The organism is Xanthomonas sp. WHRI 10204 (assembly GCF_040202875.1).
GTDB lineage: Bacteria > Pseudomonadota > Gammaproteobacteria > Xanthomonadales > Xanthomonadaceae > Xanthomonas.
Genome location: NZ_JBEGDW010000003.1, coordinates 400,724 through 513,556, shown reverse-complemented (window position 1 = coordinate 513,556; position 112,833 = coordinate 400,724). Strand labels below are relative to the sequence as shown.

Below are 112,833 nucleotides of genomic sequence, written 5' to 3'. Positions count from 1 at the left end.
GTACGTGCGTTTGCGGATATCCCTTTGGGTATTGCCATGCCGGTCGGGCACCCGTTGAGCACGCGCACCGAGCTGCAGTTGAGCGAAACGCTGGAGCACCGACTGCTGCTGCCTGCCGCCCCGCTGATCGTGGGCGAGCACGCCAAGGTGCTGTACCAGCGCCAGCACATCGACGTGAAGCGGCTCACCCACTGCAACGATGTGCGCACCCTGCGCGGACTGGTACGCGCGGGTGCGGGCGTGGGCCTGATGTCGTGGTTGGATGCGGCGCCCGACGTGGCCGACGGGCGACTGGCGTTCGTGCCGTTCCGCCAGCACCTGACCAAGCCGATGACGCTGGCGTTGTGCGTGGCCCCGCAGCGACAACTCTCGCGCTCGGCGCAGCTGGCAATCCAGGCGCTGGCGGCGAAGATCGATGCGATGGTGGTGCCGGTGGTGGGGTAAGTGTGTTGCGCAAGCGGCCCTCACCCCTGCCCCTCTCCCGCAGGCGGGAGAGGGAACGGCAACGCGTTTGTACAGGCGGATGGCATGCAGACGCCGCAACGGCTATCCCTTCTCCCGCCTGCGGGAGAAGGTGCCCGCAGGGCGGATGAGGGCAACGCTCACCCAGTACAATCGCATCTGCTCTTTCAGGCCACACCCGCACCATGCAGTTGATCGATATCGGCGCCAACCTCACCCACGATTCCTTCGATCGCGACCGCGACGCCGTGTTGCAACGCGCACGCGAGGCGGGCGTGGCGCAGCTGGTGATCACCGGCGCCAGCCGCGAGCATTCGCCGTTGGCCCTGCAACTGGCGCAACAACATCCCGGAGTCTTGTACGCCACCGCCGGCGTCCACCCGCATCACGCCGTGGAATTCACCGCCGAATGCGAGACCGAAATGCGCACGCTGCAGGCGCATCCGCAGGTGGTGGCGGTGGGCGAGTGCGGGCTGGACTACTTCCGCGATTTCGCACCGCGCCCGGCCCAGCACAAGGCCTTCGAGCGCCAGCTGCAACTGGCCGCCAACAATGGCAAGCCGCTGTTTCTGCATCAGCGCGACGCGCACGACGACTTTTTGTCCATCATGCGCAGCTTCGACGGCAAGCTGGGTGCGGCCGTCGTGCATTGCTTCACCGGCACGCGCGAAGAACTGTTCGCCTATCTGGATCGCGATTACTACATCGGCATCACCGGCTGGCTGTGCGACGAACGCCGTGGCGCGCATCTGCGCGAGCTGGTGCGCAATATTCCCGCCAACCGCTTGATGATCGAAACCGACGCGCCCTACCTGTTGCCGCGCACGCTCAAGCCCATGCCCAAGGACCGCCGCAACGAGCCGATGTTTCTGTCGCATATTGTGGAGGAACTGGCGCGCGACCGCGGCGAAGACGTGGCGGTGACCGCTGCCAACAGCACCGCTGCGGCGCGCGCATTTTTCCGTTTGCCCGCGCCTCAAGCGGCCAGCTGAAGATACGCAGTTATCGGCTGCCGCATCGCCGAGATATCGCATCGAGGAAGTGAGCGCTGGTTATCCGCACCATCGCGCGCTGTTTCGTGCATGGACGATGGTGCCGAAGACACGATGGCTACCGTTCGATAACCCGCTGCCCGCCAGCGCGTGTGCACTGCGCTAAAACCGCCAGATTCACGGCGATCTCGTCATGGAGACCAGGGCACTTAACGGCACGACGTGCAGCTGGACGTTAATGCGATGGTGCAGCGTGCAGCCACGTAGCGCGTTGTCGAGTGATGTGCCGGTGTTGTCACGCGCAGGTCGTCATGCGGTCACCGCCAATGTCCACCTTCGCCGACGGGCAATCGGCCCTCGCACTGAAGGGAAAGACCATGCGCATTTCTCGTTACCTGGAGCGCGGTGTGTTCGCCGTGGCTGCAGTGCTCACCTTGACCCTTGGCGGCGTCACGTCGGCCTACGCGGATTCGTTCAAGGTCAGTGGCAATCTGTCCTATCGCTCGACCGAGGTGAAACGCCTCGCCAATTGTGCGGCGACGCACTGGTACAACAAATCCGAATCGGGCGCCAAGCTCACCGGCTGCGACAATGCCGACAAGGATGCTTACTGGGACGCGATCCATTTGTCCGCCGCAACGCAGATGGAGATCGTTGGCGAGCGTGTTGGCTATTACAAAGGCGCATGCCCGCCCAAGCGCGGTTATGCGTACATCAAGTGCTACTACGTGGGTGGCCACGCGCGGGGCAATCCGGTCATGACGGTGGCGGTGGAGTCGTCCGGCCTGGGTGGGATGACTGCCCATGTGACCTGGTACTACCTCTGAGTTTGCAATGCGACCGATGCACTGCGCTGCCGCATCGGTGGCTGCGCAGTGCATGCGTTGAGCACGTCAGCCAGTGGGTGTGCGATGGCAGAGCGCCGCGCTGCGGCTATCGCCCATCAGCACGGCAGCGGGGTAAAGCATGCATGGTTGAAGTGACGGCGATGCGGCGCGACGCCGCCTTGCACTGCAAAGCCAACGTGGTGCCGTGACCTAGGCAGCCAGCAATTCCCAGCCCTGCGCATCGCGCAGCCGCAGGCCCGGCTGTGGTGCATCCACGCTGACGCGCAAGCCGTCGGCCCACGGCAGCTGGCGTTGTTGCGGGAACCAGCACCGGCGCTGATCCACCACGATCAACAAGCCTTCATCGTCGCCCAGCGCGACAAAGCCTTCCACGGCCGGCGCGAACGGGTGCACGCCGAAATGATGGCCAACGCTGCTGGTCACCGCGGCCACGTTGCTGCTGGGCAGGCCGATCTCGCTCAGGCACAGCAGTTCGCTGCCATGAAATATGCCCTGGCCGGTGGGTGTGTCTTGCAGTGCATTGCGCGCAATCAGTTCGAGCACGGCGCCATCGGGGCCGGCAAAGTAGACCGAACGCGATTGCCACACGCCATCGAGCTGGAAGCGTTCCTGGCCAGCGGGATCGGTGAGCGGCGTTGCACGTGCGCCGATCCAGGCCGCCGCTGCATCGAAGCGCGCAGGCGCCACGTTGAAAGCCAGGTGCACGCTGCCCACAGGCTGCTGCGCCTGGATGCATTCCAGCGTGCTCCAGCCGATGCGAACGCTGTTGCCCGACAGTGGCAACTGCAGCGTATCTGCATAGAAGCGCAGGCTGAGGGTCGGATCGAGGCAGGGTAGAACAAGGTGGCGCAGTTGCATGGCGATACTTCTGTAGCGGGGAAGTCCATATTGAACAACCTCAATCACGGTTGAGATCAAGACCCCGTTGCCAACAAAGCGCTGTCGTCGTGATGGCAGGCCCGAACCTGATCGCGCTAAATGTGACCGGAATATGTCGCATGGCGAACCCGTGGGGCATTACACGAAGTTGCCTCCGTTTTTTTGCAGAGCCGTCAAGTAGAGTCCGGATGTGATTAGCGATTGTCACTGCGCGCAACAGCGTATGCAAGTTGCCATCCTTGGGTGGAACCCATTGCACAATGATGACCGCGGTCACCGGAAGTCCCGTCAAATGGGTTTCTCATCTTTAATCGATCAAAATCCGGGAGTGAATAAAAATGAGCATAAAGAGTTCGTTTATGGCCGCCAGCGTGCTGGCAGCATCGCTGTGCTTTTTGCCGAGTGCCAATGCCCAGTTGAGCCGGGATTACCATGTGTTGATGGTCGGTGTTCCGAACAGCAGTAACATCAACTCAGTTTATGTGGTTGGCAGAGGTATCAATAATACAGGATTTGAAACGTGTATTAGAGTGACTCGTGGAAACGATCGTGGGGCAATCACGTGGGTTACACCTCCCCAATCTCTGGTGGCCAACGGAACACCCGTAACCATTCGTGGATTTACTTCAACTCGTTGTCTGAACGGCATCGTGCTACGTAGGATGTCGACTGTCCCAGGGTTTGACCGTCTTACAAATTTCTGGTTCTCACTGCGCTGATATCTGTCGCGCATATCACTGCTGCAGTCAGGGCATGTCGTTGGCAGCAGTGATACGTGGCAGCATGAACCTTGTTCCAAGCAACGGATTACCCTGGGGGTAGGCGTAAAGTGGCGAGAGCGGTGCGGCAAGCCAGTGCGCAGGTGTGGAAAGTGCCGCGCCCGCTGCCGGGCGCGTAAAGGGCGATCAGCCGCTTGAGGTCGTTGCGACGTCGGTTCTTGATTACATTCAGATCAATTCCGCCAGCCCCCGTAGATGGCGCACCAGCGGAGCGCTGTCCAGCGCGCCCGGTGCAACCGCCAGGGCCAGTCGAGCGAGCGGCATGCGTCCTTCGATATCCAGGTAGCGCACGCCGGGACGCTGCAGTTGCGCGGTGGACGCGGGCACCACCGACACGCCGAGTTCGGCGGCGACCAGGTTGATGATCGACGACATCTGCGGCGCCTCCTGGGTGATACGCAAGGTCACGCCCGACTCGCGGCAGGCAGCGAGGATTTCGTCGTACAGGCTCGAACCGAAGCTGCGCGGAAACAGGATGAACGGCTCGCCGGCCAACGCCGCCAACGGCGCGCTGTTGCGGGCGGCCAGCGGGTGCGCCGCCGGCACCGCGATCTTCATCGGCTCATCGGCAAAGCGCAGTAGCTGCAGGTCCGGTGGTGTGCTCAGCCCGTAGCGGACGAACGCCGCATCCAGGCGGCCATCGGCCAGGCCCACCAGCAAGCTGGCGGTGTTGGTTTCTTCCAGCAGCAGTTCGACCTGCGGCCATTGCCGGCGGAAATCGCGGATCAGGCGTGGCACCACCGGGCTGAAGGCGGCCGAGGCGGTGAAGCCCATGCGCAGCCGGCCGGATTCGCCGCGCGCCACACGCCGGGCGGTTTCCGCGGCGCGCTCCACATCGGCCAGCACCCGGCGCACTTCGCCGAGAAAGGCCTCGCCGGCCGGCGTCAGTTCCGCACCGCTATGCGTGCGGCGGAACAGCGGCGTGCCCAGCTCGCGCTCCAGTGTCTGGATCTGCTGGCTCAGCGGCGGCTGGCCGATGCCGACCCGTGCCGCAGCGCGGGTGAAGTTGCCTTCCTCGGCAACCGCCAGGAAATAGCGCAGGTGACGCAGCTCCATGGTATCTGTTTCATATATGGCAACTGCCAGCATCATATATTGGACAGGGGGTGATGGCGGACGAATACTCCCTGTCCCCAGTCTCATCCAGATACCCGTGCCTGCTTCCGATTCCCGCTCCAGCGCTGTGCCGGTCAGTGCCGCCGTCCCCGAGATCGCGGCGCCCGCCACTGGCCGCATCCGGCTGGCATTGTTCCTGGCCGGCTTTGCCACCTTCTCGCTGCTCTACAGCGTGCAGCCAGTGCTGCCCGAGTTCGCACGCGCCTTCGGTGTGGATGCGGCCACCGCCTCGCTGCCGCTGTCGCTGGCCACCGGCGGGCTGGCCGTGGCGATTTTCTGTGCCGGTGCGGTCTCGGAAAACCTGGGCCGGCGCGGGCTGATGTTCGCTTCCATCGCGCTGGCCGCGGTGCTGAACCTCATCGCGGCGTTCCTGCCGCACTGGGGCGCGCTGGTGGTGGTGCGCACCCTGTCCGGCATCGCGTTGGGCGGCGTGCCGGCGGTAGCGATGGTGTATCTGGGCGAAGAACTGCCGGCCAACAAACTTGGCGCGGCCACCGGCCTGTATGTGGCCGGTAATGCATTCGGCGGCATGAGCGGGCGCATCATGATGAGCGTGCTGACCGACCACACCGACTGGCGTACCGCATTGGCGCTGTTGAGTGGATTTGACCTGCTGTGTGCCGTCGCGTTTGTGTGGTTGCTGCCGCCGTCGCGCCATTTCGTGCGTCGGCACGGGGTCAATCTGCAGTTCCACCTGCGCGCCTGGGCCGGGCATCTGCGCGATCGCAATCTGCCGTGGCTGTTCGCATTGCCATTCCTGTTGATGGGCGTGTTCGTCAGTCTCTACAACTACGCCGGGTTTCGCTTGGGCGGGCCGGAATTCGGCCTGAGCCAGAGCCAGATCGGCATGATCTTCAGCGCCTATGTGTTCGGCATCGTCAGCTCGTCGGTGGCAGGGGCGGCGTCGGATCGTTTCGGTCGCGGGCCGGTGGTCAGTGCCGGCATCGTGCTGTGCGTGCTCGGCGTGGCGCTGACCCTGTCGCATGTGCTGGCGCTGGTAGTGGGCGGCATCGTGTTGCTGACGATTGGCTTTTTTATCGCGCATTCGGCGGCCAGTGCGTGGGTGAGCCGGCTCGGCGGCACGCACCGCAGTCATGCTGCATCGCTGTATCTGCTGGCGTATTACGCCGGCTCCAGCGTGATCGGCGCGCTCGGCGGCTGGTTCTGGCAACACGGCGGTTGGGCCGGGCTGGTCGGCATGTGCCTGACGCTGCTGGCGCTGGCGTTTGCCGCCGCGCATGTGTTGCGCCAACGCGCCGATGACGCACGCCCGTATGGCCGCTTTGCGCCGCATCCTGCGCGTGGCGAATGACAGGCGGATCGAGCGACTCGACCACTTGTTACTCACTGTTGCTCACCGTTGCCGACGTGCATGCCACCTGCGACCTTGATGCGCGCGTGCTCGGCATGCAGCTGGTGAATTCGGCGAAGGCCGGCCTGCGTTGGCCTTCGGGCAACAGAAGATCAACCTGCATGCCGCCGGGCATGCCTTCGCACCCAAGCTGCGGGTGCCACGCCCGGATCGGCCGATCCATGCCTGATCACCGCAACTGTGCTGCAGCAGGCGCAGGACCACATCGTCGCTGCCGGCGTCATCATCGAGCAGGGCGCGATCCAGCGCACCGGCGCAACCGGCGCGGTGTTGTCGATCTCCGCCGCGACCCGGATGGCAATTGATCGAGGTCAGCAGCTTGCTGTAACGGCGGATTGCTGCCGCATCTGCGGACCGTGCGCCTGTGCGCGATGCTGCGGTTCTTCGCGCGGCCGAGGGTTCTGACACGATGGCCGTCGCTCACCCGCACGCGCTGCGCGTTGGTGTAGCAGCGCCATTGCCAGATGGCGATGCACGCAAACACCGGGCCACGCTGCACACGCTCGGCTCCCTGCCTGCAGTCACACAACGAACGACAGGCGCAAACCCGCAACTGCATACTGCCTTGTCGCAGATGCGGCGCCTGAGTCCGCCGCAGGCGTCGGCTTGGAATTGGCCCGCACGGCCCCATCGTGAGCGACACAGCCGCTTGCTGCCTGCGGATGGACCTGCATCTGCATCTGCATCCAGCGCAACGCACAGGTCGTACCCCTATGCTGCCGGCACCACGTGGCGCACTGGCGCGCGTCGCGCGCTACCCACTGCCCGCAGTGCAGCGGCTCAACGTGGTGCGCCGCTGCAGGCGCGTCACGCCAAGGTGTTGCACAGTGATCTCACCGCTAACGGAGTTGCATGATGACGGGCCTGACCGACCACACCGGCGATGCGCTGCAAGCGTTCATCGAGCGCCACCAGCGTCTGTTCGTGCTCACCGGCGCCGGTTGCAGCACCGACTCGGGCATCCCCGATTACCGTGATCTGCAAGGCGGCTGGAAGCGTCCGCAACCGGTAACCTTTCAGGCCTTCATGGGCGAGCTGTCCACGCGGCAGCGCTATTGGGCGCGCAGCCTGGTGGGCTGGCCGCGTTTTGGGCTGGCGCAACCCAACGCCACCCATCACGCATTGGCCGCGTTGGAAGCGCGCGGGCAACTGGAAGTGTTGCTCACCCAGAACGTGGACCGCCTGCATCAGGCCGCTGGCAGCCAGGCGGTGATCGATCTGCACGGCCGGCTCGATGTAGTGCGGTGCATGGGCTGCGAGCGGCGCATGCCGCGCACCGAGTTCCAGCTGCTGCTGGAGCGTGACAATCCCGGCTGGGCCACGCTGGACGCGGCGCAGGCGCCCGATGGCGATGCGGATCTGGACGATGTCGCCTTCGAGACCTTCGTGGTGCCGCCGTGCCCGATGTGTGGCGGCGTGCTCAAGCCGGATGTGGTGTTCTTCGGCGAGAACGTGCCGCGCGAGCGTGTGGAGCGCGCGTTTGCGCATTTGCAGGCCGCCGATGCGGTGCTGGTGGTGGGCTCGTCGTTGATGGTGTATTCGGGTTTTCGCTTCGTGCAGACTGCCGCACGCAATGGCCTGCCGATCGCCGCGCTGAACTTCGGGCGTACCCGCGCCGACGACTTGCTCAGCCTGAAGGTGGAGCAGTCGTGCGCGCAGGCGCTGGCCTTCCTGCAGCAGCCACCGGACCCGCTGCACACTCCGCAGGCCAGGTACGACAGTGCGCGCTCTGCATGACGCAGTGATCCATTGCAGCGGTTGTGCGGCGGCGCGTGGCGCAGTGCAATGGGCGTCCCCATGTCGCGTCTGGATGTTGCCTTGAGCCAGTTGTTCACCCCCATCGCCTTCGGCCCGCTCGCGCTCGCCAATCGTATCGTCATCGCGCCGATGTGCCAGTACTCCGCACAGGACGGCCGCGCCAGCGATTGGCACCGCATCCATCTGGGCACGCTGTCGCAATCGGGCGCGGGTCTGTTGATCCTGGAGGCCGCTGCGGTGCTGCCGGAAGGGCGCATCAGCTACGCCGATCTGGGCTTGTACGACGATGCCACCGAGCAGGCGCTGGATGAGGTGCTGCAGTCGGTGCGGCGCTGGTCGCCGATGCCAGTGGGCATCCAGCTGGCGCATGCCGGCCGCAAGGCCTCCACCGATTTGCCGTGGAAGGGTGGTGAGGCCATCGCTCCGGATCACGCGCATGGCTGGCAGACCGTGTCTGCCTCGGCGCAGCCGTTCCAGCCGGGCAAGCCGGCGCCGCAGGCGCTGGACGAGGCCGGCATCGATGCGGTGGTTGCCGCGTTCGTCACTGCGGCCACCCGCGCCGAACGCCTGGGTCTGGAGCTGATCGAACTGCATGCCGCGCATGGCTATCTGATGCATCAGTTCCTGTCGCCGCTGAGCAATCAGCGCAGCGACGAATATGGCGGCTCGCTGGAAAACCGCATGCGCCTGACGCTGCGTATCTTCGACGCGGTACGTGCGGCGGTGTCCGAGCGCATCGCGGTCGGCGTGCGCATCTCGGCCACCGACTGGGTGGAAAGCGGCTGGGATCTGGAGCAGAGCATCGCCTTGTCCAAGGCGCTGGATGCACGTGGCGCGCAATACATCCATGTCTCCAGCGGTGGGCTGGATCCGCGTCAGCAGATTCCGGTGCAGGCTGGCTATCAGATTCCGTTTGCGCAGGAGATCCGTGCGCAGGTCACGATGCCGGTGATCGGCGTGGGCCTGATCACCGAGCCGGCGCAGGCCGAGGCGATTGTGCAGGAGGGCCAGGCCGACGCAATCGCGCTCGCACGCGGCATCCTGTACGACCCGCGCTGGCCGTGGCATGCCGCCGCTGCGCTGGGTGCATCGGTCACACCGGCGCCGCAATATCTGCGTTGCGAACCGCGCGATGCACGCGGCGTGTTTGCCAGCTGACGCACGCCACCGACGTCATACCGAAGAGGAAGCACACGCATGCCGATAGGATTTCTGGGGCTGGGCACGATGGGCCTGCCGATGGCGCACAACCTGCTGCGCGGCGGCTTTGAAGTGAGCGTCTGGAACCGTTCGCCAGAACGCGCACACACCTTGCGTGATGCAGGGGCCACGGTGGTGGATGCGCCGGTGGGCGCCGCACACGGCCCGCTGTTGTTCTCGATGCTGGCCGACGACACCGCTGTCCGTCAGACCGTGCTGGACGGCGGCGTGCTGGACGCACTGCCGGCCGGCAGCGTGCACGTCAACATGGCCACCATCTCCGTGGCGCTGGCGCACGAGCTGACCGCACTGCACGCCGAGCGTGGCATCGCCTACGTTGCCGCACCGGTGCTTGGCCGCGTCGACGTGGCCGAGGCCGGCAAGCTCAATATCCTGGCGGCCGGCGACGCTGCCGCGCTGGCGCGGGTGCAGCCGATGTTCGATGTGCTGGGGCAAAAGACCTGGCACATCGGCAATGCCCCGGAGCAGGCCAACGCGGTGAAACTGGCGGCCAACTTCTGCCTTGCCAGCGCCATCGGCGCCATGGCCGAGGCCAGCGCACTGGCACGCGGGCACGGCGTGGACGCCACCCAATTCCTGGGCATGCTCACCACCACCCTGTTCGCCGCACCCGCGTACCAGGGCTACGGCAAGCTGATCATGCAGCGCCAGTACACACCCGCCGGCTTCACTGCCACGCTGGGGCGCAAGGATGTAGACCTGGCCATCCAGGCCGGCGCCGACAAACAGGTGCCAATGCCACTGGGCGAACTGCTGCGCGCCAACCTGGACGATGCCATCGCGCACGGCGATGGCAATGCAGACTGGGCCGTGCTGGCAGAGGTGTCGGCGCGGCGGGCAGGGCAGGCCTGATCGCCACGCAGAGGCGCGCGCGTGTTGCGCGCTTCGCTTGAAAGCGCGGCGCGATGCGTCTTGCTCACCTCAACATGCAGCAGACCTTCTAAAATGCCGGCTCGTTACAGCCGCCGCTCCAGGGAGGATGCGATGCGACACCTGCATATCACGCTCGGTTCGACCGAGCGCACACCGCGCGCACTGACCTGCGCCGGTGGCACACGATGACCGCCGAACCGGTCGTCAACCAGGGCCCGGTGGGTCCGGACCATCCCGAACATCCGGACCACTATCTGTTCGCGCAGATCCGCGAAGCGGTGGGCGTACTCGATGCCGAGTTGAACAAACCCACCGACGAGGCCAGCGTCCGCATGGCCGCACGCCTGCTGCCGCTGGCCAAGCAGCATGGCTTCGATCAGGTGGATTACGTGGTGCTCAGCCGGCACGTCGGCGAGGTGGGCGAGAACGTGTTTCTGGTGCGTGGCGAACTCTCCGACCCCGCGCATCTGCGTGCGCACATCACCACCCAGGAAGCGATGGAGACCTCGGTGGAGACCTCGATGGCGCAACTGGACGAGATCAATCGGCGACTGATGTTGCGGCTGCCGCCGCGCTGACCTTGATCGGGAGTGGCATGCGCATCGCGTTTGGCGAGGCATGCCGCCAGCGCAACGCCTGCAGTGCGCTGATCGGCCGATCTGCACGCACCACGGGCACCGAGCCATCGCGCATACCTGCAGTGCAGCTGCCCCGACGTTTGCACCACGTCGCAGTGTAAAAGTTACCAACGCAAGCACTGCGCCAGCGGTGTCATGCATTGGCTATCATTGCGCCGATGCGCTCCGACTACATTCTTACGCTGTCCTGCCCCGACCGCACCGGTATCGTGTACCGCGTCACCGGGCTGCTGTTCGATCTGGCTTGCAACATCCTCGACGCCCAGCAATTCGGTGACGACGAAAGCGGCCGCTTCTTCCTGCGCGTACATTTCGACAAACCGCCGTCAACCGACATCGCCACCCTGGAGCAGCAGTTTTCGGTGTTGGCCAACGCGTTTGAGATGGAATGGCAGTTGCACGACGCGCGCCGCCGCGCGCGGCTGCTGGTGCTGGTGAGCAAGCAAGGCCACTGTCTCAACGACCTGCTGTTCCGCACCCATAGCCGGCAGTTGCCGGTGGATATTGTCGCGGTGGTCTCCAACCACGCCGATTTTGCACCGCTGGCCGCGTCCTACGGCGTCGACTTTCATCATCTGCCGGTCACCGCAGACACGCGCGCCGAGCAGGAAGCGCAGCTGCTCGCGCTGGTCGACGACCTGCACATCGATCTGGTGGTGCTGGCGCGCTACATGCAAATTCTTTCGCCCGGTCTGTGCCGCGCGCTGGCCGGACGTGCGATCAATATCCATCATAGCTTCCTGCCCAGCTTCAAGGGCGCGCAGCCGTACCACCAAGCGCACGCGCGCGGGGTCAAGATCATCGGCGCCACCGCGCATTACGTCACCGAAGATCTGGACGAAGGCCCGATCATCGAACAGGACGTCGCCCGCGTGGACCACGCCATGACCCCACGCGATCTGGTGCGCCTGGGCAGCGACACCGAATCGCTGGTGCTGGCGCGCGCGGTACGGCGCCATGTCGAGCATCGCATCGTGCTTAACGGCCATCGCACGGTGGTGTTTCGCTAGCGATAGTGATGCGTGTCATCCCATCGGACAGGGACGATTGCAGCAAGCGTGGTGCAGCAGTGGTCATGCCATGTTTCAACCAGCGAGCGCCGGCTTGGCGGCCCCGTCGCCGTTTCCGTTCGCCGCTCCCATTGGAATTTTTTGCATGTCGCTTGCACCCAGCTCCAGCGCTCGCGCGCAGCAATACGCCACGCGCGCAGCCTTCTTCATTCCCGGCTTTGCTGCAGCCATCTGGGCGGTGCTGGTGCCGTTCGCCAAGGCCAGAACCGGCGTGGACGATGGTGCGCTCGGGTTGATCCTGCTGTGCCTGGGCGCAGGCTCGTTTCTGGCGATGCCGCTGGCCGGCGCCCTGTCAGCGCGCTTCGGCTTTCGCATGGTGATGGCGGTGACGGCTGCATTGATCTGCATCAGCCTGCCGTTTCTGGCCGTTGTCGCCAACCCGTGGACGCTGGGCGCGGTGCTGTTCGTGTTCGGTGCCGGCGTGGGCGCGATGGATTGCGCGATGAACATGCAGGCGGTGGTGGTCGAACGCGATGCCAAGCGCGCGATGATGTCGGGATTTCATGCGTTTTTCAGCATCGGCGGCTTTGTCGGTGCCGGTGCGATGACGCTGCTGTTGTCGGCGCGCATTGGTCCTCTGAGCGCTACGACCGCCGGCGTGATTGCCATGCTGCTTGTCGGTGCACTGTCCGTTCGGCATTGGCGTGCCGAGCGTATCTCCCAGCAGGGGCCGTTGCTTGCGCTGCCCAAGGGCATCGTGCTGTTTATCGGCGTTCTGGCGTTTGTGGTGTTTCTTGCCGAGGGCACCATTCTGGACTGGAGCTCGGTGTTCCTGGCAGATGTGCACCAGGTCAACCCCAGTACCGCCGGCCTGGGCTATGTGGTGTTTGCGTTGACCATGACGGTGACCCGTCTGTTGGGTGACTCGGTGGTGGAGCGGCTGGGACGCATCCGTTCGATCGTGCTTGGCGCGCTTCTGGCCAGTGTGGGTTTTCTGGTGCTCACGCTGGTGAACCCGTGGCAGGCCTCGTTGGGCGGTTACGTGTTGGTGGGGCTGGGGTGCGCCAATATAGTGCCGGCCCTTTTCTCGCTGGCCGGCAACCAGACGCGCATGCCGGAGAGCATCGCCATCACCGCAGTCACGACATTGGGCTACGCCGGTATTCTGACCGGGCCGGCATTGATCGGGTTCGCCGCCCACGGCATCGGCCTGGTCGGTGCCTTGATCGGGGTTGCGGTGTTGATGGTGGGCGTGGCGATTTCCACGCGGTGGTTGAAGGTGTGAGTGTTGGGCGTCATCCGCCTGTCGTTGGTGGGTTGTCGGCAATGTGTCGCGCGTAGGCACGTTCCTACCAAGGGCAGAGCGTGGATTACGCCTCGGTGGATAAATACTCAAAGCCGTAGGAGTGGTGTTGGCCGCGCTTAGGCGAGAGAGAATCAATACCTGCAACACACCACGTGTTCGCATGCATGTCGCGATGGCCGACGCAGACGCCGGCCATCGCATTGCACACCGCTAGAACTGCATCACCGCGCCGCGTTGGCGTTCATCACCGCGTTGCGGTTTGCATCCAGATATTGCGCGGGGTCGCGCATGCCGGTGGTGTGGCATTGCCCGGTGGTGTGGCCGCGATTCACGCCGCCCGGCAGCTGCGCATTGACCTGCTCCACGGTGCCGTCTTCGGGGTCGTTCAAGATCAGATCGGACGCGGCATTGCAGTAGTCGTTGGTGTACCAGTTGGTCTTGGCGAACGAGGTGGTGTAGTAGTTGACCTTGGCGCGCGCGTCGGCGGGAATACCGGCCAACCAGGCCTTGGCGCCGTCGTAGGTGAGGTCGGTGTTGGTGCCGCAGCCCACGCCGAACCACGAGCCCACCGCAGCAAGCACGCCCGACAGGTTGGTGCCCTGGTAGGGCGTGCCCACCGACTGCATCACGCGCCCACCGGTGGCGTTATCCAGGCCGCTCCAGTAGTACGCATACAGATGCAGTGCGGCCATGCCGCCCTGGCTGTGCGCCACGGTGGAAAACGACGACCACTGGCTGGCGAACTGTGCGATGCGCTGTGCGAACTGGTCGTTGCTGCGATTCTGCTTGGCATCGAGAAACGTCGAGGCATTGGTGAACTGCGCCTGCGGCCACACGCCGTTGGAGCAGTACCCGTGCACCAGCACCAACTGCGACCCGGCCGCCTGCGGCTGTGCCATCGCGGTGGCCAGCGTCGACGGACGCGGCCCCATGCGCATGCTGTCGTCGATCGCAGCGCTGGACCGCGCGATGCTGGCGCGTCGCAACGCGGGCACCTGCAACGGCAGCGTGCCGGCCTGCACCAACGGGATGTAGTGGTCCGGGTCTTCGATACGCAACCCACGCAACGTGAACGGTGCACGCGCGCCGGCACGTGCGATCCAGCGTTCGTCCAGGCTCAGCGGTAACTGCCCCTGCTGCGGCGTCAGCATGCCGCCGATCCACGCTATCGGCACGTCCTTGCCCTTGGCATCGGTGCCCCACACCTGGCCGAACACGCGATAGTGCGACGGCGCATTGCCGCGTGCGGCCACCGGCAGTGCCACGGTCAGTCGCGTGCCTTCGGCAGCACGTGCGCTGAGCGTGTTGCCGAGCAATCGCAACGCGGTATCCAGCACCGGCAGCACGTGTTCGCTGGTGCGGACAAATGCCTGCCCGGCCTGGTCGTGGCCACGCACGATCACCTGCGCGATCCAGGTGCCCTCACGCGTTGGCTGGAAGTTGCCGCCATATACACCGTCACCGGCGGCGCCATCGTTGTGCGCACCATCGTCGGCCATCGGCAGAACGCGCACACCGCCTTGCGGGTCGATCACGCGCAGGCTGGCGTCGTCGATCTGCCCGGCCTGGCCGGCCAGCAAGGTTGCACCACGGGCGTCGCTGCCACTCAGCATGGCGTTGAGCGTGAGCGACTTGCCCACCAGTTGCTGGCGGTCGCGCGGATACGAAGCCAGCTGTGTGCGCGCATCGCCTTCCATCAGCACATAGCCACGCTGCGCCACCGGCGATGCCGATTGCAGGGTCAGCGACCACGCGCCGTTCTGTGCAGTGTCCACGGCATAGCGCATGCCGCTGGTGCCGCTTTCTGCGCTGCCCAGTACCGTGCGTTGTGCCTGCACCTGGGGTGCAGCAGCAGCAGCAGCGGCGCGCGCGCCGGCAACGCGTGGCGCGCTGACCGCTGCATCCCACGCCTGCTCGCCCGCCAGTACCATGAAACGCAGGTGGCCGTTTTCCACCGGCAGCGTGCCTTGCCAGCGCGCCGCAGTGCCTGCGGGCGTCAGCTCCACCGGCAGCAATGCACTCTTGGACAGGATCGCCGACTCGGCCGGGTCGGGCGCGCGCATCTGCGCAAACTCCTCCGGTGGGCCGGCGAGCAATTTGGGCTGCAACTCGGCCGCTGCCAGCGGCAGGGACACGAGCGACAGGGTGCACATCAGCGATAGCAATGACGGCTTGGGCATGGCGACATCTCTCCTTGGACGTTGCGGATGCAATGCCGCCACGCAGGGCAACGGCATCGGATGCAGCGCCCCCTCGCCGCGATTCGCCGATGGTTATACCTCGCACTTGTGACAGGTCTGCTGTGCGCTGCAGCACCTCACGCGTAGCAAACAAAACGCCAGAAATAGAAATTACAGACTGTGATCTTGATCGTGGACATGTCGAAGCCACAACGCTTCGCTTGATAAAAGTCGGAGGTCTGCAGTCGATGTGCGGCGCTGAATTGGGCGGGTGTTAGTCCGCCCTGACTCGCGCGATGCTGGAGCGGTAGCGCTCCACCCACGCGACCGTCTGTGCGATCCCGCCGAAAGGGTAGAAGTGCAGGCTGACGTCTCCATGCGCTTCGGTAAGGCCAGTGGCCAGGCGATCCACAAAACGCTCCGGCCCTGCGGTGCCCAACAGCTTGCCGAGCGAAATGCCGTACGTGGACAGCATGGCTGTGCATGCGCCGACACCGCAGCGCGCGGCATAGCGTGCGAGCACCGCCACGCCAGCAGGACCGGGAACGCCCACGCGCACGGGATGTTCAATGCCGTGCGCGCGCAGCGCTTGCAACCACGTCAGCACGATGTCGGCATCGAACGCGAATTGGGTGACGATCAGCGGCGCCATGCCGCGCGCGGCGATGCTGCGACACTTGCGTTCCAGCACATCCCATCGATCGATGGCAGGCATGCTCGGATGCCCTTCCGGATGCCCCGCCACGGCGATGGTCTGGATACCCAAGCGCTCAAAGACCCCGGTATCGATCAGCGACACGCTGTCCGGAAACGGCCCGAGCGGAGCAGGCGGATCGCCTGCGATCACCAGGCAGCGCTCAACGCCGGCTTCATCGACAGCGCGGCTGACGAAGCTGTGCAGCGCGTCGCGCGAAGCGATGCGGCGCGCGGACAGGTGCGGCATCGGCTGAAAGCCGAGTGCGCGCACCCGCCGAGCCGCGGCCAGCCGCGCGTCGTCGTCCTGATTGGGCAGGTAGGGGATGGCAATGGTTGCGCCACGCATGATCCGCGGCGCCGCGGCTGCCAGCCCGGCCGTGTCTTTTGCGCTGACCTCCAGCGAATAGGCGTCGGTGATGGTGCTGGCGATGGTGCGGGCGACGCCGGGCGTCTTGGCATCAATCAAGGGGTCTTGTCGTCCTGTCTCAGTGGGCTGCAGATGTCGTGGCGGTGCCAGTGGCAGGCTGGCGGGCCAGTTCGATGAAGGCGCGCAGATAGTCGATGGCGATATCTGCCTCGCGTGCGCCCAGGAAGATCTGTTTGGGGATACCGCGCGCACCCAGCCGCACCGGCACCACGTCCATCCTGGAGGCGTATTCCTCCACCAGCCAGCGCGGCATGGCGGCCACGCCGCGGCCACTGGCCACCATCTGCATCATGATGTCGGTGGTTTCGATGGCCTTGTGGCGCCTGGGCGTGACACCGGCCGGCAGCAAGAACTGGCTGTAGATGTCCAGGCGATCAAGGTCCACCGGATAGCTGATGAGCACTTCCCGCGTCAGCTGCTGGGGCTTGACGTAGGCCGCCGACGCCAGCGCATGGCCCTTGGCCACGACCAGCACCTGCTCATAGTCGAACACCGGCTCGAACCGCAGCCCGGGTTTGTACAGCGGGTCGGGCGTGACCAGCAGATCGATCTCGTAGCCGAACAGTGCGCCGATGCCGCCGAACTGGAACTTCTGCTTGACGTCCACATCCACATCCGGCCAGGTGGCCAGATAGGGCGCCACTAATTTGAGCAGCCACTGGTAGCAGGGATGGCACTCCATGCCGATGCGCAGCGCGCCGCGTTCGCCCTGCGCGAACTGTCCCAGGCGCTCTTCGGCCAGATCCAGTTGCGGCAGTACCCGGTTGGCCACCGCCAGCAGGTACTGGCCGGCCTGGGTCAGGCGCAGGCTGCGCCCCTCGCGCAGCCAGACGTCGGTGCCCAGCTGCTGTTCCAGCTTTTTCATGCTGTGGCTCAGCGCCGACTGGGTCAGGTTCAACACGCCTGCGGCGGCCGTCAGCGAGCCTTGCTGCTCGACCTGCTGGACGATGGTGAGATGGATGCGCTCAAGCATTCAGATGATCCGAATTCATGGATTGTTGAAATAACACCATTTTACTTCATCGAATGCGAGTCCTAGCATCAGGGCTCGTCGTTCTAGGTCGCCCCGCATGACTGTCAACGTGCCACACCCGCTCCGTGTCGTCGCCGTCTCCGGCGGGCTGCAACGTCCCTCCAAGGCCGTCGCCCTGGCCGAGCATCTGCTGGCCTTGATCGCCGAAGCCGTGCCGTGCCAGCAGCATCTGGTCGAACTCGGGGCGTTGGCGCCGCAGTTCGCCGGTGCGCTCTGGCGCTCGCAGCTGCCCGCAACGGTGGAGCAGGAACTTGCCGCCGTGGAGCAGGCCGACATCGTGGTGGTGACCACGCCGGTCTATCGCGGTTCCTTTACCGGGTTGTTCAAGCACTTCTTCGACTTCATCCATCAGGATGCCTTGATCGACACGCCCGTGCTGTTGGCGGCAACCGGCGGCAGTGAACGCCATGCGCTGGTGATCGATCACCAGTTGCGGCCACTTTTCAGTTTCTTCCAGGCACGCACCCTGCCGCTGGGCGTCTACGCCACCGACCGCGACTTCCTGGACTACCGCGTGCACAACGAGGCCCTGGCCGAGCGCGCCAAGCTGGCGGTACAGCGCGCACTGCCGCTGATCGCATTGACGCAGCAGGCAAACGCGATCGCCGCAGAAAAAATTGCCGCAGAAAAAAACGTGGCCGCAGCCTGAGGGCCATTCGGCCCAAGGCCGGCCGCAATGCCTCTTGCCGGCCACAGGATCAGCCGGCAGTCGCTTGCCGATCCGCATTCCCGGCGTCCCTCCAGCGCGCATCACTGCCTGTGCAGGGACGCGCGCTCGTCTCATCTCGGAAACAAGGCGTCAGCTCGCAATGACTCAAGAATTCACCTTCGGCATCAAGAGCCTCCGCTTCGACGAGGACTATCGTCCCGCGGGCAATACGCGCAACACGACGAACTTCGCCAACCTGGCCAGGGGCGAGCGTCGCCAGCAAAACTTGCGCAACACGCTTGCGATGATCAACAACCGCTTCAACGACCTGGCGCATTGGGATAACTCAAGGCGCGACCGCTATGCTGTGGAACTCGACATCATCTCGGTGGAGATGATGGTTGCCGGGAGCGAACGGGGCGACGAGTTTCCGTTGATCGAAATCCTGAAGACGAACATTCTCGATAGAACGACCGGTGCGCGCATCGATGGCATCGCAGGAAACAATTTTTCCTCCTACGTACGCGACTACGATTTCAGCGTGCTGCTGCCGGCCCACAATCAGGACCGGTCCGCATTCGGCATTCCGGACGATTTCGGCAGCCTGCATGGACAGTTGTTCAAGCATTTCGTGAACTCGGATGCGTACAGCGCGCGTTTCGCCAAGCCGCCTGTCATCTGCATCAGCGTCTCCAGCAGCAGGGTCTATCACCGAACGGGAAACCGGCATCCCATCCTGGGCATCGAGTACCGGCAGGACGAGTTGTCATTGACGGATCGGTACTTCGAGAAGATGGGCCTGACCGTGCGCTACTTCATGCCTGCCAACAGTGTCGCCCCGCTGGCGTTCTATTTCTTTGGTGACCTACTGGGCGATTACAGCAATCTCGAGTTGATCGGCACCATCAGCACCATGGAGACGTTCCAGAAGATTTACCGGCCGGAAATCTACAACGCCAATTCCGCGGCGGGGGCCATCTACCAGCCGAGCCTGACGCATCAGGATTATTCGGCGACCCAGATCGTCTACGACCGGCAAGAGCGCAGTCAGCTCGCGGTGACGCAGGGGAAATTCACCGAGGAGCACTTCATCAGGCCCTACGGACATCTTCTCGCGCAGTGGGCCTCCGGCCACGCGCTCTGATCAACCAGAACTTAAGACATCGCCCATCATGAACAAGCTGCTCCCCACCTCCACCGCCGGTAGCCTGCCCAAGCCTTCCTGGCTCGCGCAGCCGGAGAAACTCTGGTCGCCCTGGAAGCTGCAGGACGAGGAACTGATCGAAGGCAAGCAGGACGCATTGCGCCTGTCGCTGCAGGAACAGCAGCACGCCGGCATCGATATCGTCAGCGACGGCGAACAGACCCGCCAACATTTCGTCACCACCTTCATCGAGCACCTCAGCGGCGTCGATTTCGAAAAGCGTGAGACCGTCAGGATTCGTAATCGCTATGACGCCAGCGTGCCGACCGTCGTGGGCGCGGTGAGCCGCCCCAAGCCTGTCTTCGTCGACGATGCAACGTTCTTGCGCCAGCAAACCCGGCAGCCGATCAAATGGGCGCTGCCCGGCCCCATGACGATGATCGATACCCTCTTTGATGCGCATTACAAAAGCCGCGAAAAGCTGGCATGGGAATTTGCCAAGATCCTCAACCAGGAAGCCCGGGAGCTCGAAGCTGCCGGCGTGGATATCATCCAGTTCGATGAGCCGGCCTTCAATGTCTTCTTCGACGAGGTCAACGACTGGGGTATTGCCACCCTCGAACGGGCGGTCGAAGGGCTCAAATGCGAAACCGCCGTCCATATCTGCTATGGCTACGGCATCAAGGCCAATACCGACTGGAAGCAGACCCTGGGGTCGGAGTGGCGTCAGTACGAAGAGTCGTTTCCCAAGCTGCAGACATCCACGATCGACATCGTCTCGCTGGAGTGCCACAACTCGCACGTGCCGATCGATCTGATCGAGCTCGTCCGCGGCAAGAAGGTGATGGTCGGCGCCATCGACGTGGCAAGCAACACGATCGAAACACCGCAGGAAGTGGCCGATACGCTGCGCAAGGCGCTCCGCTTTGTCGATGCCGAGAAGCTCTACCCTTCCACCAACTGCGGGATGGCGCCTCTCGCCCGACACATCGCGAGAGGCAAACTCACTGCCCTCAGTGCAGGCGCAGAGATCATTCGTGCAGAACTGGCGGCGCGGTAGCACGCTGGTGCTTGCGTGGATCGGCAGCCGACGCAGTGTGGCCAGGCGCGCTCCATCCTGCCGAAGCAACGGGTGACCGGTATCTGCGACGCAACAACATTGCGCCCCCGCACGCGTGGGCGCGATGGCTTTCACCGGGTTGCAGGACGCGGTCATTGATCTGCAACTGCAACCGCAGCAGTTCGCTTTCGACCACCGGAGACTGCACGGCGGTGACGTCGCTACGCTTGATCTTCGCGTAAGCGAACACCAGCTCCAGCGCGTCCATCTGTTGTCATGGCACAGCGGCTCCCACAGCGTCCAGGCGCAGGTGCGGCGCATTGGGGGCGACCACCTGGTCATTGCCTGCGACGTGCACGTCCACGCCGTCGGCCTGATTGTCGCGTGCCATCGCGACGTAGCCGGCCAGCGGAGCGCGCGCGGTGAGCGCAGCCGACACAGTGCCGACGCTGAACCTGCGTACGTCATTGCATCCCGCGCAATTGCCTGTGTTGCATGGCATCGCTACAGTGGCGGGGTCGAAAGAGTGCAGGCCGGATGGTAGCCCGGTCATCCATCCGATCCGGGTGGCAAGCTCTCCCGCTGAGGGTATCCGCGACACCGAGACCGGCATTGCCGGAACGAGGTGTGCCCGGTGATCTCTCACGACCCATCATCGGCGCGCCTCCACTGACCCTGGAAGGATATTGCGCATGCAACTCACCTCACACACCCTCTTGATCACCGGCGGTGCCACCGGCATTGGCTTTGCGCTCGCACGCGCGCTGGTGGAGCAGGGCAACACCGTCATCATCTGTGGGCGCAGCGCCGCGGCGTTACGCCAGGCCAAGGACACGCTGCCAGCATTGATCACCCAGGTCTGCGACATCACCGACACGGCGAGTCGTCGTGCACTGGTGGACTGGTTGCAGGCACAGCACCCGCACTGCAACGTGCTGATCAACAATGCCGGTGTGCAACAGCATCGCGATTTCACCGGCACCGATGCTGTGGCCCATCTCGATCAGGAAATTGCCATCAACCTGACCGCGCCGATCCATCTGATTGCCGAGCTGCTGCCGTTGCTGCAGCAGCAACAGTACGCGGCCATCATTAACATCACTTCGGGGCTGGCGTTCTCGCCGATGGCCGATGTGCCGGTGTATTGCGCCAGCAAGGCGGCGCTGCACTCCTTCACCCTGAGCCTGCGTCACCAGTTGAAAGGCAGTACCGTGCGCGTGATCGAGATCGCTCCGCCAATTGTCGATACCGGGCTAGGTGGCGGCACCCGCAGTGCAGGGACCGCAGCGCGCAACATGATGTCTGCCGAGCAGTTTGCGCAAGAGGCCATTGCCCAGCTGGAAGCCGGCAAGGACGAGGTGCTGATCGGCATTTCGGCCGACACCCGTCGCTTGGGTGAAGCCTTGTTCGAGCGGATGAATCACCGCTAGGTTGTTGGGTGACGTCACTGGTGGTTGTTGCACAACGCCACCAGCGACGTCTTGGCGACGATGGCGATCGGCGTAGCCGCTGCAGGTCAAGCGCTCAGCAATCGCTCTGCTTACATGGACTGCCAGCGCTAGTCCGCCATTGCTTCACCAGTTGGCGGCGATTGCGTTGATACTGCTCCTGCAGATAATCGATCCTGTCGATAGAGTCTGCGTGGAAGATGCGGAAATCGCCGCACGCTTCGCACCACGCGGCGATATGCCACCGTGCGTCGACCAGGCCCAGCATGATCGGCCAGATCGTACGCTCCGAGATCACCCCGGTCTTGCTCGTATAGCCGATCTGCAACTTGCGTTGCGCATGCAGCGCCTTGCGGATTTTTCCAAGGTCGACGATCGCTTCTGGCCGCCGTGCCCGGCTGATGTACAGCACGTTGTCGTCCAGTGCCAGGCGCACCTCCTGCGAGATCACCCCGTCGAGTTTTGCCAGTGCGTTCTGCACTGCCTGCGTCATTGCATCGTCGCTCTGGCTGCTGACCCACTGCGCGCCGGTGACCAGCGCGCGGATTTCTTCCTCGGTGAAGGAGAGCGGCGGAAGCACAAAGCCTGGTCTCAGGATGTAGCCCACGCCCGCTTCGCCTTCGACATCGGCACCCATCGCCTGCAGGGTCGCAATGTCGCGCCGGATCGTGCGCAACGAGACGCCAAGCTCTTGTGCGAGCGTGCTGCCGGACACGGTTCCCCGGTGTCGACGCAACACTTGCAAGAGATCGAACAGGCGCTGGCTACGCGACATGTCAGTCCATTCTGACCAGGCCCTTGCCCGGACGTTTCTGGCCGGATTCAAGGGTATTCATCAAGCCGATGGCACCTTCCAGCGGAACGATCTCGCCGATCGGCAGGCCGAAGGTTCCCGCTTCCGCAGCGCTGGCGAGATAAGCCAGGATGGCACTGGACGGCTTGCCGATCACCAGCTTGAAGCGGCGGTCCACCACGGCGCGGACGAACTTTCCCAGGTCGGGTTCCAGATCCAGGAAGCTGCCGCGCTTGTCGCGTAACAATGCCAATCCCGCAGCAGCTTTCATGACGGCCGAGGTGTCGAAGATCACGTCGAAGCGCTCATGGATGTCTTCCGGTCGGGTCACCCTGTAATCGTAGACCTGTTTCAGGCCCAGCGATCTGGCTCGCTCCATCGACCCCGCGCTACAACTCCCGGACACGGTTGCACCCAAGAGCTGCGCCAGCTGCACCGCCGCTTCGCCCACCGCGCCGGCGCAGCCGTTGACGAACACATGCTGGCCTTTCTTCAGCGCCGCCTTGTCGACCAGACCATTCCACGCGGTGACCCCGGGCGTGCCCAGGCACGCAGCGTTTTCATAGGGGACGTTATCGGGTTTCTTGACCAGGCTCTCTTCGGTGGTGATCACCGCTTCGCCCAATGCGCCGCACTCCTTGAAGCGCGCCAGGCCGAATACCGCATCGCCGGGCTTGAAGCGGGTGACGCCTTCGCCCACCGCGAGCACCACGCCCGACAGATCCATGCCCATCGCACGCGGAAAGGTCCGCCCGGTCACGATCTTCATGACGCCGTTGCGCATCTTCCAGTCGACCGGATTGATCGCGGCGTACTTCACCTTCACTGCGACCTAGCCTTTTGCCGGCGCAGCAAGCGTGAACTCGGCCAGCTGCATGACGTCCTGGCCACCATAGCGGTTGTATTGAAGGCGCTTCATTGGCGCAGTGCTCCGGTGGCGGCGGCACGTGTGGATGTGACCTTGCAGGAGAGAAGCGCCTGTCGTCGGTCGACTGGGTTGCCGGTATGGGCGGCAGCCCCTGTGCGGCGGCCAACAAAAGACCGGCCAGCGCTGCGGAACACAAACGTGACCGGACGCGAGGGCATCAGTGTGGGCGCGTGGGCATCGAGCGCGCTTGGAGCTGCAGGGTCGGTCGGGCGGGAGCGGGTGAAGATGGTCACCAGGACATTCCTCGGAGTGGGCGCCCAGTCTAGGAAGCGGTGGTGACAGATTTTGTCACCATGCTTTTCGCCAGATCGTGGATGCGCAACCGCCGTCGCCAGCGCCGGCATCGGGTGACTTCACGGCATGCCCGCGCAGCCCGACCGGCGTGAACCGACCTCGCCATCCGGTCTGTCAGACAGCCGCGCGTGCTGCCAGGCCAGCGCTCCATCGAAGCGTGCGACTGCCACTCCCGTTCCCTTGTCCGTGCAGTCGCGGTGCCGCTGGGCCCTGAAAGCGGGCGGTGCCCCTTGGTCTACCGCTCGTCGGACAGCCGCCGGTGCGGCTTCCATCGCGACCGATCTTATGTATGATGACCATCATGAAAAAGACCTCGCCACGCTCCCGCGCATCGTCAGGCCGCAAGGCCGATAGCCATGCACGCATCGTCGAAGTCGCTGCGCGCGCGATCCGGCGCACCGGCTACGACGGCACCGGCGTGGCCGACATCATGAAAGAGGCCGGCCTGACCCACGGCGGCTTCTACGCGCATTTCTCTTCGCGCGATGCGCTGCTTGCCGAGGCCGCCGACCATGCCGGCGCGCAGACGGTGGCCAACTCTGCGCAGATCGCTGCCGCCGTGCCGCCGGAGCAGGCGGCGCAGGCACTGATGCGGGCGTATCTGTCCGATGGGCACGTCAAAAACGTCGAATCCGGCTGCCCGATCGCCGCGCTGGGTTCGGAGATGCCGCGTCAGGCACCGGCGGTGCGCCAGGTAGCGACGCGTCGCATCAAGGAAATGATCGACCTGGCCGCGCGCCAATCGCCGGACTGGGGAACGCCGCAGGCGCATGCGCGTGCGCTGGTGACCGTCTGCGCCATGGCCGGCACCTTGATGCTGGCGCGTGCGGTGGACGACCCCGCATTGTCGGCCGCGATGCGTGAGGCGGCACTCGAGCACTTCGGCGCAGCCTGAGCAAAACGCTCGGGTTGATCGTTGTTCAAAAATATGATGTTCGTAATATTTTAGACGTACAGATCGCAGTCCGCCGCAGCCGCGGCTCTCCACCACCACCGCGTGCGACGGCAGCCCCTCAATGGCTTGCCGGCACCCATCACTCGAGACAGAGACACCCATGAACAGCAAGATCGCACTCGTCACCGGAGCCTCCTCCGGTATCGGCGAAGCCACCGCCGTCCACCTGGCCAAGGCCGGCTACACCGTCTATGGCACCAGCCGCCGCGGTGGCCGCTCCAGCACGCCCGGCGTGCAGATGCTGTCGCTGGATGTCACCAACGACGAGTCGGTGGCCACCGCCATCGATACCTTGCTGCGCAAGGAAGGCCGCCTGGACCTGTTGGTCAACAATGCCGGCTTCAGCGTTGCACCGGCCGCGGCAGAGGAGAGCTCCATCGCGCAGGCGCAGTCGGTGTTCGACACCAACTTCTTCGGCACCGTGCGTATGAGCAATGCGGTGATCGGCCAGATGCGCAAGCAAGGCAGCGGGCGCATCCTCAACATCGGCTCGGTGCTGGGGCTGGTGCCGATTCCGTATACGGCGATGTATGTGGCCAGCAAGCACGCCGTCGAGGGGTACAGCGAATCGCTGGATCACGAATTGCGCGATTGGGGCATCCGAGTGTCGGTGATCGAGCCGGCCTACACCAGGACGCCGTTCGACGCCAATTCGCTGCAGCCGGATGCTCCGCTGGAGATCTATCGGGACATGCGCGCGCATCTGGCCGCACACGTCGCACAGGTGATGCAAAAGGCCGATGCGCCCAGCGTGGTGGCCGAGGTGGTGCTCAAGGCAGCGCAGGATCCGCAACCGAAGGTGCGCTACACCGCCGGCAAGGTGGCCAAGCAGATGAGCCTGCTGCGTCGCCTGTTGCCCAACCGCATGCTCGGCAATGCGCTGCGCAAGGAACTCAAGCTGGATCAGGTTGCATCGCCAGCCCGCGCCAACGGCTCGGCTGCTGCCGGAGCACGCGCATGATGCACACGATTGATCGCACCGATGCCAAGATCTGGGCACGCGCCTGCGGGGAACACGCATGAAAGCCGTCATTGTCGACCAGTACAAGAAACATGGCCTGGTGCGCATCGGCGAGATGCCGATGCCGCAGCTGCGCCCCAACGATGTGTTGATCAAGGTCAGCGCCGCCAGCCTGAACCCGCTGGATGCCAAGGTGCGCGATGGCGAATTCAAGATGCTGCTGCCGTTCAAGACGCCCTTCGTGCTGGGTAACGATGTGGCCGGCGTGGTGACGCAGGTCGGCACCGCAGTGCGCGACTTCGCAGTTGGCGATGCGGTGTTCGCCAAGATCGAACCCGGCCGCATCGGCACCTTGGCCGAGTTCGTGGCGATCGATGCAGCGGTGGTCGCGCACAAGCCGGCCAGCCTGAGCATGGAGCAGGCCGCATCGTTTCCGCTGGTCGGCCTGACCGCCTGGCAGGCGCTGGTAGAAACCGCCGCGCTCAAACCTGGTCAGAAGGTGTTGATCCATGCCGGCTCCGGCGGTGTGGGTACCATCGCGATCCAGCTGGCCAAGCATCTGGGAGCGTACGTGGCAGCCACCACCAGCACTGCCAATGTGGAGCTGGTCAAATCGTTGGGTGCCGATCTGGTGATCGACTACAAGCGGCAGGACTTCCAGGCGCTGGTGCGCGATTACGATGTGGTGCTGCACAGCCTGGATACGCCGACGCTGCTCAAGTCGCTGCAACTGCTCAAGCCCGGCGGTGTATTGATTTCGCTGACCGGCCCGCCGACGCCGGCATTCGCGCAGCAACTTGGGCTGGCGTTTCCGCTCAAGCTGGTAATGCGCCTGCTCAGCCGCAAGGTGCGCGCGCAGGCCAGGCAGCGGCAGGTGTCGTACACCTTCTTGTTCATGCGCGGCGATGGTCCGCAGCTGCGCACGTTGGCAGGTTTGCTCGACAGCGGCGTACTGCGCCCGGTGATCGATACGGTGTATCCGCTCGCACGTGCGCAAGAAGCGCTCGCGCAGGTGGACAGCGGCCGCGTCAAAGGCAAGGTCGTGGTCACGCTGTAGCAGCGGCGATCGCGTGGGGCTGCCTTATCGGTGACAGCGTAAGGTCGTGCTTCGAAAACGATAACGGGGTGGGCAGGGTGCCCACCCCGTTTGCGTCTGCGCTATGTGCGGAGTGAGCGTTTGCAATAAGAGGGGCTTTGGCGCCTCGCACCTAAGTGTATGAGCCAGGCCTCAGCTCACTGCCGCACATAGCGCAGGTGCGTGGCCGCAGGCCCATCAAGAACCCTGTCGATACGAAATTGTGTCGCGGGCTCGCCAAGGTGTTCGAACAGACGTCGTCCGCCGCCGAATAAGACCGGTGCCAACGCAATCTCCAGCTCGTCGACAACGCCCAAGCTCAGATACTGCTGGATCAGATCCGCTCCACCGGCAATCCGAATATCACGGCTGCCAGCGGATTCGCGAGCCAGTTCCAGCGCATGTTCCGGCCCGTCGTTGATGAAGTGGAAGGTCGTTCCGCCGGGGCGCACCCAGGGCTCGCGTTTCTCGTGGGTCAGCACGTAGACCGGTGTGTGGAACGGAGCCTCCTCTGGCCAGGCAACCTCGCCTTGATCGAACATCCGCTTGCCCATGATGTTGGCGCCGATGCGTGCGAAGGTGCTGCGGACCAGGTCGTTGACCGGGCCGGTGTCACCACTCGATGCGAGTTTGAGCACGTTCTCGCGGAAGTACTGTGTTGTGATCAGCCAACCCATCATCGCGCCCCACTTGGCTCCCCAATTTTTGTGCTCGGGGTCGTCCATGGTCATCCCTTCCGGCGCCATGTAGCCATCAAGGCTAAGGCCGATGCTGACGAATACCTTGCTCATGATTTCACCTGTGGCGCGTCTGAGGGCAGCAGAACATCCGAATTCATCTCGACCCGCTAAGAGCGCCTAACAAAACGTAGCGAGCAGCCGTCAGGTGGGTGTGGACGGCGCGCTCAGGAACCGGAGTGTACGCGTGGTACACGCCGCACCGAGCATCGGCCGCGCCCACCTGGCGGTGAGCACAGTCCTTTTGTTTGCTGCTCTTAGTTGCGTCTGCTTGCACGCATTGTTAGTCCCCACCATGCGCAGTCTTCGCCTGATACAGCGCTGATGCAACCACATCTGCAGGCCAATGGTCTTTTCCGTTACGGAAGATAGAAACCACCAGAAACGCGATGCGTCGTACTCCAACGCCTGCGCATGTCGGCGGGTTGCCAACCGCTCCATGCCTGCGTCCTTGTGGCGTGCTGCACGGTGTCGTTACCCGCGCCTTAGGGGGCTAACCGCAAACGAGGTGCTGGCGCTGATGCCGAGTGCGCCGGGTGTGGCCGGCCGCAGCGCAACGATCCAGCACTGGCCGTCGCACCATCGCGCGGTGCGGCATGCAGACGCGCATTTTGAAACGCGCAACGTGCAACACCCGCAGTGACCGCCGATTCGATGGCCGCTGCGGGTGTTGTGTGGTGTGACCAGCAGTGATGCCGTGCATGCCTTCAAAGCCATCCAATCTCGCGATGGGTTTGAGCCCGGTTGCGGGCCTCACCACGCAACCCGGTGCATGGCGCTCGCCGACGCGGTCGTTTTGTCTGTCGCGGTTACTCGGCCCAGGGCTCCAGCACTACCTTGCCGGTGGTCTGGCGACTTTCCAGCAATTGGTGCGCCTGCGCGGCCTGCGCCAGCGGCAACACCGTGCCGATTTGCGGAGCGAGTTTGCCGGTCATGATGAAGCCCATGATCTCGCCCAGCACCTCCTGCAGCAGTCCGGGCTGGGCCTGGTAGCCGCCGATGTAGAAGCTGGTCAGCGTGTGGTTCTTCAGCGTGAGCTGCCAGGGGTCGATCAATGCAGTCTTGCCGCTGGACTGGCCCAGAAACACCATGCGCCCGAACGGTGCCAATGCCGCGAGGCCTTCACCCACACTGTCGCCGCCGGCACTTTCCAGGATCACATCCACGCCGCGTCCATCGGTCAGTGCCAGCACCTGCTCGGACCAGCCGGGTGCGGTGTAGTCCACCGAGGCATCGGCGCCCAGGCGTTCGGCCAGTGCGCGTTTTTCCGGCGAGCTGGCCGCAGCGATCACTTTGCCGGCGCCATAGAGTTTGGCCAGTTGCACCGCGAACGAACCCACACCGCCGGCCGCCGCTTCGATCAATATCGTCTCGCCCGGTGCCAGCCGCGCGGCTTGCCGCAACGCGATACCGGCAGTGAGCCCGTGCGCGACCACTGCGGCGGCCTGCACCGCGCTCACGCCCGGCGGCAACGGCACCACCAACGCGGCGGGGAAGGCGATGTATTGCGCATAGCCGCCCACGCCCGGCGTGGCCAGCACGGCCATGCCCACCTCCAGCCCGGTGACGCCTTCGCCGAGCGCGGCGATCGTACCGGCCACCTCGATCCCGAGGGTGTACGGCAGTGGCGATGCCTCGATGTAATCGCCGCGCCGACGCATGACGTCGGCAAAGTTCAGGCCGACCGCTTCGATCTTGATCAGCACTTCGCCATTGCCGGGCTGCGGCTGCGGAACTTCTTCATAGACCAGCACGTCGGTGCCGCCGTGCTGGTGAAACCGTACTGCCTTCATGATGCATGCTCGCTGGGTCAGGGGGCCGAATGGCCGGAGACGCCTGCCGCAACCAGAGTGCCGGCAGGAGATGTTGTCCCGGGGAGAGGCTGTGCAGCCGGTCGTCGCGGGATGCATCACAAGGTATATTCTATAAACCTGATGTCAATCAGGCACCACTTATCCACCAGGTATCCCACGAGACACTTGCAATGAACACAGCGATGCTGCAACCCGCTTTCAAATTCGATTGCCCAGGCCGTGAGACGTTGGAGCAACTGGCAGACAAATGGTCGGTGATGGTGCTGGCCTGCCTGCTGGTGACGCCGCTGCGTTTCAACGCCATCAAGCGCAATCTCGAAGGCGTTTCGCAAAAAGCCTTGACCCAGTGCCTGCGCCGGCTGGAGCGCAACGGCATCATCGTGCGCACGGTCATCGTGCGCTCGCCGATTGCAGTGGAATACCGCATCACTCCGCTCGGCCTGCGTCTGAAAGAACCAATCCAATTACTGTGCGCCTGGACGCTGGATAACCAGCATGCGATCGAGCAAGCGCGTGAGGCATTCGACCGCGAAGCAGCGTAGGCGTTGGTACGGAGACAGGCGACAGGACGCGCTTGCGTTGCGATGTGCACCTCAGTGGCAGACAGTCACCTGCGGTTCTGGACGACCGGGCATCGCAGCGCATGCAATGGCGCACGATCCGCGCTTGCACCAGCCTGGCAGGCACGGACAACTGCAAGGCAATGCAGTGCTTACACCATGTCATCGACATGTCGCTGCCGCACAAAGGGTCGCACAGCGCGATGTCTTGACGTGCAACAACCGCCACTGCCCTCAACGTTGTGCAGGCATCGCATTGCAGGGGCGTACCAGCACATCTGCACCACAACACGCAGCGTCGTTATGCAAACGCCCCGCACAGGGCGGGGCGTTTGCAGTCGTAGCACCGCAGCGTTGCATCACGCCCACTGCTGCGGTGGTGCGCGCGGCGTGGCCGCGAATGGCGTGACTCAGTAGTTGACCTGCAACTGCAAGCGCAGCAGATCGCCTTCCACCACCGGATACGGCGCCGTGGTGACGTCGGTGCGCTTCATCTTCGAATACGCAAACACCAGTTCCAGCGCGTCCATCGGCTGCCATTCGACACCGGCTTCCACTTCGTCCAGACGCATGCGCGGCGCATTGGTGTCGAACTTGGAGCCGCCGCGGTAGGTCTGCCATTTCAGGTACGGCAGCAAGGTGCCGTAGTTGAAGTCGTGCTTGAACATCGCCTGCACATACCCGCCGCTCAGCGAGCGGGTGCGGATGCGGCGCTGCGCCACATCCAGCTCCGGGCCGCGACCCACCGTCCACTCGGCCTGCAAGCCGAACGGCTGCGGGTAATAGATGACGTGCGCGGCAACGCGCTGGTCGGTATAGCCGTTGGGGTCGGTGATGGCGGGAGTGAAACTGCGGCCGCCGATATTCACCGCCGCCGCCGTCGGCACGAACTTGCCGGCGTAGGCATCGGCGCCCACTTCCAGATACTGGCCGTTGGCGAATTTGAACGGGTAGGTGGCGTGCACCACCGCATGCATGCCGTCGTTACGCTCGGCGCGGTTGGCGCCCTGGCCGTTGTACACGCCCGCGCCCAGCACGCCGTAATCGCCCGAGCCCTTCAGACCGGATTTGACCAGGTCCTGGAAGCGGCCCTTGGCGACGGTGGGGCTGTAGTAAAACACCGCACCGATATCGCGTTCGTCGCGCAGGCCGGAGTTGAGCGCGTCGGCGCGATCCAGGGTGAGGCGGTTCTGGCTGGACTGCAGGTTTTCCCAGCCGTACGGCATCTTCGACTGACCCACACGCACGCGGTACTCGCGCTTCTTGTCGAAGAAGATATCGGCGTAGGCATCGCGCAGCTGCGCAAAGTTGGAGGTGGTCGAACCAGTCGGGGTACTGGCGAAATCCGGCTGGAAATACAGCGACACGTGCTCGTTGAGATCGCCGCTCAGCACCAGGCGCGCACGCCGGATGCCCAGGCTCTGGTCGTTGCCGATGAAGCGATCGCCCGGCGCACGCAGGTCCTGCGCATCGCCGCCAATGCCCTGGTTGTAGCGGATCTGGGTGTAGCCACGCAGGCTCAGCTTGTCGTACCACTTCTTGCCGACATCGCCGGCCTTGGCCGTTGCGGCGGCTGGCGCCGGTGCAGGGGCGGCCTGTGCGATGGCAGTGTCGGCCGGCACGGTTGCGCCAGGTGCCGGAGGCAGCGTCTGTGCCGGCGCGGCAGGCATCGCCGAGGCGGGCAGCTTGCCGTTTTCGTCCACCTGCACAAAGGTGCCCAGCTTGTCGCGCCCGGGTGCCGGCTCGGCAAAGATCTGCTTGGTCTTGCGGTCGACGTATAACTCCAGCTCGGCGGCCAGCGTGCTGCCGCTGGCGGTCGCGCTGAGGGCGCACAGGACGGTGGCGAGATTGCGTTTTTTCATGGATCCGGCTCGGCAAGGGAAACTGGGCGGCGGTGGCGTGGCCGGTCGAAGCGCCCTCGCATAGGGCGCGTGCGGCCGGACGCCGGGCACCGTCATGGCGCTCCGCACTGCTGCCGTAGCAGCGATGGGGTGCAGTTATATTTAGGTTTGATGTCAGTTTGGTGACATCCGGGCCGTTATCCGACTGGCGACTGTGTCAACCGCGTGTCCGGTAGATGTCAGTCCGGCGACGCGAGCTGTGTCGAGAAGCGGTGGCGGCCCTGCTATGGCGGGAGTCCTGGCGGCCGTAACGTCTGCACTGATCCTTGCGTGGCCCACCCGCCTGAGCAGGCGCTGCGTGCAGCGATACGCCTGGCACGCACGTTGACCGTGACGGTCGAACAGTCGAACAGTCGAACAGTCGGCCAGATTGAGGAATGCGCTCTTCGAACGGGGCTGGTGGCACCTCGCCAGTAAGAGCGGCGAACAAAATCGAACGAGAGCCTGTCAGCGAGTGCAGGGTCGAATGCGCGGTGCCCTCACCGCTCGCGGGACACGCCGTGAACCCGTCCCTGGGGGCTCGGTGGCGGCATCCGTGCCGCCAACGGTCCCGCAATCGGCGAGGACACCGCGCCAGACAGTGCGATGGCTGTTTTGTTGAAAGCCATGCGCTCCACAGGTCCTTGCCCGCCCACCGTCGCGGGAACTTGCGCGGCATGGATGACGCGTAAGCGCTGACAACGACGTTCTTGCAGCGTGTCCTGCGATGGTGGGCGGGCAAGGGCCCTGCAGCCAGGCAGCAGATCAGCTGGTCAGCAGTAGACTGGCCTGATGTCGTTTTATTAGCTGCTCTAAGTCGCCAGGATCGCTGGGCCGCGTTACGGTCGCCCCTCACGCAGGAATCCGCTGGCGCCAGGCGACCGCGCCGCCCCAGAGGCCCGATTGCGGATGAGCAAGCGGCCGATCGCAGCGCTGAAAAATGCAGGGTTTAACTCGCGAGAGACATCTGCAAAGCGACGCCACGCCCGGCCAGGGCTATCGCCGTGCGCAGCCAGTCCGCACCGAGCGCGTCATCTGCAGCGCACTGGCACAGGCCAAAAAAAAACGCCACACCCGACGGGCATGGCGTTGCTTGGCTTCACCGGCCGCCACACGCATTGCTGCGTCTCGCGGCCGGCCCGGCCCCCTGGCTCAGGCTGCCGGCTGTGCCGCCGCCAGCGCTGCCGCCACGGTCTCGCGCCATGGCGTGGTGGGGCGGCCGATCAAACGACTCAGGGTGTGGCTGTCGTCGAACAGGCTGCCGCCGCGCGAGGACGCCGAGCACTGCGCCAGCACCTGCGCAAAGCCGGCCGGCACGCCCACCTGCACCAGCGCCGCAGCGTAGTCGGCTTCCGGGAGGTCGTGGTACACCACCGGCTTGCCCGCCAGCTGCGACAGCTCGGCTGCGTACTCGGCCATCGTGAAGGCGGTATCGCCCGCCAGCTCATAGACCTGCCCGGCCTGCGACGCATCCGATGCCAGGACCGCTGCCGCCGCCGCCGCATAGTCGGCACGTGTGGCGGTGCTGAGCTTGCCCTCGCCCGAGCTGCCCATCGCCCCGCCGTGCGCCACTTCGGCCGCGATCGAGCCAGTGTAGTTCTCGGTGTACCAGCCGTTGCGCAGCAGCACGTGCGGCACGCCGCTCTCGCGCAGCAGCGCCTCGGTGACCACATGTTCTTCGGCCAGCGACAGCGTGCTGGTGTCCGCACGCAGGATGCTGGTGTAGGCGAGCAACTCCACCCCGGCGCGCTTGGCCGCGTCGATCACATTGCGGTGCTGCTCCACGCGTGCGCCCACCGCGTTGGACGACACCAGCAACACCCGGCCGACGCCCGCAAAGGCCAGGTCCAGGCTGTGCGGGTCGGCGTAGTCGGCCTGACGCACCGTGATGTCGCGTTTTGCGAACTCGGCAAGTGACGCAGTATCACGGGCCGTTGCTACGATGCGGCTGGCAGGCACATGTTCCAGAAGCGCGTCGACGACCAGTGCACCTAGCTGTCCGCTGGCGCCGGTAACAAGAATCAGGGGGGAGGCATGTGCCATGTGGAGCTCCAATAGGTTTAGAGAAGAGGTTTGGTCTAGTATCTAGACCTTGTGGTCAGCGAGCCTATTGTCAGGACCGCCCGGTCCTTCGCAAGGAGGCAGTTTTACTCCCCCTGGTTACTGTGAGATACCCCCGTGAATGCGATTGCCTTGTTCCCACCGCCGCCCTCTCTGGAAGGCCCCTTCGATGCCACCAAGTGCCCCGTGCGCGATGTGCTCGATCAGATCGGCGACAAGTGGACCTTGCTGATCCTGTTGACGCTGATCCCCGGCCCGTCCCGCTTCAGCGCCATCCAGCGCGCCGTGCCGGACATCTCCAAGCGGATGCTGACCCAGACCCTGCGCAACCTTGAGCGCAACGGCATGATCACCCGCAAGGTCTACGCCACCAAGCCGCCCAGCGTGGAATACGCACTGTCCAAGCTCGGCGTCGCCCTGCTCGGCCCGGTCTCGCAACTGCTCAACTGGGCAGGCGAAAACCATGCCGGCATCCGCGCCGCACGCGAGCGCTTCGATCGCGCCCAACAGCCGCTGCCCGCCTTGGATGCCGACGAAGCGATGGCGCATGCATAGGCGGGCTGACCCGCGCTGACGGCCGGGGAGGTGCCCTGGCGTGGAAATGATCGTAGTCACCACGCGCGTGGCTGCGTGGCTGCGTGGCTGTGCGGTTGGCGCAGGTAGTCCGCCGGCTGCTCCGATTGCCTGCCGTGTTGCCCACCGCTGACGTCCGGGGGCGCACGGCAGGCGGTCTGCGGTGTTGCGCCGATGCGCTCACGGCCGCCGAGCTGGAGTAATCCGGCAAGTCGCGGAGGCGTGGCGATGCCACCGCGCCCGTCTCGGCGGCGTTGACGACCTGCTGCGGGCAGCTGCAAGAGTGTGAACGGGTGCTCACAAAATCGCGTTTCAGCTAAATGCCTGATCGCCACGGCATGGGCAGATGCGGTGGCAAACGCTTGCAGCGCAACGGCCAAGCGCCCGCCTATCGCTGCCATCGTAAACTTCAATCGCAAGCTGGCTCAAGCGCACGCAGGCGCGTCCGATAAGGGCTCACCTTATTTCGCGAAGCCACTCCTCTATGCCTGTGTTCGGCAGCCTGTCTTGTGCATCGCGACGTACCCTGGGCATCGCCCTGCTCGCACTATGGTGCGGCTGGATTGCCGTGGCCTGGACAACTCCGCGCGCGCAAGCCGGTGATCTGAGCAGTGCTTGGGCACAGGTCCAGGCGGGCCTACCGGCCGCCCAACCAGCGCCAATGTTGATCGGCGTCGTCGGCGCCTGCGCCTGCACCGATCTCGCATCAGATCGCGCCTGGGCCATGCTCAGCGCCGCCGTGCGCGCCCGCGGCGGTCATGTGCGGCTACTGGACAGCCCGGCACTGCAGGGCAGCGGTTACGCCGTGTGGTTGCTCGGCGCCGATGGTCAGCCGCGCTATGCCGGTCCTGCAGACGGTGGCGCGGTGTGCGGCACTGCGGGTGCGGCGGCGTGGTCGCGTTGGCTGCCTGAAGTTCTAAACCGCGCGGCAAGTGCCGCAGTGGTGTCCCCCTGTCCGTGTGCCGTGGAGTCGCTGTCATGATGGAACTGTCCGCATCGGCGCCGCCGACCTCCAACTACGCCACGCGTCTGGCCATCAAGGCCGACCGGCTGTTCCTATGGTTGGCGGTGCTGCAGAGTGCCGGCTCGCTGGTCCTGGCCTGGAGCCAGGGCCAATGGACCACCTTTCTTGCCGTCACTCTGCCCAGCCTGCTGCTGATGGCCTGGCAGGTGCATGCAAACCCAGGCACGCGCCTGACCCGGATTACCAACGCGCTGGTGCTGATGGCTCTGGTCGCCGCCACCATCCAGCAAGCGCATGGTCTGGTGGAAATGCACTTCGGCGTGTTCGTGATCCTGGCGTTGTTGCTGTATTACCGCGACTGGCTACCGGTGGTGGTCGCCGCCGGCGCCATCGCCGTGCACCATCTTGCGTTCTACTGGCTGCAATCGCGCGGGATGCCGGTGCAGGCCTTCACTGTGGGCAGCGGCTTCGGCATCGTGCTGTTGCACGCTGGCTACGTGATCGTGGAAACCGCCTTCGTCTGCGTGATGGCTATCCAATTGCGGCGTCAGGTCGATGCGTTGGATCACGAGGCCGACGCATTGGCGGAACTGGCCGACACCCTGGCGACCGGTGCCACCTTGCCGCCGGCGATCATGCAGCAGACCTTCCGCAGCGGGTCGCTGGCGCAAGCGCTGGTGCGGATGAGCGTGCAGGTGGAAGAACGCATCGCGCAGCAACAGCAATTACTGCTGGAAAACCGCCGCATCCGTCTGGCATTGGACGCCTCGGCGATGGCGGTGGCCATCGTCGACGGGCAGGGCGCTGCCATCTACCGCAATCAGTCGTTCCAGCAACTGAGCACGCACGTCGATGCCGATGTGCTGGAGACCGCGTTGGCCGATGCAGTGCAGCTGGGGCATGCCACCGGCACCAGCAGAACGCGCGCCCTCGCTGCGCTGCAGCTGCAGGAAAACATCACGCCGGTGCACGATCATGACGGTAGTTCGCTGGGCGTGGTGGTGGAGTGGCAGGACCGCACCCAGGACCTGATGCTGGAAGAGCAGCTGGCAACCGTCATCGCACAGGCCACGCGCGGCGAACTGGGCGCGCGCCTGCACGGGCATGCCAACGGCGGCACGCTCGGCCAGCTGGCCGACGGCGTCAACCGCTTCCTCACCATCACCGACGACAGCCTGCAGGACATGCGACAGATGCTGGGGGCGATGTCGCGCGGCGATCTGTCGCAACGCATCGATCGCCCGTGCGAAGGCGTGTTCGAGCAGATGAAGCGCGATGCCAATGCCACCGCCGATGAACTGGCCCGCATCATTGCGCAGATCCGCAGCTCAAGCAGCGCGATCAATCATGCGGCCGGCCACATCCTCACCCGCAACGATGCGTTGGAGCAGCAAGTGCAGCGTCAGTCGGCTACGTTGGGCCACACCGCTACCCAGATGCAGGCAGTGCTCGGCACCATGCAGCAACACACCGCCCAGGCAGCGGATGCGGACAAACTCACTGCCGCTGCTTCGGAGGCTGCACGCAGTGGCGGCGACACCATGCAACAGGCGATGGGTACCATGCAGCAGATGGAGCAAGCATCGCGTCGCATCCAGGACATCATCTCGGTGATCGACGGCCTTGCGTTCCAGACCAATATCCTGGCCTTGAACGCCGCAGTCGAAGCCGCGCGCGCTGGCGATGAAGGCCGCGGTTTTGCAGTGGTGGCCAGCGAAGTGCGCGCGCTGGCGCTTCGCTCGTCCACCGCCGCCAGCCAGATCAAGACGCTGATCGGCGAGTCGGTCACGCACATGCAGGCAGGCGTGCAGCAGGTGCGCCACGCTGGCGAAGGCATGCAGCACATCGTGACCACCATCGGTCAGGTCAGCAGCACGCTCAGCAAGATTGCCATCGCCTCGCAACAGGAAGCCGGCAGCATTGCGCAGGTGCATCACACCCTTAACGACGTGGATACCGACATGCGCGACGGCGTCGCCCGCATGAAGGACGCCAGTGCTGCCGCACGCGCGATGGGCGATCACGCCGCGCAGCTGGAAGATGCGGTGAGTGCGTTTGTTGCCGACGCATTCGATGACTGCGCCAAACGCGCGGCTTGAAGCGAACGATCCAGCCCGGCACCGTCGTCGGTGTCGTGCTGCAGTAGGGTCGAGCAAGCGCCGATAAGTCACGCAGACTTGCAAGTGGGTTGGCTTCACGGGATTTCTAGAGTGCGCGCGAAGCAATCGAATGCTCATACGCCTCGTGCAAAAACGTTTTTATGGCTTCAAGATCGGCCCGTGTGTAGAGCTTCACAATCTGCGTCACCTGCTTTCCATCTGTCACTGATTTAATGAACATCGCGTTGTCCACCCGTCGCCCAAGGTGGACAGCAAGGCGTATCGCGTCTGTCATGATGGTGGCGTCCGCAAAAACCTTGCAGCTGCGGAAGAGGACATACCGCTCCCGCGTGACACACTCCACTGCTCCAAGCGCGGTCATGAACGTCTCCAGCGCGGTATACAGCTCCACCAGATCGGCTGGCCTGCCGCGCAAGACCTCGCGTCGATCGCCTGTTCCGCACGCGTGGCGCTGATTCGTTCGAGTGAACTGGCGATTGCAGTTGGGGCATGCCCACATGCGCGTCATCACCGGTGATTCACTGAATGAAGAGCGCTAATACAACGTAGCGAGCAGTCGTCAATGTGCGAGTAGCACATGCCGATTCCAAGCACTGGCCGCGCGTACTTGGCGGCTGCACAGTCCTTTTGTTCGCCGCTCTAAACATGCGTGATCCATTGCCGAATGATCGCAAGCAATGCGTCATGCTTGAGTGCCAGATCCGCGGCCCCGGCAAAACTGAGGGAGGCGCGGTCTGTTCCGTGCCACGTCAATAGCCCTGCCGGATCAGCGATAGCGTCTGCTGGAACCTTCCGTCCGGGTTTGGCGCCCAGATGAAAAATAAGCTGCACCGCGGTTGTTGCGCGCAAATGCATGGTGGCAAAGTGCTCGGTGGTGCGAAAGCTGGGTGCATTCCATTTGATCTCCTCCGAGATTGTCGGGTCCGCACTCAGCAAGAGTTGCCTGATCGCAACAATTTCCCGCTTGAGCGGATGGTCGAGTGCATCAATGAAGGACTGCACAGACATTGCTGGCTTGCGCTTCTTGTCCGTCACCGTGCGCTCTCCCTTGAATCGCCCCAGGCAGATATCCGAAGCGGACTCGGCTTGAATGCGTTGTTAGACCGCTGTATCACTCGCGTCGACGCTTGTTGGGGAAGCCAACAAGGGACTCAATAGCATGTTCTAGAACCACCTGTAGCCCCTCGTTCAAAGCAGCCTGATCTGTAGCGAACCGGTCCCCGACGGCAGCGTTTTTTTGAATGGCTTACCAGCTGCAGGCATCCAATCCTTTTCTTTTCTACGATAGATCGCGAAGCGAGCCGCCCGCGCATTGTCCGGATCGATTGATAAAGCGAGGACATTACCTCTGGAGTTCATCCTCCATCATCATCTCAGTCCGGGCTACGTTTCACTGAGTCGCCAAATGTCTGAATAAGGCCGACCCGCGACGCCGATTCGGCTTGACCGACTGGTGGACACTCATGCTGTCCGCCTTCCGTCGAGTTGATCCAGTCATAACTGACGTTCTGCGGTCACCGACCCAGGTCCGTATCAAGCGCCTCGCAGCATGCCACCAAGTCGTCAGCGTTCGATGTGTATCTCGGGCAAGTCAGCAGCCAACTACAGATCATTCGGCGTGATCTGCAACACGTCATCGGCAGCGCTTACAACGGGACTGTGTGCAGCATCAATGCCTGCTGCGGAGGCGCGTTGATAGCGGAGACTCGCACTCCACCGGCCACCTAGCGTTCGCTGAAAAAGTGCATCACCTGTTGGTGTGCCAGGCAATCGACGCGTCGTGGCCCCGTTCAGGGGTCAAACAGGCGGCCCTATGCCGCAAGCCCGCCGGCAACACTGCGTGAGCGATCCACTGCATGTTGATCAGTCGATCAAACGCGGACGGGTGGTTTAGAGCAGTTAACAAAACCACCGTACAGCCGCCAGGCGGACGCGACCGGTGCTCGGTGCGGCTTGGGCCATGCCTACACCTAGGTTCTGAGCACGCCGTGCACACCCACCTGACAGCTGCTCGCTAGCTTTCGTCAGCCGCTTTTAGCCGGACGCGGCTTCGTTGTTCGAGGGTCGCTTACGTAACTCCCGTAGCTTGCCGATGAACCATGACTGGCTCGATACCGGCGCGGCGTTCCCGCAACGCACCTGATACGGCTTGCCCGACATGCTGCTCTTGGTCGCGGCGAGTTCGATGAAAGACTCGGTAGACGTGACCAATGCCTTTTTCTGCAGGTACTCATACTTGCGCTGCAGGTGTTCGCTGGCTTTCGGCGCTGCATACCACGACCCGTTGCGGGAAAATTCGCAGTTGGATTGTTCAAGTGCTTTGAAAAGCTGTCCCACCTCACGTGTGGTGGTCGGCGAAACACCTTGTGCAGAAGCAGAGGCACACAGCAGTAGTGCAACAAGAAGAAATTTAGTGTTCATGACCGCATGGTAACGCAGGACGCCACCTTGTTAGCCGGTAGAACAGCCGATGCAAGCGAGGGTTGTCCACCGTCAATCAAGAGCTCGGCCCACTTCATGGTGCAAGACGGTCGGAAGCGTCGGTCTTGCAAGATAGCGCGGGTATCGGAATGGCATGGCGTGCACTGTGCGCAAGCATCACTGCGCGCCACTGCATCGCGTCCGGCTAACCGCATCAATCCAGCCTGCGTGCATCAAGGGCGAACGCTAGGCATCTGCCGGGACATAGCGCAGCAGCGTGGAGCCATCAAAATAATTTCCGTAGTACTCGCTCTCCCGCAAGCCGGGGTTCGCTCTGAAATCGATGTATGGCATGGAGCAATGCGGGCAGCGGAAAGGGTTGAGGTAGCTATAGCTCGACCCGTCGGGTGCCAGAGGCAACGCGCTTTCCAGCGCACCAAGTGCGTCAGTATCGGGCTCGGACAGCGCTGCTGGGCTGCCAGGCAGATGGCTGTCGACCGTCATGGTGTACGCGCCAGATGCCGAGTAGAAGTAGCCTGCGTTGCTAAATCCGGCGTGATAGGAGCGGATCAGGAATGAACGCCGGCAGTGGTCGCACACACAGGACAGCACCACATTGCCACTGGTGACCGTACCGCCATAGTGCAGCCCGCGCGCAAACAGCCCCTTGCCTGCAAGCGCGGAGTTGCTGACCTCTGCGCCCGGCAAAAAGAACGGCTGAAACCTGATCCCGGATGCCTTGCCGGTCGCAAACGCATCCGCAGCGAGCTGCTGGTCCTCGGAAATGACGCAATCCACCTGGCATCCCAGATTGGCATGGACGCGCACGGAGAAGTGGAACCATCCAGATGCACTACCGAGCTCATACGTGCGCACGTCCCCTGCCGAATCCACACATTCCAGAACGCTGCCAAACTTCAACTGCACCGAAGGCGTCATTTCGCTAGGGAGATCTTGTTCTGTCACGCGACACAACTCTTTTCCATCTGCTCGAACGATCAACAACGGTGTGGTTTTTTTCTTGAAGATGGAGAACATGCGTTCCTTGACGATAACGTGTGAGTGGCGGTGCAGGGCGCCGAGTGCAAGCGTGATAGAGCGGCGCGCAGACACAAGGCGCTAACCATGCCTGACGCGGCATCGTCTTGCCAGCCTGTCACGGAGCAGGCGACGCGCTCGCGGTCGCCGCCCATTCGCGTCGAAGTGGATGCTTGTTGCTTGACTTCGGCGCAAAGATGCAAGTAACGAAGCACGCAGGCGTACGCCGGCCCGGCAGAACGCATTTGGCGAGGCACGCCGCAGGAGCCGACACCGTTGAACCGCGCACTGCGGAGTCTGTGAGCCACGCGCACAAGAGCGGCGCCTCGATGAAAGCAACTGCAGTTCCGCCACAGCCAGTTGTCTTCTCGATTGCATCGCTACGCATCGTGCAAACTCACCCCGTGTGCAACGTCGATGTGCAGGTGACCCGAAGATGGCACCACACCGATCTGCCCAACGGGCTGGCTAGACGAATCCTCGGGCATCCTCTGCATGCAGAGGCCTGTGCATGACATAGACATCCACGAGCCCCAGTCGGCGATGGCGAAACGCCTGTGGCAAAGTACCGACGATGGCGAACCCCAGCTTCTTGTAGAGCTCCACAGCTGGCGCGTTGCTGCTCAACACATAGTTGAATTGCATGGCTAAATAGCCGGCATCTTTTGCCTGCGTCAGACTGTGTTGGACAAGCGCACGTCCAACCCCAAGGCCTTGCGCCTCAGGATCCACCAGATAGGTGGCAGTGGCCACATGAGACCCAAGCCCGGGATAATTGGCCCCAAACTTATACATGCCCAACACAGCGGCATCAGTGACAGCGACGTAAGACCTCTGCGATGCGAACCAATGCGACTGAAACGTGGAAAGATCGAAGTCAGCAGCGAATGGAAGTGCATCACCCGCTGAAACAACTGCCCTGAAGATGCTCCACATCGAAGCGAGATCGGACGCGTTTGCTTGTCGAATGCGCATGATGAATCGTGGATCCTACTGATTGAATGAAGCCGGCCGGCGAAGCGGCATTGCTAACCCCCAACCAGCATCTCGTCGTGACGTGGCGGACGTGCATGAAGGAGATCTTTCTTTCGGCAAGCACCGAACTCTCTGTAGTTCAACCAGCCCTGGCTAAGGCTGATGTGCCTATTTCAGCCAACCCGGACCTAATCAGCATCTTCGTCACCCTGGCCATCGTCCTTCCAGAGACACGCAGCGCAGTTGTCAAAACCACCACGCTCGATAAATTGTTTACCCGCAGCAGGGACGCCGAAGGGGAAGATCTGCCATCTCTACCACCTGACCTAATGCTGGAGTGAGTTAGCACCGCAAAGAACTGTTGGCTTCGGTAAACGCTTAGAGATCGCGCTGGGCCTTGTGGTAGGCCACAAGGGCATTCGCATGGCCGTGGCCAATCTTATGTTCGGTCTTGAGGAAAGCCACCTGCTCCATATGCTTTTTGTCTTTTACGGAGTCAAGCAAATTGAACCAATGCGCAACCGGCTTCCCGTAGCTCTTCTCGATGGAGGGGAAGTACGAAGCTGGTCCCTTGACCTTCGTTTCCGTAGTCACAAACGGTTCTCGCTATTGAAGAAGTAGGGAGGTCAGGATAACTGGCTTGGCTTGCACCTGCTTGTCCAGCAACACGACGTCGGACAAGTGGCGATCAGAGCATCGCCTATAGGTCAAAAAGATATAAGTGCCTCATCAAGCGGGCCCAGCTAGGAGGATTTCAGGCGCGCTAAGGTGCGCTTCGATCCATCACTAGGTTGCTCCCGCCCGTGCTGCGGACGACAAGAAACACAACAGCCAACAGCACCGCTAGTACCAGTAGGTAAGTAAGCCTGTATCGGGTGACTCGAGACATTGCCTGTGAGGCTTAAAGCATTAATTAAGCCGCGCCGCGAAGCGGCGTCGGCTTGAATGAATAGTTAGCCGCCTGGCCGCATCACCGGGCAAGCCCCCACTAGCGCGTTCGACACGAGAACATTCATGGGGTCTTTCCAGACATCTTTGTTGGTCAGCAGATACTTATCAACAACGTCTCGCAATGCCTCGCTGCTCATTTCAGAAGTACATGCATGAACCTTCTGCACCTCTTCCTTAGAGGCTCCGTAGAATCCAGAGCTCAGCAGCCCGTCTACAACGCCCATTACATAGGCTGATCGAGTGGCAGGTGACTGTGTCACATACGTCTCGCCTTTCAAGTACCCATCATAGACGTGCACCGACTGCGCAGAACTAGTCGAGGCAGCTAACAACAGACCAGCAAATAATCCAAATCGCATAACCAAATCTCCTAGGGGCTAACGCCTGAATTAAGCCGACTGGCGAAGCCAGTTCGGCTTGAATGAATTGTTATCCGACAAGCTCGCATGGCAAGGTCAGCGGCACCAGGAACGAAACTTTGCTGCTGCCGGACTGCTCGCTGCTTGACTGTCCGCTGCTACCAAGTGAAGGGTGCGACGAACACACCCGCGCCACCTTTTGTGCCCGAAACGTCCTTAGTTGTGATCGACACCTCAAACTCAACGAACTGCACCGCATCACCGCCCGCAAGCGTGAAACCATGTCTGGCGAGCTGGTCAGCCATTGGGTCAAGGAACGGATTGACGCGTGCCCCGGCATTGAGCGCATCGACCTTGGCACGAGCATCAACAACTCCGCCCACAATCTGGACCAAGGTCTCGGAAATGAAATCTTTCAGCTCCACGTGATGCTCCATCGCCGGCTAACGCCTGAGTCAAGCCGAGTTGCGAAGCAACTTCGGCTTGAATGAGTTGTTAGGCCGCATTAGTGCATGACTCCCCAGGACTCACATATGCCGCCAAATGGCTGCATTGTTGAGCTGGTGCGGCGCTGAACGGAAATGACTCCTGCGTAGGTGACGGGTCCAATGACTTGGAAGAGAACATACCCATCTCCGTCCTCATCTGGCTCGATCACCTCAATGCCGCCGTACTGAGAACGAAGTACCTCAAGTGCCAATGGAGCAGGAGGCCAAGACCCAAAGTCCACGTTGTAATCAACTGCATAGGGTTTGGAGAAATCGAAGCCATCGGCTTCAAGGCGCCGAAAAACATCCCCATCTGCATCATCTGGCCAGCTCATTGAAATCTCCATACGGCTTAACGCCTGAATTAAGCCGACACGCGAAGCGGGTTCGGTTTGAATGAATTGTTAGGGCTCACTAGCGAATTTGCGCCAGAAGCGCTTTTCAATCTTTCTGACATTTGATGCCTTTGCGAGCGTGGGCAAGTACTCGCCTAGCCGGAACAGTTCCTGGTCCGCTAGATCACCAAAAAACGGCTTCACCCTGACGAGGTTTCCGTAGTGTTTGGCCAGTTTGGCGGGAGTGTCATCTACCATCAGCACCTGTTCAAGCCGATAACCCCGGCGCTTTATCTTGCCAAGATTCTTTGTCCACTCATAGTCTTGATGCTCTGGATCAAAGCGCATCGTGCAGCGCTCGCGGGACCATATGAACTTGAGGTCGATGTCAGGTGGGAAGATTGCCGCGACAACCGGCACCGCATAAAGACGAGTAGAAGAAGTCCAAACCGCTAGGTCAAAGTGCGAACTTACCGTAGACAGGAACGAGTTAAGGCCCGGTCGCCTGTACACAGCGTACGGTCCAACCTCAAAGTCGGGATCACGATCCAGGCAACCTTCGGTTGCATGGATGAGTGTCTCGTCGAGATCTAGAATCAAGAGTGTCATGCAGTGCTGGGTGCGGGCCATAACGTTTGACTTAAGCGGCGCCGTCAGGCGTCCGCTTGAAGGAAGGGTGAGGCGTTCAGGCGCCTCAGCCGGTATGCCATTTCTTCCGCTACTTCAGGCTTGCCTGATGTGGCGATTTCTTTGATGAGCGCGATGGACTCGGGCGTGTTGATGTCTGCGAGAGCATGGCTGAACCACTTGGCAATAACGCCTGGTTCGGAACACGTGTACTCAAGCATTTGAAAGTCACCTTCGAGAACCTGACGAATGTAGCGAACGCTCGACGGACTACGAAGGAGTTGGATTTCTCTGGTTACCTCTTGATGAAGCTCGTGCCCTGGCATCACAAGCAGCTCATTGAGGATGTCTGATCGATTTTCTGGCTCGCCGATGGTTAGGGTAAGGCTCAGTAGATCACATGAGGCCTGCCAGTTATTCTGGGAAATTGCGATGGACATTTCACGCAGAACTTGCTGTTTGACCGTCTCAGGCTGCTGGTTCATGTTGGAATGCCTAACGGCTGAACTAAGCCGACTGGCGGATCCAGTTCGGCTTGAATGAATTGTTAGGTGCCAGACGACAGCACCCGAGAGGCAACGAGTGTCACAAACAATACTGGAGGGAGCAACAGTACGCCAAGCTCGAGCTTGCGGTGCAAAGGGCGTGGTGCTGGAAGGGCACGAAACCTGGTTTGACCGTAGTAGATGGCGAACCCAGATAGAAGGGTGGAGACACCTAGACTTGCAGCGACGAGGAGCAGCCACATCATTGCGTGGTTTTGCTGCTCCGGCGTGGGGCGAAGTACATAGCTGACGCCAACCGGGAGAACTATAGAGACGAAGCTGGCAATAACCGCAAGAACCCTTCGCATGGCACCTAACGCCTGAATTAGGCCGCGCCGCGACGCGGCGTCGGCTTGAATGAATTGTTAGCGATGAGCGCTATTTGCACCTGTAGGGGCTCTCGGCCGAGTGCTCCTTCTTAGTCTCGTTGTTAACTATTGTCACGACTGCACCTGGGTGCGCAAGGCAGAATGCATTTCTTGCGGTGTAAATTCCAGACCCTTGGGCCACGATGGAATTGGGCATGGCTGTTCCGTCGGCCCGTGCTGCGGTGACCGTGTAGCTTCCGGACGTCGTAATGCAACCAGACAAAAGCACTGCTGATACTAGGAATAGGTACTTCATCTGCTCTCCTTTGTGCTAACGCCTGAGTTAAGTCGCGCCGCGACGCGGCGTCGGCTTGGACGAATTGTTAGCTGCGCTGCGATTGCTTGAGGCGATGAGCGAAAACGACATAGGGCCAGAAGCCGGCTATGGCCAAGCCCAGCGCTGAAGCGAACAGTTTGCCGAAGGCGCTCCCATTGGGGCTGGTCCAAGCCATGAACACCAGTCCGATCCAGAAGATCATCAAGGGGCCACCAAGAAGCACAAGCGCGAACGTCGTTACGCCCTTGCCCGTACGGGGATCTTGAAGCTTGCCGACGATGTCCGCAGTGGCGAAGTTGATTTGAAAGGGATCCACAGTCGATCGAACTGGCTCGCTTTTTGGCGGGGGGCGCCGTCTCAACAGTTTGGTTTAGGTCAATCTCGGGATTTGTGGGCTGAAGTAGATCCCCGAGATTGGTGCGGGCGACGAGCTCTTTGAGCTTTGGGTCCATGCGTGCTCCCCCTGAGCAGCTAACGCCTGAATTAAGCCGACCCGCGAAGCGGGTTCGGCTTGAATGAATTGTTAGGGAAGCTCTGAACAACTCTTTCATAGGTTTCCCATCGATACCTTGGACAGACTAAATCACGCGCAAGTGCTTGATTTTAAGTGCCGGCGATTGTCGTGATTAGCCTGGATTGCAAATCTCTCTCGCTGGGCCATGAATTATTCAGAGGTTCCTTAGGTTGCGGCCAGCAGAGAATGCGATGAAGCAGCAGCGACTGCACTCGCGAACACAGAGAAAACTGACGCAACCTGCAAGTTACGGAGGCGGCTAGTGAGGGGCAATCTGCGGAGTCTGGCCATGGCAACTAACGTCGCCATACCGAAATACGCCGCGAGAAGCCACCAAACAGGGGCGTGATAGAAGAAGCCTGCCAAAACAATAGCTGCGATTGCTAAAAGATGCAGGAACCTCAGCAGCGTGAAGGCTGAAAGGAGTTGGCCTTTGGTCTCCGCTGCGACTCCACGAAGCGACAGCTCTGAAATGATGGCGCCGCCAACAAATCCTGCTATGACGAGAGTAAGTGGTATGAGCTGCAAGGTGGACATTGTTGAATTAGCGGCCTAACGCTTGAATTAAGCTGCGCTGCGAAGCAGTGTCGGCTTGAATGAGTTGTTAGGCAATGAGTGGCCGCAGAGGTTGATTGGTACAACGCTGCTCCCCAGCACTGCCGCATGGACCGAGTGTGCCACAGCTTGCGGGATGGAGCTTGCCCAGTGATGCAGCGGCGCCTGATACCGCCGATGCCAACTGCACCAAGCGCAGCGCGGGAACGACTCGCCAAGGCGAAGCACCGTACTTAACGCAACCAGAAACGGTCATGACTGCTGTCCGGAGCCAACCGCAAGCACGCCTGCGAACTCACCGAAGCGGCAACCACCAACGCATTTGCTCTACCACGGCCTAACGCTTGAATTAAGCCGAGCGGCGAAGCGGCTTCGGCTTGAATGAGTTGTTAGGCCTGGACTGTCCGTCCATCTTCACCTTCAAACCAATCTGTGTTCTTGTAAAGCGTCTACCCAGATTGACTCGCCACACGCGACGAAGTACGACCTGAGGAGGCTGGAAACAACTGGCTGAGTCAGCTCACCGGCCTCTATAAGCCAAACTAACTTCTGAGAATCATCGATAGGCATTTTCACCGCCCGGTTGCTCCAACTAGGGTAGCAGCAGGCGTAGCCATCAAAAGAAATCCTGACCAGAAATAACCGGCCTTTCTCGTCCACATTAAAGTCTGCGAACACGCTGTCATCTTGCAGCGCAAAGCAGAATCTGCATGGACGAGTGGGCATGACCAGAAAGGTGCGAACGAGCATTGTGGTGCCTGGGCCTAACAACCGAGTTAAGCCGAGACGCAAAGCGGCGTCGGCTTGAATGAATTGTTAGCCCATCTAGTCATAGATGGTGTGAGGGTTCATCTGCTTTGGCGAGAACCACACAATACTGTGACACTCAAGCAAGATTCTAGCCTGCTCATGCCAGATAAAATGACAGCTCCCTCTGCCGATGTGACCGGCATGTTGAGCCAACTCCCTGGCCTCCTCCGCTGAAGCGGAAACTAGAGGGCCGGCATGTGGATCCTCCTGTATGGGATCCACCAAACCTCGCTGCCGCTTGGGTCGTTGGATCGCTATCAGTACGCGCTCCCTAAGGAGTGGCTCCATTGCGCGAAGCGTGTTTTGGGCGAGCCTAATTGGGCAGCCAGTAGCCTTGTGATAGGCAAACACTTGTTCCGTAGTTGGATCATTCATGCTCGGTAGGCCTAACGCCTGAATTAAACCGGCCCGCGAAGCGGGTTCGTCTTGAATGAATTGTTAGCACTCAGCTAAGGACGGCGGACGCTATAGCGCGCAAAGTTCTTCCATGTGCCATCCGGTTGTGATGCTTCAAGGACGAATAGCCAAGTATTTGTCTCAGGGCTATAAGCGAAGGTATCCCGGAAGGCGCCATCCTCGTAGGGGATCGTGAACTGAATCGAGGTTTCCGTGACGTTTCCCGTTCCATGCGGAACTGAATACTTGGCGCCAAAGCTGTCCATCCAGTGCGTAATGACAGTGTTGCTTTCCGCGTCGTACCCAATTAGTACACGCGCCTCATACTCAGAAGGAACTTGGACATCATTCATGTGGATTTCGGTGAAGGCACCCTGGAGCGTAGGCCCGGCGACCATCCGATAGGTGACCGGCTTACCCATTACATCGCCGGACATGACCCAATCACCATCTAGCGCTCTCAGGGCTGCTGGTCGTTCGGGGATCTTTGGGTGCTCTTGAGCACGCAGAGTGCCTCCTGCAAGAATGATCAACAAACCAGCTATAGCTACAAGCCGCATCAAATCTTCCTCTGGGTGCTAACGTTTGACTTAAGCGGCTGGCCGTACGCCAGTCCGCTTGAAGGAAGGGTTAGGCGCCTGGTTACCGAACACGCGGAACCGCTGGCTTTCGATCGTTGCAGCCTTCCCCGATAGCGATGAGGCCAAGCAGCATGAAGAACTCATTTGACATAGCAATGTTGTCGCGAGCTTGTGAAACGTATCCTGCTCGGCTTTCGATTGCTCGCGATGCGGATAGCAGGCAATGCACGATCTGCTTCGACACAACGTGTTCTGCTTTTAGTAGTTCAGCCTTCGCGCACAGAAATGCCTTGAGCGCTTCGAACGCGGGCTTGTCGAAGGTGTCAGCTGTGAGCAACCTCCCAACCGAACGACGGTGCAGTTCTTCAAGCTCAAGGTCAAAGTCGCTTGGTGACATTGGATTTCCATTGGGAGACAAGCTTACTCGGGGCCGACGGATCGCGTTTGAAGGCGCCTAACGCCTGAGTTAAGCCGCGCCACGAAGTGACGTCGGCTTGAGTGACTTGTTAGGCACCACTACCATGCAGCGCTACGACATTGCTCAACCCTACTCCAGATGTCGGGTGGGGTTTGATTTTGCCACACGCCGCTGACTAGATGCTTGAAGGCGGGGTCATGCCGGACTAACAGCTCGATCCGATCGATGAAGTGTTTGCCGTCGTAAGCGATCAGATCCTCAAGAGGGCCAGCAGCGAGACATGAAAGAACATGCTCGTTTGGCCGCTTGCCAAGCACAAAAAGCACAAAGTCCCACAGATCCTCCGCGTGATCGCGGCGAAGGCCATGAAATGTCCGCTCAACAGCCCACCAAAGTGGATGGTCTGTATCGATCTCCTGCTCAATCGAGTGGAGCTCAATGAAGGCGTTCGCCCAAGTCTCAATGTCAATTGAATCTTCCATGTGGTGCCTAACGCCCGAATTAAGCCGACCCGCGAAGCGGGTTTGGCTTGAATGAATTGTTAGAGCCCTTGCGGCGACGCCAGTGCAACCAGATTGTTGTGCCGATGAGTGTAGCCGTTAACCCGGCAAGAGCATACGAAAGGTAAAGAAGTTGCATGCCGATGCGGCAGTACTGCTCAGCGGCATCCAGCGATGTCGGGCCGCAGTATCCGAACCTTAGCGAGGCCGTCGCGACCGCCGAAACGAAAATGTATCCAGTGGCCATGGCGCTCAGGGCCGAGAGTGCTGCAAAAACCAAGGTTGGAACGCGGAATTTGATCATCAAGGGCTCTAACGCCTGAATTAAGCCGACACGCGAAGCGTGTTCGGCTTGAATGAATTGTTAGGCCTCATACCCGCAGATCAGAAGCCGAGCGGGCGGAATCACCAAGAATAAGTGGCGCCATTGTCTTAGTCTCATCAGAGAACATCACCATCCACGTGAACGTGGGTGTGTTTTTTTCCCAAAAAGCATCCAAGTAGACCAGTAGCTCATTTTGAAGTGCAACAAGATCCTGGTCGATAGCATCTGGCGCGATGGTCAGGGTGAGGCCGAGCTCATTGAAGTAGCCCGCGAAGTGGTCTGAAACGGAAGTGACGAAGGACCATTGAGCAGCAATAGCGCGCACATCAATGAGAATGCGATCTAGCGGAGCAGTCGGTGCCTGTGCCTGTCGTTTGCTCATGAGGCCTAACGTCCGAACTAAGCCGAGTTGCGAAGCAACTTCGGCTTGGATTATTTGTTAGGCAGTGAGTGGCCGCGAAGGTTGGATGGTGCAACCATGCTCCGCAGCACTGCCGCCCGGACCAAGTGTGCCACAGCTTGCGGGATGGAGCTTGCTCCGCGACGTCCCGGTGCGGGCTGCTAACGAAGACAATACGACGAGCGCGGCGCGTCAATGACGTACAAGGGCGAAGCAGCGAACTTACCGCAAGCAGCGACGGTGATGACCACTGCCCGGAATCGACTGCCTGCATGCCAGCGAACCTGCCGACGCCGGATCCAGCGAATGATGTGCTAAACCACCGCCTAATGCCTGAGTTAACCCGCGCCGCGAAGCGACGTCGGCTTGGAAGAATTGTTAGCTGCCGCACCACCAACTTCAATCGCGCGGCAAATTGAGTACAAGCAAAGGTGAGCGGATAGGTTTCGTATCTGGGTGCCTGACCTTTACCTGGAATGCAACGGATTGGGCGTTGCCATGCACAGCGAGAACGCTGATCGTTTCCAGTTTGTCGGTGCAGATGTCACCTTGCCGCCCGATACCGACGAATGGCCGGAACTGCAAGTGGAGTGTGAATTCTCCGCGCTGATTGCTAGTTGCCATTGTTGGGCCAGCAGGGGCGCCTGCTTCGACCCAAGAGGCACCGACTAGAGCGCCGGCCACAGGCTCTTGCTGCGCATTCACTACGCGGCCTTTGACTACATAGAATCTATCAAGGCAATTGGCCGACACCAGATGTGACGCGAGAAGCAAAGCGACGGCGGCAATGAGTCTAACCATATGCAGCTAACGCCTGATTTAAACCGCGCCGCGAAGCGGCGTCGGCCTGGACGAATTGTTAGGCGGCGCCACACGCGTGCCGCGCTTATAGAGAAAGCGCTGGGGCGACGAGTTGCAGCTTTGATAGACGAGGAATCCTCCGTCTGGCAGGCCGTTAACGAAATTGCCGCTCCATTCAACGCAGTCTATCGTTCGGTCACCGAAGAACGTTCCGTGAGCTCGCCCTGTAAACCACTGACTGTCTTTGGTGCGAGCAGTTGTGGGCACCACGAATCGCCTAGTTCCGGAAAGCAGAAGCTGGCTTTCGTGGACGTCACGTGTACCACCACAGCTCGCTACCACAAGAGCGCAGGCAAGAATTAAACCCCAATACCGTGACTTCCCATAGTTGCCTAACGCATGAGTTAAGCCGAACCGCGAAGCGGTTTCGGCTTGAATGAATTGTTAGGGCTTGTCCGGTACACCCTGAGCGAACTCGCCACCGCTGTGAAGGTGCTCAATGATGCGCTTTGCCATGAAGCCATAAACGACCTCGGGCGGTGTGTCGTTCTCGACGTATCGAATGTGCGATACCACATAGGTCGTTCCTAGCTGTTGATTTGCTTCTGCCACTCCATCAATTACATGTTTGATGAGTTGATCCTCGGCCAGCGGCGCGTGTCTACACCCGCCCGTGGCAGGAAGCCGCTCACAGACAAGCTCGTCGCCGGAATCACCGAGCCGAATTTGAAGCAGGTTGTGCTTAGGTCCAGTGATGCGGGAGGTTGCGAGAAAATTACCGAGTCGTAAAAAGTGCATGTGCGGGCCCTAACGCTTGAGATAAGCCGACTGGCGAAGCCAGTTCTGCTTGATTGAATTGTTAGGCCACAACCACAGCGGCCCAGCCGACAGCGGTTGTTTAATCATCTGCGCAGCCTGTAATGGAAAGCTCGAGTCCATTGCCATTGATGTCTGCGAAGAGACAACAACCATCTTTGAACTGAATTCCGATTTCTCCCGGCCGGTGACGCCAGACAGTCTCAACAACTTTTCCGACTAGCAGCTGAGTTGCACGTTCTGCTTCTTCTTCAAGCGTCATGCAGTATTCCTTTGTGGCCTAACAACTATTCGAAGTCAAAAAAGTGCGTAGCACCGGGGTGTAGTACGTAATCTCTAACCTCCCCACCCAGTGCAACCCCAGTCGTATCAACGCGGTATCCCGATCGTGGTGCGTGACTACGATGCGTAAGCATGTCGCATTCCCCTGCGCGACTCATTTGAATGCGACCGTATCATTCCGACCGAACGGCTTCAATCTCCTGGTCTGCATCGGGCGCCAGGCAACCGTCTTCGGCAGCGCCTACCGGGCGACGACCGGCTCGGCTGCTGGATCGTGTCTGCGATCGGTTGCGGCGGCTGGGCAGTGCCAAGCGCACCGGGGATGCCTATGTTGGCTGGATTCGGCGCTTCATCCTGGCCAACGGCATACGCCATCCAGAGACGATGGGACGGCGCGAAGTGGAAGCGTTCCTGGCCGTGTTGGCGGCGCGCGATCACGTGGCGTCTTCGACGCAGAATCACGCGCTGGCTGCTTTGCTGTTTCTGTATCGCGAGGTGTTGGGACGCGATTTACCATGGATGGACGAGATTGAGCGGGCCAAGCGGCCGCGGCGGTTGCCTACGGTCTTGAGCGAGGCGGAGGTCATGGCGGTGCTGGCGCCGGTGGAAGGGCGTCATGCACTGATGGCGGCACTGCTCTACTGGACCGGGATGCGCTTGATGGAGTGCCTGCGCCTACGCATCAAGGATGTGGATCTGGCACGCAACGAGATCGTGGTGCGCGATGGCGAGAGTGATAGCGACGGGCTGGTGCCACTGGCGCTCAGTCTGCGCGCGGCGATGATGCAGCAATGCGAGTGGGCGCTGCTGCTCCGTACGGGGGAAGTGATGAGCTTTGCCCGGTGGGTGGTGTTGTCGCATGCGGTAGCGCGCAAGTGTCCCCATGCCGATGCCGCGCCATGGTTGGCAATATCCGTTCGGTCTCCGCGCCAGTGGGTGGATCCAGGCATCCGCCGGATTGGCCGGCGTCACGCTTACAGGGAAGTTCTGCAGGGTGCTTTGCAGTGGCGCGGTTTAGGTTCGTCGGCTTTGTCGCGTGATCGCGTGGCTGCCCCCATCCGCCCTTCGGGCACCTTCCCCCGCAGGCGGGGGAAGGGCGGAGGACGGTTTTTCCGTGAGTCTTCGTAAGTCTTTGCAAGTCAGGGAGTGCAGTTGGTCACGGCCGCGGCAGCGGGGACGGACGGCATGGGCCTGGCTCGGAGATATCCCAGCCGCCCAACAACGCCTTGTCCCGCACCGCGCCCTTGTCCGCGCTGGTCGCCAGCAACGCATAGGCCTTCAACGCGGTTGTGACCTTACGTGGGCGTACCTCTACTGGCTTCCAGCCCTTGGCGTCCTGCTCGGCGCGACGACTAGCAAGCTCTTCGTCGGAGACCAGCAGATTGATCGAGCGATTAGGGATGTCGATCAGGACCTTGTCGCCATCGCGCACCAAACCGATCGCGCCGCCTGCGGCCGCTTCCGGCGAGGCGTGGCCGATCGACAGGCCCGAGGTGCCGCCGGAGAAACGGCCGTCGGTGAGCAGGGCGCATTGCTTGCCCAGGCCCTTGGATTTGAGGTAGCTGGTGGGGTACAGCATTTCCTGCATGCCGGGGCCGCCCTTGGGGCCTTCGTAGCGGATCACCACGATGTCGCCGGCTTTGACTTCGTCGGCAAGAATGCCCTTGACCGCCGAATCCTGGCTTTCATAGACGCGGGCGTTGCCTTCGAACACGTGGATGGATTCGTCCACGCCAGCGGTTTTCACCACGCAGCCGTCGCGGGCGATATTGCCGTACAGCACGGCGAGGCCGCCTTCCTGCGAGAACGCGTGCGCGACATCGCGAATGCAGCCATCGCTGCGGTCGGTATCCAGGCTGTCCCAGCGCGTGGCCTGGCTGAAGGCGATCTGCGTGGGGATGCCGCCCGGTCCGGCCTTGTAGAACGTATGCACCTTCTCATCGCCGGTCTGGGTGACATCCCATTGCGCGATGGCGTCGGCCAGCGTGCGTGCGTGCACCGTGGCTGCGTTGGTATGCAGCAGGCCGCCACGTGCGAGCTCGCCGAGGATGGCCATGATGCCGCCAGCGCGATGCACGTCTTCGATGTGGTACTTGGGCGTATTCGGCGCCACCTTGCACAGCTGCGGCACGCGCTTGGACAGGCGGTCGATGTCGCGCATGCCGAACGGTACTTCGCCTTCCTGCGCGGCGGCGAGCAGATGCAGGATGGTATTGGTCGAGCCGCCCATGGCGATGTCCAACGTCATCGCATTCTCGAACGCTTCGAAGGTGGCAATGCCGCGCGGCAATGCGGCGGGATCTTCGCCGCCGTACCAGCGGTGACACAGTTCCACCGCCACGCGACCCGCACGCAGGAACAACTGTTCGCGGTCTGCGTGCGTGGCCACCACGGTGCCGTTGCCCGGCAGCGACAGGCCCAGCGCTTCGGTCAGGCAGTTCATCGAGTTGGCGGTGAACATGCCCGAGCACGAGCCGCAGGTGGGGCAGGCGCTACGTTCGAATTCGGCGACTTTCTCGTCCGATGCGCTGTCGTCGGCAGCGATCACCATGGCGTCGATCAGATCGAGTTTATGTTCGGACAACTTGGTCTTGCCGGCTTCCATCGGGCCGCCGGAGACGAACACGGTCGGGATATTCAGCCGCAACGCGGCCATCAACATGCCCGGGGTGATCTTGTCGCAGTTGGAAATGCACACCAGCGCGTCGGCGCAATGCGCATTGACCATGTACTCGACCGAGTCGGCGATGATTTCGCGACTGGGCAGCGAATACAGCATGCCGTCGTGGCCCATCGCGATGCCGTCGTCCACAGCGATGGTGTCGAACTCCTTGGCCACGCCGCCGACGCGCTCGATCTCGCGCGCGACCAGCTGACCAAGATCCTTCAGGTGCACGTGCCCGGGCACGAACTGGGTGAAGGAATTGGCGATGGCGATGATGGGCTTGTGGAAGTCCCCATCCTGCATGCCGGTGGCGCGCCAGAGTGCGCGCGCGCCAGCCATGTTGCGGCCGTGGGTGGAGGTCTTGGAGCGGTATTCGGGCATGGCGATGTCGACAACTGATCAGCGAGCGGTGGCTGGCAATTAGAGCGCGTCGCGACTGTTGCTGCTGCAACCGTCACGGCACGTTCTGGCGATCGGTCACGGTAGCACGCAGCCGCCAGGCACGAGCGCGGCGGCAGGCGAGCACGGATGCGGCGAACGCGTGGCCGGGCAGGCGTTGCGGCCACCCCGAACGGTTCATCGATGCGGCGCGACACGCGCGTTTTCCAGGCTGCGCGCATGCGCGCTGGTTCAGGGGGAGCCACGACAACCACAGCGCTCACCGTCAGGCGGGCGCATTCGCGCCGCAGCGTCGTCGCCAACCATGCGAATCGCAGTGCCACGCGCCTCGCCCACACGCACCTGACGTTCGCTCGCTACGTTCTGCTGGCCGCTCTAAACTGCGCGCATGACCTCTGCCACGTCGTGCCGCGCCGGCTGTGCCGCGTGCTGCATCGCGCCCTCGATCAGTTCGCCAATCCCCGGCATGCCCAACGGCAAGCCGGCCGGGGTGGCGTGCGTGCAGCTGGACGCGCAGCTGGGCTGCCGGTTGTTCGGGTCGCCGCAGCGCCCGGCGGTGTGCGGCAGCCTGCGGCCGTCGCTGGAGATGTGCGGCACATCGCGCGAACAAGCGTTGACGATGCTGACGGCGTTGGAGCGCGCCACGCAGCCCTGAAAAACCAGCCCTGCGCCGGTGCATCGACGCTAGTCAGCAGTCGGCCGCGCGCCTGCTCAGTCGCCGACAGGTGCGCTCAGATACTGATCCTTGAGCCGCACATAATGTTGCGCGGAGTAATGCAGGCTTTCGATTTCCTTGTCGCTGAGCGTGCGCGCCAGCCGCGCCGGATTGCCCAGCCACAATTCCGCTTCGCCAACGATCTTGCCCGGGCCCACCACCGCACCGGCGCCGACAAAGCCGTAGCGTTTGATGGTGGCCCCATCCAGCACGCAGGCGCCCATGCCGATCAGGCACAGGTCTTCGATGGTGCAGGCGTGCAGGATGGTGCCGTGGCCCACGGTCACGTCCTCGCCGATGATGGTTGGATAGCCGGCCTTGTTGAACGGGCTGTGGTGGCTGACGTGAATAATGGTGCCGTCCTGCACATTGGTGCGTGCGCCGATCTGCACGTGATTGACGTCGCCGCGGATCACCGTGCCTGGCCACACCGATACATCGTCGCCCAGGCTCACCTTGCCGATGATGGTGCAGGCCGGGTCGACATAGACGCGTTCACCCAGCTGTGGGGTGTGTTCCAGAAACGGGCGAATCGGGGTCACGGCACTCTCCGGTCAATCAACGTGCCGCCAACTGCGGACACGGCTGGATGATACCTGTGCGGTGCGGATTGCCGCGGCAGCGGTCGTGCTGCGCAATGAATGTCCCCAGATGCGCACGTGTGTTGTGGATGCTATGGACGCGGCATGCCGCGATGTGTGTTGGGCCAGGCTGTGGTCAATCGCTGCAGACGAATAGCGCCCCTTTGAAGGTACACGCGGTGTTGCTGCCTGAGCATGCTGCACATCCCGCGATCCGACAGACACCAGTGCGTCCGCTGCCCATGATGCATGCATGACCAGGAACAGATAACAAAACTACGGCGCGGCCACTGGACGGGCACGGCCGCTGCTCGGAATCGGTATGGGCGACTCGTACGCTCCGGTTATGCACGCGCTGTCCGTACCCACCTGACGGCTGTTCGAGCGGGTTTGTGAGGCGCTCCAAGCCGCATGGAGCGTTGTCGCCGTGATATTCACCGACGAAGTGCATTGCGCAAGTTGGCGCAACGCTGCGGACAAGCACCGCACACTCCCGTCGAAGGCGATCTCGTACAGCTAACGAGATAACGCTGCGGCCGCGCCGGACCTGATCTCCAGGTGCGCACCGTACCTGAAGGAGCAGCCGGCAACGCAAAGAGCACACCCGAACGCATCGCTGCGCAAGCGAAGTCCAGTTTGTCGGCCGTCCGATAAGCGCACAACACTGCGGTAATCGGTCTTGAACACCACCTGCAATCGGCCTAGCGTGCATGCGGTTGCCACGCGTTGATCGCGGTCTGCCACACGTACCCGTTTTTCCAGTTGGCGGCCACGTGGCGTAGCACGGCGCACAAGACACGCCGCGATACCGCACGTCCTGCAGCGACACTAGACCAGCACGCCTCATCTCACAGGACACCCCAATGCTCCAAAGCACCCCAACTTCCACGCACTTTGTCCTGGAACGCATGACGCCGTTCCAGTGGAGGGCCGTGGCGGTGTGCGTGCTGCTGACGATGCTCGACGGCTTCGACGTGATGGCGATGGCATTCACCGCTCCGCATGTATCGGCCGACTGGCAGCTGTCGGGCAAGCTGCTGGGGGCGCTGTTCAGTGCCGGGCTGGTCGGCATGGCGGTGGGCTCGCTATTGCTGGCGCCGTTGGCAGACCGCATCGGCCGCCGTGCGCTGATCCTGGTGTGTCTGGCCATCCTGACCGTCGGCATGGGCGCGTCTGCGCTGGCGGGCGATGTGTGGCAGCTGGGCGCGCTGCGGGCGTTCACCGGGGTCGGGATCGGCGGCATGCTGGCCTGCGTGGCGGTGACCGCTGCCGAATATTCCACCGCACGCTGGCGCAGTACGGCGACGGTGCTGCAGGCCACCGGCTACCCGGTCGGGGCGACGATCGGGGGCGCGATCGCGGCGCTGCTGGTGCAGCATTGGTCCTGGCCATCGGTGTTCTGGCTCGGTGCGCTCGGCTCGCTGCTCTGCGTGCCGCTGGTGCTGGCCTTTTTGCCCGAATCGCTGGACTTTTTGATGGCGCGCCGGCCGCCCCACGCGCATGCACGCTTCAATGCGGTGCTGGCACGCATGGGGATGGCGCCGCATCCGCAGTTGCCGCTGCCACCTGCGCAGACGGCAGGGCAGGCGCAGGGGTATGCGGCCTTGTTCGTGGGTAAGCTGCGGCGGCAATCGCTGCTGATCGCGCTGGCGTTCTTCCTGCTGATGTTTGCGTTCTACTTCGTGCTCAGCTGGACGCCCAAGCTGCTGGTGACCGCCGGCCTGTCGGCTGCCGAGGGCCTTACCGGCGGGGTGCTGCTGAACCTGGGCGGCATTGTGGGCGGCACGCTATTCAGTTGGCTGGCCCTGCGCGGGCGCCTGTCGCGGCTCACCGCCGGCGCACTGGTGCTGGTAGCGATCGGGATGGTCGCGTTCGGGTTGAGCAGCACGGTGCTGAGTTGGGCATTTGTCACCGCGTTGCTGACCGGTGCGGCCCTGACGGCGGCGATGGGGGGGCTGTATGCGGTGGCGCCGGTGGTCTTTACCGCGGCGGTGCGCTCCACCGGCATGGGCTGGTCGATCGGGATCGGGCGGCTTGGCGCCATTGCCTCGCCGCTGTGCGCCGGGGTGCTGCTGGATGCCGGTTGGTCGCCGGCCATGTTGTATCTGGCCTGTGGCGTGCCGTTGCTGTTCGCCGCTGCTGCGGTGGTGGCGATGCGCTTGCCGGAGCGCTGAACTGCTCAGCTTGCGGTGCCCAATGCCGGTTGATGTGGCGGCTGCGGTTACGTTCGTAGACCAAAGAAATCGCGACCGGTGCCGATAACTCCGGAGACCGCCAAGCCCGTGGCGGACTCTTCCGTGGATATTGTGCAGACCAGCGCCGGCATGCTCAGAACCATCGACTCCGACCAACTCCGTCCCGGCATGTATGTCTACAAGCTGCTGGGCGCGTGGGTGCACCATCCGTTCTGGAAAACGTCCTTTCTGGTCGATTCCGACGACGTGGACAAGATTCACGGCAGCCGGATCGAGCAACTGGTGATCGACACCGCCCGCGGCCTGGATGTGGACACCGGCGCGACGGTCGACGAGCAGGAGACGGGCGATGCGCCATCGTCGCCGCCCACGCCGGAACCGGAGCTCGAACCGCCGGAGCCGGCGTCCACCGCGCGCAGTGCACGGACCAACAGCGTCACCGCGCAGGTCGGGATCGAAGCCGAAGTGGTGCGGGCGCGGCGTATTTTTGAAGACGGCCGCGACATGGTGGAAGCGATGTTTCGCGACGTGCGGCTGGGGCGTACTGTCGACACCGAGGCGGCCATGCCGCTGGTGGAAGCCATCAACGATTCGGTACTGCGTCATCCGCAAGCCTTGATCAGCGTGGCGCGGCTCAAGACCGCCGACGACTACACCTATCTGCATTCGATGGCTGTGGCCGGGCTGATGAGCGGGCTGGCGCGGCAGCTCGGTCTGCCCGAGGCGCAGGTGGTGGAAGCGGCGATGGGCGGCCTGCTGCACGACATGGGCAAGGCGGTGACGCCGTTGGACATTCTCAACAAGCCCGGCCGGCTCACCAACGACGAGATGGAAGTGATGCGCCAGCATCCGCTGGATGGGCATCGCCTGTTGATGGCCGGCGGCGTGCAGAACGCGGTGGTGCTGGAAATCGCGCTGCATCATCACGAAAAGATGGATGGCAGCGGATACCCCAACTGCCTGGTCGGCGAAGACATCTCGCTGATGTCGCGGATGGGCGCGGTGTGCGATGTGTACGACGCCATCAGTTCCGACCGCCCCTATAAACGCGCCTGGGACCCGGCCGAATCGCTCAAGCAGATGGCGTCGTGGAAGGGCCACTTCGACCCGGCGATCTTTCAGGCGTTCGTGCGCCGGCTGGGCATTTATCCGGTCGGCTCGCTGGTGCGTCTGGAATCGCAAAAGTTGGCCGTGGTGATCGAACAGACCCCGGACGCGCTGCTCAAGCCCAAGGTGCGCGTGTTCTATTCGGCCAAGTTGCGCAGCCACGTGCTGGTGCAGGACATTGACCTGTCGCGGCCCGACTGCCAGGACCGCATTGCGCAGATGGAAAGCCCGACCGACTGGGGCTTCCGCGATCTCGAGAAACTCTGGCTGCCGTAGGCGCGCTGCGCAGGGCTGCCTTGCCGGGCATTGCATGAGCAGCGTGGCGGGCGTGGCCATCGATGATCTCGACAGTGGGCTGCGGCGGTAACGCCGTTGCAGCCATCGCAGCTGGCTCACCTGCGATCCGCACTTGCCTTCCCGCCACCCGCCACCCGCCACCCGCCACCCGGCACCCGGCACCCGGCACCCGGCACCCGGCACCAGGCACCAGGCACCAGGCACCCAGCACCCAGCACCCAGCACCCAGCACCTAGCACCCAGCACTCAGCACTCAGCACCCAGCACCCAGCACCCAGCACTCAGCACCCAGCACCCAGCACTCAGCACCCAGCACCCAGCACCCAGCACCCAGCACCCAGCACCCAGCACCCAGCACCCAGCACTCAGCACCCAGCACCCAGCACCCAGCACCCAGCACTCAGCACTCAGCACCCAGCACTCAGCACCCAGCACTCAGCACCCAGCACTCAGCACTCAGCACTCAGCACTCAGCACCCAGCACCCAGCACCCAGCACCCAGCACCCAGCACCCAGCACCCAGCACCCGTCCGCGGACTAGCGAGCGCGACCATGCTGCGCTGCAGCTTGGCAATGTAGTTATGATCAATAACTATTCCGGAACGCAATCACTTGCCGACCGGATCTCATGTCCAAGCCGTGCCTGGATCACCGCCGTCCCCCGCACATCGCAGCGCTGCTGTACCGATGGCAGGCGCATGCGTGGAAGAGCGGTGCGGCAGGCGCACGGACGCGTGCGCAAACACCCTTCGTACCGGCAGCCTGCATGTCCACATCGGCAGGCCTGGCCGCGTCTACAATGCGCTGCACGCCGGGGATCGGCGTTGCGGACCGGGCGCATGGCGCGTACCGCTCCGCCCGCTGCCTTTGTCGCGAGAACCGTCATGCCCGCTACTGCCACTGCTGCACCGTTGCCCGATGCCATCACTGCGGTGGACCAGGCGCGTCTGCTGCGACTGCTGGGCTATCGCATCACCCGCACCGAACTGCTGGTGCGGCGGATGTTCCAGGAGTGCGTTGCCGCCTTCGATCTGAAGCCGGTCGATTTCTCCCTGCTGATGCTGGTGGACGGCAATCCGGGCATCAACCAGCGCCAGATCGGCGACGTGTTGCATGTGTCGGCTCCGAATCTGGCCATCGTGGTGGCGCGGCTGGTCAAGCGCCGTCTGCTGCGTCAGGTGCGCGGGCGTCAGGACCGACGCATGCAGCATCTGTCGTTGACGCCGGCCGGCGTCACCCTGCTGACCGATGCCGAAGCCGAAGTGCTGCGCATGGAACAGCAGCTCAGTGCGGTGCTCGGCACCAGCGAGGCGCCGCTGCTGCGCGCGCTCGATCGCCTGGATCGGCTCGACACGCTGTAAGTCTTCTGCGCCGGCCCGTTGCCGGGCGGCGTGATCTCACCAACGTCTTGATGGCACGTGCTGTGCGTAGCGCGGGGATCGCCCCTGCCTGATCGCGTGCCAGGTGGCACGCCCGCTGTTTTCTTCCAACGCTGGAGATGTGCGTCGTGATTCGACCCTCGGTGGTGCGTGGCGTGGCTGTAAAGGCAATGTGGCGGGTGCGTGCAGCGCTCGGCATCGTGGGGCTGCTTGCGAGCGGGGCGGCGTTGGCGCAGGGCGTGCCGCAGAGCATGGCGTTGACCAATGGCCTCAACACCGGCGGGACGAGTTTTCTGGATGGCTTTACCCGCACCACGCCCGGCTGGGCGGTGATCACCTACCTGCGCCAGACCTCGCTGGATTCGGTGAAGGACGCGCGTGGCGACGATGTGCCGGTGTTCGACAACCCGCGCATCGACTCGACGCTGCTGCTGACCCAGATCGCGTACGTCACGCCTTACAAATTGTTCGGTGGCGTAGTGGGCTTCAACACGCTGCTGCCGCTGGTGAATCTGGATGCCTCGTTCGGTCGCAACAGCATCGCCACCTTGCGCGACAACGGCGCCGGCGTGGGCGATCTGACCTTCGGCCCGTATGTGCAGATGCTGCCGGTAATGCGCGACGGGCGGCCGGTGTTCTCGCAGCGTTTCGAGTTCAACGCGGTAGCACCGATCGGCAAGTTCGACCGCGACCGCGATCTCAACCAGGGCTCGGGCTATTGGTCGCTGATCCCCAATTACGCAGTGACGGTGCTGCCCACGCCCAAGTGGGAAATCAGCGCACGCTTCAACTACGTCTACAACTTTCGCAGCGAGCGCCGGCCCAACCTGCCCGACGGGTTTGCCTTCCGCAACGGTCAGGCCGGCGACGCGGGCTGGATCAATTTCGCCACCTCCTGGGAAGTGGTGCCGGATGTGCGGTTCGGCATCAACGCGTATTACCTCACGCAATTTCGCGATAACCGCACCAATGGTCAGCGCGTGCCCGATAGCCGCCAGCGCGTGTTCTACGCCGGCCCGGGCGGTGTGTGGCGGTTCGATGCCGACAACATCCTGTTCGCCAATCTTTACCTGCCGGTGGAAGTCAGAAACGCGGCTTCCGGCAACAACGTCAACCTGCAGTACGTCCATGTGTTCTAGTGCCGGCGCAGCTGGCTCCTACGGAGGGTGGCAATGAATTTGCAAAACAAGACGATCGTGGTGACCGGTGTGGCGTCGGGTATCGGCGCAGAGGTCGCACGGCTTGCGCGGTTCCATGGCGCCACGGTGATCGGTGTCGATCGCACTCCGGTGCAGATGACCCTGCATGGCTTCCATCAGGCCGACCTGGGCGATACGGCCTCCATCGATGCGCTGGTGCGCGCGCTGCCGGAGAAGATCGATGCCCTGGCCAACGTGGCCGGCGTGCCGGGCACCGCACCGCTGGATGTGGTGGCACGCGTCAATTACCTGGGCCTGCGGCATCTGAGCCAGGCGCTGCTGCCGCGCATCGTGGCCGGCGGCAGCATCATCAATGTTGCGTCGATCCTGGGTGCAGAATGGCCGCAGCGGCTGGACCTGCACAAGCAACTGGCCGCTACCGACAGTTTCGACGCCGGCACCGCATGGCTGGCCGCGCATCCGGTGGCGCACGACACCTGCTATCAGTATTTCAAGGAAGCCCTGATCGTGTGGACCTTGCTGCAATCGCGGCCGTGGTTTGCCGAGCGCGGCGTGCGTGTCAACAACGTCTCGCCCGGGCCGGTGTTTACCCCGATCCTTGGCGATTTCGCCGCCATGCTGGGCGAGGAGCGCGTCAAGGAAGACGCCAAGCGCATGACACGCCCTGCATATGCCGACGAAGTGGCCGAGGCCATCGTGTTTCTCGCATCCGATGCCGCGCGCTGGATCAACGGCATCACTCTGCCGGTCGATGGCGGCCTGGCATCCACCACGCTGTAATTCCCCCACTGTTTTAGCAGGAGCTAGACCATGAATGCTCTTCCCAGCGCAGCGGTCGCTGCGACCGCGACACCCGCTTGGCACGGCTGCATCTTCAATGGCGATTGGGTGCCCGGCCACGGCGGCGCGTTGCCGATCTATGAGCCGGCCACCGGCGGTTTGTTGCACGAGGTGAGCAAGGCCGATCTGGCCGATGTTGCCGCCGCTGTAGCACAGGCCAAACAGGCGCAGCGCGCCTGGGCCGCTACCGCGCCGCGCGAGCGTGCTGCGATCTTCCATCGCGCTGCACAGGTGATGCAGGCACGCAGTGCCGAAGCCGCGTTGCTGATCGCACGCGAAACCGGCGGCATCCTGCCCAAGGCGCAGCGCGAAGTCGATGAAGCAGTGGTGTTCTACCAGCAGTCCGCCGGCCTGCCGTTGCAGGCGGTTGGGCAGGTGCTGCCGACCGGCGCGGGCCAGCTCAGCCTTGCCCGTCATCTGCCGTTGGGCGTGGTGGCGGTGATTTCCCCGTTCAACTTTCCGCTGATTTTGTCGCTGCGCTCGGTTGCACCGGCATTGGCGATGGGCAATGCGGTCATCCTCAAACCCGACCCGCGCACGCCGTACACCGGTGGTGTGATCATTGCGCAGGTGCTGGAAGAAGCGGGCCTGCCGAAGGGCTTGCTGCATGTGCTGCACGGTGATGCGCAGATCGGTCAGGCGTTGGTGGAAGCGCCGGATGTTCCGATGATCGCCTTTACCGGCTCCACTGCCGCTGGCCGCCGCATCGGCGAAATTGCCGGGCGACATCTGAAAAAGGTGGCGCTGGAACTCGGCGGCAACAACGCCGTGATTGTGCTCGACGACGCGGATCTAGACCGCGCTGCATCGGCGATTGCCTTCGGCGCGTACCTGCATCAGGGCCAGATCTGCATGGCCACCGGACGGGTGCTGGTACAGCGCAGCGTGGCGGATGCGCTGACCCAGCGTCTGGCGGAAAAAGCGCGGCATCTGCCGGTGGGCGACCCGGTCAGCGGCACCGTGGCGTTGGGCCCGATCATCGACCAGCGCCAGCTGCAACGCGTGATCGATATCGTCACCGACAGCGTCGCTGCCGGTGCCGTGGTGGAAGCCGGCGCGACCAACGAGGGGCTGTTCTACGCGGCCACCGTGCTGTCCAACGTGCGCCCCGGCATGCGCGTGTTCGATGAAGAGGTGTTCGGGCCGGTGATCAACATCACCGTGTTCGATACCGACGAAGAAGCCGCGGAAATGGCCAACTACAGCGAGTATGGTCTGGCCGCCGGCATCATGTCGGCGTCGGTGTCGCGCGCGCTGGCCTTGGGCGAACGCCTGCATACAGGGTTGCTGCATATCAACGACCAGACCGTGGTGGACGAGGTGATCAATCCATTCGGCGGCACCGGCGCATCCGGCAACGGCACCAGCGTCGGTGGCCCTGCCGATTGGGAGCAGTACACGCACTGGCAGTGGCTGACGATCAAGAACGAGGTACCGCAGTACCCGTTCTGATGGCAGGCGCCGGGATCGGCTAGCTGCTCCCGGCGCAGCTCCAAGACATGGCGGGTTGTGTCGCTGTGTCAGTGCCGAGCTTGTCGCGACGTTTTCGTGCCGCCGGCTCGGCGGCGCTTCATCGACTCACTCGCCGGTGCGAAAACGCGTCGGCGAGCAGCCTGCCTGCCGCGCGAAGTAGCGGCTGAAATACGCAGCGTCGAAAAATCCAAGCGCTGCGGCAATCTGCTGCACGCTCAGGCTGGTGTAGCGCAGGTTGCGGCGTGCTTCGAGCATGATCCGGCGCTGCAATAGTTCCAATGCGGACGCATTGGCCAGCCGTCTACACAACGCAGTGAGATGGCCTGGCGTCAGTCCCAGCTGATCCGCGTAGCGGGAGATCGGCCAGTGTGCGCGGTAGTGCTGGTCGATCAAGGTTTGATACGCACGCAGATGTCGCAGGGCTGGATCGGCCTGCGCGTTGGCCACGGCCGCGTCTTGCAGGCCCTGCAGCGCAGCGCGTGCGGTCCAGATCACCAGTTGCGTTGCTGCGGCCTGCAATGCAGCCTCGTGCCCGACGCGCTGGTGCGCGTGGTCGTCGGCGATGCTGCCGAACAGCACGTCGAGCAGGCGTTGCGAGGGTTTGACCGGCAATACTGCCGGCGTCGCCAGGCTGGATTGCAGTAGCGGTGCAGCGCTCAGGGCGTCGCGCACCAGCGGCATGCACAAGGTGATGATGTGCCCGCGCACCTGCGGGTCGAACGCGAACCCGTGCACGCACAGCGGCGGCAGCCATACCACGGTGGCACCCCGCAGACGCTGGGTGCGTCCATCCAGTTGCAGGGTTGCCGGCCCGCGCTGCACATACAGCAGCTGCGCCAGATCTTCATGCCGGTGCGGGGTGATGTGCCAGTCATGCAGCCGGCTGCGTGCGGCGATCGACTCCCAATGCAACAACTCCGGTGCATCGGCATGCCGCTCGCCGTACAGGCCGAACGCGGGAACAGCAGCGACTGCAGCAGTGTGGTGTGCGCGTGTAGGCATCGTCGAAAAGTCCAAGTACTGCCTGCAATCATCCCTTCAATGGCAGCGGTTGGCTACCGACACTGCAGGTCTGATCATTGAAGGCAGGAGCGCCCCATGCGGACGCAGGTTGCAATCATCGGTGCCGGGCCATCCGGGCTGCTGCTGGGCGAGCTGTTGCTGCGCGCCGGCATCGACACCCTCATCGTCGAACGGCAGACCCCGGAACACGTGGTAGGGCGCATCCGCGCCGGTGTGCTGGAGCAGGGCAGTGTGGAGCTGCTGCAACGTGCCGGTGTCGGCGAGCGCGTGCAGCGCGAAGGGCTGCCGCATCACGGCTTCGAACTATCGCTCGATGGCCAGCGTGAGCGCATCGATCTGCTGCGCGGCTGCGGCCGCGGCGTCACGGTGTATGGCCAGACCGAAGTCACCGCCGATCTAATGCAGGCGCGTCAGCGCAGCGGTGCGCCCACCTACTACGACGCACGCGACGTCACCCTGCACGCGCTGGACAGTGCCGCACCCAGCGTCGAGTTCACGCATCACGGTGCCCGCCTGCGCGTTGCCTGCGACTACATCGTCGGCTGCGACGGCTTTCATGGGGTCAGCCGCGCCAGCATCCCGGCCGAGCGCATGCGCCTGTTCGAGCGCGTCTATCCGTTCGGTTGGTTAGGCGTGCTGGCCGATACACCGCCGGTGCACGATGAGCTGATCTATGCGCGTCACAGGCTCGGCTTTGCGTTGTGCTCGATGCGCTCGCCCACCCGCACGCGCTATTACGTGCAGGTGCCGGCAGACGCCCGTGTGGAAGCCTGGAGCGATGCGGCGTTCTGGGATGCACTGCGCGCACGCTTGCCGGCAACATTGGCCGAACAATTGATCACCGGCCCATCGATCGAAAAAAGCATCGCGCCGCTGCGCAGCTTCGTCGCCGAACCGATGCAATACGGCCGCCTGTTTCTGGCCGGCGATGCGGCGCATATCGTGCCGCCCACCGGCGCCAAGGGGCTGAACCTGGCGTTGGCCGATGTCGGCCTGCTCGCGCAGTTGTTTGCGCGTTGGAAGGCATCCGGCGATGCCGACGTGTTGCAGCAGTACTCGTCCCTGGCGCTGCAGCGGGTGTGGAAAGCCGAGCGGTTTTCGTGGTGGATGACCACGCTGCTGCATACCTTCGACGACGAGGATGCCTTTACTGCACGCATCCGCCAGGCCGAGCTGGAGTATTTGCTGGGCAGCGAAGCCGGCCGCGTGACCATCGCGGAGAACTATGCGGGGCTGCCGATGGCCGAATTGGCAGGGGCCTGACGCAGCCATTTCGAATGGTAATTCTTTTGTCACCAGGCAGTTTTGAAGTGCCCTGGTGCACTTCCGGGTGGCTAGCGCAGCAGCGGATGTGCTCGGTAGGGTGGCATGGACGCGTGGCGGTTGCTGTCCATGCAAGGACGCGTCATTCCCCCAATAGCGAGCCGTGCGCCAACTCCCCCGCGAGCGCATGACTCGTTTCCTCCCAGGAGAGCCCCATGAAAAAGATTGTTTCCCGCGCCTTGTTGCTGATCATGCTGGTCGCACCGATGGCGGCGTTCGCGCAGACCGCCGTCACTGAAAATACCAATCACCAGAAGATGCTGCTGGGTTCAAATTGGTACGAGACCGCCAACAAGCGCCTGGTCTACGACTTCTGGCGCATCGTGTTCGAAGCGGGGCAGGTGCAGTACGCGCCGATGTACATGGACAAGAACTACATCCAGCACAACCCGAATGTCGCCAACGGGCGCGATGCGTTCATTGCATTTCTGACCGCCTTCGTGAGGCCCACCCCGGTGCAGCCGCGCGTGCAGTTGCCGTTGGTGGCCATCACCGCCGATGGCGATCTGGTCACGCTGGTGTCGGTGCGCACGCTGCCGGACCCGCGTAACCCGGGCAAGACCTATACCACCACCTGGTTCGACATGTTCCGTATCGAAAAGGGTCTGATCAAGGAACATTGGGACCCGGACACCATTGCCGGTCGCGCAAATACCAGCGGTCAGTAATCGTGTGACGTATCGCCGGCCTGCACGGTGCAGGCCGGCGATAGATGCGTTGTGTAACCAGCGAACACTGCGGCAGAACGCACGCCGGCAGCCACCATCAGGCGCAGCCGCTCAGCTGATCTTAAAGCCCATCGTCGCTTCCACCGCCTGCTGCCAACCGGCATACAGTTGCTCGCGCTTGTCCTCGGCCATGGCCGGTTCGAAGCGTCGATCTACCGCCCATTGCTTGGCGATTTCTTCGCGGCTGCTCCAGAAGCCGGTTGCAAGACCTGCCAGATACGCTGCACCGAGCGCGGTGGTTTCGGCCACTTCCGGGCGCAGCACCGGCACGTTGAGAATGTCGCTCTGGAATTGGGCCATGAAATCGTTGGCGATCGCGCCACCGTCGGCACGCAGCTCCTTCAACTCGATGCCCGAATCGCTTTGCATCGCGGTGAGTACGTCGCGGGTCTGATACGCCATGGATTCGACCGCCGCGCGCACGAAGTGCTCCTTGCTGGTGCCACGGGTCAGGCCGAACACCGCACCACGAATATCGCTGCGCCAATACGGCGCGCCCAGGCCGACGAAGGCTGGCACCAGGTAGACGCCATCGTTATCGCCAGCGCGTTCGGCATAGGCCTGCGAGTCGCTGGCCTTGCCCAGCATGCGCAAGCCGTCGCGTAGCCACTGCACCACCGAGCCGGCGACGAAGATCGCGCCTTCCAGCGCGTACTCGACCTTGCCATCGATGCCCCAGGCAATCGTGGTCAACAGGCCGGCCTTGGAGATCACCGCCTTGTCGCCGGTATTCATCAGCATGAAACAGCCGGTGCCATAGGTGTTTTTCGCCATGCCCGGCTCAAAACACGCCTGGCCGAACAACGCCGCTTGCTGGTCGCCGGCGATACCCGCGATGGGCACCTGCTCGCCGTAGAAATACTGGGTCTGGGTCATGCCATAGACCTCGCTGGAGGAGCGCACCTCCGGCAGCATCTGCGCCGGTACGTCCAGCATCTCCAGCAGCTCCGCATCCCATTCCAGGGTGTGGATATTGAACATCATGGTGCGCGAGGCGTTGGTGTAATCGGTCACGTGCACCTTGCCGCCGGTGAGGTTCCAGATCAGCCAGCTGTCGATGGTGCCGAAAGCCAGTTCGCCGTTGCGCGCGCGCTCGCGTGCGCCTTCCACGTGATCGAGAATCCACTTGACCTTGGTGCCGGAAAAATACGCATCGATCAGCAGCCCGGTCTTGTCGCGCACCATCTGCTCATGGCCGGCTTCCTTGAGCTGGGTGCAGATGTCCTTGGTCTGCCGCGATTGCCACACGATGGCGTTGTAGATCGGTTGGCCGGTGGCCTTGTCCCACACCACCGCGGTTTCGCGCTGGTTGGTGATGCCGATGCCGGCGATCGAGCGCGCATCGATCTGCGCGTTGTTGAGCAGCTCGGTAATGGTGGTGTAGACGCTGGTCATGATCTCGCGCGGGTTGTGTTCCACCCAGCCCGGCTGCGGGAAGATCTGCCCGAATTCGCGCTGCGCCACGCCGGCCACCTTGCCCTGGCGATCGAACAACATCGCGCGCGAGCTGGTGGTGCCCTGATCGATCGCAAGGACGTATTGCTTTTCCATCGAAGATTCCTCAAACAATGCCGGCATTGGCGCGCGGCGAGAGTGGTCGGTGCAGCCTGGGAGCGATGTGCGGGCTGCCGGTTAGCGGCGGCCCGCACATCGTCGTGGTGGTCGATTCACTGCGCGGCGACTAGCGCGGATCCAGCGGCGCGGTATCGCCCTGCAGATGGCGCACGCGCGCCGGCAGGAACGGCAGGATCAGCCACTGGTAGGCCAGTGCGCCGATCGGCCCACCGATCAACGGGCCGACGATCGGGATCCACCAGTAATTGTCCTTGGCCGGCAACGCCGCCTCGCCCCAACCGGCGAAATACGCGAACAGACGCGGGCCGAAATCGCGCGCCGGGTTCATCGCCCACGCTTCCAGATAGCCCATCGACGCACCCAGCGTTGCCACCAGCAGGCCGATCATCAACGCGCCGGAATTGGCGCCCGGCGCGGCTTCGTTGAAGCGCTCGGTGATGGCGAAGATGCCGAAGATCAGGAACGCGGTGATGATGATCTGATCGACCAGCGCATGCATAGGCGTGACCGCAAGACCGGGTGCGGTGAAGAACACACCGGCCGCGCCGCCTGCTTCGCGGGTGAGCTGCTGCACCTGGTTGAAATGGTCGATCACCGGCCCGTACAACTGATAGACGATGGCCGCGCCCAGGAAGGCGCCGATGACCTGGGCAATCCAATACGGCACCACCTTCTTCCACGAAAAATCGCGAAATAGCGCCAGCGCTAGCGTGACCGCCGGGTTGGCGTGCGTGCCCGAGACCGAGCCGGTCACGTAGATCGCCAGCGTCACCGCCAGGCCCCAGGCGATACACACGCCCCAATAGGCGTTCTGATAAGGACTGGGGTCGTAGAGGATGTACATCGCCGCGACCGAATCGCCGAGCGCGATGATGATGAACATCGCGATCGCTTCGGAAATCAACTCACCCACGAGTTGACGGCTCATGCGCGCAGGCCCGCGAGCAGGTCATTGCAACGAACAGGGGATTGCGACGCGCGCGTTGGTGCGCAGGGGGAGTGGGTCGTGCTCATCGGGGGTGCCCTCCACAGGGTGATGCAGGCAGTGCGCCAGGATACGTTGCCGGACGGACCCGTCCTCGCCGGCAACGCGGTGTGTTCAAACAGTTGCGGCATCGGCTGGTTGCGGCGCCTGCGTCTGCAGATAGTCTTCCAGCCGCGCACGTCCGGCTGCATCGATCCGCAGCCCGAGTTTGCTGCGACGCCACAGGATATCGTCGGCGGTCTGGGCCCATTCGTGTTGACGCAGGTAGTCCACCTCGGCCTGATACAGGTCTGCGCCGAAGTGCGTGCCCAGGCCGGCCACATCCTGCGCATCGCCCAACAGTTGCTCTGCACAGGTGCCGTAATTGCGCACCAGCCGCTGCGCGGTGGCGGCAGGCAACCAGGGGCGCGCGCTGCGCACACGTTCGAGCAGGCTGGCGATATCGCGTTGTTCACCGCCCGGCAGCGCGTCACCGCGCGCGGTCCATGCCGGCTTGCGGACGCCCAGCACATGGGTGAGCCGGTCGACCGCCTCTTCGGCAAGCTTGCGGTAGGTGGTCAACTTGCCGCCGAACACGTTGAGCAGCGGCGCGCCGTCGTTGATGACTTCCAGTTGATAGTCGCGGGTCACTTCGGCGGCATTGTCTTCGGCATCGTCCAGCAACGGACGCACACCGCTGTAATTCCACACCACGTCCTGCGGGCTGATCTGCTGTTGGAAATACAGGTTCACCGCATCGCACAGGTACTGCACCTCGGCCGCGTCGATCTTGGGTGCGGCGGGGTCGGCCTCGTAGTCGACGTCGGTGGTACCGATCAAGGTGAAGTCATGCTCGTACGGGATGGCGAACACGATGCGCCGGTCCGGTTGCTGGAAGATGTAGGCGTGATCGTGATCGAACAGCTTGGGCACCACGATATGGCTGCCCTTGACCAGGCGCAGCGCGTGCTGATGCGGCACCGCCGCTACCTTGTCCAGGAACGACACCGCCCATGGCCCGGCCGCATTGGCCAGTGCGCGCGCCTGCACGGTGCGGCGGCGGCCGTCGCGGTCTTCGAGCTCGGCGTACCAGAACCCGGCATCGCGCCAGGCACCCACACAGCGCGTGCGGGTGTGGATCTTGGCGCCGCGCTTGGCGGCATCCATCGCATTGAGCACCACCAAGCGCGCGTCCTGCACCCAGGCATCGGAATAGACGAAGCCGGTGCGCAGCGATTCCTGCAACGGCTGCCCAACCGGGTGTGTGCGCAGCGAGAGCCGGCGCGAGCGCGGCAGGCTGCGCTTGCTGCCGCCAAGGTGGTCGTACAGGAACAAGCCGGCGCGAATCATCCAGGCCGGGCGCAAATGCGGCTGATGCGGCAACAGAAAGCGCAGCGGCCAGATGATGTGCGGGGCCAGGCGCAACAGCACTTCGCGCTCGGCCAGTGCCTTGCCGACCAGCGCGAACTCGTACTGCTCCAGATAGCGCAGCCCACCGTGGATGAGTTTGGTGCTGGCGCTACTGGTATGCGAGGCAAGATCGTCCTGCTCGCAGAGACACACCGACAGGCCGCGCCCGGCCGCATCGCGAGCGATGCCGACCCCATTGATGCCGCCGCCTACCACCAGAAGATCGTACGTCTCGCCCATCGGTATCTCCGTCCAGGTGCGCTGAGGAGCGAACCTAAGTTTTCATGTTCGAACATATTCGAACATCCAACCTTTTCGGAGCGTGAAGACGTGGCTGCCCTTGAGTCAAAGGGTTTTCAGGTTATGCGGCCCATCGAAAATTGAAAATTCATTGAGCCAATGAATAAATTGAGGGGCAGAGACGACACCTAAGTATCGCAAACGTACTTAAACGAACAATCTCTCAGCCGGCGTCGGTCGCGCTCGCCAGGTGCACCCGGGTGCCGGCCTCGGCCAGCACGCTGGCCAGTTCCTGCGGCGGCGGTCGGTCGGTGAACCAGTCGTGCACCTGTGCGATGGCGCCCAGCCGCACCATGGCGTTGCGGCCGAACTTGCTGTGGTCGGCAGCGAGCACCACCTGGCGCGAGTGCTCGATGATGGCCTGGGCCACCCGCACTTCCTGGTAATCGAAATCCAGCAAGGTGCCGTCCAGATCGATCCCGGAAATGCCGATCACCCCGAAGTCCACCTTGAACTGACGGATCAGCTCCACCGTGGCCTCGCCGGTCACGCCCTGGTCGCGCCCGCGCACCACGCCGCCGGCCACGATCACCTCGAAACTGGGGTTGGCGCTGAGCATCACCGCCACGTTGAGGTTGTTGGTGATCACGCGCAGGCCGCGATGCTGCAGCAATGCGCGCGCGACTTCTTCGTTGGTGGTGCCGAGGTTGATGAACAGCGAGGCATCGTCGGGAATGAAGCGCGCGACGTGCGTGGCGATGTGCTGCTTTTCGCGTGCCTGCAGCGCCTTGCGCGCGGTGTAGGCCAGGTTTTCCACGCTGGAGGGCATGCTGACGCCGCCGTGGTAGCGACGCAGCACGCCGGCATCGCACAGCAAGGTCAGATCGCGCCGAATGGTTTGCGGGGTGACCTCAAAGCGCGTGGCCAAGCCTTCGACATCGGCAAAGCCTTGCTGCCGCACCAGCGCCACCAATTGCTCCTGGCGCGGGTTCAATGCCGGCGCCGGGACAGTCCTGTAGTGAGTTGACTCCATGCGCAGATGATCGCGCATGCGCGTGAGGATGCAAGCACAGCGGTTGCAGGCCTTGGTCCGCCAAGCGGACCGATCGCTCTGCGCCGTCGCACGGCGCATGGCGAGTCAGCAGCACCGCGCCGGCGCAATGGCGGGCGCGGTCAGCATGACGGCTACGCTCAGCCCAGCCCGCTGCGGTAGCCGGTATCGATGCTGATGCTGCCGCCCACCGCACGCGACACGCAGGCGCACAGCTTGCGATTTTCGCGGCGTTGCTCGTCGCTGAAGAACACATCGCGGTGATCGATATCGGCCGCGCTGTCGAGCACCTCCACCACGCACAACCCGCATTCGCCACGACGGCATTCGGCAATCAGCTCCACCCCGGCATCGGCCAGGGCATCGAGCATCGATTCGTTTTCGGCCACCGGCACTTCCAGGCCGAGCCCGGGCAGCTTGACCACGAACGCTTGCGCCGGCACCCGGCCACTATTGCCGAAGGTTTCAAAATGCAACCGCGCGCGCGGGCGGCCGCCGGCATGCCAGTGTTGGCGCACCGCTTCCAGCATCCCCAACGGCCCGCACACATAGACCTCGGCATTGGGCGACAACCGCGCCAGTTCGGCGGCAAGATCGGGCGGGCCATCAGCGTCGTCGCAATGGAGCTGCAGGCGCGCGCCGAGCAGCGCTTCCAACTGGTCCACATAGGCCATCGCGCTGCGCGAGCGTCCGACATACAGCAGGCGAAACGCCTGGTGCCGCTGTGCCAGCCGCTGCGCCATGCCCAGGATCGGTGTGATGCCGATACCGCCGGCGATCAACAGGATTTCTTCGCCGCGTTCGTCCAGCGCAAAGTTATTGTTCGGGGGAGAGATCTCCACCGCATCGCCGGGCTGCAGCGTCCACATATGCCGCGAGCCACCACGGCTGTCCGGCATCTGCCGTACCGCGATCTGGTAATGCCCGTCCGCACGCGGCTCGCCCACCAGTGAGTAAGAGCGCACATCGCTGCGGCCATGCAATTGCACGCGAAAATCCAGGTGGCTGCCCACCTCGAAGGTGCGTGCTGCGGTGCCCGGATCGAGCACGATTTCGCGCACGCCGTCGCAGGCGTCGGCAATGCTGACGACATGGGCGCGATGCCATTGGGTGTCTTTACGCATAAGGAACTCCAGGCAGAAGAGCGTGCCGGGCATTGCCGGCGTTGAATGCATGGGCGCGGCCGATCAGTGCGCCGCCGCGCACCTGGGCAATGGCCGCGGGGGTTTGCAGGATGTGGCGTAAATTGCGGTGCGCCAGACGTGCGTGCTCGCGCATCAGCGCTTCGGCGCGGCTGCCATGGCGCTGCTCGATGGCGGCAATCACTTCGCGATGCTGGTCCTGTGCCAGGGTCAGGATCACATGCGCGTCGGCAGCACTGGTCTGTGCCATGACCAGGCTATTGGGCGAGGCGAAGGGCAGCTGCAGCACGCGGGTGAGTTCGCGGCCGAGCACGTCGCTGCCGGCCATCGCCACCAGCAAGGCGTGGAACAGCGCATTGGCCTGGACATAGGCGGCGAAGTCGATGGCCTGCGGTGGGGTGCCGACAATGGCATCGATCTCCGCCAGCAGCGCGTGCGCCTGGGCAAGCTGCGCGTGCGAGACGCCGCGCTCGGCGGCCATGCGTGCGGCCAGCCCTTCGAGCGTGCCGCGCAGTTCGATGGCGTCGTGCACGTCGCGCTCGCTGAAAGCCTGCACCGCGTAGCCGCCACCCGGCAGCGCGCGGGCCAGGCCTTCTTCGCACAGGCGTTGCAAGGCCGCACGTACCGGCGTACGCGACATGCCCAGCCGTTGCACCACGGCCAACTCGGACAATCGCGCACCAGAGGGCAGGGTGCCGTCGAGGATCAGCTCACGCAGCGAGAGCAGCGCGCGGGTGGTCTGCGCCGCGCTGCTGTGGAACGGTGTGGTCGGTGGCATGGCGGTCTCCTGTGCGCTGCGCTCAGCCCACCATGCGCAGCGACAGATCCTGCGCGCGCTGTTCCTGGGCAATCAGGCGGTCGATCACCCGCCGTGCCCACATGCCGCCGGAATCGACGTTGAGGTTGTAGAAGGTGTGGTCCGGGTGCGCATCGATGGCGCGTTGCTGCGCTTCCAGGATCGCCTCGTCCTCGCCGAACACACCGGTGACGCCGGCGCGGGTGAGCGTGGTCAACGACTGATCGTGCAGCGCGTAGTTGCGCATGAACGCCCAGAAGTAGTGGCAGGTGGTGTCGGTCTCCGGCGTAATCGTATTGAGCACGTATCCGTTGACGCCCTGGCTGCGGTCGCCCTCCGGCGCGCCGGTACCGGTGATGGCCACACCGACATCGATCGCGATGGTGCCGGGCGCTTCGAAGCGGATGATCTGCCAGCGGTCGACCTTGCCGTGGTAATCCAGGTGTTTCGCAATCTGGCTGGCCCAGAACGGCGGCGGGTCGATGTTGCGCATCCAGCGCGAGACCATCACCGAGCGGTCGCCATGCACGACATCGAACGGCGCTTCGGCGATCTCGTCCTGGCCGATGCTGGACCCGTGCACGAAGGTCTCGTGGGTCAGATCCATCAGGTTATCCAGCACCAGCCGGTAATCGCACTTGGCGTAGATGGTGCGGCCATCGCCGGCCCAGGCCGGGTCGTGCGCCCAGTGCAGGTCGGGGATGAGCGCGGTGTCGGCCTGGGCCGGGTCGCCCGGCCAGATCCACACGTAGCGATGCTTCTCGGCCACCGGAAAACTGCGCACGCACGCGGACGGGTTGATGGTCTCCTGCGAGGGCATGTGCACGCAGCGGCCCTGGGTGTTGTAGACCAGGCCGTGATAGCCGCACACCACATCGTCGCCGCGCAGCTTGCCCATCGACAGCGGCACCAGCCGGTGCCAGCAAGCGTCTTCCAGGGCGACCACTGCGCCGGCCGTGGTGCGGTAGACCACCACTTCCAGGTTGCACACCTTGCGTGGCGTCAGGGCGTGCTTGATTTCGTGGTCCCAGGCGACGGCATACCACGCGTTGAGGGGAAACAGCGGCTTGGACTGGGACATGACCGTGACTCCTGGGGTTTTTGTATACAACCTGGGATACGAATCGACGCACTGCGTCGGCCGGCAACCAGTTAGCGCGCATTCCAGCGCTGGCGTCTGCTTGCGAGCGAAGTTATGTATACACCGGAGACAATGTCGGAGCGTTATCGTCAGATGGAAATTGTGCGATTATCGAATTCAATCGCCGATAATCGTATTGACCGCGCTGTTCGGCCGGCTCTACCGTGGCTGCACGTTCAGCGCGGGGTGGTGCCATGGTCGAAATCGTCTCCCTGAGAGATGCGGTGTCCCACCTGATCGCCGACGGCGATTGTGTGGCGATGGAGGGGTTCACCCATCTGATCCCGCATGCGGCCGGCCATGAAGTGATCCGCCAGCGCAAACGCGAGCTGCGTCTGGTGCGCATGACACCGGACCTGATCTACGACCAGCTGATCGGCGCCGGCTGCGCATCGGCGCTGCGGTTTTCGTGGGGCGGCAATCCGGGGGTCGGCTCGCTGCACCGGCTGCGCGATGCGGTCGAACACGCCTGGCCGCAGCCGCTGCAGATTCGCGAACATAGCCATGCCGACATGGCCAACGCCTACGTGGCCGGTGCGTCGGGTCTGCCATTCGCGGTGCTGCGCGGCTATGTCGGTTCAGACCTGCCGCGCGTCAACGACAGCATCAAGTTCCTGCAATGCCCGTACACCGGCGAAACGCTGGCCACCACGCCGGCGGTGAACCCCGATGTCACCGTCATCCACGCACAGCAGGCCGACCGACGCGGCAACGTCTTGCTGTGGGGGATTCTTGGGGTGCAGAAAGAGGCGGCACTGGCCGCGCGCAAGCTGATCGTGACGGTGGAAGAAATCGTCGACACGCTCGACGCGCCACCCAACGCCTGCATCCTGCCGCGCTGGGTGGTCGATGCGGTGTGCCATGTGCCTGGCGGGGCGGCGCCGTCGTACGCGCATGGCTACTACGCCCGCGACAACCGGTTTTATCTGGCCTGGGACGCGATTGCGCGCGACCGCGCGCGTTTCCAGGCATGGATCCAGACGCATATTCTGGATACCGACGACTTCGCCGCATTCATGCGCGTGTATGAGCACTCGCAGCAGCAGGTGGCCGCATGAGCGCGTACAGCACCAACGAAATGATGACCGTGGCCGCGGCGCGCCGCCTGCCCGATGAGGCGGTGTGTTTCGTCGGCATCGGTCTGCCGTCCACCGCGGCCAATCTGGCCCGGCTCACGCATGCGCCGGATGTCACCTTGATCTACGAATCCGGCCCGATCGGCGCACGTCCGGACGTGCTGCCGCTCTCGATCGGCGACGGCGAGCTGGCCGAAACTGCCGACACCGTGGTCTCCACGCCGGAGATCTTTCGCTACTGGTTGCAGGGCGGCCGGGTGGATGTCGGCTTCCTGGGCGCGGCGCAGATCGATCGCCACGCCAACCTCAATACCACCGTGATCGGCGATTACGCTGCGCCGAAGACGCGGTTGCCCGGCGCCGGTGGCGCGCCGGAAATCGCGGCTAGCGCCAAGCAGGTGTTCATCATCATGCGGCAGTCCAAACGCAGCTTCGTGTCGGTGCTGGACTTCATCACCACGGTCGGGCATCTGGACGGCGGCGATGCGCGCACGCGTGCCGGCCTGCCCGGCGCCGGCCCCACCGTGGTGGTCACCGACCTGTGCGTGATGGAACCCGATGCGGTGACCCGCGAACTCACCGTGACTTCGCTGCACCCGGGGATCAGCCGCGAACAGGTGAGCGCGGCGACTGGCTGGCCGATCCGCTTTGCCGACGACCTCGCCCAGACCGCACCGCCCAGCACCACGGAACTGCAGGCATTGCGCGCGCTGCAGGCACGGACCGACGCCGCGCATGGCACCCATTCGGCGGGAGCGGAGGCATGAGCGAGGTCTATCTGATCGACGGCATCCGCACGCCCATCGGCCGTTACGGCGGCGTGCTGTCCAGCGTGCGTGCCGACGACCTGGGCGCGGTGCCGATTGCCGCGTTGCTGGCGCGTCATCCGCAGCTGGACCCGGCCACTATCGACGATGTGTATCTGGGCTGCGCCAATCAGGCCGGCGAAGACAACCGCAATGTCGCGCGTATGAGCCTGTTGCTGGCGGGCCTGCCGAGTTCTGTGCCGGGCAGCACGCTCAATCGCCTGTGCGGTTCCGGGCTGGATGCGATCGGCACGGTGGCGCGCGGCATCCGCGCCGAGGAACTGGGCCTGGCGATCGCCGGCGGTGTCGAATCGATGTCGCGCGCGCCCTGGGTGATGGGCAAGGCTGAAAGCGCCTTCGCCCGCACCCAGCAGCTGGAAGACACCACCATGGGCTGGCGCTTCATCAACCCGCGCCTGCAAGCCGCCTACGGCACCGAGTTGATGGGCGAAACTGCCGAGAACGTCGCGCAGCGCCATGCCATCACGCGCGAGGATCAGGACGCCTTCGCACTGCGCAGCCAGCAACGTGTGGCGGCGGCGCAGGCGGCCGGTTTCTTCGATGCGGAGATCACCTCGGTGCCGGTGGCCGCACGCAAGGGCGGCGATGCCGTCACCGTCGAATACGACGAAGCCCCGCGCCCGACGACCACCATCGAGATGCTGGCCAAGCTCAAACCGGTGTTCCGCCAGCCCGGCAGCGTGACGGCCGGCAATGCGTCCGGCATCAACGACGGTGCTGCCGCGTTGTTGTTGGCGTCCGCGCAGGCCGTGCAGACGCATCGGTTGACCCCGCGCGCACGCGTGCTGGGTTTTGCGTCGGCAGGTGTCGAGCCGGCCTACATGGGCATGGGCCCGGTGCCGGCCACGCAGCGTCTGTTGGCGCGGCTGAATTTGCGCATCGAGCAGTTCGATGCGATCGAGCTCAACGAAGCCTTCGCCGCGCAGGCGCTGGCGTGCACGCGCGCGTTCGGGTTCCCCGACGATGCTGCGCATGTCAACGCCAACGGCGGCGCCATCGCGCTCGGTCATCCGCTCGGCATGAGCGGCGCGCGGCTGGCGCTCACCTTGCTGCGGCAACTGGAAGCCTGCAACGGCCGGCTCGGGCTGGCCAGCATGTGCGTGGGTGTGGGGCAGGGTGTGGCACTGGCGATCGAGCGCCTGTGAGCCAGCCCACTGCAACCACTGCGCCGCCACCGCACACCTACACCGCTTGACCATGCCGCAGTGCGGCGCAGGGAGATCTCACGATGCGCGATGCCCCCGATGACTCGACACTTGCCGACCCGCTGCTCGGCTACCGCCGCACCCGGCCGGGCACGCAGCCGGCCTATCTGCATCCGGCCTACGCCTCAACCGCCTTGCGCGGCCCAACGCAGGCGCCCATCGATATCCCGGCCACGCTGTCGGAAGTCACCGGCCCGCGTTTGGATCGGCTCACCCTGGGCGAGCATGCAGCCGACCTCACCGCAGGATTCAGTGGCGAGCCGCTGGGCGAGCGCATCATCGTTTCCGGCCGCGTGCTCGATGAAAACGGCAAGCCGGTGCGCAACAGCGTGGTGGAAGTGTGGCAATGCAACGCGGCCGGCCGTTATCAGCATGCTGGCGATCGTCACGACGCACCGCTGGACCCCAACTTCCGCGGCACTGGCCAGGTGCTCACCGATGAGCATGGCCGCTACGTCTTCAAGACCATCAAGCCGGGCGCGTATCCGTGGCGCAATCACTACAACGCCTGGCGGCCGGCGCACATCCATTTTTCGCTGCATGGCGATGGCATCGGGCAACGGCTGATCACCCAGATGTATTTCCCGGGCGACCCGCTGCTGGCGTACGACCCCATCTACAACTGCGTCGACGATGCGCTGGCGCGCGAACGCATGGTGTCCAGTTTCGACTGGGAAAACGCCATCAGCGAATATGCCCTGGCCTACCGCTTCGACATCGTGTTGCGCGGCCGCAAGCAAACGGTCTGGGAGTGAATCGATGAGCCTGCACGCAACCCCTTCGCAAACCGTCGGCCCGTATTACCGGCTTGGGCTGGAACCGCTGTATCGCGACCAGCTCGCACCGGCGCAGGCCGCCGGCACGCACGTGCAGATCAGCGGCTGCGTCTTCGATGGTGCCGGCGTCCCGGTGGCCGACGCGGTGCTGGAACTGTGGCAAGCCGATGCCGCTGGTATCTATGCGCATGCCGCCGACAGCCGTTACCAGACGCACGACGCCAGCTTCGATGGCTGGGGCCGGGTGCCGACCGATGCGCAGGGGCGTTTTAGCTTCAGCACGGTCAAGCCGGGCGCCGTCGCCGGGCCGGAGGGCACGCCGCAGGCTGCGCATTTGAGCGTGCTGGTGTTCATGCGCGGGCTGTTGCGTGGCGCATCGACGCGCCTGTACTTCGCCGATGACCCGCAGCTGGGCAGCGACCCGATCCTGGCGCTGGTACCGGCCGCGCGCCGCGCCACCTTGCTGGCCCAGCCATCCGGCAATGGCGCCTATGCCTGGGATATCCATATGCAAGGCGACACGGAGACCGTGTTTTTCCGGTATTGATCCGTAGATCGGCGCACGTGCCGCACACGACGGCCTGTGTCTGCACCTGCGCCACTGGCCTGGCCAGGCGGCATGCAGCGCCGCGCACGGCAGCATGGCAGGTGTACAAGCGCATATCGGGGTGCCCAAGGCACGCATGCAAACCAGGGGTGCACGCTGTCACCTTCGCCCGCTGCGACCGCGCTGCGGGCGCTGCGCGTATTGCCCTAACGTCTAGTTGGCACCCCCGTGCTTCGGTGCCATGCTGCCGGCACGCCAAGAGATGCGATGCATGAGTGCGACGTCTTTGTTGTTGGGATCCTTGTTTGGCGAGCCTGCGTGCGACGCATTGTTCAACGATGCGGCGCGTGTGCAGGCCATGCTGCACTTCGAATCCGCGCTTGCCCGCGCGCAGGCGCAGTGCGATGTCATTCCTGCCGAAGCGGCCGCGTCCATCGCAGCGGCCTGCGATGTGCAGCGCTACGACATGGCCGCCTTGGCGCAGGCCACCGCGCTCGCCGGCAACCCCGCCATTCCGCTGGTCAAGGCGCTGACCGCGCGCGTCGCCGCGCACGATGCTGCGGCCGCGCGCTGGGTGCATTGGGGGGCCACCAGTCAGGACGTCATCGATACCGGCAGCGTGTTGCAACTGCGCGCCGCGCTCGATTTGCTGCTGCCGCGCCTGCAGCGTCTGTGCGACACGTTGGCGGCGTTGGCCGTACGCGAGCGCGACACCGGTCTGCCCGGGCGCACCTTGTTGCAGCAGGCCGTGCCGGTGACCTTCGGGCTCAAGGTGGCCGGCTGGCTGGATGCCTTGCAGCGCGCGCATCGGCGCCTGCACGCGTTGCGGCACGACGCGCTGGTGCTGCAGTTCGGTGGCGCGGCCGGCACCTTGGCCTCCTTGCAGGCGCGCGGCCTGGATGTGGCCCAGGCGCTTGCCACCACCCTGGCGCTGCCCTTGCCTGCGTTGCCCTGGCACACCGCACGCGACCGCATCGTCGAGGTTGGCTGCGCGTTCGGCCTGCTCGCCGGCACGCTGGGCAAGATCGGCGGCGATGTGGTGCTGCTGATGCAATCGGAGGTCGGCGAAGCCTTCGAGCCTGCGGCGGCCGGCAAGGGCGGCTCATCGGCGATGCCGCACAAGCGCAATCCTGTTTCCAGCGTGGCGGCGGTGGCCGCGGCCACCCGCGTGCCCGGGCTGATTTCTACCTTGTTCAGTGCGATGGCGCAGCCGCATGAGCGTGCCGCCGGGCAGTGGCATGCCGAATGGGACACCTTGCCGCAAATCGTGTGCCTGACCGCCGGCAGCCTGGCGCAGATGCAGGCCTGCCTGGCCGAGCTGGAACTGGACCGCACGCGCATGCGCCAGCACCTGGACAGCCATGGCGGCGTGCTCTACGCCGAGGCGGTGGTGTTCGCGCTGGCCCCGCAGCTCGGCAAGCCGCACGCGCACGCACTGGTCGAACAGGCAGTGGCGCGTGCGCAGGCGCAGCAGCGGCATCTGCGCGAGGTCCTGGCAGAGGACGCGCAGGTGAGCGCGGTACTCACGCACGCGCAACTGCACGCGGTGTTCGATAGCGACAGCTGGCGCGGCATGTCCTCGGTCTGGATCGATCGCGTACTGGCCGCTTCTTCCTCCCGTTGACGGTGCTTCAATGGCCTATCTGCAATTGCCCACGCATCGCCTGCATTACCGTCTGGACGGCACCGACGGGCGGCCCTGGCTGACCTTCTGCAATTCGCTCGGCACCGACATGCACATGTGGGACGTGCAGATCGAAGCCTTCGCCCCGCATTACCGCATCCTGCGTTACGACCGCCGCGGCCATGGCTATTCCGACTCTCCGCCAGGCCCCTACAGCGTGGCCGACCTGGGACAGGACGTACTGGCGCTGTGGGATGCCTTGCAGATCGAGCGCAGCGATTTCTGCGGGCTGTCGATCGGCGGGCTGACCGGGCAGTGGCTGGGGCTGCATGCCGCGCAGCGGCTGCGCCGGCTGGTGGTCTGCGCCACCGCGCAAAAGATCGGCAGCACCGCCACCTGGGAAACCCGCATCGAGCAGGTGCGCAGCGAAGGCCTGCCGATGCTGATCGATGCCACGCTGCAGCGCTGGTTTACCCCGGAATTTTCCATCAGCCACGCGCAGCGCCTGGACATGATCGCCGCCGCCTTCGTCTCCACCTCCCCAGACGGGTACATCGCCTGCTGCCAGGCGGTGGCCGAGGCCGATTTCCGCGGCGCGCTGGATGGGCTGAACCTGCCGCTGCTGGCCCTGGCCGGCGACGACGACCCGGTGTGCCCGCCGCCGGACCTGCGCGAGATCGCCTACGCCGCGCCCGACGGACATTACGCCCAGGTACCGGGCCGCCATATCTGCAATCTGGAATCGCCGGCCGCATTCAACGACGCGGTGCTGGGGTTCCTGCAAGCCGACTGATTTTTTCCGTATGACGAGGACGCCCCATGCACGAAGACGAACGCTATCAAACCGGCCTGCGCGAACGCCGCCGCGTTCTGGGCGAAGCGCATGTGGAGCGCTCGCTGGCCGCACGCACCGAGCTCACCACCGAGTTTCAGGACCTGATCACCCGTTACGCCTGGGGCACCATCTGGACCCGCGACGGCCTGCCTGCGCATACCCGCTCGTTGATCACGTTGTCGATGATGGTCGCGTTGGGCCACGACGAAGAATTCAAGCTGCATGTGCGCGCCGCGCGCAACAACGGCGTCACCCCCGAGCAGATCAAGGAAGTGCTGCTGCAGGCGGCCATCTATTGCGGCGTCCCGGCGGCCAACCACGCCTTTGCGCTGGCCAAACCGATCCTGGAAGAACAGTCTGCCGAGACCTGATCCGGCTCGCGTCATCGCTTGCGCTTTTGCGTCTGCATGCCGTGCCACGCAGCGTGCTCAGTCCATCGCGCCCATGACGAGATGCCGCATGACGTTCCGACCCGTCTACCTGCTCCTGCTGTTGCTGTTCTCGCTGGCTGCCGGGGCACAACCGCAGCCCGGGCCCGGCACCCAGCTGGCGCAGGTGCGCGCCGACGATGGCCAGACACTGGCGGTGTGGTCGCGCGTGCCGGCGCAACCGCGCGGCACGGTACTGCTGGTGCATGGCCGGACCTGGAGTTCGCTGCCCAACTTCGATCTGCAGGTGCCGGGCGAAGCGGCCGATTCGCGCTCGGTGCTGGCCGCCTTCGCACAGGCCGGGCTCGCCGCCTACGCGGTGGACCTGCGCGGCTACGGCGGCAGTGCACGCGACCGCAGCGGATGGAACACGCCCGACCGCGCGGTGCGCGATGTCGCGCAGGTGCTGGCCTGGGTCGCCCGGCAACACCCGGGTCTGCCGCCGCCGGCCTTGATCGGCTATTCCAACGGCGCGCGGGTCGCGCTGCTGGTCGGCCAGCAACACCTGCAGGCGGTGTCCGCGTTGGTGCTGTACGGCTTCCCCGACGATGTCGATGCGCCGCCCACCGACACGCCAACATCGGCCCAGCCCTTGCGCGCACGCACCACCGCCGCGGCGGCCGGCGAGGATTTCATCACTGCCAACGCAGCGCCCCCTGGCGTGCGTGCGGCCTACGTGGCGCAGTCGCTGGCGGCCGACCCGGTGCGCACGGACTGGCACGCGATGGCGCAGTTTGCGTTCCAGCCCGAGCAGGTCACGACGTTGCCGGTGCTGCTGCTGCGCGGCGTCGACGATCCCATCGCCACACAAGCGGATAACGCGCATCTGTTCGCACGCCTGGGCAGCCAAGACCGTAGCTGGATCACCTTGCCGCACGCCGATCATGTGGCGCATGTGGAAGACACCCACGCGGCCTGGGTGGAGGCGGTGGTGGGCTTCCTGCGTCGGCCGCGCTGAGCCCTGAGGCGGGTGGCGGGTGCGTCGGGAGTGTGCAGGAGCACGCGACCAACGCGTTGCCTGCTGCATGCGAAGCAATGACATGCAGCTGTGCGCGGGGCGCACGTCACGCTTGTGTGCGGGACCCGGGCCACTCACAGCCCGAGGGTCTAAGCCGCTTCACCCAGGATCGAGACTGCTACAGCGCTCAAGACGCGCCGCACGCGCTAACTCAGCAACGCCCCCAAGCGCTGCGCCGCCAGCTTCAACGGCTCCAGCAACTGCGTCTGCATGGTCTGCAGGCTGACGCGCCCGGCCTGTGCGCCGATGTTGAGCGCGGCAATCACCTCGCCACGCAGGTTGCGCACCGGCACTGCGATCGAACGCAGGCCGATTTCCAGCTCCTGATCGGTCAGGCACATGCCTTCGCGGCGCGCGCGCGCCAGGACCTCCAGCAGCGCCGAGGCCTGGGTCACCGTCCGGTCGGTGCGCGGGCGCAGCGTGGTGCGCTCCAGGTAGGCCTGCAAGGTATCGCCGGGCAGGGCCGCCAGCAGCACCCGGCCCATCGAGGTGCAATAGGCCGGCAACCGCGTGCCCGGGCGTAGCCCGATCGACATGATCCGCACCGTCTCCGCACGCGCCACGTACAGCAGGTCGTCGCCGTCCAGGACGCCCAGCGAGCAGGACTCGTGCAGTTGGTCGCGCAGCCCGTCCAGCACCGGCTGGGCCGCCGCGGTCATCGCCGAAGACGCCGCATAGGCGCCGCCAATGCCCAGCACGCGCGGCAACAGCACATAGCCACGGCCCTGCTCGCCGACATAGCCCAGCTTGGCCAGCGTATGCAGCACCCGCCGCACCGCCGCGCGCGAGATACCGGTTTCCAGGCTGATCTGCGACATGGTCACCTCGCGCGGGTGCTGGGCGAACACGCTCAGTACCACCAGCCCGCGCCCCAGCGAGGTCATGAAATCCGGGTCGCCCTGGGCGGCGGCAATCTGCTGCATCAACTCGTATGGCAGGCCGCGCTCGCTCCCGGTCGCGGCGATGGCGGCGGGACGTTTGCGGCGGCTGGTGGTGGGCTCGGGCATCGGATCGCGCGTCAGGCAGGTCCTCGCATGGTAAGCGCTCGCGCCAATGCCTGCTTCCGGTCGCACTGTGCGCCTCGCATGTAAGCACTTCATCCTGCTTGCCGCATAATCGCTGCTGACTTGTTTCGGATCGGTCCCCCTCGTCCATGAAAACCCCCAAGGGCCTGCAGCCGCTGATCGACGACGGTGTCATCGACGAAGTGTTGCGACCACTGAAGAGCGGCAAGGAAGCCTCCGTCTACGTGGTCAGCGCCGGCGCCGACATCCTGTGTGCCAAGGTCTACAAGGACATGGCGCAACGCAGCTTCCAGGCGCGCGTGCAATATCAGGAAGGCCGCAAGGTGCGCGGCAGCCGACAGGCGCGCGCGATGGGCAAGGCCACCAAGTTCGGCCGTCGCGAAGCCGAGACCGCATGGAAGAACACCGAAGCCGACGCGCTCTACCAACTGGTGGATGCCGGCGTGCACGTGCCCAAGCCGCGCGGCTACTTCCATGGCGTGCTGCTGATGGATCTGGTCACCGATGCCGCCGGTCACAGCGCACCACGGTTGGGCGAAGTGGAGCTGGAGCCGGAGCAGGCGCACGCGTTCCATGTCAGCCTGATCGGCGATGTGGTCAAGATGCTGTCGCTGGGTCTGGTGCACGGCGATCTGTCCGAATACAACGTGCTGGTCTCGCCCGACGGCCCGGTGGTGATCGATTTCCCGCAGGTGGTCAGTGCCGCCGGCAACAATGCCGCGCGCGACATGCTGCTGCGCGATGTGCACAACTTGCGCGACTGCCTTGGCCGCTTCGCTCCGGAGCTGCTCGACACCCACTACGGCGAAGAAATGTGGGCGCTTTACGAAAAGGGTGAGTTGCGCCCGGACAGCGTGCTCACCGGCCGCTTCAAGTTCGACACCAAGCGCGCCGACGTGCGCGCCATCCGCGCCTCCATCGAAGACGCGCGGCAGGAAAACCTGATCCGCCAGCAAGGCCGCGAAGCCGCCGCCGAAGACGACGACTGATCGCTGCGTGCGCCACACGGCGCATTGCCTTGCCCGGCGGCCGCCGGCACGGGGCCTGCCGTGGCACGGGCGGCACCTGTCCAGACGCGACCATGTTGCTTGCGCATTGATGCGATTGACGCGACCTGAGCCACGGTGCTTCTAAACGACGGCACCGGGATGAGGCGCCTTGCTGCTTTATCCCGCACGGTCTGCGCTTGTAAGTCTGCGCACGCGGCATGCGGTTGCGCATCCACGCGATGCAACGCAGCAATCGGCGTTGCAGGTGGTCGCGTGCATGTCCGCAAGATGTAACGCGTTGCAGGTCAGAACCCTTCTGTAGCAAGCCAGCACCGGCCTGCCCAGGCGAGCGCGCGTCATCCGGTCAGGTAGTTATTTCATTTAATGGTTATTTAAAATAAGTATCAGGCAAACTCGGTAGTCCTCCACTGCCAACGAGACCGCCATGTTCGATCCCGATGTCGTTCGCCTGTTCGCTGTTCTCCAGCAGGCCGCCCAGCCGCCGATGGAAACGCTGCCCCTGGCAGACGCACGCGCAATGATGCGTGGGCTGGGGGCGCAGCTCGGCTTTCCGGTACTGGAGATGGCGCAGGTGCGCGCCGTGCAGGCCGACACCGCTGTTGGCAACGTGCCGCTACGGTTGTATCGGCCGCCGGGCCTGAGCGATGCGCCCGCGCCAACCTGCGTGTTTGTGCACGGTGGCGGCGGCGTGGTGGGCGATCTGGAGTCGCATGACGATGTGTGCCGACAGCTCGCGGCACGCGCCGGTTGCCAGGTGCTGGCCGTCGATTACCGGCTGGCTCCCGAGCACCCCGCGCCGGCCGGCGTGGAGGACGTCATCGCCACGGTGCAGTGGCTGGCCGCGCATCCCGGGCAGGTCGGCGCAGATCCACAGCGGTTGGCGGTGGCCGGCGACAGCATCGGCGGCGCGATGGTTGCCGCCGCTGCAGTGGCTGCACGCGATGCCGGCATTGCGCTGCGCTGTCAGCTGTTGCTGTACCCGCTGACAGACGCACGCGAAGACAGCGGCGAGTATCCGTCCCGCACGACCAATGCCGACATTCCACCGCTGACCCGGCAGGCCACGCAGTTTTTCAATCAGCATTTCATCAAGGATCCAGCCATCGCCCTGGATTGGCGCGTCTCGCCGCTGCTTGCTCCGGATCTGAGCGGCGTTGCGCCGGCGCTGATCGTGCTGGCCGAGCGCGACGTTCTGCACGACGAAGGCCTGCGCTATGCCGAGCGCCTGCGCGCAGCCGGTGTCGAGGTCAGCGTGCACACCTTTCCCGGCATGGTGCACGGCTTCATCCATATGGCCAGCATCATCCAGGCAGCCGACAAGACCGTGGACCTGTTTGCCGAAATGCTGCGACAGCGGCTGTTGCCGGTGTAATCCGGCGTATTGCCGAGGTGTCGGCAATACGAGCAGCATCGTGGGGGGTTCGCGCACGGTGCGGATGCAAACGCGCTGCCGCTTCGGTCCACGCGAAGAAACTCCGGCGCGATCCGGCACTCGGTGCCGGTGCGCTACTGCGGTGTTTAGAAGTTGAAGCGCAACGTCGTCATCAATACGTGGTTTTCGCGGTCCACTGCGCGCGTATTGACGAACTGGTTGAGATAACCAACGTCCATATTGGAAATGGCGTTGAATTTCCAGTTGATGCCGACGAAGACGCGGTTCTGGTCGATACCGCGGCGTGCGCCCCATTGCGTCTGATCGAGATTGACGAACAGCTCGTTGAACAGCACCCAGGACAGTTGCGGACTGAATCCGCTCGGGCGGGTGGCGCGGATCATTTGCCGCACGCGGTAGCCCTCATCGCTGAAGTCTTCGCGGTGGCGCTGCTCCAGACGGGTGCGGCTGGTGATGCTGATCTCGGCAATCGGATCGAACTGATACTGAAACTGTCCCCACCAGCGATTTTCGCGGTTGGACGGCTGACCGGCCGGATGGCTGATGATGGTGTCATACCCCATCCAGACGCTGGCCTTGGGGTTGAGCCGGTAAAACACCGCAGGGCGAAGGATCAATTGATCGAACTGCTCGCCTTCCTCGCGCCAGCGCGGATGAATATCCATGCTCCAGTAAAGGTTCTCGACCGGCAATTTGCCCTGGGCGTAGATACTCAACCAATATCGGCCATCTTCTTCGGTATTGGCATGGGCCGTGGAGATACTTCCCAGCAGTAAAAACAGAACAGGACCGGCGATGCGAAACGTTGCGGTCCGTAGCGTGCCAAATGCGTTCATTTAGTGAAATGTGTCGGCGTTGGCAAATCATAGCAACATCTATCGCGTTTCCATCGACCGTCTGGTCCACCCGTAACGCCTCTGTTCGGCTGGGGCTTCGCTAATCGGGATACGCCATCGCTTCAGTGCATTCACTGGCAAGGTGTGCAGGCCTGGAGCCAAGTGACATGTCTGTATTTGCCTTCTGTGAGACCAGGCCGATACGCCGACATCGCCAGCCCTGCGCTGCGCAGCGCAATGCCTCAGGGCGATGCAGCGTCGTTGGAGAGCATCTGCCGAAACAAGGTGTCCAGGGCATCCGAACGCCCGCTGCCGGCCGGCAGCTGTGGCTGCGCCGTGCCCATGCGGTCGAGTTCTGCTTCGATAAAATCGCTGATCACCGCAATCCGTGGTCCATCTTCCACTTCTGTGGAGATGCGTTTGAGCGCCAGCAAACGCTCGATTTCCTCGCGCAGGTCTCCACTCGGCAGCAGTTCGTCCAGCAGCAATTCAAATGCCATCGGCGGCATGTCCTGGCGGCGCTCGATCCACTGACAGGCCAGAATCGGGCGCAAGACGTACAGATATTTCTTGGTACGAATCCGCTCACCGCGCAGGTAGCCGCGATAGTTGCTCTTGGCCATGTTGAAGTAATGCCACCAAGTGCCAAGCGGTGAATAGAAGTGCGTGGCGATCGCCCGCAACTGCTCGACAGCAACCGGATCTTGCCGATACACCACCGGCGAATGCAGCCATTCCAGCAGCGTCGGATTGGACTTGGAGACCAACCGCAGTGCCTTGCGCAGGTCCCAGCCGCTGACATCCAGATCGTCGGAGATCGGCAGCTCGATCACGTCGCGCTGCGGCTCGCCGGGGCCGGTGCTTTCGTTGACGCTCAGATACCAGTCGCGCCGATGGACGTAGACAAAGCGTGCGTCGTAATCGCTGTCGGGCGACGAAAATCCCCAGCCGCGGCTGCCCGATTCGCACGCCAGCAGAATGCGGACCTCATGTTGCTGCTCGATCTCGCGCAACGCCGCCAGCACTGCCTCGCGTTTGTCCGCTGCGATGGGATGGATGTCCATGGGGTCGCTGTCCTTGTGCATGACGTGCCCCAATCATAACCAGCTCACGCAGATGCAGCCCGGCACACGGCCAGTGCTATGCCACCTTGCTACGCCGCGCGCGTTCCAGATGCACCAGCAGCAGCGAGATCGCTGCTGGAGTCATGCCGGGGATGCGTTGTGCCTGACCGATGTGTTGCGGGCGCACGCGTTCGAGTTTCTGCTGTACTTCGATCGACAGACCGCGCACGCCGGCGTAGTCGAAGTCTTCCGGGATCGGCGTATTTTCCTGGCGTTGCTGGCGCGCGATATCGTCGCGCTGGCGATCCAGATAACCGGCGTACTTGACGCTGATTTCGACCTGTTCCGCCACCTGCGTATCGTCTACGCCCGGCCCCAGTGTCGGCACGCGCATCAGCGTGGCGTAGTTGAGTTCCGGGCGCTTGATCAGGTCCAGCACATTGGTTTCGCGGCTGAGCGATACATTCAGCGTCTGCGCCACTTCGCGACCCAGTGCATTGCCCGGCGTCGCCCACAGCGCCGACAGGCGTGCGGTCTCGCGTTGCACCGCGTCCTGCTTGGCCGAGAATCGCACCCAGCGCGCCTCATCGACCAGACCCATCGCGCGGCCCACCCCGGTCAGGCGTGCATCGGCATTGTCTTCGCGCAGCTGCAGCCGGTATTCGGCGCGGCTGGTGAACATGCGATACGGCTCGGTGGTGCCGTGGGTGATCAAATCGTCCACCAGCACGCCCAGGTAGGCCTCGTCGCGACGCGGCGACCAGGCCGGCAGCCCCTGCACATGGCGGGCGGCATTGAGGCCGGCCAGCAGGCCTTGCGCGGCGGCCTCTTCGTAACCGGTGGTGCCGTTGATCTGCCCGGCAAAGAACAGCCCGCCGACCGCCTTGGTTTCCAGCGAGGCCTTGAGCCCGCGCGGGTCGAAGAAGTCGTATTCGATCGCGTAGCCGGGGCGGGTGATATGCGCCTGCGCAAAACCGTGGATCGAGCGCACCAGCGCCAGCTGCACATCGAACGGCAGCGAGGTGGAAATGCCGTTGGGATAGATCTCGGTCACCTCCAGGCCTTCGGGTTCGACGAAGATCTGGTGGCTGGTCTTCTCGGCGAAGCGCACCACCTTGTCTTCGATCGACGGGCAGTAGCGCGGGCCGATGCCTTCGATCTGCCCGGAATACAGCGGCGAGCGGTGCAGTGCGCCGCGGATGATGTCGTGGGTCTGCTCGGTGGTGTGGGTGATCCAACAGCTGACCTGGCGTGGGTGGTCGCTGACCTGGCCCATGAACGACATCACCGGCAGCGGGTCGTCGCCGGGTTGTTCGGCCATGACGCTGTAGTCGAGTGTGCGCCCGTCGATGCGCGGCGGAGTGCCGGTCTTGAGGCGGTCGATCGCGAACGGCCGCTCGCGCAGGCGTGCGGCCAGCGTGGTGGCGGGCGGGTCGCCCATGCGCCCGGCCGCGTATTGGGTTTCGCCGACATGGATCTTGCCGGCCAGGAAGGTGCCGGCGGTCAGCACCACCGCCGGCGCCTCAAAGCGCAGCCCGGTCTGGGTGATGACTCCACGTACGCTGTCGCCTTCGGCGGCGCCGTTGTGGATGATCAGATCATCCACCGCTGCCTGGAACACGGTCAGGTTGGGCTGTGCCTCGACGATGCAACGGATGGCGTTGCGATAGAGGTTGCGGTCGGCCTGGCAGCGGGTAGCACGCACCGCCGGCCCCTTGGACGCATTGAGCGTGCGCCACTGGATGCCGGCCAGATCCGCCGCATGCGCCATGGCGCCACCCAGCGCATCGATCTCCTTGACCAGATGGCCCTTGCCGATCCCGCCGATGGCCGGATTGCAGCTCATCGCGCCCACCGTCTCGATGTTGTGAGTCAGCAGCAAGGTGCGGGCACCTGCGCGCGCAGACGCCAGCGCGGCCTCGGTGCCGGCATGGCCGCCGCCGATCACGATGACGTCGAAGCGATAGAAAGAGTCGGACATGGGTGTGGACTGATCAGCAGAGAGAAGGAAAACGGCCGCAGAAGTATCGACTGAAGCGCCGCGATGGTCACTAAATCGTTAAATATGTGATGTAAGTCACATTTTAAGATAGTGACCCTCAAGTTGGCACGTTCCGTGCGGATATCCCTACTGCACCTATCGTGGCATTGCGACATGGGCGCAAAGGCTGGAATTGGAACAGGGGCCAGCCGCGCGTGCGATGGGGTAGCGTAAGGGTCGGTAGTCGGGGGACTGCCGACCCTTATTTTTTTCTGCGATTCCGGCAACACCTGCACGCTTTCTCGATCATTGCGCGGCTGCAGGCGCTGCGCGTCCTGATGCGCCTGCGATCCTCGATCTACAAATGCATAAAGCCCCGGCATGCCGGGGCTTTATGCATTGGAGGCGCCGATATCCGACAGGGCCGGAACAGGGGGGATCCAGATTTCCCTGTCGGACATCGACATAAGTCGGTCAGTGGGGCGGGCCGGGTCATAACATGACGTGGCGGGTCACACAGAGCACCTAGCTTGCGACCAAGTGCCGACTGAACGCAAGCCCCCAATGTCGCCATTTGTGGGGCACGTCGCAGTCAGCGCGTCATGGGATTTGCTGGCGACTGTTGCGTGGCGCTGTCTGGCGCTGGATCTCGCGAATCACACGCGGCGGCGCGCCGATCCGTGCCGGTGGCCGCGCGGGCGGTGCACCCGTCGCCGGTGGCGAATTGGGACGCTGCGGACGTGGGCCATTCGGGCGCGGGCCGTTGTTGAACGATCCGTTCGGACGCGGCGGGCGGTACTGCGGGCGGCGATCGTTCTGCCGGTAGTAATAGCCGCCACCACGGTAGACAGGATATACCGGGTAGTCGTACAGCCCGATCGCACCGGCACCATACGGGGCGCCGTAGAGGCCGCCGTAGTTGTAGGGCGAGTATCCCGGCGGATAGCGGTACTGCACAGTAGGCGCACCACGGTAATAGCCGCCCGACCCGCCTCCGGTGTAGTCGTAAGTTGCGCAGCCGCCCAAGGCCAATAGCCCGGCGGCGAAGATCAGACGGAATTTCATGGATGGTGCCCTCCTGCAACCATGATCTCACTTTCGAACCGTTGCATTGAATCGGTCCTTAACTGTGCCGCAATGTGGCGCTTTTTCATCGATCCAGCATGCGCAGGCAGTGTGCGTGCGAGCCGTGAAGAGTGAGGCGATACGTTAATCTTGCAGGCATGATCGACACGGTCCCTCTTGCCCATTCAGATGTCCTGCAAGCCGCCGCGCGCATTGCGCCGCACTGCGCGACGACACCGTTGCTGACCTCGCACCGCCTGGACGCACTGTGCGGTGCGCAGCTGTTCTTTAAGGCCGAGCACCTGCAGCGCAGCGGTGCGTTCAAGTTCCGCGGCGCCTGCAATGCGGTGTGGTCGCTGCCTGACCACGTGGCACCGCGCGGCGTGGTCACCCACTCGTCCGGTAATCATGGCGCGGCGTTGGCGCTGGCCGCTCGTACGCGCGGTATCGGCTGTCATGTCGTGGTACCCGAAGGCGCGGTTGCCGCCAAGCTGGCCAATATTTCCCGGCATGGCGCCACGCTGTGGCGTTGCGCGCCGACCATCGCAGCACGCGAGCAGCTGTGTGCCCAGGTCCAGGCCACCAGTGGCGCGACCCTGGTGCATCCGTACACCGATCCGGCCGTCATCGCCGGCCAGGGCACGGCCACGTTGGAGTTGCTGCATCAAAGCGGCGGGTTGGATGTGCTGCTGGCGCCGGTCGGCGGCGGCGGGTTGGCGGCCGGTGCGGCGTTGGCGCTGCGGTCTGCGCCGGGCTGTGCGCTGGTGCTGGCCGAGCCGAGCGGGGCGGCCGACACCGCGCGCTCGCTGGCGGCTGGGCAGCGCCTGGTCGACTTCGTGCCCGACACCGTCTGCGATGGTCTGCGCGGCACCCTGGGCGCGCCGAACTTTACGTTGCTGCAGGCGGCCGGCGCGCAGGTGATCACGGTGGACGATGCGGCCGTGGTGCAGGCGATGCGGCTGATCTGGCAGCTGCTCAAGCAGGTGGTGGAGCCGTCTTCGGCCATCACGCTGGCGGCGGTGCTGGCCGAGCCGGCGCGGTTTGCCGGGCGCAGGGTCGGGCTGATCCTGTCCGGCGGCAATGTCGATCTGGATGCACTGCCGTGGGCCGCGGCGTGAGCAGGCGTGCGCGCGGACTCGGCCTGTGGGGCTGGGGCTGGCGGTTATGCATGCTGGCGCTGATCTGGCTGGTGGCGGTGGCTGGCTGGATCGTCTGGGTCGGCGACCGCGATCAGGCCGCGCCGGCGGACGTGATCATCGTGCTGGGCGCGGCGGCTTACGACGCGCGCCCGTCGCCCGTCTTCGAAGAACGGATCCGGCATGCGCTGGATCTGTACGACCAGGGCTATGCGCCGCGGCTGTTGTTCACTGGCGGCTTCGGCAATGGCGCGCGGTTTTCCGAGTCGCAGGTGGCACGTCGCTACGCGCTGCGCCACGGGGTGCCGCCGGAAGCGATCGTGATCGAGACGGTCTCGCGGACCACCCGGCAGAACCTGGAGCAGGCGCGCATCTTGATGGCCCGTCATGGCATGCACCGGGCGATCATCGTCAGCGACCCGCTGCACATGGCGCGCGCGCTGCGGCTGAGCCAGGAGCTGGGGGTGGATGCACTGGCCTCGTCCACACCGAGTACGCGCTTTCGCAGTTTCCACACCAGCTGGCGCTTCCTGCTGCAGGAGGTTTACTTCTTCCACCGCGATCTGGTTGTGCAGGGCCCCTGAAACGGCTGCGTGGCGTCCGGCGGCATCCCCACTGGCGATTCAGGCAGTCGGCGAGATGGCGTGTCGCGGTTGCACGAGCGCTTCGCCGCGATGGATCGGCACCGGGCGTCAGCGGTGCATGGTGTGGTGGTGTGTGCTGCGCGTAACGGCTCGGCCGTCGAGGTGGGGGAAGGCCTGCGATGCGGTCGGACGCTGACCGCGTCTCAGCGCGCACGCAAAACCCGCTCTATGATGCGGCTTTCCAAGCGGCAGGTTCGAGCATGAGCGAGAGCAATCGGCAACACGCCATCGGCCTGGTCCAGGCCTATTACGACGCCTTCAATCGCGGAGATTGGGACGCCATGCTGGCGTTCCTGGCCGAGGATGTGGCGCACGACCTCAATCAAGGTGCGCGCGAGATCGGCCGTGCGGAATTCGCGGCCTTCCTGCAGCGCATGAACGACAGCTACCGCGAGCAGTTGCGCGACATCGTGATCACCGCCAACGACGACGGCACGCGGGTGGGGGCCGAATACGTGGTGCACGGGGTCTACCACACCACCGACGAAGGCCTGCCCGATGCCAACGGCCAGACCTATGTGCTGCCAGGCGGTGCGTTCTTCGATGTGCAGGACGGCGCGATCACCCGCGTCACCAACTACTACAACCTGCAGGAATGGATCGCGCAGGTGTCGCGCTGAGAGCGTCGATCGGCATGCGCTAGACCTGTGTAGGAGCGCACCCGGGCGCGATGAAGCGTTACCGGGAATATCTTGTCGCGCCCAGGTGCGCTCCTCCGCGGGTGGTCTGGCGTTACAGCAATGCTGCATGTTCGGTCGGCGGCATGGCAGGAGCGGCTGGGCGGGTGTCGCGCGTGTCTGCGCGGGATGATGCGTTCTGGGGAATGCCTTCGCGCCCGGGTGCGCTCCTACGTGGGTGGTTGGGCGTTACAGCCGCACGATGCCGACCACCACCAGGATGAAGATGCTCCACTTGAGCACCTGGTACAGCGGGTTGTTGCGCTCTTTCAGCGCCTTGGCTTTCAGGCGCGCCGCGTAGAAATACCGGAACACGCGGTTGATGCCGCCGGTCTTGTCGCCGTCCTGATTGGGCGAGGCGCCGGCCGACAGCAGGCTGCGGCCGACGAAGCGATTCAGCGCCGCCGCCCAGCGCCAACGCATCGGGCGTTCGATATCGCAGAACAGGATGATGCGGTCCTGGTCGGTGTCATTACGCGCGTGATGGATATAAGTCTCGTCGAACATGGTCCACTCGCCGTCGCGCCAACTGTGGCGCTGGCCATCGACGTCGATGAAGCAGCGGTCGTCGTTGGGCGTGGCCAGGCCCAGGTGCAGTCGCATCGAGCCGGCGAACGGGTCGCGGTGCGGGCGCAGCTCGCTCCCTGGCGGCAGCTCGGCAAACATCGCCGCTTTCACCGTGGGGATGGACTTGAGCAACGCGGTGGTCTGCGGGCACAACTCGGCCGCCGACGGGTGCGCGGTGCCGTACCACTTCAGATAGAAGCGCTTCCAGCCGCGGCGGAAAAATGAGTTGAAGCCGATATCGGTATAGCCGTCGGCGGCGCGGATCTTCTGCATCTGCTGCAACGCCACCGCTTCATCGCGGATCACCGGCCAGTTGGCGCGCAGCGGCGCCAGCTCGGGGAATTCCTTGCCCGGGTCGATAAACGGTGTGGTCGGCACGCGCGAACACAGGTACATCAGCGTGTTGATCGGCGCCATGAAGGTGGAATGGTCGAGCAGCTGCCGGCTGAGCCGGTGCCGCACGCGACCGCGGTAATGGATGTACAGCGCCGACGCGATGAACAGCGCAATGAGAAGCCACTTCAACATGGGGGAAACCGTTTGGGGGCGGGGGTCGCTTGGGGCGGGGACCGGAAGCGGGTAGGCCAGCACAGGATCGCGGCACTTTATTAATGAATTCTACCGGCAGTCACTACAAAGCCCGCCGGCGCAGCATCGGCGTCGGCGCAATGCTGTGTATCACCGGCACAGGCGCGCTGCGGTGGGCGATGTGCACCGCAGCGCGGTCAGTCGATGCGGCGGCGGATCGGGATGGAGGACACCGGCACGCTGGCGATGTCCTGGCCGCGCTCGCGGATGGGCGCGCCCGGTGCCGGGGCCCAAGCGTGCGCGTAGATCACTTCCCAGGAACTGGGCAGGGTGCCATCTGGCCGCCGTAACGGTTCGTAGGCGGCGCTGGCAGCGGCAAAGCGGCCACGGCCGGTCAGCGTGGCGCGTCGGTTGCTGAGCGCATTGGTCGCGCCCATCGCACGCAACTCGCGCATCAGCGCGGGCAGATCGTTGTAGGTGAGCGTGAACAGGTCGCGGTCCAGCACCGGGTCGCGGAAGCCGGACATCAGCAAGGCATCGCCAAATTGTGCGATCGGCGGGAAGCGGCTGACATGCGGGGCGGTGTCGGCCTGGGCGAAGGCATCGCGCAACTCGATCAAGGTTTCCGGCCCGAAGGTGGAGCACAACAGCAGCCCGCCCGGCCGCAGCGCGCGGCGGAACCCGGCGAACACTGCCGGCAGGTCTTCCACCCACTGCAGGCACAGATTGCTGAAGATCACATCCACGCTGCCGTCGGCCACCGGCAGCGCGCGCGCATCGGCGCAGACCTGCGCGAACGGCTTCCACCAACCGGCGGCCTTGCGCGCCTGGCGCAGCATCGGCATGGCCTGGTCGAGCGCGATCACCTGCGCCTTGGGCCAGCGTTTCTTGATCGCGCCGCTGGCGTGGCCGGGGCCGGCGCCGACATCCAGCACCACCTTGGGCACCTGCTCGCCCAGGTAATCGAGCGATTCGAGCAGGCGCGTTTCCACTTCGCGCTGCAACGCGGCGGCGGCTGCATAACTGTTGGCGGCCCGCGCGAAGGCGCGGCGGACGTGGCGGGGATCGAAAGTGCTGTTCATTGCGGCGCTATTGTCGCCCGTGGGCGCGGCGGAGGGAATCGATGCGTGGTGTGGCGTGGCAATCGGCCTGGAGAACTCTGCGAGCGGTCGCTCTGCCAGCGACTGCGTGGCGACCGCAATGGACTAGCAATGTGTTTCGACAAGCCGAGTCGTGGCCGAACACAACCGCGACGTCGTCCGCGGTTGCCACAAGCTCCGCATGGCCGGTGCGCTAGAACGTGCCCGGATAACTGCCGCCGTCGATCAGCAGGTTTTGCCCGGTGATATAGCCGGCCTGCGCGCTGCACAGAAACGCGCAAGCCGCGCCGAATTCGTCCGGCTCGCCGAAGCGCCCGGCCGGGATGCCCGCGCGCTTGCGCTCGGCGACATCCTCGGCGGTGCTGCCTTGCTGTTGCGCGATGGCGGCGAAGTTGCCGCGCAGGCGGTCGGTGGCGAACTGGCCGGGCAGCAGATTGTTGAGCGTGACGTTGTCGACCACCGTGCTGCGCGCCAGCCCGGCAACGAAGCCGGTGAGACCGGCACGTGCGCCGTTGGACAGGCCCAGGATGTCGATCGGGGCCTTCACCGCGCTGGAGGTGATGTTGACGATGCGGCCGAAGCGGCGCGCACGCATGGCATCGACGGTGGCGCGGATCAGTTCGATCGGCGCCAGCATGTTGGCGTCCAGCGCGCGCAGCCAGTCCTCGCGTTCCCACTGCCGGAAATCGCCCGGCGGCGGGCCGCCTGCGTTATTGATCAGGATGTCGACCTGCGGGCAGGCTGCGAGCGCTGCGGCGCGTCCTTCCGGTGTTGCGATATCGGCCACGACACTGCGCACGTCTGCGGCGCCGGGCAGTGCGCGTAACGCATCGGCGGCAGCGTCCAGTGCAGCGCGGCCGCGTGCGGCGATCACCACGTTGACGCCTTCGCGTGCCAACGCGCGGGCGCAGCCCAGGCCCAACCCTTTGCTGGCAGCGCAGACCAATGCCCAGCGCCCGGCGATTCCCAGATCCATGCGATGTGTCCTCGATCAGCGAAGTCGCATGATCGGCGATCTGCTCACGGCACGGACGCAACGAAGCGTTGCAACGCCTCGGCCACCTGATCGGCATGGCCGAGAAACGGTGCGTGGCCGCCGCCGGCGATGGTGAGCGCCTGCGCGTGTGGCGCGAGCGCGGCGGCGGCGTGCATACCGGCGGCCGGCACCAGCCGATCGCGCTGCCCGGCAATCCACAGGCTGGGGCGCGCCAGCTGCGGCAATGCGCGGCGCAGGTCGGTACGTTCGAGCAGGCGCAAGCCGTGTTGCAGGGCGTCGGCCGCCGGCTCGCCGCGTGCGGTGAGCGTTTCGCGCAGGCTGCGCAGCTCGGCGCGCGCATGCGCCGAGCCCAAGGTATCCAACGCCAGAAAACGCTCCAGGGTGCCGCGGTAATCGCGCGCCAGGTCTTGGCCGAATTGCACGAACACGTCGCGCTCGACCGCATCGGCCCAGTCGGCACCCCGCACAAAGCGCGGCGTTGCCGCGATCATCGCCAGCCCACGCACCTGCGGTTGGGTGGCGGCGGCATGCAAGGCAAACAGGCCGCCCAGCGACCAGCCCACCCACACTGCCGGCGGCGTGGCCGCGGCAATCGCGGCGACCACGTACGGCAAGGCCAACGGCGTGGTGTCGTCGCGACTGAAACCGTGCCCGGGCAGATCGACCAGATGCAGTTGGTAGTGCGACGACAGCCGCTCCACCAGCGGTGCGAACACGCCGCCGTGTAACGCCCAACCGTGCAGAAGAACCAGCGCAGGCCCGTGGCCGATGACATCGATATGCATGCGTGGATTGTCGCCGATTGGCGCGCGCTCAGCGTGCCGCGTGTGTGCGCACTGCGCTGATCGCAGGCGCCAGCACTGCCCATTGCTGGCGCGCATACCGGCGCCAGCACCAACGATCCGGCCAACGCCAGCGACGCGCGCGCTGCGTGGCGATCGTCGTCGCCAGCCAGTCGTGATCGAAGCCCTCCCACACGCCGGCCACGCTGCGCAGATTGCCGATCAGCACCGGGTGCACCTCGTGCAGCAGCATCGTGCGCAGTTGCGGCAACGTAAACGGCGAGGCGGCCAGGATCCGGGCAATGCGCGCGTGGTCGCCATCGCACGCGTTGTCCAGATACAGCAGCGACAGCGCCTCCCAGACGCGGCGTTGCGCCGGCGTGGCGGTTGGCGTCTCGGGCGCGTTCATTGCCATGTCAGCGGACTTGTTCCGAGTGACTGCCGGCGTGGGCGATGCGGTACCAGCGCGGAGCTGCCGACACGCGGGTTGCTGCGTTCGAGTCGAAGCGCTGCCGCAGTGGGTTGATCAGGCGTGCGGTTGTTGTGTTCGCGCATGACGGGGGGTGTGATGTGCCGTGCGCCCAATGCCGCCAACGCAGGGTTGCATGCAGTCGGCACGTGCGCTTGGACAGTGCGCACGCATCGAACCATTCGCGTAATGCATCGAGCGTCCGTGCGCCGGCCGCGCCGGTCCGGCGTTGTGCACGAGCGCGCCGCCGGCAACGGTTTAGAGCAGCAAACAAAACGACTGTGCTCACCGCCAGGCGGGCGTGGGCAGTGCTCGGTGCGGCATGGTCCACGCGTACACTCCGGTTCTGAGCGCGCCGTCCACATCCAGCTGACGACTGCTCGCGACGTTGTGTTAGCCGCTCTTAAGCGGACGCGCGCAGTGGCTGCCGGCTGACCACGTCACGCGCCTGCACGATCGCCTCGATCAATGCCTGCACCTGCTGCGGCGTATGCAGCGCCGACAAGGTCACGCGCAGGCGCGCCTTGCCTTCGGGCACGGTGGGCGGGCGGATCGCGCCGACCATGAAACCGGCCTGTTCGAGTGCGGCCGACATCGCCATCACCGTGGCTTCCTCGCCGCATAGCAGCGGCTGGATCGGCGTGTCGGAGGCCATCAGTTCGAACCCATGCCGGCGCGCGCCATCGCGGAAGTTGCCGATCAGTTCGACCAGGCGCGCACGCCGCCAATCGTCGCGCCGCGCCAGCCTTACCGCAGCCAGGGTGGCGGCCACCTGGGCTGGCGGCAGGGCGGTGGTGTAGATGTACGGGCGCGCGGTTTCGGCCAGATGGCGGATCAGCGCTTCTTCGCCGACCACAACCGCGCCGTAGCCACCGAGCGCCTTGCCCAGCGTCACCAATTGCAGCGGCACTTCGGCAACGCCCAGGCCGGCATCGGCGACGCAGCCGCGCCCCTGCGGGCCCAGCACGCCCACGCCGTGCGCATCGTCGACATAGAACAGCGCCTCCTGCATGCGCGCCACCAGGCTCAAGGCACGCAGCGGCGCCACATCGCCATCCATGCTGAAAACGCCGTCGCTGGCCAGCATCGCCGCGCCCTCGGGGGCGCCCTTGAGCTGGCGCATCGCGCCTTCTACATCCAGATGCGGATACCGCCGCAGCCGGCAGCCGGCCAGACGCGTGGCGTCCAGCAGGCTGGCGTGGTTGAGCCGGTCCTGTACGCAGACATCGTCTTCTTCGCTGAGCAAGGCTTGCTGCACGGCCAGATTGGCGATGAAGCCGCTCCCGAACAGCAGCGCCGACGGGTAGCCCAGCCACTCGGCGATTTCGCGCTCGAGCGTTTCGTGTGCGGTGTGGTGGCCGCAGATCAGATGCGAGGCGGTTGCACCGGCGCCATCGCGCGCGGCGGCGTCCTGCAGGGCGGCAACCACTTCGAACTGTTGCGACAGGCCCAGATAGTCGTTGGAACAGAAACCGGTCAGCCAGCGGCCGTCGATCTCCAGCCGCACGCCATCGCGGCGGCCGACCTGGCGGCGCACCCGCACCCGTTCCTGGGCGACGCGCAACTTGCGCAGCGACGAAATCCGTTCGTGCAGATCGGGGCGAGCCATGAGGGAGTTCGACAACAGATAAGGGCCGCTAGCGTAGCGTGCCGCGGCCACATCGCCCAGCCGGCACCGACGGCCGGTGGGGGCGGGTTGGCTGCCCGGTGAGCTTGGGCTGCCAGTCATGACGGTTTACTGCCGCGCCGGGCCCTACTGCGGCCAGCAGGGCCGGGCGCAGTGCAGGCTCATCCTGGGACGGCGTGCGCCGTCGTCACGCTGCGTGCTCGCACGCCGCGCCGCGGGTGATGTCCGCATGCACCGTGCCGGGGTGGTCGTGGTCGGCGGCGTCGACGGTGATCTGCATCGGGCGCAGGCCCAGGCGTTGGAACAGGGCCTGGTCGCGCTCGGTGTCCGGGTTGCCGGTGGTCAGCAGCTTTTCGCCGTAGAAGATCGAGTTGGCGCCGGCCAGGAAGCACAGCGCCTGCAGCTCGTCGCTCATCGCTTCGCGGCCGGCGGACAGGCGCACCATCGACTTGGGCATGACGATGCGGGCCACCGCGATCATGCGCACGAACTCGAACGGGTCCAGTTGCTGGGTGCCGTGCAGCGGCGTGCCGGGGACCTGCACCAACTGGTTGATCGGCACCGAGTCCGGGTGCGCCGGCAAGGTGGCCAGCGCCAGCAGCAGGCCGATGCGGTGCTCGCGGGTCTCGCCCATGCCGACGATGCCGCCGCAGCAGGTCTTCAGGCCCACATCGCGCACGTGCTCCAGGGTGTTCAGGCGGTCCTGGTACTGGCGGGTGTGGATGATGGAATCGTAGTAATCCGGCGCGGTGTCCAGATTGTGGTTGTAGTAGTCCAGCCCGGCGTCCTTGAGCGCACGCGCCTGGCCGGCGTCGAGCATGCCGAGCGTGGCGCAGGTTTCCAGGCCCATGGCTTTGACCTCGCGGATCATCGCGGCCACCTTGGGGATGTCGCGCTCCTTCGGCGAGCGCCACGCCGCGCCCATGCAGAACCGCGAGGCGCCGGCGGCCTTGGCCTGGCGTGCCTTGGCGACCACTTCTTCGGTTTCCATCAGCTTCTGCGCGGTCACACCGGTGTCGTAGCGCTGCGCCTGCGGGCAGTACGCGCAATCTTCCGGGCAACCGCCGGTCTTGACCGATAGCAGCGTGGAGACCTGCACCTGCGCCGGATCGAAATGTGCGCGGTGCACGCTGGCCGCGTGATGCAGCAACTCGGGGAACGGCAGATCGAATAACGCCTGCAGCTCTTTGCGATCCCAGTCATGGCGTACGACAACAGACATCGGAGTTTCCTGACAGTCAGCGGCTTGGAAGCCAGGCAGTCTGGTGAGCATGGAAGAGGCTGTCAACTTTGAAGAGGTGGGGTCGGTTTACAGATGGCCGCAACGGGTGTTGCGCCTGCTGTTGCCGAGCCTGTGCCTGGTCTGCGCGGAGGCGGGCATGGCCGATTGCGATCTGTGTCCATCGTGCCGGGCCGCATTGCCGGAGCACGGCCATGCCTGTCTGTGCTGCGCCACCCAGCTGTTCGCCTCCGATGGGGTGGCACTGTGCGGGCAGTGCCTGCAGCAGATACCGCCGCTGCAGCGCGTGCATGCGTGCTTTACCTATCGTTGGCCGGTGGACGGGTTGCTGCGGCGCTTCAAGTTCCATCAGGACCTGGCGGCAGGGCGCCTGCTCAGCGAATTGATGGCCAGGCGCTGCGCACGGTTGCCGCGGCCGCAGGCCCTGGTGCCGGTGAGCCTGCATCGGCAGCGCCTGCGTCAGCGCGGTTACGACCAAGCGCTTGAGCTGGCCAAACCGCTGGGCCGCGCGCTGCGGTTGCCGTGCCTGCCGTTGCTGCGCCGCGTGCGTGCGACGGCGCCGCAATCCGAGCTGGATGCCGTCGAGCGCCAACGCAATCTACGTGACGCCTTCATCGCACGCGGCGCCTTGCCCGCACATGTGGCGCTGGTGGACGACGTGATGACCACCGGCGCCACGCTGCACGCCGCAGCGCTGGCCTTGCGACGCGCGGGCGTGCAGCGGGTCGATGCCTGGGTGTGCGCGCGGGTGCCGTGAGGGTGTGGCTGGGAGCGATCTGTGGTTGAGATGGCCGGGGGGCTGAGGCAATGCTGCCGTAGGTGGTGGCAAGCTGGGTCAACGACTGGGTCGGGCCGGCGGGCGCTTTGCCGTTCTGTGCGGTGGGTCAGCGCGTTACGCGTTTTTCGCTTCGGGTGCGGTGGTCAGGTGGGTGCTGTTATTTTAGCGCGACGCTGCCATGGGTTCTCGGGTAGCAGGCAGGCGTTCTTGTTACTCGGTGAGCGCGATCACAGGCGTAGACGCGAGTGTCGGTGGGCTGCTGTCGCGCTTAAACCGTTTAAAACATGGGCGAAGTGAGCCTAGGCCAAAAGTAGATGCTGATGCGAGTGCGGGCTTGTTGCGTCGGCCCCCAACCCCTCTCCCGCAGGAGAGGGGCTTGTCGCCTGCGGAATGGCCCTCAGCACTCTGGGCGTTATCTGGAGAGGTCGGTGCGGGTTCTATCAGCGCGTTGTGGAAAGAGATCACCTGCTAGGAAAGCCTGGCGCATAGCCTTTAGCGTCTCCCAAACCCCAAACCCCAAACCCCAAACCCCAAACCCCAAACCCCAAACCCCAAACCCCACAGCCCACACCCCGAATCACGAATCACGAATTACGAACCCCAAACTACGAATCCCCAATCCCCAATCCCCAATCCCGGCTCCTAACGCACCGCCACCGCGATCCCGACAAAGATCGCCAGACCCACCCAGTTGTTATGCAGGAAGGCGCGAAAGCAGGGGCCGCGTTCGCGGTGGCGGGCGATGCGGAATTCGTAGAGCACCAGCGCCGTCGCCACGCCCAGGCCCGCCCAGTAGGCTGCATCCAGGCCGGCGCGCAGTCCGACGGCTGCCAGGATCGCAAACATCGCCGCATAGAGCGCGCCCTGCGCCAGCAGGTCGTACTTGCCGAACAGGATGGCGGTGGACTTGCTGCCCATACGGATGTCGTCGTCGCGGTCGACCATGGCGTACCAGGTGTCGTACGCGGTCGCCCACAGGATATTGGCCGCATACAACAACCAGCCCAGCAACGGCACGCTGCCTTGTACCGCCGCAAAGCCCATCGGGATGCCCCAGCCGAACGCCATGCCCAGATAGACCTGCGGCAGGTGGGTGTGGCGCTTCAAATAGGGGTAACTCGCGGCCAGGAACACGCCGGGCACGCTCAGTGCCACGGTCAGCCAGTTGAGGCTGAGCACCAATGCGAACGCCACCAGCATCAGCACCACGAATACCCACAGCGCTTCGCGCCCGGACACCGCGCCGGTGGCGAGCGGGCGCGACTTGGTGCGCTCTACATGCGGGTCCAGCCAGCGGTCGGCGTAGTCGTTGATCACGCAGCCGGCCGAGCGGGTCAGCCAGACCCCGGCGGTGAACACGAACAGCGTCCATAACGGTGGCATGCCGTCGGCGGCCAGCCACAGTGCCCACCAGGTGGGCCAGAGCAGCAGCAAGCTGCCGATCGGGCGGTCGCCACGCACCAGTTTCCAGTATTGCCCCAGCCGCTCGGACCACGTCAGCGCGGGCGCTGCGGGTACCTGTTCGAAACCATGCTTGCTCATGCTGCAAAGGGTAGCAGCGCGCCCTGGATGCGGCCATCTGGATGCGGCCATGCAGGTGCCGGCTGCAAGAACTCCGGCCAACACGGGGACATGCATCTGCGGTCGGAACTGGGGCGAAGCACCATGTGCGTGAGGCTCGGTGGCTGCGTCGGGTGTCGGGTGCTCCGGCAAGCGCGCGCTTCGCATGGGGGAGTCTGCGGAGCACATTGGACAGCTCCCGCCGGGCGGCCTGCGGACGCCAGCGGCCCAAGGCATCACGCGGGTGGCACGGGTTCTGGCATAATGCGCGGCCAGGCGCTCGTAGCTCAGCCGGATAGAGTAGTGGCTTCCGAAGCCATTGGTCGGGGGTTCGAATCCCTCCGGGCGCACCAGATCGCATCGTTCGGCCCGCTGCAGTGGCATTCCATTGCAGCGGGCCGAAATCGTTTCTGTGGTCAGGTCTTACAGTTTCTAAGCTTTGCGTCGCAACTGACGCTGCATGTCGCCAGCGCTGGTGTCGGAGGCCGTGATGTTCTGTGCCGGCAGCGCTAATGCACCGCTGTGAAGCCGGACGTTTACCTCGCAGCGTCAGTGTGGGCCGATGTCATCGTGTATGAGCGCTGATGGCCTTCGCTTAGTGCGCCGGTGAGCGCCATGCGAGGCGTCCGTTGCGGACTGCGCTCAAGCCTGTAGCGAATCGCTCCCACGCCATGTGTTGAAGAACGTGATGCGCCGAACAGGCCTCGACGCTGGACTCACTCAGATGTGGACTCACGCAAAGGCAGGGCGCGTACGCCCTGCCTTTGAAGCGAATCAGAGGCTGTCCGGCGCGGGTGCGGTGGCCCTGGCGTGCTGCTTGCCGCGCGCGTGTTCGATGGCGGTGCGCAACTTGCGGGCCGCGCCGGTGACGGCGGAGGCGGTGGTTTCGGCGCTATTGGTGGCAGCGATCGGCGGCAAGCCGGCGACGTGCGCTTCGATACTGCAGGTTCGATCCGCTGCGCCGCCGCGTTGGCCGTTCTCGTCGCGCAAATGCACTTCGACGCGGGTGATGTCGTTGGCGAAATGCGCCAGCTGGGCGGTGCAGGTCTTCTCGACATGCTGCACGACGGACGGGTCATGCGGCACGTGCTTGTCGGTCTGGATCTGAATCTGCATGGAGTTCTCCTTCGCGGTCATCCGCTGCGTCTGCCGCAGCGGTGACCTGATTCTGCGACAGCGCACTGTTGCCGCGAGGTGACAAGCCGCACAACGTTCATGCGCAGGTTTGGATGCGGGGATGCCACGTCACATGCGGCTGCTGGCGTGATAGCTGCCTTCGCTGACGAGCCTCCCATTGCGTCTTGCCATTGCACACTGGCGAGCTCTGCCAGCCTGAACCCGGCTGGCAGTGGCGATCGGCTGCGCTGTAGGCAGTGGCTTAAGATGCCGGCACCGCGGTAGTCCGCGCCTGTCCGATGCCTGCCTGTGTCCGAATTCCGAGTTGTTCGAAGTGCGCCGTGGGGTGTGGTGCGGCGTCTGCTGTTGCTGGCCGTGCTGTGGACGGTCTGCGTGGGCGCGGCGGCGGCGCAGGACGAGGACAAGCCGCTGGAGAGTACGAAGACCCAGCTGGACAGCATGCAGCAGGTGGTGACCAAGGCCGACGCGGGCATGGACAAGGCCGATACCGAGCAGCTCGTCAAGCTGACCGATGACGTCACCGGCACCCAGCGGAAGGCGCAGGAGCTGGTACGCACGTTGGAGCAGCCGCTCAAAGATCTCAACGCACGGTTGGAGGGGCTCGGCATCGCGCAGCCAAACGAGCCGGCCGATCTGGTCAAACAGCGCAAAGCGTTGATCAAAGAGCGCGATCAGTTAAATGCCGAGTTCATCCAGGCCACGCTGCTGGTCTCCAATGCCAAGGATCTGGCCGATCGGCTCGAACGCGAGCGGGTGCAGCGCTTCAGCGTCAAGCTCTCGACGCGGGTCGCCTCGCCGCTGTCGCCTGCGTTGTGGGGCCAGATCGCACAGCAATGGCCCGACGATCGTGGCCGCCTGCAGGCGCTGTCCGGCAAGGCGGTGCAGGTGGTGCAGGCGGGAACCGCAGCCAACGGCGTGGGTGGGTTGATCACCGGTGCCTTGGTCGCGTTGTTTCTGGCACTCCCGCTGCGTATCTTCCTGCGCCACCTGGGGCGCCGTTACGCGGCCTCGCGTGCGCCGGGCGGACGCCTGCGGCGCTCCGGGCTGGCGCTGTGGTTCCTGTTGGTCGGTACCCTGAGCCTGGGGGTGGCGGCGTTCGTGCTGGCAGAAAGTATTCGCGGGTTGAGCGAGCTGCCAGAGGATTTCGATCAATGGCTGACCGGGTTTGTCGCCATCAGTGTGGTGGCAGCCTTCGTCGGTTCGCTCAGTGCCAGCCTGCTGATGAAACACCAGCCCAGCTGGCGCCTGTTTCCGCTGGACGATGCCACCGTCGATCGCCTGCGCCTGCATTGTCTTGCCACTGCGGCAGTGATCTGGTTCAGCGGCATGGCGATGAAGACCAACGAGGTGGCCGGCAGCAGCGGCGCGCTGCTCACCGCCACCGACGCGCTGGCCGCCTTGCTGTACGCCGGGCTGATCCTGTCGGCGTTGGCTGGCTTGAGCCTGTCGTTGCGCGCGCATGCGGCCAATGCAGGCGTGGCCGATCCCGACAGCGATGCGCCGCCGCCGGTGGTGTCGCGCGGTGGCGGTTTCATCGTGCTGATCCGCCTGTTGGGCCACCTGGCGGTGATCTTCGCGTTGATCGCGGCCTTGTTCGGCTATCTCAACCTGGCCTTGTTCGTAGAGCGGCAGATCATCTGGATCACCCTGGTGTGCAGCCTGCTCGGCTTGCTGGTGATTTTTGCCGACGATCTGATGACCTGGTTGTTCAAGCCGGATGGGCGCTTCAGCCGGGCGCTGTCGCACGCGCTCAGCATCGGGAGCGGACGCCTGGTACAGCTGGGCTTGCTGATCTCGGCGGCGGCGCGGGTCTTGCTGGTGCTGTTGGGCATTGCGGTGCTGTTGACGCCGTATGGCGCCAACATCAACGTGGTCACCGACTGGGCGGAGAACATCGCGCACGGCATTTCCATTGGCAAGGAACTGGTGATCACTCCCGGCGATGTGTTCCGGGCGCTGTGCGTGTTCCTGCTTGGCATGGGTGTGGTGCACGTGGCGCAGCAGTGGCTGCTCAATACCTATTTGCCCAAGACCGAGCTCGATGACGGGGCGCGCAACTCGATCAGCACGGTGGCGCGTTATCTGGGCTGGTTGATCGTGGTGGTGTGGGGTCTGACCGCGTTGGGCCTGGATCTGAAGCGGCTGGCGCTGGTGTTGAGCGCATTGTCGGTGGGTATCGGTTTCGGCTTGCAGGCGATTACGCAGAACTTCGTGTCGGGGTTGATCCTGTTGGCCGAGCGGCCGGTGAAAATCGGCGATTGGGTGCGTATCGGCGACCAGGAAGGCGATGTGCGCAAGATCAGTGTGCGTGCGACCGAAATCCAGGTCGGCGATCGCTCCACCCTGATCGTGCCGAATTCGGAATTGATCACCAAAAGCGTGCGCAACATGACCCTGTCCAATCCGATGGGGCGGGTGCAATTGCAGTTCTCGGTACCGCTGGAAACCGAAGTGGCGAAGGTGCGCGACATGCTGCTGGAACTGTTCGCCGAGCATGCCAAGGTGCTGGCCGAGCCGGCGCCGTCGGTATTCATCGACTCGCTGGCCGGCGGCCATGTCAACTTCAATTCGTTCGCCTACGTGCGCAGCCCGCGCGATTCATATGGCGTGCGCAGCGAGCTGTTCTTTGCGTTGTTGCAGCGGATGGAAACGGTGGGGATTGCGCTGCAGTCGCCACAGGAAATCCGCTTCAGTCGTGCCGGGGTGGCGGTGGCACGCGATGGTGGCGAGGGCGCGTCGTCAGCGCCGCAGTGATGCGGCGTGTGCGACCCGCCTAACGTGCGTGACGTAGACGTGCGCCGGCATGTGTTGGACATCGCCGGTAACGCTGCATCGCGCGCCAGCGCGCTCCTGCGAGGCGGATGCGTTTGGCAGCAATGCTGCTTTACGAACGGTCGGCCACCGGGGTGTCCTTGACCAGTGCCAGATCGTCGACGCTGACATCTTCGGTGTAGTCGAGCCAGGCGCGAATTTCCAAGTCCTCCACCGCATGCTCCAGGCCCACCGGCATGCGGATACGTCCGGCGGCATCGGGCACCACCCATTGCTGGGCCAGTACCACCTTGCGTTCGGACGACACCGCTTCCACCCAGAACGCGCGGGTGGGGCGACGCTTGGCGTAGAGCTCGAGCATGTAGCTGCCTGCAGCGGTCTTGCGCGCGGATTGGGTGAGCATGATCGGCTGACGCACGCGCGGGCGCGGGCTTTGCGGTGTGGCATCCAGGGGCGCATCGACGGCGATGCCGCGGGTCAGGTCCGGGTCGCGGTAGAGCTTCATGTTTTGCTGGCGATCGACGACCAGCGCGCACCAGTCGCCATCGGCCGAGCCGTCCTCGAATGCGGTGCAGCGGTCCACGTAGGCCAGCGTGCCCTTGCTGTGGGTGCGGTCGAACTGACGCGAGGTGTTTTCCAGATACACCGTTTTCAGGTGGGTGTCTTCGTCGTATTCGAGCAGTACCGGCGGGCGCACCTGTTGCACGCCCACCACCACATCGCCATTGCCGTTGACGCGCAGCATGCGGGTGCTTTGCCCGGTCCATAGCGTGCGCGCAAAGGCGAGGTAGCGCGGGTAGTCCTTGCCGCTGTCGCGATTGGCGGCGACGCTGGCGCTGGGCGGTGCATCGCTGGCAAGCAAGGAGCGTCCGAAGCCCAGGGTGCGCATGCCCGGCTCCAGCAATTGCAGTAGCGTGGCACCGGAATCGAGCGTGCTGCCTGCGCGTGTGAGCACCTGTTGCGGCGCGATGCCCTTGCCGAGAAACAACAGCAGGTTTTCGCGTTTCTGATGGGCCAACACATCGCTCAGATCGTTCGGCATGGCCAGATGATCGGACGCGATCACGATAATGGTGTTGTTGCCGTAGCGACTGCTGCGGATGCGCGCCACCAGCTCGCCGATCAGGCGGTCGCTGCACTTGATCGCATGCAACAGACCGATGTCGCCCAGCGCGCTGTCGTAGCGCTGGCCCTTGCACGCCAGCGGCAGGTGGCCGGCCGGGTGATGGGTGTCCATGGTCAGCGTGGTCAGCATGAACGGTTGGCCGGCGCGCGACAGCGTCTGGAAGCTGTCCCAGGCATCGTCCAGTAACACGTCGTCGTGCACGCCCCATGCGGAAAAGTGCTTGGGTGCCACGCCTTTATCGCGGAAATGCTGCACGTCATCCACCACGTCGAAGCCATGGCTAGCCAGGAAACGGCCCTTGCCGGCAAAGCTGGCATCGGCACCGCCCACGTAGTGATTGCGGTAGCCCTGATCCTTGAGATAGTCGCCCAGGCAGCGCGCTTCGGGCAGGAACATGCCCATGCGATCCATGCTGTTTTCATCGCCCGGTGCGGTGGTCAGCGGCACGCCGCACATCGAGGCCACCATGCCGGCGATGGTCCACCCGCTGCCTTCGGTGGAGCTGAGGTTGCGCACGTCCACCGCTTCGGTGGCCAGCGCGCGCAGGTTGGGCATCAGGCCCGGAAACACCGACTCATCGAAGTAGGTGCGCTCCAGGCTCTCGCCGTAGATCCAGACGATGTTCTTGCGCTTTTGCAGCGGTTGCAGCGGCACCTGATATTCCGGAACCACCGTGGCGTAATCGACCGGGCGCAACTGGTAGTACAGCCGTTTGCCATCGCGATACAGCGGGCTCACCACGATGCTGACCAACAACATGCCCACGAACGATCCGAACACCACACCGCCGCCGCGCGAACGGCGGAAACGGCGCACCTTGACCAGGATGAGCGGGCTTAATGACAGCAGCAGCATGCTGATGAACACGGCGATGTAGCCGGAAAAGTCGCTGACGCCGGCGCCGTCCATGTCTGCGCGCAGGTGATACAGCGTGGCCGCATTGACGCCATCGCCGCTGAGCCGGTCGATCAAGCCCCAGGCGCTGAGCAGCAGCAGCAATAGCGACAGCAGGCCGGCTTTGAGCCAGGCCAGACGCGGCGAAGCGACCAACAGCCATAGCAATAGCAACAACGAGAACAACAACATCCAATGCATGCGCAACGTCCGTGGGGGAATGATGCGAGCGCGTACCGGACGCCTTGCTCGCCATGTCCTGTGCGCCACCTGCAATGTGACACCCGGATGACGGACTATGCCGCGCTGAAGCTGACTGAAATGTTTGTTGTGTTTGGATGTGGGTTTAGAGCGGCAAACAATACGTAGCTAGCAGTCGTCGGGTGGGTGTGGACGGCACGGAGGAACCGGAGTGTACGAGTGGTACATGCCGCACCGAGCGCCGGCTGCGCCCGCCTGGCGGTGAGTACAGTGATTTTGTTAGCCGCTCTTAATGCGTTGTTCGATGCGGGTGTGTCCATCCGCATGAAGTGTTGTTTGGGTGTGCTGTGGGGGCGGTGCGTGTGGTGTTGATTCACGGCAGTCGCACTGAGTGCTGGGAAGGTGATTTGGCAATGCGCTGTGCGTGATGTATCTGTTGTGCGTGGTCACGACTGGCGGTGGATGATCGAGACCGGCCGATTACGTCGGGTTCGGTCTTCACTGATCGATGTAATCGGTCATATCGTTAGCAGGAGCGTTTGCATCTGTTTGCGTCAGCGCGTCGTTGAGGGCGATGCGGGGTTTGCGTCACGCCGTCGAGGCTTGATGCGTGGGCTCGATGAGCGGCGTTGCCCCGTACCCTCACCCCAACCCCTCTCCCGGTGGGAGAGGGGCTTTAGAGTCTGGAGGTCTTTGTTGGTGCGTGCACGACATCCACGAGTGCATGCGGCTGGTGGCGTCGATGATCCGGGCTAGGCACGATCGATCGGCGTAATCGCCAATATCGTCAGTCAGCAATATCGCCTAAAACAGCGCTGGTCTGTCTGCGTTCGTGCTGACCAGTCTGCATTCAAGCATTACAACTAACTTGCAGCAGCTGGCCTTCTCGTCGGCCACTATCTGTGCCCGCGCTCTTCGCGCACGCGCCGGTCGAATTAAGAGCGCGCTGACTCGGCGGCCGCTATCTGTGCCCACGCTCTTCGCGTGCACGTACGCGGCGGTCAAATAGCAGTGCGCTGAGCACGATGCCGAGGCCCAGCACGACGCCGAGCAGAAACAGCACCATCGCAATGGCTGGATAGCCCCACAGTTTCAGGCCGGTTTCGATGCGCATCATCTGCGCCGAGGCCATGATCAGCGCAGCGGTGACGATGCCGGCCGCAACGCGGTTGGCGATCTTCTGCAGGCTTTCCATCAGATGCGATTCTTCCAGCCCGGTGACGCGCATCTGCAGGCGGTTTTCCGCGGCCAGCGACAGGATCTCGGACATGCGGCGCGGGCCTTCGCGCACCAGAT

Annotated in this window: 105 protein-coding genes, 1 tRNA gene, 4 other RNA genes and 2 pseudogenes (2 of these 112 only partly in view); 51 read left to right on the top strand and 61 right to left on the bottom strand. The window is 64.0% G+C overall.

The genetic code is table 11. The features are described from left to right. From ABQZ00_RS19200 to ABQZ00_RS19190, 3 genes are all read left to right on the top strand, one after another. Positions 1-444, top strand: the 3' end of a protein-coding gene (locus tag ABQZ00_RS19200) for a LysR family transcriptional regulator (protein WP_115515045.1). Its footprint begins 474 nt before the window's first position; only the last 444 of its 918 coding nucleotides appear in the window; its start codon lies beyond the left edge, outside the window; it ends in the stop codon at positions 442-444. A 203-nt stretch (positions 445-647) separates the two neighbouring features. Continuing rightward, positions 648-1,454 (top strand): TatD family hydrolase, encoded by an 807-nt coding sequence (locus tag ABQZ00_RS19195; protein ID WP_323538463.1) that lies wholly within the window; start codon positions 648-650, stop codon positions 1,452-1,454. Positions 1,455-1,780: 326 nt separating this feature from the next. Then, positions 1,781-2,281, top strand: coding sequence for a hypothetical protein (locus ABQZ00_RS19190; protein WP_323538464.1), 501 nt, complete (start codon positions 1,781-1,783; stop codon positions 2,279-2,281). A gap of 210 nt (positions 2,282-2,491) precedes the next feature. Here the strand turns inward: ABQZ00_RS19190 and ABQZ00_RS19185 are convergent, their stop codons facing one another. Next, the gene (locus tag ABQZ00_RS19185; protein WP_323538465.1) at positions 2,492-3,160 is read right to left on the bottom strand and encodes a VOC family protein; all 669 of its coding nucleotides are present in this window, start codon (positions 3,158-3,160) and stop codon (positions 2,492-2,494) included. A 968-nt stretch (positions 3,161-4,128) separates the two neighbouring features. After that, complete coding sequence (locus tag ABQZ00_RS19180) at positions 4,129-5,016, bottom strand: LysR family transcriptional regulator (RefSeq protein WP_323538466.1); 888 nt, start codon at positions 5,014-5,016, stop codon at positions 4,129-4,131. A gap of 97 nt (positions 5,017-5,113) precedes the next feature. Between ABQZ00_RS19180 and ABQZ00_RS19175 the strand changes: the two genes are divergently transcribed. The 8 genes and pseudogenes from ABQZ00_RS19175 (at position 5,114) to ABQZ00_RS19140 (ending at position 13,233) form a co-directional block, all read left to right on the top strand. After that, complete coding sequence (locus ABQZ00_RS19175; RefSeq protein WP_323538467.1) at positions 5,114-6,388, top strand: MFS transporter; 1,275 nt, start codon at positions 5,114-5,116, stop codon at positions 6,386-6,388. Then, positions 6,351-6,776, top strand: a pseudogene (locus tag ABQZ00_RS19170) (VOC family protein). The gene ABQZ00_RS19175 and the pseudogene ABQZ00_RS19170 overlap by 38 nt, the downstream one beginning before the upstream one ends. A 527-nt stretch (positions 6,777-7,303) precedes the next feature. Continuing rightward, positions 7,304-8,185 carry an NAD-dependent protein deacetylase gene (locus ABQZ00_RS19165; protein WP_323538468.1) on the top strand — a complete coding sequence of 294 codons (882 nt, stop codon included), beginning with the start codon at positions 7,304-7,306 and terminating at the stop codon, positions 8,183-8,185. An 81-nt stretch (positions 8,186-8,266) separates the two neighbouring features. Then, positions 8,267-9,364, top strand: a complete 1,098-nt coding sequence (locus ABQZ00_RS19160) for an NADH:flavin oxidoreductase/NADH oxidase (protein ID WP_503064302.1) — start codon at positions 8,267-8,269, stop codon at positions 9,362-9,364. 39 nt (positions 9,365-9,403) lie between these two features. Further along, positions 9,404-10,279 carry an NAD(P)-dependent oxidoreductase gene (locus tag ABQZ00_RS19155; RefSeq protein ID WP_323538470.1) on the top strand — a complete coding sequence of 292 codons (876 nt, stop codon included), beginning with the start codon at positions 9,404-9,406 and terminating at the stop codon, positions 10,277-10,279. Positions 10,280-10,485: 206 nt separating this feature from the next. Next, complete coding sequence (locus ABQZ00_RS19150) at positions 10,486-10,878, top strand: XVIPCD domain-containing protein (RefSeq protein WP_115515051.1); 393 nt, start codon at positions 10,486-10,488, stop codon at positions 10,876-10,878. 218 nt (positions 10,879-11,096) lie between these two features. Continuing rightward, complete coding sequence (purU, locus tag ABQZ00_RS19145) at positions 11,097-11,948, top strand: formyltetrahydrofolate deformylase (RefSeq protein ID WP_323538664.1); 852 nt, start codon at positions 11,097-11,099, stop codon at positions 11,946-11,948. A gap of 145 nt (positions 11,949-12,093) precedes the next feature. Beyond that, entirely contained in the window at positions 12,094-13,233 is a 1,140-nt protein-coding gene (locus tag ABQZ00_RS19140; RefSeq protein ID WP_323538471.1) for an MFS transporter, read from the top strand. Between the two features lie 242 nt (positions 13,234-13,475). Here ABQZ00_RS19140 and ABQZ00_RS19135 read toward each other — a convergent pair whose 3' ends face one another. From ABQZ00_RS19135 to ABQZ00_RS19125, 3 genes are all read right to left on the bottom strand, one after another. Then, on the bottom strand, positions 13,476-15,434 hold the full coding sequence (locus ABQZ00_RS19135) for a choice-of-anchor X domain-containing protein (protein ID WP_323538472.1): 1,959 nt from the start codon (positions 15,432-15,434) through the stop codon (positions 13,476-13,478). Positions 15,435-15,708: 274 nt separating this feature from the next. Then, positions 15,709-16,596, bottom strand: coding sequence for a methylenetetrahydrofolate reductase (locus ABQZ00_RS19130; RefSeq protein WP_503064305.1), 888 nt, complete (start codon positions 16,594-16,596; stop codon positions 15,709-15,711). A gap of 19 nt (positions 16,597-16,615) precedes the next feature. Continuing rightward, positions 16,616-17,530: a LysR family transcriptional regulator gene (locus ABQZ00_RS19125; RefSeq protein WP_055853500.1), complete on the bottom strand. Its 915-nt coding sequence runs from the start codon at positions 17,528-17,530 to the stop codon at positions 16,616-16,618. A 97-nt stretch (positions 17,531-17,627) separates the two neighbouring features. Here ABQZ00_RS19125 and msuE point away from each other — a divergent pair, with 97 nt between their 5' ends. From msuE to ABQZ00_RS19110, 3 genes are all read left to right on the top strand, one after another. After that, the gene (gene msuE / locus ABQZ00_RS19120) at positions 17,628-18,239 is read left to right on the top strand and encodes an FMN reductase (protein ID WP_323538473.1); all 612 of its coding nucleotides are present in this window, start codon (positions 17,628-17,630) and stop codon (positions 18,237-18,239) included. A 160-nt stretch (positions 18,240-18,399) separates the two neighbouring features. After that, positions 18,400-19,383: a DUF1852 domain-containing protein gene (locus ABQZ00_RS19115; RefSeq protein ID WP_311239168.1), complete on the top strand. Its 984-nt coding sequence runs from the start codon at positions 18,400-18,402 to the stop codon at positions 19,381-19,383. Positions 19,384-19,411: 28 nt separating this feature from the next. Continuing rightward, positions 19,412-20,443, top strand: a complete 1,032-nt coding sequence (locus ABQZ00_RS19110) for a methionine synthase (RefSeq protein WP_323538474.1) — start codon at positions 19,412-19,414, stop codon at positions 20,441-20,443. A gap of 154 nt (positions 20,444-20,597) precedes the next feature. On the opposite strand, the pseudogene ABQZ00_RS19105 reads toward ABQZ00_RS19110, so the two are convergent. Beyond that, positions 20,598-20,765: pseudogene (locus ABQZ00_RS19105) on the bottom strand (porin); the annotation flags it as partial. Positions 20,766-21,135: 370 nt separating this feature from the next. Here ABQZ00_RS19105 and ABQZ00_RS19100 point away from each other — a divergent pair. After that, complete coding sequence (locus ABQZ00_RS19100) at positions 21,136-21,873, top strand: SDR family oxidoreductase (protein WP_323538475.1); 738 nt, start codon at positions 21,136-21,138, stop codon at positions 21,871-21,873. A 94-nt stretch (positions 21,874-21,967) separates the two neighbouring features. Here the strand turns inward: ABQZ00_RS19100 and ABQZ00_RS19095 are convergent, their stop codons facing one another. Both ABQZ00_RS19095 and ABQZ00_RS19090 read right to left on the bottom strand, forming a co-directional pair. Continuing rightward, positions 21,968-22,666, bottom strand: a complete 699-nt coding sequence (locus ABQZ00_RS19095; RefSeq protein ID WP_323538476.1) for a helix-turn-helix transcriptional regulator — start codon at positions 22,664-22,666, stop codon at positions 21,968-21,970. A 1-nt stretch (position 22,667) separates the two neighbouring features. Next, positions 22,668-23,510 carry an NAD(P)-dependent alcohol dehydrogenase gene (locus tag ABQZ00_RS19090; RefSeq protein WP_323538477.1) on the bottom strand — a complete coding sequence of 281 codons (843 nt, stop codon included), beginning with the start codon at positions 23,508-23,510 and terminating at the stop codon, positions 22,668-22,670. Positions 23,511-24,207: 697 nt separating this feature from the next. On the opposite strand from ABQZ00_RS19090, the gene ABQZ00_RS19085 reads away from it, so the two are divergent. From ABQZ00_RS19085 to ABQZ00_RS19075, 3 genes are all read left to right on the top strand, one after another. After that, positions 24,208-24,801, top strand: coding sequence for a TetR/AcrR family transcriptional regulator (locus tag ABQZ00_RS19085; RefSeq protein ID WP_238692082.1), 594 nt, complete (start codon positions 24,208-24,210; stop codon positions 24,799-24,801). Positions 24,802-24,961: 160 nt separating this feature from the next. After that, the gene (locus tag ABQZ00_RS19080) at positions 24,962-25,822 is read left to right on the top strand and encodes an oxidoreductase (protein WP_323538478.1); all 861 of its coding nucleotides are present in this window, start codon (positions 24,962-24,964) and stop codon (positions 25,820-25,822) included. 58 nt (positions 25,823-25,880) lie between these two features. Then, on the top strand, positions 25,881-26,879 hold the full coding sequence (locus ABQZ00_RS19075) for an NADP-dependent oxidoreductase (protein WP_323538479.1): 999 nt from the start codon (positions 25,881-25,883) through the stop codon (positions 26,877-26,879). A 176-nt stretch (positions 26,880-27,055) separates the two neighbouring features. On the opposite strand, the gene ABQZ00_RS19070 is transcribed toward ABQZ00_RS19075, so the two are convergent. The 3 genes from ABQZ00_RS19070 to ABQZ00_RS19060 form a co-directional block, all read right to left on the bottom strand. Next, complete coding sequence (locus tag ABQZ00_RS19070; RefSeq protein ID WP_323538480.1) at positions 27,056-27,688, bottom strand: dihydrofolate reductase family protein; 633 nt, start codon at positions 27,686-27,688, stop codon at positions 27,056-27,058. Between the two features lie 64 nt (positions 27,689-27,752). Further along, a non-coding RNA gene (locus ABQZ00_RS19065) (sX9 sRNA) lies at positions 27,753-27,830 on the bottom strand. A 613-nt stretch (positions 27,831-28,443) separates the two neighbouring features. Next, the gene (locus tag ABQZ00_RS19060) at positions 28,444-29,427 is read right to left on the bottom strand and encodes a quinone oxidoreductase family protein (protein WP_115552686.1); all 984 of its coding nucleotides are present in this window, start codon (positions 29,425-29,427) and stop codon (positions 28,444-28,446) included. 29 nt (positions 29,428-29,456) lie between these two features. On the opposite strand from ABQZ00_RS19060, the gene ABQZ00_RS19055 reads away from it, so the two are divergent. Beyond that, positions 29,457-29,990: a winged helix-turn-helix transcriptional regulator gene (locus tag ABQZ00_RS19055; RefSeq protein ID WP_323538481.1), complete on the top strand. Its 534-nt coding sequence runs from the start codon at positions 29,457-29,459 to the stop codon at positions 29,988-29,990. A gap of 428 nt (positions 29,991-30,418) precedes the next feature. On the opposite strand, the gene ABQZ00_RS19050 is transcribed toward ABQZ00_RS19055, so the two are convergent. After that, positions 30,419-31,870 carry an OprO/OprP family phosphate-selective porin gene (locus tag ABQZ00_RS19050; protein ID WP_323538482.1) on the bottom strand — a complete coding sequence of 484 codons (1,452 nt, stop codon included), beginning with the start codon at positions 31,868-31,870 and terminating at the stop codon, positions 30,419-30,421. A 1,170-nt stretch (positions 31,871-33,040) separates the two neighbouring features. Continuing rightward, positions 33,041-33,931 carry an SDR family oxidoreductase gene (locus ABQZ00_RS19045; protein ID WP_323538483.1) on the bottom strand — a complete coding sequence of 297 codons (891 nt, stop codon included), beginning with the start codon at positions 33,929-33,931 and terminating at the stop codon, positions 33,041-33,043. A gap of 135 nt (positions 33,932-34,066) precedes the next feature. Here ABQZ00_RS19045 and ABQZ00_RS19040 point away from each other — a divergent pair, with 135 nt between their 5' ends. The 3 genes from ABQZ00_RS19040 (at position 34,067) to ABQZ00_RS19030 (ending at position 37,585) form a co-directional block, all read left to right on the top strand. Then, a complete protein-coding gene (locus ABQZ00_RS19040) occupies positions 34,067-34,504 on the top strand; it encodes a winged helix-turn-helix transcriptional regulator (RefSeq protein ID WP_115515067.1) in 438 nt (145 codons plus the stop codon). A 679-nt stretch (positions 34,505-35,183) separates the two neighbouring features. Beyond that, positions 35,184-35,504, top strand: a complete 321-nt coding sequence (locus tag ABQZ00_RS19035; RefSeq protein WP_323538484.1) for a hypothetical protein — start codon at positions 35,184-35,186, stop codon at positions 35,502-35,504. Continuing rightward, entirely contained in the window at positions 35,501-37,585 is a 2,085-nt protein-coding gene (locus ABQZ00_RS19030) for a methyl-accepting chemotaxis protein (RefSeq protein WP_323538485.1), read from the top strand. Before ABQZ00_RS19035 ends, ABQZ00_RS19030 begins: the two co-directional genes overlap by 4 nt. 106 nt (positions 37,586-37,691) lie before the next feature. Here the strand turns inward: ABQZ00_RS19030 and ABQZ00_RS19025 are convergent, their stop codons facing one another. The 21 genes from ABQZ00_RS19025 to ABQZ00_RS18930 all read right to left on the bottom strand — a co-directional run bounded on the left by ABQZ00_RS19025 (position 37,692) and on the right by ABQZ00_RS18930 (position 52,368). Next, on the bottom strand, positions 37,692-38,105 hold the full coding sequence (locus ABQZ00_RS19025; protein WP_349775723.1) for a DUF5655 domain-containing protein: 414 nt from the start codon (positions 38,103-38,105) through the stop codon (positions 37,692-37,694). Between the two features lie 140 nt (positions 38,106-38,245). After that, a complete protein-coding gene (locus tag ABQZ00_RS19020) occupies positions 38,246-38,641 on the bottom strand; it encodes a DUF1801 domain-containing protein (RefSeq protein WP_323538487.1) in 396 nt (131 codons plus the stop codon). Between the two features lie 999 nt (positions 38,642-39,640). Further along, positions 39,641-40,027: a YfeK family protein gene (locus ABQZ00_RS19015; RefSeq protein WP_323538488.1), complete on the bottom strand. Its 387-nt coding sequence runs from the start codon at positions 40,025-40,027 to the stop codon at positions 39,641-39,643. A gap of 246 nt (positions 40,028-40,273) precedes the next feature. Further along, entirely contained in the window at positions 40,274-41,065 is a 792-nt protein-coding gene (locus ABQZ00_RS19010; protein WP_323538489.1) for a hypothetical protein, read from the bottom strand. 468 nt (positions 41,066-41,533) lie between these two features. Continuing rightward, complete coding sequence (locus tag ABQZ00_RS19005) at positions 41,534-42,040, bottom strand: GNAT family N-acetyltransferase (protein ID WP_323538490.1); 507 nt, start codon at positions 42,038-42,040, stop codon at positions 41,534-41,536. A gap of 53 nt (positions 42,041-42,093) precedes the next feature. Further along, positions 42,094-42,183, bottom strand: coding sequence for a hypothetical protein (locus ABQZ00_RS23900; RefSeq protein WP_115515073.1), 90 nt, complete (start codon positions 42,181-42,183; stop codon positions 42,094-42,096). A 235-nt stretch (positions 42,184-42,418) separates the two neighbouring features. Next, positions 42,419-42,634, bottom strand: coding sequence for a DUF4287 domain-containing protein (locus tag ABQZ00_RS18995; protein ID WP_115512835.1), 216 nt, complete (start codon positions 42,632-42,634; stop codon positions 42,419-42,421). A gap of 359 nt (positions 42,635-42,993) precedes the next feature. Next, on the bottom strand, positions 42,994-43,215 hold the full coding sequence (locus ABQZ00_RS23895) for a hypothetical protein (protein ID WP_055853448.1): 222 nt from the start codon (positions 43,213-43,215) through the stop codon (positions 42,994-42,996). A 293-nt stretch (positions 43,216-43,508) separates the two neighbouring features. Beyond that, the gene (locus tag ABQZ00_RS18990; protein WP_153066000.1) at positions 43,509-43,775 is read right to left on the bottom strand and encodes a hypothetical protein; all 267 of its coding nucleotides are present in this window, start codon (positions 43,773-43,775) and stop codon (positions 43,509-43,511) included. 80 nt (positions 43,776-43,855) lie between these two features. Further along, positions 43,856-44,173: a ribonuclease E inhibitor RraB gene (locus ABQZ00_RS18985; RefSeq protein WP_115514496.1), complete on the bottom strand. Its 318-nt coding sequence runs from the start codon at positions 44,171-44,173 to the stop codon at positions 43,856-43,858. A gap of 69 nt (positions 44,174-44,242) precedes the next feature. Further along, positions 44,243-44,782: an NIF family HAD-type phosphatase gene (locus tag ABQZ00_RS18980; RefSeq protein ID WP_323538491.1), complete on the bottom strand. Its 540-nt coding sequence runs from the start codon at positions 44,780-44,782 to the stop codon at positions 44,243-44,245. Positions 44,783-44,826: 44 nt separating this feature from the next. Next, positions 44,827-45,285: a hypothetical protein gene (locus ABQZ00_RS18975; RefSeq protein WP_115512832.1), complete on the bottom strand. Its 459-nt coding sequence runs from the start codon at positions 45,283-45,285 to the stop codon at positions 44,827-44,829. 751 nt (positions 45,286-46,036) lie between these two features. Beyond that, complete coding sequence (locus ABQZ00_RS18970; protein WP_055853439.1) at positions 46,037-46,306, bottom strand: hypothetical protein; 270 nt, start codon at positions 46,304-46,306, stop codon at positions 46,037-46,039. 363 nt (positions 46,307-46,669) lie between these two features. Then, positions 46,670-47,041 carry a hypothetical protein gene (locus tag ABQZ00_RS18965; RefSeq protein ID WP_115512831.1) on the bottom strand — a complete coding sequence of 124 codons (372 nt, stop codon included), beginning with the start codon at positions 47,039-47,041 and terminating at the stop codon, positions 46,670-46,672. A 1,277-nt stretch (positions 47,042-48,318) separates the two neighbouring features. After that, a complete protein-coding gene (locus tag ABQZ00_RS18960; protein WP_115512828.1) occupies positions 48,319-48,825 on the bottom strand; it encodes a DUF1579 family protein in 507 nt (168 codons plus the stop codon). 82 nt (positions 48,826-48,907) lie between these two features. Further along, positions 48,908-49,243 (bottom strand): hypothetical protein, encoded by a 336-nt coding sequence (locus ABQZ00_RS18955; RefSeq protein ID WP_115512827.1) that lies wholly within the window; start codon positions 49,241-49,243, stop codon positions 48,908-48,910. Between the two features lie 119 nt (positions 49,244-49,362). Continuing rightward, positions 49,363-49,746 (bottom strand): DUF6869 domain-containing protein, encoded by a 384-nt coding sequence (locus ABQZ00_RS18950; RefSeq protein WP_161963651.1) that lies wholly within the window; start codon positions 49,744-49,746, stop codon positions 49,363-49,365. A gap of 19 nt (positions 49,747-49,765) precedes the next feature. Continuing rightward, positions 49,766-50,068: a hypothetical protein gene (locus ABQZ00_RS18945; RefSeq protein WP_323538492.1), complete on the bottom strand. Its 303-nt coding sequence runs from the start codon at positions 50,066-50,068 to the stop codon at positions 49,766-49,768. Positions 50,069-50,135: 67 nt separating this feature from the next. Next, positions 50,136-50,471 carry a hypothetical protein gene (locus ABQZ00_RS18940; protein WP_323538493.1) on the bottom strand — a complete coding sequence of 112 codons (336 nt, stop codon included), beginning with the start codon at positions 50,469-50,471 and terminating at the stop codon, positions 50,136-50,138. Between the two features lie 1,263 nt (positions 50,472-51,734). Further along, positions 51,735-52,088, bottom strand: a complete 354-nt coding sequence (locus tag ABQZ00_RS18935; RefSeq protein ID WP_323538494.1) for a hypothetical protein — start codon at positions 52,086-52,088, stop codon at positions 51,735-51,737. A 100-nt stretch (positions 52,089-52,188) separates the two neighbouring features. Next, entirely contained in the window at positions 52,189-52,368 is a 180-nt protein-coding gene (locus ABQZ00_RS18930; protein WP_115512823.1) for a hypothetical protein, read from the bottom strand. A 182-nt stretch (positions 52,369-52,550) separates the two neighbouring features. Between ABQZ00_RS18930 and ABQZ00_RS18925 the strand changes: the two genes are divergently transcribed. Further along, on the top strand, positions 52,551-53,516 hold the full coding sequence (locus ABQZ00_RS18925) for a phage integrase N-terminal SAM-like domain-containing protein (protein WP_323538495.1): 966 nt from the start codon (positions 52,551-52,553) through the stop codon (positions 53,514-53,516). Positions 53,517-53,544: 28 nt separating this feature from the next. On the opposite strand, the gene ilvD is transcribed toward ABQZ00_RS18925, so the two are convergent. Beyond that, positions 53,545-55,434 carry a dihydroxy-acid dehydratase gene (gene ilvD / locus ABQZ00_RS18920; RefSeq protein WP_323538496.1) on the bottom strand — a complete coding sequence of 630 codons (1,890 nt, stop codon included), beginning with the start codon at positions 55,432-55,434 and terminating at the stop codon, positions 53,545-53,547. A 406-nt stretch (positions 55,435-55,840) separates the two neighbouring features. Here ilvD and ABQZ00_RS18915 point away from each other — a divergent pair, with 406 nt between their 5' ends. Then, positions 55,841-56,107 (top strand): YkgJ family cysteine cluster protein, encoded by a 267-nt coding sequence (locus ABQZ00_RS18915; protein ID WP_323538497.1) that lies wholly within the window; start codon positions 55,841-55,843, stop codon positions 56,105-56,107. Positions 56,108-56,163: 56 nt separating this feature from the next. Here ABQZ00_RS18915 and ABQZ00_RS18910 read toward each other — a convergent pair whose 3' ends face one another. Then, positions 56,164-56,709, bottom strand: coding sequence for a gamma carbonic anhydrase family protein (locus ABQZ00_RS18910; protein ID WP_323538498.1), 546 nt, complete (start codon positions 56,707-56,709; stop codon positions 56,164-56,166). Between the two features lie 361 nt (positions 56,710-57,070). On the opposite strand from ABQZ00_RS18910, the gene ABQZ00_RS18905 reads away from it, so the two are divergent. The 7 genes from ABQZ00_RS18905 to ABQZ00_RS18875 all read left to right on the top strand — a co-directional run bounded on the left by ABQZ00_RS18905 (position 57,071) and on the right by ABQZ00_RS18875 (position 65,178). Beyond that, positions 57,071-57,147: non-coding RNA, sX9 sRNA (locus tag ABQZ00_RS18905), on the top strand. Positions 57,148-57,611: 464 nt separating this feature from the next. After that, positions 57,612-58,922 (top strand): MFS transporter, encoded by a 1,311-nt coding sequence (locus ABQZ00_RS18900; RefSeq protein ID WP_323538499.1) that lies wholly within the window; start codon positions 57,612-57,614, stop codon positions 58,920-58,922. Positions 58,923-59,072: 150 nt separating this feature from the next. Beyond that, entirely contained in the window at positions 59,073-60,326 is a 1,254-nt protein-coding gene (locus ABQZ00_RS18895; RefSeq protein ID WP_323538666.1) for a cyclic di-GMP phosphodiesterase, read from the top strand. Between the two features lie 905 nt (positions 60,327-61,231). Next, positions 61,232-61,708: a MarR family winged helix-turn-helix transcriptional regulator gene (locus ABQZ00_RS18890; protein ID WP_115552710.1), complete on the top strand. Its 477-nt coding sequence runs from the start codon at positions 61,232-61,234 to the stop codon at positions 61,706-61,708. A gap of 188 nt (positions 61,709-61,896) precedes the next feature. After that, positions 61,897-62,865, top strand: a complete 969-nt coding sequence (locus tag ABQZ00_RS18885; protein WP_311260586.1) for a SphA family protein — start codon at positions 61,897-61,899, stop codon at positions 62,863-62,865. A gap of 33 nt (positions 62,866-62,898) precedes the next feature. Beyond that, positions 62,899-63,666 carry a coniferyl-alcohol dehydrogenase gene (locus ABQZ00_RS18880; protein ID WP_055853410.1) on the top strand — a complete coding sequence of 256 codons (768 nt, stop codon included), beginning with the start codon at positions 62,899-62,901 and terminating at the stop codon, positions 63,664-63,666. A gap of 30 nt (positions 63,667-63,696) precedes the next feature. Further along, positions 63,697-65,178 carry a benzaldehyde dehydrogenase gene (locus ABQZ00_RS18875; protein ID WP_323538500.1) on the top strand — a complete coding sequence of 494 codons (1,482 nt, stop codon included), beginning with the start codon at positions 63,697-63,699 and terminating at the stop codon, positions 65,176-65,178. Between the two features lie 126 nt (positions 65,179-65,304). On the opposite strand, the gene ABQZ00_RS18870 is transcribed toward ABQZ00_RS18875, so the two are convergent. Continuing rightward, a complete protein-coding gene (locus ABQZ00_RS18870; protein WP_323538501.1) occupies positions 65,305-66,201 on the bottom strand; it encodes a helix-turn-helix domain-containing protein in 897 nt (298 codons plus the stop codon). Between the two features lie 96 nt (positions 66,202-66,297). On the opposite strand from ABQZ00_RS18870, the gene pobA reads away from it, so the two are divergent. Next, the gene (gene pobA, locus ABQZ00_RS18865) at positions 66,298-67,485 is read left to right on the top strand and encodes a 4-hydroxybenzoate 3-monooxygenase (RefSeq protein ID WP_323538502.1); all 1,188 of its coding nucleotides are present in this window, start codon (positions 66,298-66,300) and stop codon (positions 67,483-67,485) included. A 215-nt stretch (positions 67,486-67,700) separates the two neighbouring features. Continuing rightward, positions 67,701-68,213, top strand: coding sequence for a nuclear transport factor 2 family protein (locus tag ABQZ00_RS18860; protein WP_055853403.1), 513 nt, complete (start codon positions 67,701-67,703; stop codon positions 68,211-68,213). A 111-nt stretch (positions 68,214-68,324) separates the two neighbouring features. Here ABQZ00_RS18860 and glpK read toward each other — a convergent pair whose 3' ends face one another. The 7 genes from glpK to ABQZ00_RS18825 form a co-directional block, all read right to left on the bottom strand. Further along, positions 68,325-69,824: a glycerol kinase GlpK gene (gene glpK, locus ABQZ00_RS18855; RefSeq protein ID WP_115512812.1), complete on the bottom strand. Its 1,500-nt coding sequence runs from the start codon at positions 69,822-69,824 to the stop codon at positions 68,325-68,327. Positions 69,825-69,954: 130 nt separating this feature from the next. Further along, positions 69,955-70,776: an MIP/aquaporin family protein gene (locus tag ABQZ00_RS18850; protein ID WP_055853399.1), complete on the bottom strand. Its 822-nt coding sequence runs from the start codon at positions 70,774-70,776 to the stop codon at positions 69,955-69,957. Positions 70,777-70,947: 171 nt separating this feature from the next. Then, entirely contained in the window at positions 70,948-72,462 is a 1,515-nt protein-coding gene (gene glpD, locus ABQZ00_RS18845) for a glycerol-3-phosphate dehydrogenase (RefSeq protein ID WP_323538503.1), read from the bottom strand. A gap of 223 nt (positions 72,463-72,685) precedes the next feature. Beyond that, entirely contained in the window at positions 72,686-73,513 is an 828-nt protein-coding gene (locus ABQZ00_RS18840) for a DeoR/GlpR family DNA-binding transcription regulator (RefSeq protein ID WP_055853396.1), read from the bottom strand. Between the two features lie 140 nt (positions 73,514-73,653). After that, a complete protein-coding gene (locus ABQZ00_RS18835; protein ID WP_323538504.1) occupies positions 73,654-74,637 on the bottom strand; it encodes a PDR/VanB family oxidoreductase in 984 nt (327 codons plus the stop codon). Then, entirely contained in the window at positions 74,630-75,433 is an 804-nt protein-coding gene (locus ABQZ00_RS18830) for a GntR family transcriptional regulator (protein ID WP_323538505.1), read from the bottom strand. The genes ABQZ00_RS18835 and ABQZ00_RS18830 overlap by 8 nt, the downstream gene beginning before the upstream one ends. Positions 75,434-75,455: 22 nt before the next feature. Next, entirely contained in the window at positions 75,456-76,532 is a 1,077-nt protein-coding gene (locus ABQZ00_RS18825) for an aromatic ring-hydroxylating dioxygenase subunit alpha (RefSeq protein ID WP_323538506.1), read from the bottom strand. 254 nt (positions 76,533-76,786) lie between these two features. On the opposite strand from ABQZ00_RS18825, the gene ABQZ00_RS18820 reads away from it, so the two are divergent. From ABQZ00_RS18820 to ABQZ00_RS18780, 9 genes are all read left to right on the top strand, one after another. Beyond that, positions 76,787-77,650, top strand: coding sequence for a CoA transferase subunit A (locus tag ABQZ00_RS18820; protein WP_311239531.1), 864 nt, complete (start codon positions 76,787-76,789; stop codon positions 77,648-77,650). Next, entirely contained in the window at positions 77,647-78,435 is a 789-nt protein-coding gene (locus tag ABQZ00_RS18815; RefSeq protein ID WP_115526835.1) for a CoA-transferase subunit beta, read from the top strand. Before ABQZ00_RS18820 ends, ABQZ00_RS18815 begins: the two co-directional genes overlap by 4 nt. After that, entirely contained in the window at positions 78,432-79,640 is a 1,209-nt protein-coding gene (gene pcaF / locus ABQZ00_RS18810; protein WP_323538507.1) for a 3-oxoadipyl-CoA thiolase, read from the top strand. Before ABQZ00_RS18815 ends, pcaF begins: the two co-directional genes overlap by 4 nt. An 83-nt stretch (positions 79,641-79,723) precedes the next feature. Further along, a complete protein-coding gene (gene pcaH, locus ABQZ00_RS18805) occupies positions 79,724-80,455 on the top strand; it encodes a protocatechuate 3,4-dioxygenase subunit beta (protein ID WP_323538508.1) in 732 nt (243 codons plus the stop codon). 4 nt (positions 80,456-80,459) lie between these two features. Next, complete coding sequence (gene pcaG / locus ABQZ00_RS18800; RefSeq protein WP_115526838.1) at positions 80,460-81,023, top strand: protocatechuate 3,4-dioxygenase subunit alpha; 564 nt, start codon at positions 80,460-80,462, stop codon at positions 81,021-81,023. A 271-nt stretch (positions 81,024-81,294) separates the two neighbouring features. Then, positions 81,295-82,647: a 3-carboxy-cis,cis-muconate cycloisomerase gene (locus ABQZ00_RS18795; protein WP_503064301.1), complete on the top strand. Its 1,353-nt coding sequence runs from the start codon at positions 81,295-81,297 to the stop codon at positions 82,645-82,647. A gap of 10 nt (positions 82,648-82,657) precedes the next feature. Further along, the gene (pcaD, locus tag ABQZ00_RS18790) at positions 82,658-83,440 is read left to right on the top strand and encodes a 3-oxoadipate enol-lactonase (RefSeq protein ID WP_055853379.1); all 783 of its coding nucleotides are present in this window, start codon (positions 82,658-82,660) and stop codon (positions 83,438-83,440) included. Positions 83,441-83,466: 26 nt separating this feature from the next. Then, the gene (gene pcaC / locus ABQZ00_RS18785) at positions 83,467-83,853 is read left to right on the top strand and encodes a 4-carboxymuconolactone decarboxylase (protein ID WP_323538510.1); all 387 of its coding nucleotides are present in this window, start codon (positions 83,467-83,469) and stop codon (positions 83,851-83,853) included. A gap of 88 nt (positions 83,854-83,941) precedes the next feature. Continuing rightward, complete coding sequence (locus tag ABQZ00_RS18780) at positions 83,942-84,868, top strand: alpha/beta hydrolase (protein ID WP_323538511.1); 927 nt, start codon at positions 83,942-83,944, stop codon at positions 84,866-84,868. Between the two features lie 206 nt (positions 84,869-85,074). On the opposite strand, the gene ABQZ00_RS18775 is transcribed toward ABQZ00_RS18780, so the two are convergent. Beyond that, on the bottom strand, positions 85,075-85,935 hold the full coding sequence (locus tag ABQZ00_RS18775) for an IclR family transcriptional regulator domain-containing protein (protein ID WP_055853373.1): 861 nt from the start codon (positions 85,933-85,935) through the stop codon (positions 85,075-85,077). A 146-nt stretch (positions 85,936-86,081) separates the two neighbouring features. On the opposite strand from ABQZ00_RS18775, the gene ABQZ00_RS18770 reads away from it, so the two are divergent. Together ABQZ00_RS18770 and ABQZ00_RS18765 are read left to right on the top strand one after the other, a co-directional pair. Next, on the top strand, positions 86,082-86,942 hold the full coding sequence (locus tag ABQZ00_RS18770; RefSeq protein ID WP_115512800.1) for a PA4780 family RIO1-like protein kinase: 861 nt from the start codon (positions 86,082-86,084) through the stop codon (positions 86,940-86,942). Between the two features lie 445 nt (positions 86,943-87,387). Beyond that, positions 87,388-88,335 (top strand): alpha/beta hydrolase, encoded by a 948-nt coding sequence (locus ABQZ00_RS18765; protein WP_323521099.1) that lies wholly within the window; start codon positions 87,388-87,390, stop codon positions 88,333-88,335. Positions 88,336-88,481: 146 nt separating this feature from the next. Here ABQZ00_RS18765 and ABQZ00_RS18760 read toward each other — a convergent pair whose 3' ends face one another. The 4 genes from ABQZ00_RS18760 to ABQZ00_RS18745 form a co-directional block, all read right to left on the bottom strand. Then, a complete protein-coding gene (locus ABQZ00_RS18760) occupies positions 88,482-89,192 on the bottom strand; it encodes a DUF2490 domain-containing protein (protein ID WP_055853367.1) in 711 nt (236 codons plus the stop codon). 242 nt (positions 89,193-89,434) lie between these two features. Beyond that, positions 89,435-90,256, bottom strand: a complete 822-nt coding sequence (locus ABQZ00_RS18755) for a nucleotidyltransferase domain-containing protein (protein ID WP_115561047.1) — start codon at positions 90,254-90,256, stop codon at positions 89,435-89,437. A gap of 76 nt (positions 90,257-90,332) precedes the next feature. Then, on the bottom strand, positions 90,333-92,237 hold the full coding sequence (gene mnmG / locus ABQZ00_RS18750; RefSeq protein WP_323538512.1) for a tRNA uridine-5-carboxymethylaminomethyl(34) synthesis enzyme MnmG: 1,905 nt from the start codon (positions 92,235-92,237) through the stop codon (positions 90,333-90,335). A gap of 600 nt (positions 92,238-92,837) precedes the next feature. After that, positions 92,838-93,302 carry a hypothetical protein gene (locus tag ABQZ00_RS18745; RefSeq protein ID WP_323538513.1) on the bottom strand — a complete coding sequence of 155 codons (465 nt, stop codon included), beginning with the start codon at positions 93,300-93,302 and terminating at the stop codon, positions 92,838-92,840. Between the two features lie 158 nt (positions 93,303-93,460). On the opposite strand from ABQZ00_RS18745, the gene ABQZ00_RS18740 reads away from it, so the two are divergent. The 3 genes from ABQZ00_RS18740 (at position 93,461) to ABQZ00_RS18730 (ending at position 95,702) form a co-directional block, all read left to right on the top strand. Next, positions 93,461-94,420: a pyridoxal-phosphate dependent enzyme gene (locus ABQZ00_RS18740; RefSeq protein ID WP_323538514.1), complete on the top strand. Its 960-nt coding sequence runs from the start codon at positions 93,461-93,463 to the stop codon at positions 94,418-94,420. After that, positions 94,405-95,022 (top strand): YdcF family protein, encoded by a 618-nt coding sequence (locus tag ABQZ00_RS18735; RefSeq protein ID WP_055853359.1) that lies wholly within the window; start codon positions 94,405-94,407, stop codon positions 95,020-95,022. Before ABQZ00_RS18740 ends, ABQZ00_RS18735 begins: the two co-directional genes overlap by 16 nt. Before the next feature lie 260 nt (positions 95,023-95,282). Beyond that, positions 95,283-95,702: a nuclear transport factor 2 family protein gene (locus tag ABQZ00_RS18730; RefSeq protein ID WP_055853356.1), complete on the top strand. Its 420-nt coding sequence runs from the start codon at positions 95,283-95,285 to the stop codon at positions 95,700-95,702. Between the two features lie 246 nt (positions 95,703-95,948). On the opposite strand, the gene lpxO is transcribed toward ABQZ00_RS18730, so the two are convergent. The 5 genes from lpxO to ABQZ00_RS18705 all read right to left on the bottom strand — a co-directional run bounded on the left by lpxO (position 95,949) and on the right by ABQZ00_RS18705 (position 100,142). Beyond that, entirely contained in the window at positions 95,949-96,854 is a 906-nt protein-coding gene (gene lpxO / locus ABQZ00_RS18725; protein WP_115552727.1) for a lipid A hydroxylase LpxO, read from the bottom strand. Positions 96,855-97,051: 197 nt separating this feature from the next. After that, positions 97,052-97,936, bottom strand: a complete 885-nt coding sequence (gene bioC / locus ABQZ00_RS18720) for a malonyl-ACP O-methyltransferase BioC (RefSeq protein WP_055853352.1) — start codon at positions 97,934-97,936, stop codon at positions 97,052-97,054. Between the two features lie 211 nt (positions 97,937-98,147). Continuing rightward, positions 98,148-98,930, bottom strand: coding sequence for an SDR family oxidoreductase (locus tag ABQZ00_RS18715; RefSeq protein ID WP_323538515.1), 783 nt, complete (start codon positions 98,928-98,930; stop codon positions 98,148-98,150). A gap of 44 nt (positions 98,931-98,974) precedes the next feature. Beyond that, positions 98,975-99,736, bottom strand: a complete 762-nt coding sequence (gene bioH, locus ABQZ00_RS18710) for a pimeloyl-ACP methyl ester esterase BioH (protein WP_055853348.1) — start codon at positions 99,734-99,736, stop codon at positions 98,975-98,977. 28 nt (positions 99,737-99,764) lie between these two features. Further along, the gene (locus ABQZ00_RS18705; RefSeq protein WP_503064300.1) at positions 99,765-100,142 is read right to left on the bottom strand and encodes a DUF7079 family protein; all 378 of its coding nucleotides are present in this window, start codon (positions 100,140-100,142) and stop codon (positions 99,765-99,767) included. A 382-nt stretch (positions 100,143-100,524) separates the two neighbouring features. Here ABQZ00_RS18705 and ABQZ00_RS18700 point away from each other — a divergent pair. After that, a non-coding RNA gene (locus ABQZ00_RS18700) (sX9 sRNA) lies at positions 100,525-100,601 on the top strand. 4 nt (positions 100,602-100,605) lie between these two features. On the opposite strand, the gene bioF is transcribed toward ABQZ00_RS18700, so the two are convergent. Both bioF and bioB read right to left on the bottom strand, forming a co-directional pair. Then, complete coding sequence (gene bioF, locus ABQZ00_RS18695) at positions 100,606-101,811, bottom strand: 8-amino-7-oxononanoate synthase (protein ID WP_055853344.1); 1,206 nt, start codon at positions 101,809-101,811, stop codon at positions 100,606-100,608. Positions 101,812-102,016: 205 nt separating this feature from the next. After that, positions 102,017-103,051: a biotin synthase BioB gene (gene bioB / locus ABQZ00_RS18690; RefSeq protein WP_323538517.1), complete on the bottom strand. Its 1,035-nt coding sequence runs from the start codon at positions 103,049-103,051 to the stop codon at positions 102,017-102,019. Between the two features lie 49 nt (positions 103,052-103,100). On the opposite strand from bioB, the gene ABQZ00_RS18685 reads away from it, so the two are divergent. Then, positions 103,101-103,826 carry a ComF family protein gene (locus ABQZ00_RS18685; protein WP_193553172.1) on the top strand — a complete coding sequence of 242 codons (726 nt, stop codon included), beginning with the start codon at positions 103,101-103,103 and terminating at the stop codon, positions 103,824-103,826. Positions 103,827-104,489: 663 nt separating this feature from the next. On the opposite strand, the gene ubiA is transcribed toward ABQZ00_RS18685, so the two are convergent. After that, entirely contained in the window at positions 104,490-105,389 is a 900-nt protein-coding gene (gene ubiA / locus ABQZ00_RS18680) for a 4-hydroxybenzoate octaprenyltransferase (RefSeq protein WP_323538518.1), read from the bottom strand. Between the two features lie 294 nt (positions 105,390-105,683). Between ubiA and ABQZ00_RS18675 the strand changes: the two genes are divergently transcribed. Continuing rightward, a tRNA-Arg gene (locus ABQZ00_RS18675) sits at positions 105,684-105,760 on the top strand. 421 nt (positions 105,761-106,181) lie between these two features. Here the strand turns inward: ABQZ00_RS18675 and ABQZ00_RS18670 are convergent. Continuing rightward, positions 106,182-106,523 carry an HPF/RaiA family ribosome-associated protein gene (locus ABQZ00_RS18670; RefSeq protein ID WP_055853941.1) on the bottom strand — a complete coding sequence of 114 codons (342 nt, stop codon included), beginning with the start codon at positions 106,521-106,523 and terminating at the stop codon, positions 106,182-106,184. Positions 106,524-106,874: 351 nt separating this feature from the next. Here ABQZ00_RS18670 and ABQZ00_RS18665 point away from each other — a divergent pair, with 351 nt between their 5' ends. Continuing rightward, a complete protein-coding gene (locus tag ABQZ00_RS18665) occupies positions 106,875-109,298 on the top strand; it encodes a DUF3772 domain-containing protein (protein WP_323538667.1) in 2,424 nt (807 codons plus the stop codon). A 130-nt stretch (positions 109,299-109,428) separates the two neighbouring features. On the opposite strand, the gene ABQZ00_RS18660 is transcribed toward ABQZ00_RS18665, so the two are convergent. From ABQZ00_RS18660 to ABQZ00_RS18650, 3 genes are all read right to left on the bottom strand, one after another. Continuing rightward, entirely contained in the window at positions 109,429-111,537 is a 2,109-nt protein-coding gene (locus ABQZ00_RS18660) for a phosphoglycerol transferase I (protein ID WP_323538519.1), read from the bottom strand. Positions 111,538-111,689: 152 nt separating this feature from the next. Then, a non-coding RNA gene (locus ABQZ00_RS18655) (sX9 sRNA) lies at positions 111,690-111,765 on the bottom strand. A 733-nt stretch (positions 111,766-112,498) separates the two neighbouring features. After that, positions 112,499-112,833: the final stretch of an ABC1 kinase family protein gene (locus tag ABQZ00_RS18650; protein WP_055853336.1), read on the bottom strand. The gene runs 1,390 nt beyond the window's last position; only the last 335 of its 1,725 coding nucleotides appear in the window; its start codon lies beyond the right edge, outside the window; the stop codon is at positions 112,499-112,501.

What these genes read in the sequence shown, in the direction of transcription:
- ABQZ00_RS19195 (WP_323538463.1), top strand. Translation starts at nt 648, where the DNA reads ATGCAGTTGATCGATATCGGCGCCAACCTCACCCACGATTCCTTCGAT.
- ABQZ00_RS19190 (WP_323538464.1), top strand. Translation starts at nt 1,781, where the DNA reads ATGTCCACCTTCGCCGACGGGCAATCGGCCCTCGCACTGAAGGGAAAG.
- ABQZ00_RS19185 (WP_323538465.1), bottom strand. Translation starts at nt 3,160, where the DNA reads ATGCAACTGCGCCACCTTGTTCTACCCTGCCTCGATCCGACCCTCAGC.
- ABQZ00_RS19180 (WP_323538466.1), bottom strand. Translation starts at nt 5,016, where the DNA reads ATGGAGCTGCGTCACCTGCGCTATTTCCTGGCGGTTGCCGAGGAAGGC.
- ABQZ00_RS19165 (WP_323538468.1), top strand. Translation starts at nt 7,304, where the DNA reads ATGACGGGCCTGACCGACCACACCGGCGATGCGCTGCAAGCGTTCATC.
- ABQZ00_RS19155 (WP_323538470.1), top strand. Translation starts at nt 9,404, where the DNA reads ATGCCGATAGGATTTCTGGGGCTGGGCACGATGGGCCTGCCGATGGCG.
- ABQZ00_RS19150 (WP_115515051.1), top strand. Translation starts at nt 10,486, where the DNA reads ATGACCGCCGAACCGGTCGTCAACCAGGGCCCGGTGGGTCCGGACCAT.
- purU (WP_323538664.1), top strand. Translation starts at nt 11,097, where the DNA reads ATGCGCTCCGACTACATTCTTACGCTGTCCTGCCCCGACCGCACCGGT.
- ABQZ00_RS19140 (WP_323538471.1), top strand. Translation starts at nt 12,094, where the DNA reads ATGTCGCTTGCACCCAGCTCCAGCGCTCGCGCGCAGCAATACGCCACG.
- ABQZ00_RS19135 (WP_323538472.1), bottom strand. Translation starts at nt 15,434, where the DNA reads ATGCCCAAGCCGTCATTGCTATCGCTGATGTGCACCCTGTCGCTCGTG.
- ABQZ00_RS19125 (WP_055853500.1), bottom strand. Translation starts at nt 17,530, where the DNA reads ATGCTTGAGCGCATCCATCTCACCATCGTCCAGCAGGTCGAGCAGCAA.
- msuE (WP_323538473.1), top strand. Translation starts at nt 17,628, where the DNA reads ATGACTGTCAACGTGCCACACCCGCTCCGTGTCGTCGCCGTCTCCGGC.
- ABQZ00_RS19115 (WP_311239168.1), top strand. Translation starts at nt 18,400, where the DNA reads ATGACTCAAGAATTCACCTTCGGCATCAAGAGCCTCCGCTTCGACGAG.
- ABQZ00_RS19110 (WP_323538474.1), top strand. Translation starts at nt 19,412, where the DNA reads ATGAACAAGCTGCTCCCCACCTCCACCGCCGGTAGCCTGCCCAAGCCT.
- ABQZ00_RS19100 (WP_323538475.1), top strand. Translation starts at nt 21,136, where the DNA reads ATGCAACTCACCTCACACACCCTCTTGATCACCGGCGGTGCCACCGGC.
- ABQZ00_RS19095 (WP_323538476.1), bottom strand. Translation starts at nt 22,666, where the DNA reads ATGTCGCGTAGCCAGCGCCTGTTCGATCTCTTGCAAGTGTTGCGTCGA.
- ABQZ00_RS19085 (WP_238692082.1), top strand. Translation starts at nt 24,208, where the DNA reads ATGAAAAAGACCTCGCCACGCTCCCGCGCATCGTCAGGCCGCAAGGCC.
- ABQZ00_RS19080 (WP_323538478.1), top strand. Translation starts at nt 24,962, where the DNA reads ATGAACAGCAAGATCGCACTCGTCACCGGAGCCTCCTCCGGTATCGGC.
- ABQZ00_RS19075 (WP_323538479.1), top strand. Translation starts at nt 25,881, where the DNA reads ATGAAAGCCGTCATTGTCGACCAGTACAAGAAACATGGCCTGGTGCGC.
- ABQZ00_RS19070 (WP_323538480.1), bottom strand. Translation starts at nt 27,688, where the DNA reads ATGAGCAAGGTATTCGTCAGCATCGGCCTTAGCCTTGATGGCTACATG.
- ABQZ00_RS19060 (WP_115552686.1), bottom strand. Translation starts at nt 29,427, where the DNA reads ATGAAGGCAGTACGGTTTCACCAGCACGGCGGCACCGACGTGCTGGTC.
- ABQZ00_RS19055 (WP_323538481.1), top strand. Translation starts at nt 29,457, where the DNA reads ATGGCCGGAGACGCCTGCCGCAACCAGAGTGCCGGCAGGAGATGTTGT.
- ABQZ00_RS19050 (WP_323538482.1), bottom strand. Translation starts at nt 31,870, where the DNA reads ATGAAAAAACGCAATCTCGCCACCGTCCTGTGCGCCCTCAGCGCGACC.
- ABQZ00_RS19045 (WP_323538483.1), bottom strand. Translation starts at nt 33,931, where the DNA reads ATGGCACATGCCTCCCCCCTGATTCTTGTTACCGGCGCCAGCGGACAG.
- ABQZ00_RS19035 (WP_323538484.1), top strand. Translation starts at nt 35,184, where the DNA reads ATGTTGATCGGCGTCGTCGGCGCCTGCGCCTGCACCGATCTCGCATCA.
- ABQZ00_RS19030 (WP_323538485.1), top strand. Translation starts at nt 35,501, where the DNA reads ATGATGGAACTGTCCGCATCGGCGCCGCCGACCTCCAACTACGCCACG.
- ABQZ00_RS19025 (WP_349775723.1), bottom strand. Translation starts at nt 38,105, where the DNA reads ATGTGGGCATGCCCCAACTGCAATCGCCAGTTCACTCGAACGAATCAG.
- ABQZ00_RS19015 (WP_323538488.1), bottom strand. Translation starts at nt 40,027, where the DNA reads ATGAACACTAAATTTCTTCTTGTTGCACTACTGCTGTGTGCCTCTGCT.
- ABQZ00_RS19010 (WP_323538489.1), bottom strand. Translation starts at nt 41,065, where the DNA reads ATGTTCTCCATCTTCAAGAAAAAAACCACACCGTTGTTGATCGTTCGA.
- ABQZ00_RS19005 (WP_323538490.1), bottom strand. Translation starts at nt 42,040, where the DNA reads ATGCGCATTCGACAAGCAAACGCGTCCGATCTCGCTTCGATGTGGAGC.
- ABQZ00_RS23895 (WP_055853448.1), bottom strand. Translation starts at nt 43,215, where the DNA reads ATGGGCGTTGTAGACGGGCTGCTGAGCTCTGGATTCTACGGAGCCTCT.
- ABQZ00_RS18985 (WP_115514496.1), bottom strand. Translation starts at nt 44,173, where the DNA reads ATGAGCTGGCCAGATGATGCAGATGGGGATGTTTTTCGGCGCCTTGAA.
- ABQZ00_RS18980 (WP_323538491.1), bottom strand. Translation starts at nt 44,782, where the DNA reads ATGACACTCTTGATTCTAGATCTCGACGAGACACTCATCCATGCAACC.
- ABQZ00_RS18975 (WP_115512832.1), bottom strand. Translation starts at nt 45,285, where the DNA reads ATGAACCAGCAGCCTGAGACGGTCAAACAGCAAGTTCTGCGTGAAATG.
- ABQZ00_RS18965 (WP_115512831.1), bottom strand. Translation starts at nt 47,041, where the DNA reads ATGTCCACCTTGCAGCTCATACCACTTACTCTCGTCATAGCAGGATTT.
- ABQZ00_RS18960 (WP_115512828.1), bottom strand. Translation starts at nt 48,825, where the DNA reads ATGCGGCTTGTAGCTATAGCTGGTTTGTTGATCATTCTTGCAGGAGGC.
- ABQZ00_RS18955 (WP_115512827.1), bottom strand. Translation starts at nt 49,243, where the DNA reads ATGTCACCAAGCGACTTTGACCTTGAGCTTGAAGAACTGCACCGTCGT.
- ABQZ00_RS18950 (WP_161963651.1), bottom strand. Translation starts at nt 49,746, where the DNA reads ATGGAAGATTCAATTGACATTGAGACTTGGGCGAACGCCTTCATTGAG.
- ABQZ00_RS18945 (WP_323538492.1), bottom strand. Translation starts at nt 50,068, where the DNA reads ATGATCAAATTCCGCGTTCCAACCTTGGTTTTTGCAGCACTCTCGGCC.
- ABQZ00_RS18940 (WP_323538493.1), bottom strand. Translation starts at nt 50,471, where the DNA reads ATGAGCAAACGACAGGCACAGGCACCGACTGCTCCGCTAGATCGCATT.
- ABQZ00_RS18935 (WP_323538494.1), bottom strand. Translation starts at nt 52,088, where the DNA reads ATGCACTTTTTACGACTCGGTAATTTTCTCGCAACCTCCCGCATCACT.
- ABQZ00_RS18930 (WP_115512823.1), bottom strand. Translation starts at nt 52,368, where the DNA reads ATGACGCTTGAAGAAGAAGCAGAACGTGCAACTCAGCTGCTAGTCGGA.
- ABQZ00_RS18925 (WP_323538495.1), top strand. Translation starts at nt 52,551, where the DNA reads ATGCGACCGTATCATTCCGACCGAACGGCTTCAATCTCCTGGTCTGCA.
- ilvD (WP_323538496.1), bottom strand. Translation starts at nt 55,434, where the DNA reads ATGCCCGAATACCGCTCCAAGACCTCCACCCACGGCCGCAACATGGCT.
- ABQZ00_RS18915 (WP_323538497.1), top strand. Translation starts at nt 55,841, where the DNA reads ATGACCTCTGCCACGTCGTGCCGCGCCGGCTGTGCCGCGTGCTGCATC.
- ABQZ00_RS18900 (WP_323538499.1), top strand. Translation starts at nt 57,612, where the DNA reads ATGCTCCAAAGCACCCCAACTTCCACGCACTTTGTCCTGGAACGCATG.
- ABQZ00_RS18895 (WP_323538666.1), top strand. Translation starts at nt 59,073, where the DNA reads ATGCTCAGAACCATCGACTCCGACCAACTCCGTCCCGGCATGTATGTC.
- ABQZ00_RS18890 (WP_115552710.1), top strand. Translation starts at nt 61,232, where the DNA reads ATGCCCGCTACTGCCACTGCTGCACCGTTGCCCGATGCCATCACTGCG.
- ABQZ00_RS18885 (WP_311260586.1), top strand. Translation starts at nt 61,897, where the DNA reads ATGTGGCGGGTGCGTGCAGCGCTCGGCATCGTGGGGCTGCTTGCGAGC.
- ABQZ00_RS18880 (WP_055853410.1), top strand. Translation starts at nt 62,899, where the DNA reads ATGAATTTGCAAAACAAGACGATCGTGGTGACCGGTGTGGCGTCGGGT.
- ABQZ00_RS18875 (WP_323538500.1), top strand. Translation starts at nt 63,697, where the DNA reads ATGAATGCTCTTCCCAGCGCAGCGGTCGCTGCGACCGCGACACCCGCT.
- ABQZ00_RS18870 (WP_323538501.1), bottom strand. Translation starts at nt 66,201, where the DNA reads ATGCCTACACGCGCACACCACACTGCTGCAGTCGCTGCTGTTCCCGCG.
- pobA (WP_323538502.1), top strand. Translation starts at nt 66,298, where the DNA reads ATGCGGACGCAGGTTGCAATCATCGGTGCCGGGCCATCCGGGCTGCTG.
- ABQZ00_RS18860 (WP_055853403.1), top strand. Translation starts at nt 67,701, where the DNA reads ATGAAAAAGATTGTTTCCCGCGCCTTGTTGCTGATCATGCTGGTCGCA.
- glpK (WP_115512812.1), bottom strand. Translation starts at nt 69,824, where the DNA reads ATGGAAAAGCAATACGTCCTTGCGATCGATCAGGGCACCACCAGCTCG.
- ABQZ00_RS18850 (WP_055853399.1), bottom strand. Translation starts at nt 70,776, where the DNA reads ATGAGCCGTCAACTCGTGGGTGAGTTGATTTCCGAAGCGATCGCGATG.
- glpD (WP_323538503.1), bottom strand. Translation starts at nt 72,462, where the DNA reads ATGGGCGAGACGTACGATCTTCTGGTGGTAGGCGGCGGCATCAATGGG.
- ABQZ00_RS18840 (WP_055853396.1), bottom strand. Translation starts at nt 73,513, where the DNA reads ATGCGCGATCATCTGCGCATGGAGTCAACTCACTACAGGACTGTCCCG.
- ABQZ00_RS18835 (WP_323538504.1), bottom strand. Translation starts at nt 74,637, where the DNA reads ATGCGTAAAGACACCCAATGGCATCGCGCCCATGTCGTCAGCATTGCC.
- ABQZ00_RS18830 (WP_323538505.1), bottom strand. Translation starts at nt 75,433, where the DNA reads ATGCCACCGACCACACCGTTCCACAGCAGCGCGGCGCAGACCACCCGC.
- ABQZ00_RS18825 (WP_323538506.1), bottom strand. Translation starts at nt 76,532, where the DNA reads ATGTCCCAGTCCAAGCCGCTGTTTCCCCTCAACGCGTGGTATGCCGTC.
- ABQZ00_RS18820 (WP_311239531.1), top strand. Translation starts at nt 76,787, where the DNA reads ATGGTCGAAATCGTCTCCCTGAGAGATGCGGTGTCCCACCTGATCGCC.
- ABQZ00_RS18815 (WP_115526835.1), top strand. Translation starts at nt 77,647, where the DNA reads ATGAGCGCGTACAGCACCAACGAAATGATGACCGTGGCCGCGGCGCGC.
- pcaF (WP_323538507.1), top strand. Translation starts at nt 78,432, where the DNA reads ATGAGCGAGGTCTATCTGATCGACGGCATCCGCACGCCCATCGGCCGT.
- pcaH (WP_323538508.1), top strand. Translation starts at nt 79,724, where the DNA reads ATGCGCGATGCCCCCGATGACTCGACACTTGCCGACCCGCTGCTCGGC.
- pcaG (WP_115526838.1), top strand. Translation starts at nt 80,460, where the DNA reads ATGAGCCTGCACGCAACCCCTTCGCAAACCGTCGGCCCGTATTACCGG.
- ABQZ00_RS18795 (WP_503064301.1), top strand. Translation starts at nt 81,295, where the DNA reads ATGAGTGCGACGTCTTTGTTGTTGGGATCCTTGTTTGGCGAGCCTGCG.
- pcaD (WP_055853379.1), top strand. Translation starts at nt 82,658, where the DNA reads ATGGCCTATCTGCAATTGCCCACGCATCGCCTGCATTACCGTCTGGAC.
- pcaC (WP_323538510.1), top strand. Translation starts at nt 83,467, where the DNA reads ATGCACGAAGACGAACGCTATCAAACCGGCCTGCGCGAACGCCGCCGC.
- ABQZ00_RS18780 (WP_323538511.1), top strand. Translation starts at nt 83,942, where the DNA reads ATGACGTTCCGACCCGTCTACCTGCTCCTGCTGTTGCTGTTCTCGCTG.
- ABQZ00_RS18775 (WP_055853373.1), bottom strand. Translation starts at nt 85,935, where the DNA reads ATGCCCGAGCCCACCACCAGCCGCCGCAAACGTCCCGCCGCCATCGCC.
- ABQZ00_RS18770 (WP_115512800.1), top strand. Translation starts at nt 86,082, where the DNA reads ATGAAAACCCCCAAGGGCCTGCAGCCGCTGATCGACGACGGTGTCATC.
- ABQZ00_RS18765 (WP_323521099.1), top strand. Translation starts at nt 87,388, where the DNA reads ATGTTCGATCCCGATGTCGTTCGCCTGTTCGCTGTTCTCCAGCAGGCC.
- ABQZ00_RS18760 (WP_055853367.1), bottom strand. Translation starts at nt 89,192, where the DNA reads ATGAACGCATTTGGCACGCTACGGACCGCAACGTTTCGCATCGCCGGT.
- ABQZ00_RS18755 (WP_115561047.1), bottom strand. Translation starts at nt 90,256, where the DNA reads ATGGACATCCATCCCATCGCAGCGGACAAACGCGAGGCAGTGCTGGCG.
- mnmG (WP_323538512.1), bottom strand. Translation starts at nt 92,237, where the DNA reads ATGTCCGACTCTTTCTATCGCTTCGACGTCATCGTGATCGGCGGCGGC.
- ABQZ00_RS18745 (WP_323538513.1), bottom strand. Translation starts at nt 93,302, where the DNA reads ATGAAATTCCGTCTGATCTTCGCCGCCGGGCTATTGGCCTTGGGCGGC.
- ABQZ00_RS18740 (WP_323538514.1), top strand. Translation starts at nt 93,461, where the DNA reads ATGATCGACACGGTCCCTCTTGCCCATTCAGATGTCCTGCAAGCCGCC.
- ABQZ00_RS18730 (WP_055853356.1), top strand. Translation starts at nt 95,283, where the DNA reads ATGAGCGAGAGCAATCGGCAACACGCCATCGGCCTGGTCCAGGCCTAT.
- lpxO (WP_115552727.1), bottom strand. Translation starts at nt 96,854, where the DNA reads ATGTTGAAGTGGCTTCTCATTGCGCTGTTCATCGCGTCGGCGCTGTAC.
- bioC (WP_055853352.1), bottom strand. Translation starts at nt 97,936, where the DNA reads ATGAACAGCACTTTCGATCCCCGCCACGTCCGCCGCGCCTTCGCGCGG.
- ABQZ00_RS18715 (WP_323538515.1), bottom strand. Translation starts at nt 98,930, where the DNA reads ATGGATCTGGGAATCGCCGGGCGCTGGGCATTGGTCTGCGCTGCCAGC.
- bioH (WP_055853348.1), bottom strand. Translation starts at nt 99,736, where the DNA reads ATGCATATCGATGTCATCGGCCACGGGCCTGCGCTGGTTCTTCTGCAC.
- ABQZ00_RS18705 (WP_503064300.1), bottom strand. Translation starts at nt 100,142, where the DNA reads ATGAACGCGCCCGAGACGCCAACCGCCACGCCGGCGCAACGCCGCGTC.
- bioF (WP_055853344.1), bottom strand. Translation starts at nt 101,811, where the DNA reads ATGGCTCGCCCCGATCTGCACGAACGGATTTCGTCGCTGCGCAAGTTG.
- bioB (WP_323538517.1), bottom strand. Translation starts at nt 103,051, where the DNA reads ATGTCTGTTGTCGTACGCCATGACTGGGATCGCAAAGAGCTGCAGGCG.
- ABQZ00_RS18685 (WP_193553172.1), top strand. Translation starts at nt 103,101, where the DNA reads ATGGAAGAGGCTGTCAACTTTGAAGAGGTGGGGTCGGTTTACAGATGG.
- ubiA (WP_323538518.1), bottom strand. Translation starts at nt 105,389, where the DNA reads ATGAGCAAGCATGGTTTCGAACAGGTACCCGCAGCGCCCGCGCTGACG.
- ABQZ00_RS18670 (WP_055853941.1), bottom strand. Translation starts at nt 106,523, where the DNA reads ATGCAGATTCAGATCCAGACCGACAAGCACGTGCCGCATGACCCGTCC.
- ABQZ00_RS18660 (WP_323538519.1), bottom strand. Translation starts at nt 111,537, where the DNA reads ATGCATTGGATGTTGTTGTTCTCGTTGTTGCTATTGCTATGGCTGTTG.